At 50.2% G+C, this 115,343-nt stretch carries 96 protein-coding genes and 4 tRNA genes (1 of these 100 running past the window's edge); 16 read left to right on the top strand and 84 right to left on the bottom strand.

Features of this window, described 5'->3' with window-relative positions:
- A protein-coding gene (locus LQV63_RS20945; RefSeq protein ID WP_233698160.1) for an ABC transporter substrate-binding protein crosses the window boundary here: on the bottom strand, window positions 1-672 show its 5' portion. The gene continues 429 nt to the left of window position 1, outside the view; the window shows 672 of its 1,101 coding nt (coding positions 1-672); its start codon is at window positions 670-672; its stop codon lies off the left edge, out of view.
- Window positions 673-953: 281 nt separating this feature from the next.
- Between LQV63_RS20945 and LQV63_RS20940 the strand changes: the two genes are divergently transcribed.
- A complete protein-coding gene (locus tag LQV63_RS20940) occupies window positions 954-1,706 on the top strand; it encodes an IclR family transcriptional regulator (RefSeq protein ID WP_019423581.1) in 753 nt (250 codons plus the stop codon).
- A gap of 102 nt (window positions 1,707-1,808) precedes the next feature.
- Here LQV63_RS20940 and LQV63_RS20935 read toward each other — a convergent pair whose 3' ends face one another.
- From LQV63_RS20935 to LQV63_RS20915, 5 genes are all read right to left on the bottom strand, one after another.
- Window positions 1,809-3,392, bottom strand: a complete 1,584-nt coding sequence (locus LQV63_RS20935) for a copper amine oxidase N-terminal domain-containing protein (protein ID WP_233698159.1) — start codon at window positions 3,390-3,392, stop codon at window positions 1,809-1,811.
- Between the two features lie 201 nt (window positions 3,393-3,593).
- Window positions 3,594-4,499, bottom strand: coding sequence for a DUF4380 domain-containing protein (locus tag LQV63_RS20930; protein ID WP_233698158.1), 906 nt, complete (start codon window positions 4,497-4,499; stop codon window positions 3,594-3,596).
- Window positions 4,500-4,519: 20 nt separating this feature from the next.
- Window positions 4,520-6,100 (bottom strand): UDP-glucose--hexose-1-phosphate uridylyltransferase, encoded by a 1,581-nt coding sequence (locus LQV63_RS20925; RefSeq protein WP_233698157.1) that lies wholly within the window; start codon window positions 6,098-6,100, stop codon window positions 4,520-4,522.
- 14 nt (window positions 6,101-6,114) lie between these two features.
- Window positions 6,115-7,101: a UDP-glucose 4-epimerase GalE gene (galE, locus tag LQV63_RS20920; RefSeq protein ID WP_233698156.1), complete on the bottom strand. Its 987-nt coding sequence runs from the start codon at window positions 7,099-7,101 to the stop codon at window positions 6,115-6,117.
- Between the two features lie 3 nt (window positions 7,102-7,104).
- Window positions 7,105-8,304: a galactokinase gene (locus LQV63_RS20915; protein WP_233698155.1), complete on the bottom strand. Its 1,200-nt coding sequence runs from the start codon at window positions 8,302-8,304 to the stop codon at window positions 7,105-7,107.
- A 335-nt stretch (window positions 8,305-8,639) separates the two neighbouring features.
- On the opposite strand from LQV63_RS20915, the gene LQV63_RS20910 reads away from it, so the two are divergent.
- On the top strand, window positions 8,640-9,587 hold the full coding sequence (locus LQV63_RS20910) for an AraC family transcriptional regulator (RefSeq protein ID WP_233698154.1): 948 nt from the start codon (window positions 8,640-8,642) through the stop codon (window positions 9,585-9,587).
- A gap of 206 nt (window positions 9,588-9,793) precedes the next feature.
- Here LQV63_RS20910 and LQV63_RS20905 read toward each other — a convergent pair whose 3' ends face one another.
- The 9 genes from LQV63_RS20905 to LQV63_RS20865 all read right to left on the bottom strand — a co-directional run bounded on the left by LQV63_RS20905 (window position 9,794) and on the right by LQV63_RS20865 (window position 22,761).
- A complete protein-coding gene (locus LQV63_RS20905; protein WP_233698153.1) occupies window positions 9,794-11,323 on the bottom strand; it encodes an FGGY-family carbohydrate kinase in 1,530 nt (509 codons plus the stop codon).
- The gene (locus LQV63_RS20900) at window positions 11,286-12,071 is read right to left on the bottom strand and encodes an NAD-dependent protein deacylase (RefSeq protein ID WP_233698152.1); all 786 of its coding nucleotides are present in this window, start codon (window positions 12,069-12,071) and stop codon (window positions 11,286-11,288) included. The genes LQV63_RS20905 and LQV63_RS20900 overlap by 38 nt, the downstream gene beginning before the upstream one ends.
- A gap of 402 nt (window positions 12,072-12,473) precedes the next feature.
- Window positions 12,474-14,780: a thiamine pyrophosphate-dependent enzyme gene (locus LQV63_RS20895; protein WP_233698151.1), complete on the bottom strand. Its 2,307-nt coding sequence runs from the start codon at window positions 14,778-14,780 to the stop codon at window positions 12,474-12,476.
- Window positions 14,781-14,810: 30 nt separating this feature from the next.
- Window positions 14,811-15,821, bottom strand: coding sequence for a 2-oxoacid:acceptor oxidoreductase family protein (locus tag LQV63_RS20890; protein ID WP_233698150.1), 1,011 nt, complete (start codon window positions 15,819-15,821; stop codon window positions 14,811-14,813).
- Between the two features lie 458 nt (window positions 15,822-16,279).
- On the bottom strand, window positions 16,280-17,902 hold the full coding sequence (locus LQV63_RS20885; RefSeq protein ID WP_233698149.1) for a response regulator transcription factor: 1,623 nt from the start codon (window positions 17,900-17,902) through the stop codon (window positions 16,280-16,282).
- A 30-nt stretch (window positions 17,903-17,932) separates the two neighbouring features.
- Window positions 17,933-19,882 (bottom strand): cache domain-containing sensor histidine kinase, encoded by a 1,950-nt coding sequence (locus LQV63_RS20880; protein WP_233698148.1) that lies wholly within the window; start codon window positions 19,880-19,882, stop codon window positions 17,933-17,935.
- A 203-nt stretch (window positions 19,883-20,085) separates the two neighbouring features.
- Window positions 20,086-20,769 carry a bifunctional 2-keto-4-hydroxyglutarate aldolase/2-keto-3-deoxy-6-phosphogluconate aldolase gene (locus tag LQV63_RS20875; RefSeq protein WP_019423595.1) on the bottom strand — a complete coding sequence of 228 codons (684 nt, stop codon included), beginning with the start codon at window positions 20,767-20,769 and terminating at the stop codon, window positions 20,086-20,088.
- 125 nt (window positions 20,770-20,894) lie between these two features.
- On the bottom strand, window positions 20,895-21,863 hold the full coding sequence (locus LQV63_RS20870) for a sugar kinase (RefSeq protein WP_233698147.1): 969 nt from the start codon (window positions 21,861-21,863) through the stop codon (window positions 20,895-20,897).
- Window positions 21,864-22,002: 139 nt separating this feature from the next.
- On the bottom strand, window positions 22,003-22,761 hold the full coding sequence (locus LQV63_RS20865) for a YwiC-like family protein (RefSeq protein WP_233698146.1): 759 nt from the start codon (window positions 22,759-22,761) through the stop codon (window positions 22,003-22,005).
- Between the two features lie 244 nt (window positions 22,762-23,005).
- Between LQV63_RS20865 and LQV63_RS20860 the strand changes: the two genes are divergently transcribed.
- The gene (locus LQV63_RS20860; RefSeq protein ID WP_233698145.1) at window positions 23,006-24,118 is read left to right on the top strand and encodes an acyltransferase family protein; all 1,113 of its coding nucleotides are present in this window, start codon (window positions 23,006-23,008) and stop codon (window positions 24,116-24,118) included.
- A 180-nt stretch (window positions 24,119-24,298) separates the two neighbouring features.
- Here LQV63_RS20860 and LQV63_RS20855 read toward each other — a convergent pair whose 3' ends face one another.
- Window positions 24,299-25,606, bottom strand: a complete 1,308-nt coding sequence (locus tag LQV63_RS20855) for a D-arabinono-1,4-lactone oxidase (protein WP_233698144.1) — start codon at window positions 25,604-25,606, stop codon at window positions 24,299-24,301.
- The gene (locus LQV63_RS20850) at window positions 25,603-26,811 is read right to left on the bottom strand and encodes an amino acid deaminase/aldolase (protein ID WP_233698143.1); all 1,209 of its coding nucleotides are present in this window, start codon (window positions 26,809-26,811) and stop codon (window positions 25,603-25,605) included. Before LQV63_RS20850 ends, LQV63_RS20855 begins: the two co-directional genes overlap by 4 nt.
- 250 nt (window positions 26,812-27,061) lie before the next feature.
- Here LQV63_RS20850 and ilvD point away from each other — a divergent pair, with 250 nt between their 5' ends.
- Window positions 27,062-28,747: a dihydroxy-acid dehydratase gene (gene ilvD / locus LQV63_RS20845; protein ID WP_019423601.1), complete on the top strand. Its 1,686-nt coding sequence runs from the start codon at window positions 27,062-27,064 to the stop codon at window positions 28,745-28,747.
- 59 nt (window positions 28,748-28,806) lie between these two features.
- Here the strand turns inward: ilvD and LQV63_RS20840 are convergent, their stop codons facing one another.
- Both LQV63_RS20840 and LQV63_RS20835 read right to left on the bottom strand, forming a co-directional pair.
- On the bottom strand, window positions 28,807-29,619 hold the full coding sequence (locus tag LQV63_RS20840; protein ID WP_233698142.1) for a glycosyltransferase family 2 protein: 813 nt from the start codon (window positions 29,617-29,619) through the stop codon (window positions 28,807-28,809).
- 53 nt (window positions 29,620-29,672) lie between these two features.
- Window positions 29,673-30,371 carry a class I SAM-dependent methyltransferase gene (locus LQV63_RS20835; protein ID WP_233698141.1) on the bottom strand — a complete coding sequence of 233 codons (699 nt, stop codon included), beginning with the start codon at window positions 30,369-30,371 and terminating at the stop codon, window positions 29,673-29,675.
- A gap of 257 nt (window positions 30,372-30,628) precedes the next feature.
- Here LQV63_RS20835 and LQV63_RS20830 point away from each other — a divergent pair, with 257 nt between their 5' ends.
- The 4 genes from LQV63_RS20830 to hemH are packed head-to-tail and all read left to right on the top strand — an operon-like array spanning window position 30,629 to window position 34,603.
- Window positions 30,629-31,723 carry a FecCD family ABC transporter permease gene (locus tag LQV63_RS20830; RefSeq protein WP_233698140.1) on the top strand — a complete coding sequence of 365 codons (1,095 nt, stop codon included), beginning with the start codon at window positions 30,629-30,631 and terminating at the stop codon, window positions 31,721-31,723.
- Window positions 31,720-32,550, top strand: a complete 831-nt coding sequence (locus LQV63_RS20825; RefSeq protein WP_233698139.1) for an ABC transporter ATP-binding protein — start codon at window positions 31,720-31,722, stop codon at window positions 32,548-32,550. Before LQV63_RS20830 ends, LQV63_RS20825 begins: the two co-directional genes overlap by 4 nt.
- Before the next feature lie 23 nt (window positions 32,551-32,573).
- Window positions 32,574-33,584, top strand: a complete 1,011-nt coding sequence (locus tag LQV63_RS20820; RefSeq protein WP_233698138.1) for an ABC transporter substrate-binding protein — start codon at window positions 32,574-32,576, stop codon at window positions 33,582-33,584.
- Window positions 33,581-34,603 (top strand): ferrochelatase, encoded by a 1,023-nt coding sequence (gene hemH, locus LQV63_RS20815; RefSeq protein ID WP_233698137.1) that lies wholly within the window; start codon window positions 33,581-33,583, stop codon window positions 34,601-34,603. The genes LQV63_RS20820 and hemH overlap by 4 nt, the downstream gene beginning before the upstream one ends.
- 397 nt (window positions 34,604-35,000) lie before the next feature.
- Here the strand turns inward: hemH and LQV63_RS20810 are convergent, their stop codons facing one another.
- From LQV63_RS20810 to LQV63_RS20785, 6 genes are all read right to left on the bottom strand, one after another.
- Window positions 35,001-35,969, bottom strand: coding sequence for an ABC transporter ATP-binding protein (locus LQV63_RS20810; RefSeq protein ID WP_019423610.1), 969 nt, complete (start codon window positions 35,967-35,969; stop codon window positions 35,001-35,003).
- Window positions 35,966-36,949 (bottom strand): ABC transporter ATP-binding protein, encoded by a 984-nt coding sequence (locus LQV63_RS20805; RefSeq protein WP_233698136.1) that lies wholly within the window; start codon window positions 36,947-36,949, stop codon window positions 35,966-35,968. Before LQV63_RS20805 ends, LQV63_RS20810 begins: the two co-directional genes overlap by 4 nt.
- Window positions 36,950-36,959: 10 nt before the next feature.
- A complete protein-coding gene (gene opp4C, locus LQV63_RS20800; RefSeq protein WP_233698135.1) occupies window positions 36,960-37,886 on the bottom strand; it encodes an oligopeptide ABC transporter permease in 927 nt (308 codons plus the stop codon).
- 15 nt (window positions 37,887-37,901) lie between these two features.
- Entirely contained in the window at window positions 37,902-38,858 is a 957-nt protein-coding gene (locus LQV63_RS20795) for an ABC transporter permease (RefSeq protein WP_019423613.1), read from the bottom strand.
- A gap of 78 nt (window positions 38,859-38,936) precedes the next feature.
- Window positions 38,937-40,679 carry an ABC transporter substrate-binding protein gene (locus LQV63_RS20790; protein ID WP_233698134.1) on the bottom strand — a complete coding sequence of 581 codons (1,743 nt, stop codon included), beginning with the start codon at window positions 40,677-40,679 and terminating at the stop codon, window positions 38,937-38,939.
- A 514-nt stretch (window positions 40,680-41,193) separates the two neighbouring features.
- Window positions 41,194-42,567: a polysaccharide deacetylase family protein gene (locus LQV63_RS20785; protein ID WP_233698133.1), complete on the bottom strand. Its 1,374-nt coding sequence runs from the start codon at window positions 42,565-42,567 to the stop codon at window positions 41,194-41,196.
- A 145-nt stretch (window positions 42,568-42,712) separates the two neighbouring features.
- Between LQV63_RS20785 and LQV63_RS20780 the strand changes: the two genes are divergently transcribed.
- A complete protein-coding gene (locus LQV63_RS20780; protein ID WP_019423617.1) occupies window positions 42,713-43,864 on the top strand; it encodes an AI-2E family transporter in 1,152 nt (383 codons plus the stop codon).
- Between the two features lie 42 nt (window positions 43,865-43,906).
- Here the strand turns inward: LQV63_RS20780 and LQV63_RS20775 are convergent, their stop codons facing one another.
- The 18 genes from LQV63_RS20775 to cymR form a co-directional block, all read right to left on the bottom strand.
- Window positions 43,907-45,664: a peptidoglycan D,D-transpeptidase FtsI family protein gene (locus LQV63_RS20775; protein WP_233698132.1), complete on the bottom strand. Its 1,758-nt coding sequence runs from the start codon at window positions 45,662-45,664 to the stop codon at window positions 43,907-43,909.
- 168 nt (window positions 45,665-45,832) lie between these two features.
- Window positions 45,833-47,959, bottom strand: a complete 2,127-nt coding sequence (locus tag LQV63_RS20770) for a methyl-accepting chemotaxis protein (RefSeq protein ID WP_233698131.1) — start codon at window positions 47,957-47,959, stop codon at window positions 45,833-45,835.
- 454 nt (window positions 47,960-48,413) lie between these two features.
- Window positions 48,414-49,754 (bottom strand): peptidase U32 family protein, encoded by a 1,341-nt coding sequence (locus LQV63_RS20765; RefSeq protein ID WP_019423620.1) that lies wholly within the window; start codon window positions 49,752-49,754, stop codon window positions 48,414-48,416.
- Window positions 49,755-49,770: 16 nt separating this feature from the next.
- Window positions 49,771-50,709, bottom strand: a complete 939-nt coding sequence (locus LQV63_RS20760) for a peptidase U32 family protein (protein ID WP_233698130.1) — start codon at window positions 50,707-50,709, stop codon at window positions 49,771-49,773.
- 16 nt (window positions 50,710-50,725) lie between these two features.
- On the bottom strand, window positions 50,726-51,787 hold the full coding sequence (gene mltG / locus LQV63_RS20755) for an endolytic transglycosylase MltG (RefSeq protein ID WP_233698129.1): 1,062 nt from the start codon (window positions 51,785-51,787) through the stop codon (window positions 50,726-50,728).
- A gap of 90 nt (window positions 51,788-51,877) precedes the next feature.
- Window positions 51,878-52,177, bottom strand: coding sequence for a DUF1292 domain-containing protein (locus tag LQV63_RS20750; RefSeq protein ID WP_019423623.1), 300 nt, complete (start codon window positions 52,175-52,177; stop codon window positions 51,878-51,880).
- Window positions 52,174-52,473: a DUF1292 domain-containing protein gene (locus LQV63_RS20745; RefSeq protein ID WP_019423624.1), complete on the bottom strand. Its 300-nt coding sequence runs from the start codon at window positions 52,471-52,473 to the stop codon at window positions 52,174-52,176. The genes LQV63_RS20750 and LQV63_RS20745 overlap by 4 nt, the downstream gene beginning before the upstream one ends.
- A 9-nt stretch (window positions 52,474-52,482) precedes the next feature.
- Complete coding sequence (ruvX, locus tag LQV63_RS20740; protein ID WP_019423625.1) at window positions 52,483-52,899, bottom strand: Holliday junction resolvase RuvX; 417 nt, start codon at window positions 52,897-52,899, stop codon at window positions 52,483-52,485.
- 120 nt (window positions 52,900-53,019) lie between these two features.
- Window positions 53,020-53,280, bottom strand: coding sequence for an IreB family regulatory phosphoprotein (locus LQV63_RS20735; RefSeq protein ID WP_026011276.1), 261 nt, complete (start codon window positions 53,278-53,280; stop codon window positions 53,020-53,022).
- 160 nt (window positions 53,281-53,440) lie between these two features.
- Window positions 53,441-56,083, bottom strand: a complete 2,643-nt coding sequence (alaS, locus tag LQV63_RS20730; protein ID WP_233698128.1) for an alanine--tRNA ligase — start codon at window positions 56,081-56,083, stop codon at window positions 53,441-53,443.
- Window positions 56,084-56,816: 733 nt separating this feature from the next.
- Window positions 56,817-60,128 (bottom strand): SwmB domain-containing protein, encoded by a 3,312-nt coding sequence (locus tag LQV63_RS20725; protein WP_233698127.1) that lies wholly within the window; start codon window positions 60,126-60,128, stop codon window positions 56,817-56,819.
- A 459-nt stretch (window positions 60,129-60,587) separates the two neighbouring features.
- Window positions 60,588-61,658, bottom strand: a complete 1,071-nt coding sequence (locus LQV63_RS20720; RefSeq protein WP_233698126.1) for an AI-2E family transporter — start codon at window positions 61,656-61,658, stop codon at window positions 60,588-60,590.
- Window positions 61,659-61,709: 51 nt separating this feature from the next.
- Window positions 61,710-62,189 carry an anaerobic ribonucleoside-triphosphate reductase activating protein gene (gene nrdG, locus LQV63_RS20715; protein ID WP_407672945.1) on the bottom strand — a complete coding sequence of 160 codons (480 nt, stop codon included), beginning with the start codon at window positions 62,187-62,189 and terminating at the stop codon, window positions 61,710-61,712.
- 2 nt (window positions 62,190-62,191) lie between these two features.
- The gene (locus LQV63_RS20710; protein ID WP_233698168.1) at window positions 62,192-64,057 is read right to left on the bottom strand and encodes an anaerobic ribonucleoside triphosphate reductase; all 1,866 of its coding nucleotides are present in this window, start codon (window positions 64,055-64,057) and stop codon (window positions 62,192-62,194) included.
- 325 nt (window positions 64,058-64,382) lie between these two features.
- Window positions 64,383-64,595 carry a hypothetical protein gene (locus LQV63_RS20705; protein WP_026011278.1) on the bottom strand — a complete coding sequence of 71 codons (213 nt, stop codon included), beginning with the start codon at window positions 64,593-64,595 and terminating at the stop codon, window positions 64,383-64,385.
- A 50-nt stretch (window positions 64,596-64,645) separates the two neighbouring features.
- Window positions 64,646-65,125 carry a PRC-barrel domain-containing protein gene (locus tag LQV63_RS20700; protein WP_019423633.1) on the bottom strand — a complete coding sequence of 160 codons (480 nt, stop codon included), beginning with the start codon at window positions 65,123-65,125 and terminating at the stop codon, window positions 64,646-64,648.
- A 138-nt stretch (window positions 65,126-65,263) separates the two neighbouring features.
- Window positions 65,264-66,448 carry a cysteine desulfurase family protein gene (locus LQV63_RS20695; RefSeq protein ID WP_019423634.1) on the bottom strand — a complete coding sequence of 395 codons (1,185 nt, stop codon included), beginning with the start codon at window positions 66,446-66,448 and terminating at the stop codon, window positions 65,264-65,266.
- Window positions 66,449-66,488: 40 nt separating this feature from the next.
- Complete coding sequence (cymR, locus tag LQV63_RS20690; RefSeq protein WP_019423635.1) at window positions 66,489-66,908, bottom strand: cysteine metabolism transcriptional regulator CymR; 420 nt, start codon at window positions 66,906-66,908, stop codon at window positions 66,489-66,491.
- A gap of 240 nt (window positions 66,909-67,148) precedes the next feature.
- On the opposite strand from cymR, the gene mnmA reads away from it, so the two are divergent.
- Together mnmA and LQV63_RS20680 are read left to right on the top strand one after the other, a co-directional pair.
- Window positions 67,149-68,255: a tRNA 2-thiouridine(34) synthase MnmA gene (gene mnmA / locus LQV63_RS20685; protein ID WP_233698124.1), complete on the top strand. Its 1,107-nt coding sequence runs from the start codon at window positions 67,149-67,151 to the stop codon at window positions 68,253-68,255.
- Between the two features lie 291 nt (window positions 68,256-68,546).
- Window positions 68,547-68,903: a hypothetical protein gene (locus LQV63_RS20680; RefSeq protein ID WP_233698123.1), complete on the top strand. Its 357-nt coding sequence runs from the start codon at window positions 68,547-68,549 to the stop codon at window positions 68,901-68,903.
- Window positions 68,904-69,255: 352 nt separating this feature from the next.
- Here the strand turns inward: LQV63_RS20680 and LQV63_RS20675 are convergent, their stop codons facing one another.
- The 12 genes from LQV63_RS20675 to LQV63_RS20620 all read right to left on the bottom strand — a co-directional run bounded on the left by LQV63_RS20675 (window position 69,256) and on the right by LQV63_RS20620 (window position 83,282).
- Entirely contained in the window at window positions 69,256-70,593 is a 1,338-nt protein-coding gene (locus LQV63_RS20675) for a hemolysin family protein (protein WP_233698122.1), read from the bottom strand.
- 223 nt (window positions 70,594-70,816) lie between these two features.
- Window positions 70,817-71,128, bottom strand: coding sequence for an ArsR/SmtB family transcription factor (locus LQV63_RS20670; RefSeq protein WP_019423639.1), 312 nt, complete (start codon window positions 71,126-71,128; stop codon window positions 70,817-70,819).
- A 294-nt stretch (window positions 71,129-71,422) separates the two neighbouring features.
- On the bottom strand, window positions 71,423-71,971 hold the full coding sequence (locus LQV63_RS20665; RefSeq protein ID WP_233698121.1) for a PCYCGC domain-containing protein: 549 nt from the start codon (window positions 71,969-71,971) through the stop codon (window positions 71,423-71,425).
- A gap of 134 nt (window positions 71,972-72,105) precedes the next feature.
- Entirely contained in the window at window positions 72,106-73,416 is a 1,311-nt protein-coding gene (locus tag LQV63_RS20660) for a replication-associated recombination protein A (RefSeq protein WP_157259712.1), read from the bottom strand.
- Window positions 73,417-73,427: 11 nt separating this feature from the next.
- Complete coding sequence (locus LQV63_RS20655; RefSeq protein ID WP_019423642.1) at window positions 73,428-74,174, bottom strand: tRNA threonylcarbamoyladenosine dehydratase; 747 nt, start codon at window positions 74,172-74,174, stop codon at window positions 73,428-73,430.
- 122 nt (window positions 74,175-74,296) lie between these two features.
- Window positions 74,297-76,081, bottom strand: a complete 1,785-nt coding sequence (gene aspS, locus LQV63_RS20650; RefSeq protein ID WP_233698167.1) for an aspartate--tRNA ligase — start codon at window positions 76,079-76,081, stop codon at window positions 74,297-74,299.
- Between the two features lie 105 nt (window positions 76,082-76,186).
- Complete coding sequence (hisS, locus tag LQV63_RS20645) at window positions 76,187-77,437, bottom strand: histidine--tRNA ligase (RefSeq protein WP_233698120.1); 1,251 nt, start codon at window positions 77,435-77,437, stop codon at window positions 76,187-76,189.
- A 581-nt stretch (window positions 77,438-78,018) separates the two neighbouring features.
- The gene (locus LQV63_RS20640) at window positions 78,019-79,581 is read right to left on the bottom strand and encodes a coproporphyrinogen III oxidase (protein WP_233698119.1); all 1,563 of its coding nucleotides are present in this window, start codon (window positions 79,579-79,581) and stop codon (window positions 78,019-78,021) included.
- Between the two features lie 134 nt (window positions 79,582-79,715).
- Complete coding sequence (locus LQV63_RS20635) at window positions 79,716-80,150, bottom strand: flagellar basal body rod protein (protein WP_233698118.1); 435 nt, start codon at window positions 80,148-80,150, stop codon at window positions 79,716-79,718.
- Between the two features lie 159 nt (window positions 80,151-80,309).
- The gene (locus LQV63_RS20630) at window positions 80,310-80,453 is read right to left on the bottom strand and encodes a hypothetical protein (RefSeq protein WP_233698117.1); all 144 of its coding nucleotides are present in this window, start codon (window positions 80,451-80,453) and stop codon (window positions 80,310-80,312) included.
- 164 nt (window positions 80,454-80,617) lie between these two features.
- Window positions 80,618-81,061 carry a D-aminoacyl-tRNA deacylase gene (gene dtd, locus LQV63_RS20625; protein ID WP_019423648.1) on the bottom strand — a complete coding sequence of 148 codons (444 nt, stop codon included), beginning with the start codon at window positions 81,059-81,061 and terminating at the stop codon, window positions 80,618-80,620.
- Window positions 81,062-81,101: 40 nt separating this feature from the next.
- Window positions 81,102-83,282 carry a RelA/SpoT family protein gene (locus LQV63_RS20620; protein WP_233698116.1) on the bottom strand — a complete coding sequence of 727 codons (2,181 nt, stop codon included), beginning with the start codon at window positions 83,280-83,282 and terminating at the stop codon, window positions 81,102-81,104.
- A gap of 303 nt (window positions 83,283-83,585) precedes the next feature.
- Between LQV63_RS20620 and uraA the strand changes: the two genes are divergently transcribed.
- Window positions 83,586-84,848 carry a uracil permease gene (gene uraA, locus LQV63_RS20615; protein ID WP_019423650.1) on the top strand — a complete coding sequence of 421 codons (1,263 nt, stop codon included), beginning with the start codon at window positions 83,586-83,588 and terminating at the stop codon, window positions 84,846-84,848.
- 83 nt (window positions 84,849-84,931) lie between these two features.
- Here the strand turns inward: uraA and LQV63_RS20610 are convergent, their stop codons facing one another.
- From LQV63_RS20610 to LQV63_RS20585, 6 genes are all read right to left on the bottom strand, one after another.
- Complete coding sequence (locus LQV63_RS20610; RefSeq protein ID WP_233698115.1) at window positions 84,932-85,444, bottom strand: adenine phosphoribosyltransferase; 513 nt, start codon at window positions 85,442-85,444, stop codon at window positions 84,932-84,934.
- A gap of 20 nt (window positions 85,445-85,464) precedes the next feature.
- A complete protein-coding gene (recJ, locus tag LQV63_RS20605; protein ID WP_233698114.1) occupies window positions 85,465-87,894 on the bottom strand; it encodes a single-stranded-DNA-specific exonuclease RecJ in 2,430 nt (809 codons plus the stop codon).
- 22 nt (window positions 87,895-87,916) lie between these two features.
- Complete coding sequence (locus tag LQV63_RS20600) at window positions 87,917-88,867, bottom strand: cation diffusion facilitator family transporter (protein ID WP_019423653.1); 951 nt, start codon at window positions 88,865-88,867, stop codon at window positions 87,917-87,919.
- Between the two features lie 224 nt (window positions 88,868-89,091).
- Complete coding sequence (secF, locus tag LQV63_RS20595) at window positions 89,092-90,003, bottom strand: protein translocase subunit SecF (RefSeq protein WP_019423654.1); 912 nt, start codon at window positions 90,001-90,003, stop codon at window positions 89,092-89,094.
- A complete protein-coding gene (gene secD, locus LQV63_RS20590) occupies window positions 89,993-91,261 on the bottom strand; it encodes a protein translocase subunit SecD (protein ID WP_233698113.1) in 1,269 nt (422 codons plus the stop codon). The genes secF and secD overlap by 11 nt, the downstream gene beginning before the upstream one ends.
- Before the next feature lie 218 nt (window positions 91,262-91,479).
- Window positions 91,480-91,785: a post-transcriptional regulator gene (locus LQV63_RS20585; protein WP_233698112.1), complete on the bottom strand. Its 306-nt coding sequence runs from the start codon at window positions 91,783-91,785 to the stop codon at window positions 91,480-91,482.
- Window positions 91,786-91,984: 199 nt separating this feature from the next.
- Between LQV63_RS20585 and spoVB the strand changes: the two genes are divergently transcribed.
- Complete coding sequence (gene spoVB, locus LQV63_RS20580; RefSeq protein WP_233698111.1) at window positions 91,985-93,568, top strand: stage V sporulation protein B; 1,584 nt, start codon at window positions 91,985-91,987, stop codon at window positions 93,566-93,568.
- Between the two features lie 39 nt (window positions 93,569-93,607).
- On the opposite strand, the gene LQV63_RS20575 is transcribed toward spoVB, so the two are convergent.
- Both LQV63_RS20575 and LQV63_RS20570 read right to left on the bottom strand, forming a co-directional pair.
- The gene (locus LQV63_RS20575) at window positions 93,608-94,426 is read right to left on the bottom strand and encodes a DUF421 domain-containing protein (protein WP_233698110.1); all 819 of its coding nucleotides are present in this window, start codon (window positions 94,424-94,426) and stop codon (window positions 93,608-93,610) included.
- A 184-nt stretch (window positions 94,427-94,610) separates the two neighbouring features.
- Window positions 94,611-95,933, bottom strand: coding sequence for an ArsB/NhaD family transporter (locus tag LQV63_RS20570; RefSeq protein WP_233698109.1), 1,323 nt, complete (start codon window positions 95,931-95,933; stop codon window positions 94,611-94,613).
- 172 nt (window positions 95,934-96,105) lie between these two features.
- On the opposite strand from LQV63_RS20570, the gene LQV63_RS20565 reads away from it, so the two are divergent.
- Both LQV63_RS20565 and LQV63_RS20560 read left to right on the top strand, forming a co-directional pair.
- Window positions 96,106-96,504 (top strand): TIGR04086 family membrane protein, encoded by a 399-nt coding sequence (locus LQV63_RS20565; protein ID WP_026011282.1) that lies wholly within the window; start codon window positions 96,106-96,108, stop codon window positions 96,502-96,504.
- A gap of 108 nt (window positions 96,505-96,612) precedes the next feature.
- A complete protein-coding gene (locus tag LQV63_RS20560) occupies window positions 96,613-97,476 on the top strand; it encodes a phosphatase PAP2 family protein (RefSeq protein ID WP_233698108.1) in 864 nt (287 codons plus the stop codon).
- Between the two features lie 141 nt (window positions 97,477-97,617).
- Here the strand turns inward: LQV63_RS20560 and yajC are convergent, their stop codons facing one another.
- The 21 genes from yajC to LQV63_RS20455 all read right to left on the bottom strand — a co-directional run bounded on the left by yajC (window position 97,618) and on the right by LQV63_RS20455 (window position 114,102).
- Window positions 97,618-97,932 (bottom strand): preprotein translocase subunit YajC, encoded by a 315-nt coding sequence (gene yajC, locus LQV63_RS20555; protein WP_019423663.1) that lies wholly within the window; start codon window positions 97,930-97,932, stop codon window positions 97,618-97,620.
- A gap of 99 nt (window positions 97,933-98,031) precedes the next feature.
- On the bottom strand, window positions 98,032-99,168 hold the full coding sequence (tgt, locus tag LQV63_RS20550; RefSeq protein WP_019423664.1) for a tRNA guanosine(34) transglycosylase Tgt: 1,137 nt from the start codon (window positions 99,166-99,168) through the stop codon (window positions 98,032-98,034).
- 26 nt (window positions 99,169-99,194) lie between these two features.
- Window positions 99,195-100,238 (bottom strand): tRNA preQ1(34) S-adenosylmethionine ribosyltransferase-isomerase QueA, encoded by a 1,044-nt coding sequence (gene queA, locus LQV63_RS20545; protein WP_233698107.1) that lies wholly within the window; start codon window positions 100,236-100,238, stop codon window positions 99,195-99,197.
- A gap of 12 nt (window positions 100,239-100,250) precedes the next feature.
- Window positions 100,251-102,398 carry a SpoIID/LytB domain-containing protein gene (locus LQV63_RS20540; RefSeq protein WP_233698106.1) on the bottom strand — a complete coding sequence of 716 codons (2,148 nt, stop codon included), beginning with the start codon at window positions 102,396-102,398 and terminating at the stop codon, window positions 100,251-100,253.
- 291 nt (window positions 102,399-102,689) lie between these two features.
- Window positions 102,690-103,694 carry a Holliday junction branch migration DNA helicase RuvB gene (gene ruvB / locus LQV63_RS20535; protein ID WP_233698105.1) on the bottom strand — a complete coding sequence of 335 codons (1,005 nt, stop codon included), beginning with the start codon at window positions 103,692-103,694 and terminating at the stop codon, window positions 102,690-102,692.
- Between the two features lie 14 nt (window positions 103,695-103,708).
- On the bottom strand, window positions 103,709-104,329 hold the full coding sequence (gene ruvA, locus LQV63_RS20530; RefSeq protein WP_019423668.1) for a Holliday junction branch migration protein RuvA: 621 nt from the start codon (window positions 104,327-104,329) through the stop codon (window positions 103,709-103,711).
- Entirely contained in the window at window positions 104,326-104,829 is a 504-nt protein-coding gene (gene ruvC / locus LQV63_RS20525) for a crossover junction endodeoxyribonuclease RuvC (RefSeq protein WP_026011283.1), read from the bottom strand. Before ruvC ends, ruvA begins: the two co-directional genes overlap by 4 nt.
- Window positions 104,830-104,954: 125 nt before the next feature.
- Entirely contained in the window at window positions 104,955-106,124 is a 1,170-nt protein-coding gene (locus tag LQV63_RS20520; protein WP_233698104.1) for a cation:proton antiporter, read from the bottom strand.
- Window positions 106,125-106,305: 181 nt separating this feature from the next.
- Window positions 106,306-107,034: a BofC C-terminal domain-containing protein gene (locus LQV63_RS20515; protein ID WP_233698103.1), complete on the bottom strand. Its 729-nt coding sequence runs from the start codon at window positions 107,032-107,034 to the stop codon at window positions 106,306-106,308.
- Between the two features lie 76 nt (window positions 107,035-107,110).
- Window positions 107,111-107,905, bottom strand: a complete 795-nt coding sequence (locus LQV63_RS20510; RefSeq protein WP_233698102.1) for an ABC transporter permease subunit — start codon at window positions 107,903-107,905, stop codon at window positions 107,111-107,113.
- Complete coding sequence (locus tag LQV63_RS20505) at window positions 107,905-108,825, bottom strand: ABC transporter ATP-binding protein (protein ID WP_019423673.1); 921 nt, start codon at window positions 108,823-108,825, stop codon at window positions 107,905-107,907. The genes LQV63_RS20510 and LQV63_RS20505 overlap by 1 nt, the downstream gene beginning before the upstream one ends.
- A complete protein-coding gene (locus LQV63_RS20500; RefSeq protein WP_019423674.1) occupies window positions 108,822-109,028 on the bottom strand; it encodes a PLD nuclease N-terminal domain-containing protein in 207 nt (68 codons plus the stop codon). Before LQV63_RS20500 ends, LQV63_RS20505 begins: the two co-directional genes overlap by 4 nt.
- A 29-nt stretch (window positions 109,029-109,057) precedes the next feature.
- Window positions 109,058-109,291, bottom strand: coding sequence for a sigmaY antisigma factor component (locus LQV63_RS20495; RefSeq protein WP_233698101.1), 234 nt, complete (start codon window positions 109,289-109,291; stop codon window positions 109,058-109,060).
- On the bottom strand, window positions 109,284-109,631 hold the full coding sequence (locus LQV63_RS20490; protein WP_233698100.1) for a YxlC family protein: 348 nt from the start codon (window positions 109,629-109,631) through the stop codon (window positions 109,284-109,286). The genes LQV63_RS20495 and LQV63_RS20490 overlap by 8 nt, the downstream gene beginning before the upstream one ends.
- A gap of 2 nt (window positions 109,632-109,633) precedes the next feature.
- Window positions 109,634-110,143, bottom strand: coding sequence for an RNA polymerase sigma factor SigY (gene sigY / locus LQV63_RS20485; RefSeq protein ID WP_233698099.1), 510 nt, complete (start codon window positions 110,141-110,143; stop codon window positions 109,634-109,636).
- Between the two features lie 286 nt (window positions 110,144-110,429).
- A tRNA-Pro gene (locus LQV63_RS20480) sits at window positions 110,430-110,506 on the bottom strand.
- Window positions 110,507-110,515: 9 nt separating this feature from the next.
- Window positions 110,516-110,597 (bottom strand) — tRNA-Leu (locus tag LQV63_RS20475).
- 15 nt (window positions 110,598-110,612) lie between these two features.
- A tRNA-Arg gene (locus tag LQV63_RS20470) sits at window positions 110,613-110,689 on the bottom strand.
- 6 nt (window positions 110,690-110,695) lie between these two features.
- Window positions 110,696-110,770 (bottom strand) — tRNA-Gly (locus tag LQV63_RS20465).
- Between the two features lie 227 nt (window positions 110,771-110,997).
- A complete protein-coding gene (locus LQV63_RS20460) occupies window positions 110,998-112,017 on the bottom strand; it encodes an asparaginase (protein WP_233698098.1) in 1,020 nt (339 codons plus the stop codon).
- A 108-nt stretch (window positions 112,018-112,125) separates the two neighbouring features.
- Entirely contained in the window at window positions 112,126-114,102 is a 1,977-nt protein-coding gene (locus LQV63_RS20455; protein ID WP_233698097.1) for a beta-galactosidase trimerization domain-containing protein, read from the bottom strand.
- Window positions 114,103-114,217: 115 nt separating this feature from the next.
- On the opposite strand from LQV63_RS20455, the gene LQV63_RS20450 reads away from it, so the two are divergent.
- Window positions 114,218-115,090, top strand: coding sequence for an AraC family transcriptional regulator (locus LQV63_RS20450; RefSeq protein ID WP_233698096.1), 873 nt, complete (start codon window positions 114,218-114,220; stop codon window positions 115,088-115,090).
- The last annotated feature ends 253 nt before the right edge of the window (window positions 115,091-115,343 follow it).

The raw sequence follows: 115,343 nt of genomic DNA, 5'->3' as shown, positions 1-115,343 counted from the left end.
CATATACCCGGCAATCGTTTTCAGTTTATCGAACCCTGCGGTCATGTCTTTCTCGGATCCGCCATTGGCATAAGCAAGCATAATGGTAGCGGATCGTCCGAAATTGCTGGACATTTCCGTCAGCGTAATATTTCCCTTCATCTCCGGACGAGCCAGGTCATTCCATGATTCAGGGACAGGCAGCCCTTTTTCCCGTACAAGCTTGGCATTATACGAAATACCCATTGGGGTAAAGTTGACGGTTACGCCGCTGTTCTCGTTCACCTTTAATGATTCGTCAACCTTGGACATATTCGGAATTTGGCTCGAGTCAAGTGTTTCCCACAACCCTTTTGCGCGTCCCGCCTCTTGTTCACCTCCCTCGATGACGGCGACGTCTATTTGCGGCGAGCCTTGCTGGGCAGTGACTTTCGCTACAATATCAGTCGACACGCCCGACACATATGACAGCTTGACCTCTGGGTATTTGTCATTGAACTTCTTAAAAATTTCATCCTTCATCAAGGCTTCGACCGTCGCGCCATTTCCCGCAACAATCAGTTCGCCTGCAATCGCAGTTGAATTGGAATCGCTTCCATTAGTTTGGGTTGAAACCGATTCTCCGCAAGCTGCCAACAAAGTTCCTGCTAACGTCAAAGCCAATATCAAGGAAGCCCAACGACGTACCTTCATTATTTTCCTCCCTAATTCGTTCACATATAGTGAACACTGTTTATGAATGGTGAATATTGGTTTGATTTTAGCACAGCGATTTGGTATGTTCAATACAGATACCATGAATTTTGTCACATTTTAATCACTTATCAGGAAAAATATTGAACACATTCGTGAATTTTCGATGTCTTACGGAAAACATATTTGCAATCATCGTTTTGTTTGCATATTGGTGCGTGTTCGAAAAGGAACCTTTTTGAACAAACTCTATTGAGATGCAGGGTAGGGAGAGAGAGGGTATGGAACACTATCTGACTTCCGTACAGAAATGCTGTACGCTGCTTAAAGTATTTATTAACGGCAACAAAGAATGGGGCGTCACCGACCTAAGCAAGGAACTGCAGTGGTCCAAAGGGGCCGTGCATAAAATGCTGTCGACGCTTGAAAGCGAAGGATTCATCAAGCAGAATCCGCAAACGAAGCTGTACTCGCTCGGATATACCCTTCTGGAGCTGGGCAACAAAGTAAAGCATGATGATGATTGGGTCAGCTTCTCAAGGTCTTATTTGCAGCAGTTGGCTGAATTGACGAAAGAATCCGTCTGTCTTTGCATTCGTGACCATCGTGATGCCATCTATGTGGACAAGCTGGATTCTCCCTTGCCTATCCGCTTCATCATCGATGCGTACCGCCGCTTCCCGCTGTACGCGACAAGCGCATCGCGCGTTATTCTCGCCTTCAGTCCGGAGGAAATGTGGGATGCTGCACTCGAAGAGCCAATTACCGCGTTTACGGAACAATCGCTCACCGATCTTAGCGAAATACGAAGTCGTCTCGAACTCATTCGCAGCCGTGGCTATGAGATTAGCTCCAACATGCGCAATGTCGGTGTTACGGGTATCGCTGCCCCGATCTATCAAGCCGATGGCAGTGTAAATGCCTCCATCAGTCTCATCGGACCAAGTGACCGAATGGAACCGAATGTAGACCGCTGGCTCAGCGCGCTGCTGCAAATGACGAAGGAAATGTCCCGCTTAGTTGGTTATAAATAACGCCTGCTAGGCAATCTTCTTGTCAGAACCCTTCTACAAATGCAACAAGCCAAAGCCCGAACCATCCGGTTCAAGCTTTGGCTTCCTTTGTGCTGCGTCTATTTATTTGCGCTCAAGCATAATCCAACTGGCATACTCTGTCTCTTCGAACTTAATCGTAAAGTTGAGCATGTCGCCGAGCGAACGAAGTGGAGCGAAAATCATTCCGTCCTTCAGTTCCGGCGCAACCGGCAGTGTCATTGCCTGCCCGCCGGCTGTCGCTTCCTTGCTGCCCAGCTTCATTTCAATGCGGTTGCCTGTAATATCATCAATGATAGCGATTTGCTTCGTGCTGCTGTCATATTTCAAATCTGCATCGAATTGCTGCGCCACTTCACTAAGAGGTGCCATCATGCTGCCGTTTTTGTTGTAAGGAAGCGGATCGTCAGAGAACCAATCGTCGTATTCGCTGCTCTTCATAGGCAGCATTGCGATCTTGCTCGTAATGCCCATTCCCTTCAACCAGCTATATACAACCGAGTTGGAATCGAAATGATTCAGCCACTTTCCTGGCGTCATGTTCGGATCGTCCATCTTCACAGCATTCGCCGTATCGATAACATCCGCCTTCACGTTGCCATTGATGTTGCTCAATTCCGATGTGATCGAATATGTAATGCCTTTTAACGGGATTTCTTGGCCTGCAGGCAGTGCCACATTCAACTGTATGGAAGATTTGCGAACATTAGACTGTCCGTCTACATAATAGTCCAGCGTCAGCTTCGTATTCGGTCCTAACACCGTTGCCAGCTCTGGCGTTTCTTTTACGAGCTTGGCATAAGCGGCATCGAGTTCTTCCACCCATTTCGGAGCATTTTCCATGACCCACTTGTACGCCGTCAAGCCGAGCACTTCACCGTCTTTCAAGAAATCCAGCTGACCGGATTCATCCCCGAGAGACAGTCCCATGCCTGCCGTGATGATTGGCGCATACAATTTGCCCATCTCTTGGAACCATGCCTTCAATCCCGCTTCATCCTTCAAAAGTGATTGCAACGTTTCTTTCACCCAAGGAATCAATTCCTCCCCGGTAAATTCCATGTGCAGCTTCTTGAGCGACAAGGATTCGCCTGCAACTTGCTCGTTCACCGACGATACGTCCGCTTGCTTCGGATTCGGGGCATGCTTGACTAACAAATCCACCGTCGATTTCATGAAGGATTGCGCTTGCTTCGTCACTTCATCCGTCGGCAGCATGCCGATACCTGCAACCAAACCAGGATCGCTAATAATAAGTGGTGATTTCGCTCCTTCCACCCATAATGCCATAGCAGTATCCTGCTTGCCTAATTTGAACGGCACTTCCTGGCCCGCCAGCTTCAGCTTGCCCTCCATTGACACATGTGTGATGTCTTGTGTCTTCGCATCAATGGTAATCTGCGCATCATTCAACCATTGAATGATCTGCTTGTCTTCATCGCTCAATTTCGCATTGTCAGCGAGATCAAGCTTTAATGAAACGGTACTCTTGGATTCAGCCGATTTGACGTCAAGCTGCTGTTTCAGTACCTTCGCAACATCAAGCCCGCCGATCGATTGACAACCCGTCAGCACGACGAGCATGGCAACTAGTCCGAGTGCCAGCCACTTCCGAATACGCATAATATCTCTCCCTTCATTGGTGAGCAATGATTCCCACGGATTCATTATGACCGTCCTTCCATCCGCTTGTAAAGACCCTTTCGTATCAATTCCGGCAATTGAATGAGAAAATCTCTATCGAGGCCTTCCGAAGAGAACTTAAACATATCTCAGTGGTAAAAACATACCCTCTCCTCCCGGTATTTTCTTCGCATTAAAGCCGATTCAACGTTATCCGGATGGAGAGGGTGCTGCAATATTGCAAGCTTATTGGGCTGCCGATCTGAGGCGTATATAGTCGTCTGCATCTTGGCATGCGGTGAGACGCCAATATTCTGTATGGCTCGCCGTCTGTTCCGGCTGGATCGTGACCAACGGCCCCAATGTTTCCAGCTCCAGCATGTGAGCGTTCGTATATAGCTCGAACGAGCTGCCGAAATCCGGGTAATGGACGTCCTGCTGCGGCTCGTAACGCTTTTCAAACGCAACGCCGCTTCGGATATACGCCGCCCAGCCTTCCTCATTGTGCATCCCGAATTTAAAAGCCTGTTGGAATTCGGAGGATTGACGAACCGTTATCAACTCCTCGCCCCAAGTGACGCGCTCGTCGTTCATCTTCGCATACGGCCACAACGAGATCGAACGGTTCGGCAAGAAGCCGGTTTCACGTTTCGTCTGTGGAGCGACCGCAATGCCTCCCGGCGCCATGACCGATATCGCCCAAGGCGCAAGCTCGATTGGCCATGGCCCTTTGTTCGTGATGACGTGGCGAATTGTAATCTCTTCATCAGATAGAAGAAGTTCAATTTCTTTGCTGATATGGGTCCACGGCTCGATCGGTGAGATGAATTTGACTCCCGATTCGGTCAATACATACTCAATAGGCTTATCGTCTGGCGCATAGGTGCGTGGATATGCTTCCGGGCTTGCCCAGAGACGGTGCCCGCCGCGCAGCAGCCATCCATCGCTGCCCATTGCATGAAATTCAGGTCCCTCCTGACGGACGCTGCCTTCGATATCCTCAAAAAAGACATTTTCACCATCCGCTAAGCTTAGATGCATAATTCGAATGCCGTAGGTAAGCGGCACAATCATACAATAAGTTCCGTTCTCCAGCTTCAGACTTTCTCCAAAACGTTCATGCTGTATCTTATTGACACTTATGTGATTCAATCATTTCGCCTCCCAATAATTCAACTCTGAAATCCAGCTCTGGATACAAAACGCTGGAACGCTTCCTGCCCTTGCCCGTCCTGCTTGAACACACCTGCAGTCCCCAAAATTTCAACGAATTTCGTTCCAATTTCATTGCGGATGATGTCTATCGCTTCTGCTTGTGAATTCGTCGTGCCCGCATTCTCCAGCATCGCCTCAATCCAAGCGGCGTGCGGATATAGAGCGTCCTTCTCATCCAATTGGAGCCGCAGCGTCTGCCAATCATCCTGACCTGTCAGCACAGATGCCATTCGTTCGGTTTCCTGCTTCAGACGGCCCGGGAGTATTGCCAGCCCCATCACTTCGATCAGACCGATATTTTCTTTCTTGATGTGGTGGAGGTGGCGGTGCGGATGGAAGATGCCTTCCGGATGCTGCTCGTTGGTACGGTTGTTCCGCAGCACGAGATCCATCTCATACTGCGCCCCGCGGCGCCGCACGATCGGCGTCACCGTATTATGCCTTACTTCCCCGTCAGATCCGGATGTCGAAGCAAGCAGCTCTACACTAGGATCGCTGTAGCACTTCCACTGCTCGTACACCTCATCTGCACACTGCAGCAGCATCTCCTTATTATCGGATCGCAGACGCAACACCGACATCGGCCACTGCACGATGCCCGCCGTCACCCCCGGATAGGCAGAATGCGTAAATTCCGCGTCCATCGGCGCTCTCTCAATCGGAAACGTGTGTCTGCCCGCCTGAAAGTGGTCGTGACTCAGAATGGAGCCGCCTACAATCGGCAGGTCCGCATTCGATCCGATGAAGTAATGCGGAAATTGCTCCGTGAACGCCAGCAGACGGCTGAAGGTGCTGCGAGTCAACGTCATCGGAACATGTTCCTTGCGGAATATGATGCTGTGCTCGTTGTAATATACATACGGCGAGTATTGGAAGAACCACGGTTCCTCATTCAATTGCAGCGGTATGACGCGCAAATTTTGACGAGCCGGATGATTGAGCCGGCCCGCATATCCGACATTATCGGAGCAGAGCAGACACTTCGGATAGTCCGATACGGACGCCTGCCCTGCCTGCGCGATCTCCTGCGGACTTTTCTCCGGCTTAGACAGATTGATTGTCATTTCCATAGCGCCGAATTCGCTGTGATGAAGCCAGTATTCATTTTTCCGGACGCGGTCCACCCGAATGTAATTGCAGTTCCTGCTTAACTCGTAAAAGTCATCGGTCGCCCGCTCAATTCCGCTCTCCACACGCAGCTGCTCAAAGCGCGCATTCGTTTCCGATGGACGCGGCATTAGCAGTCCCATAATCTTCGCATCAAGCAAGTCGCGCCGGGTTGCCGTATTGTCCGGTATGATCCCGATGCCATAAGCATAATCGAGCAGGTCTTCAAGCATCGCTTGGGGCTCATCTGGAATATCGCTCCATGTGTCGCTTTCGTATCCTGCGCAAGGTTCGGCAATATGGAACAGATCGAGCAATTGATTGCGGACATATGGCAGATCGGATGTGGCAATCATATCTTTGTGCAGCGCGTAGCGAATCAACCTTTCGATTTGCAAGGCAACACGCTCGGTTAAGGCTGACTCTTGCATCGTCCTTCCCCTCCCTATTCCACGTATCCGTTCGGATGCGCTTGATGCCAGCGCCATGCGCTCTGAATAATAATCTCCATGTTCTCCCGCTTCGGCTTCCAGCCCAAAATCGACTTCGCTTTGTCGGCGGAGGCGATGAGCACGGCAGGGTCACCGGCACGACGCTCGCGAATGACCGTCGGAATCGACAGTCCCGTCACGCGTTCAGCCGTGTGAATGACATCCAAGACAGAGAAACCATTGCCGCTACCCAAATTGAACACGTCGCTCTCACCATCCTGCCGCAAGTAGTCCACTGCCAACAAGTGGGCATCCGCCAAATCGCTTACGTGAATGTAATCCCGTATGCAAGTGCCGTCCTCTGTCGGGTAATCGTTGCCGAAGACAGCAATTTCGTCTCGCTTGCCAAGCGCGGTCTGCAATACGATCGGCACCAGGTGCGTCTCTGGACAGTGGTCTTCGCCGATAAGCCCGCTCTCGTGCGCTCCCGCCGCATTAAAGTATCTAAGCGCCACGTACTTCAAGCTGTGCGTCTCGTCGAACCAACGCATCATCCGCTCCATCGTCAGCTTCGTCTCGCCGTATACGTTCGTCGGGTTCGTCTTGGCCGTCTCTTCAATCGGCGTCCGCTCCGGTTCGCCGTACGTCGCTGCTGTCGAAGAGAAGACGATGCGCTTCACGCCGAATTGCTGCATCACTTGCAGCAGCACGAGTGTGCCATGCACATTATTGTCATAATATTTGGCTGGGTTCTGCATGCTTTCTCCTACTAGAGAGTAAGCAGCAAAGTGTATGACCGCATCGATGTCATGCTGCCCGAAGACGCCTTCCAAGAAGGCTTTGTCACGGATATCTCCGACATGAAGCGCACCACCCAGCACCGATGTCCGATGCCCGGTCTCTAATGAATCAACAATAACAACCTCTTCCCCACGCGCAAGCAATTCCGCTACCGTGTGGGATCCGATATAGCCTGCACCGCCTGTTACTAATACAGCCATCGATTATGCCTCCCCCTTCATTGCAGCTATCTGTTCTGTTATCTCATGTACGCCGTCACCGACGTTGCATACATAGAACTCTGCTCTCAATCCGGTACGCTGCTCATATGCTTCACCGACCTGTGCGATAAAGCGTTCGACCGCCGCTTCGCTCACGAGGGATACGGTGCAGCCGCCGAAGCCGGCGCCTGTCATGCGCGAGCCAAGCGTCCCTTCCACCTGCAGCGCCTCCTCCACCATCACGTCAAGCTCGGCACAGCTGACCTCATACAGGTCGCGCAACGATTCATGCGAAGCAATCATCAGCTCGCCGAAGCGTTCCAGCTTGTTCGCTTTGAGAGCCTCCACCGACTGCAGCACACGGTCGTTCTCCGCGATGACATGTTCCGCCCGTCTGCGTACGGTCTCATCGACAATCGCTTGCTTATTCGCTTGATACTGTTCTGCGCTAAGCTGTGCCAGCAATTCAAGATCAGAGAACACGCTCTGTAACGCCTGAACCGCTTGATCGCACTGTGAACGGCGCTCGTTATACTTGGAATCGACCAGTCCACGGCGCTTGTTCGTATTGCCAATAACCAACTTATAACCGTCCGTACGGAACGGCACATGCGTAAATTCCAGCGTATCGCACATGAGCAGAATGGCGTGGCCTTCTTTGCCATTCGCTACGGCGAACTGGTCCATAATACCGCAATTGACGCCAACGAATCGATTCTCTGCCCGTTGGGACAATACGGCGATATCCGTACGGTCAATCCCATGCCTTTCCAGGATCAACAAGGCATAAGCGGTCACGACCTCCAATGAAGCAGACGATGACAGTCCTGCTCCGTTCGGAATTTCCCCGTGGAACAGCAAGTCATACCCGTTCGTCATGCCACGTCCGGACTCTTCCAGCTCGACCATGACACCGATCGGGTAATCCGTCCACTCTCCGCTCTTCGCATGATTGATATCCGCTATATTTACATTACGTTGAAAATCGAAATTGGTCGTGACCAAGCGAATCATGTCGTCATCACGCGGACGAATCAGCAATGTCGTCCCGAACTCCAAAGCAGCCGGAAGGACGAAGCCTCCGTTATAATCGATATGTTCACCAATCAGATTCACCCGACCTGGAGCATGGAAAAAACGAACCGGCAATTGACTTGTCCCAAATTCCTGTTCGAATCGTGAGAGCAATGCGTTTGCTTCCATCACAATTTACCTCCTAATAAGTTCGTGTTCAAAAAGGCAGCTTTTCAGCACCGAGAAGTACAAGATTTCGTAAGAAAACTACATCAGAAGCATCCCTCGAAGAAGGAGGAGCGCAGTTAAAAGTTTGCGCAAGCAAACTCGCTTCGGAAGCATCCACTGGCAAGACTGCATGAGCACCTGATAGGTTTCCGTAATTGCACTTCATACATTTATCATACTGAAATACGTGGGAGTCTGTAATATAGCGATGTGCACATCATATAGACAAATGTGACCTCGGTTCAATTCCATGATACAATAGACATCGATAGAACGGTTAGCGTAAGGGGGAGAGCATGACACACTCCATAGAAGACCTGAACAGGCCGAATGCTGCCGATGAACCGGCACAGACTGCATGGCAAAAGGAAGAAACTTATTCCGTAGCCTCCAATCCGATGTTGATCGAACGGGAAGGGATTCATGTCCTGTTCTCCGGCGAGAGTCAGACTCATCCGTCCCACAGACTCGGTCCCAAGCTGTATGACTACTTTTTGCTGCATCATATTATGGATGGTCACGGTACATTTATAACCGAGACGAAGTCCTATCCGCTCGGACCCGGGGACGCCTTTCTCATTGCGCCCAATGAACTGGTCAGTTACGCGTCCGATGCCCGTTCCCCATGGGAATACCGCTGGATCGCCTTCAAGGGAGAACGCGCCGCGTCCCTCGTGCGCGCTGCCGGCTTTACGCCACAGCGACCGGTCGTCAGCGCAGGCTTGCAATGTGAAGCTCCGCAATGGATGGACCGCATTCGGCATGCTTATCAGCAGCGCGACATGTCTGCCGATTTAATCGCGCACGGCTGTCTCCATCTCATTATGGCGGACTATGCGGATCATCAGCGCAGTGTTGGTGACGATGTTCGTCTCAGACCAGAATCCGAAATTCAACAGACGGTGCGACAAATGATTCAAATGATGTCAACGCAATATGCACATCCGCTTTCCATCGAGCAAATCGCGGACAGCTTAGGTTATAGCCGTGCCTATTTGTCTCGCATCTTTAAACGCGTCACTGAGATGACACCAGTCACCTTTCTCTTGAAGCTGCGCATCGACAAAGGAAGGCAGCTGCTGCGAGAACGTCCGAATCTGACCATAGAGCAAATCGCCGCCTCTGTCGGCATACCTGACGCACTTTATTTCTCACGGCAATTCCGGCGTTTCTATGGACAGTCGCCCACCATATACAGAAACAGCACACTGGAACTAAATCAACCCGGCAAACGCAACAAATAGGAACAGGCATTTTAGAGGATATTGGTCATGCTTATTATACACCCTGTACAATTCATTCGTAGGAGTGAGCAAGTCGCCGCGATATCCGAATTATCGCGCCGCGGAGTTGAGAAGCTGTCGTCCATGCTGAAAAAGAAAACTGAACAAGCACAAGCCGCCTGCAGCGCTAATCGGCCACAGGCGGCTTTATTGATCTTATGAACCTGTCATGATAAGCCTCTTAAATGTGCTGCCATCGGAACATAGCGCTCCTCGAATGCTTGACGGTAACGCTCATGGCGCACCGCATCCGGCGCATATTCCACGACACCGCGGCTCTGCATCGCCACCCGAACCTCTTCGGCATTGCCGTAATATCCAGCGCCAAGCGCGGCCGCACAAGCCGCCCCCAGCATCGTCGCTTCTTCAATCGGCGGCACGACGAGCGTAATGTTGGAAATGTCCGCCTTCATCTGCAGCCATGCCGGCAGTCTCGTACCGCCTCCAACCGCCCGCATGAAGCGAATGGCATGCTCCGAGTTCCGTTCGGCGCTCTGCCGGATCATTTCAAGCTGATAGGCCGTCCCTTCAAAGACGGCGCGCAGCAATTCCTTCTTGCCATGGGATTGCGCAAGCCCGATCAATGCCGCCCGTGTGCGTGAATTCGGGAACGGCGCGCCGCTGCCCGATAAGTACGGGAAGAACATCGCTTCGCCCGGCCCATCATTCACCTCAACCATCAGTTCTTTAATCTGCTCGTAGGATAAGGCCTCATCTGCCAACTGCCGTCGAATCCATTCCACGGCACCGCCGGAGGAAGCGTTGCCTCCCATCCAGAAATGGTACCCTGGGACGACATGAAAGCCATAGGATAATCCCGTTTCAAATTCAGCTTGGCCCAATGCCCTCTTCTCGATTGTCCCGACGAGCGTCTCCGCCGTCCCCATCGATACATACACATCACCGGGATCGACGGCGCCGACAGCCAGTGCGGCACATACATGATCGTGCCCGCCGATAGCTACCGCCGCCCCTTCCGGCAGGTGCAGCGCCGCAGCCGTGGCCGCAGTGACGGAGCCAAGCGGAACACCGCTCGGACGAACTTCCGGAAATACGTCCTCGTTCAAGCCGAAGTGGCGAATCCACTCCTTATCCCACGCCTGATTCGGGATGCTGTAAGCATATGTGCGCGTCGCGAGGGTCGGGTCGCACGCCATCACGCCCGTCAAGCGGTAAGCAATATAACCGGATACGGACAGCCACACGGCATCGTCGAACATGTCCGGATCACGTTCCTTCAGCCAGAGCAGCTTGGCTAAGCCATGCTTGAAGGATAAATGCAGCCCTGTCCGTTGGAACAGTTCTAGCGGTGTCCCTTCACGGCGAATCCGCTCGGCCTGCGGGGCCGAGCATGTCTCGAACCAAGGCAGAAACGGAGATTGCACGGCTCCGGTGCTGCGATTCACGAGCAATCCGCTCTCCGCCATGCTTGTAATGCCGATATAGGCGACAGGCTCTGTCCCGTAAGCTGCCATCAGCTCCCGAATCATCGTGGCCACGTCATTCCACAGCGCTTCCGGATCATATGTGACAAAGCCTTCATTCGAATCAACCGTTTCCGTCGGACGGCTCACTTGACCAATCAGCTCTCCGGTCTCGTCAAACAGGCCGACTTTGCGATTCGTCGTACCCAAGTCAATCCCCATCATCCGCATGCTCTTATTCCCCTTTTCCTCGTAGCTGCTTATAAGCTGCATCGAACAGCGCACCCATCGGTTCGCGATAGACTGCATCCGCATATGCGTCCACGCTCGTTGCCGACCGGTTCATCAAGATGAGCTTCGCCTTGGCCGCCAGCCTGATAAAGCTGGCGGCCGGCTGCACCGTGAGCGAAGTCCCGCCCACGATGAGCAAATCCGCTTCACGAATTCGCGCGACGGCATGCGCGATTACGTCATCATGCAGCTGCTCTTCGTACAGCACAACGTCCGGCTTCAGCATGCCGCCGCACTCGGAGCACGCCGGAATTGCGCTCTCGCTATGCAGCACGCTGTACAGTCCGTATTTCGCCCGGCAACTCGTACATTCGTTGCGATGGATGGAGCCATGCAGCTCCCACACCTCTTCGCTGCCTGCCGCTTGGTGCAAGCCGTCGATGTTCTGCGTGACCACGGCCTTGACGATGCCGTCTTGCTCCAGCTGAGCCAGAACACGGTGGGCCGCATTTGGCTTGGCCGCTGAATGAATCATTTTCGCTCGATAAAAACGATAAAACGTGTCCGGATCGTGTTCAAAAAAGGACCGGCTTAATATGACCTCCGGCGGGTGGCGGAATGTCTCATCATCCGCAAAAATACCGTCACTGGAGCGAAAGTCGGGAATTCCGCTCTCCGTCGAAGTGCCGGCGCCGCCGAAGAAGACGACGGAACGGCTGCGGCTTAGCCAGTCTGCCAGCTGATTCGCATGGGCTTGTAGTGTTGAATCGGAATGTCCGGTTGGCATCATGTTCGCTTTCCTCCCTTTTCTACATCGATTGCTATTTAATTAAGTATAGCGCAGGGTGACCTAATGAGAAAACCTCTGTCGAGGCCCCTTAATTCAGAAAAACGAGAACCCTATCAAGTCACCAGTCGGAAAAGTCAATTGCTCTCTACTACCGGGATCATATCAGACTTTCTTTTCATTTACAGGAATTTTTGAGAATGTGTTCCAAAAAAAAGAATATGAGCTCACCCGCATCTTATCATATAAGCCACTGCCTTCAGTTTCTAGGCTGTTCCTTGCTCAGTCTGAATCATGGGGAGAGTGAACAAAAGAGTACTTTAACGACTCTTGCCTTGCTCACAAAAAAAAACCTGCGCAGCATCATTCAGGAAATGAAGATGCCTCACAGGTTTGCCTTGTTCCTTATAAATCCGGATGCTCGTGCTTCGCTTTCAACGCGCTCCACCGGCGATCCACTTCATGCTCGAATCGATGAAGGGTGTCCGCATTTTCCGGCTTCGCCATATGTCGCGTCTTGCCCATCATATTAAGCCAATCCAAGAGCGGGATTTTCTTGTTCTTCTCTTCCGGATTGTACGTAATGTTCGTTACACCGCGCTCCACCTCATAGAGCGGGAAGAAGCAGGATTCTACGGCCGCATTTACGATTTGCGTGCCCATCTTATCCTCGGACAGCCAGTTCAGCGGACAAGTGATGAGTATTTTGCCGTACACCAGCCCTTCGTTCTGGGCATACCACTGCGCCTTCGCTGCCTTCTTGAGCAAATCCTGGGGATAAGCCTCGCTGCCCGTAAATACGTAAGGAATGTTCGTCGCAGCCATAATCTGCGCCGTATCCTTATGATGGAACATCTTGCCCGCCTGTACGGTGCCTACGTTGGAAGTCGAGGTGCGGTGCCCCAGCGGTGTCGAATAGGACAATTGGGCACCGGTATTCATATACCCTTCATTGTCATATTCCAAAATAATCATTTTATGATTGCGCAGAGCGGCTCCAATGGCCGGGCCCATACCGATATCCATGCCGCCGTCGCCCGTTATCATGACGAACGTGAAGTCGTCCGGCAAATTCAATGCGTCAAGCTCGCCTCTCCGTTTGCGCTCCCAGAACATTTCGACGACGCCGGACAAGGTTGCCGCTCCGTTCTGGAACAGGTTGTGAATATAAGTTGCTTTATGAGCGGAATACGGGTAGCCCGTCGTCACCACCATTGCGCAGCCCGTATGGAAGAGGGCCACGATATCCCCTTCAATCCCTTTGAAGAACAACTCCAAGCCTGAGAAAATGCCGCAGCCCGGACATGCGCCATGTCCCGGGGCGATGCGCTTCGGCTTCTTCGTCAATTGGCGCAAGGGCGGAATGCGGACATTCAGCTTGCCTGTCTCTTCATCCTGCTTGACCGTAATAAGCCCGGTCTTCAAATCCTCATATTTCATCGGCTCCAGCACCCGCTGAGGCGTTGTTGCCGCATCGCCTGGCGTGTGGCCGTAATAATCGAACGGCTTCTCCACGTGCCCCTTCTGCACAGCCTCCAAGGCGCATTCGAACAAAGCGTGACCGTCCTCGGAATAGAAATCTTTACCGCCCAAGCCGTAAATTCGGTTAATAATCATCGTGTCGCGGTTGCCGTGTGTCAAGAGCGCCGCCTTCACTTCATTCACCATATTTCCACCGTGTCCGCCATAGGAATCCGCACGGTCGCCGACCGTAACGGCTTTCACATGCGCCAACGCCTCGGCGATCTCCTTCGCCGGAAATGGACGGATGATGTTCGGCGATATAGCCCCTGCCTTAATTCCCATTGCCCGCAATTGATCGACAACGTCCTTAATAATCTCTCCCGCCGAATTCAACAAAAACACGGCGACCTCTGCATCTTCCATCCGGTACAGATCAAGAATCGGATAATCGCGTCCGGTCAGTTCGGCATATTCTTGGCGGATGCGGTCGAACACCTCGCCGGCTTTATACATGGCCATGGACTGCTGATAACAGTTGTTAATGTAATCCGGCTCATTCATGTAAGGCCCGACCGTAATCGGATTGTGCCGATCAAGCGTGTCGGCGAAGCCGCGCACCGGCTGCTCCCCGATGAACTGGTGAACGTCTTCCCGGTGAGCGAACGTCTGCACGCGGCGCTTCTGGTGCGATGTAAAATAGCCGTCGAACGCGACGAGCACCGGAAGACGGACCTCCGCATCCTCTGCCAGCTTAATTGCCATAATGTTCATGTCATATACCGCTTGCGGATCACGACAGAGCAAGATTGGCCAACCCGTATTGAGCGCAAAATATAAATCCGAATGATCACCGTGAATGTTGAGCGGTCCTGAGACTGAGCGGCATACCAAGTTCATGACCATCGGGAAGCGAGTGCCCGATTGCACCGGCATCTGCTCAAGCATGTACATATATCCGTTTGCGCTCGTCGCATTGAATACGCGTCCGCCTGCCGTCGATGCGCCGTAGCAAATTCCTGCCGAACCATGCTCTCCATCCGCCGGAATGAGCTTGACATCGTGCTGTCCGTTCGCTTTCATCAAGTCGAGAAATTGCGCAACTTCCGTCGACGGCGATATCGGATAGTAGCCCATAATATGATAATTAATTTGGTGGGCGGCGTAAGCGGCCATTTCGTTCCCCGATTCGTACACCATGCGCTGCTCTACTGTCCCGCTCTTCATTTCCTTTTCATACTCAATTGCCACAGGTCCTCATCCTCCTTAACCTCACTCTATTTACTGGCGCGCGGCTAAATCGAACAGATGCGGAACGCGATGCTCATCCGCATATCCGTCCTCTTCCCTCTCGCTGGACAACGCGTCCGTCGGACAAGCATAGACGCACTTCAAGCAGCCTTTGCAGTATTGGTAATCAATGCCTTGCAGGAACATCTGCGGCCGTCCCTTCTTATCCGGCTTCTCTTCCCATACGAAGCAATAATCAGGACAGACATTGTCGCACGCAGCGCAGTGGATACACTTGTCTGATAAGAAATGAGGCATCATTCCCGCACGCGAGATGCTCAAATCTTTGAGGATTGAATTACCCGGGTTCACGACCATCCCGCCGATAGGCTGTGTCTCATAGCCAAGCAGCGGCGTGTCCCAACGTACAGGCTCTGGCAGCTCAATGCCTTCCGGGAAGGCGAACGTCTGGAACTTCACTTCATCGTAGCCGCGCTGGAAGGTGTTCAACGCCGGCTGCACCGCGTTCGGATATTTCTTCTCCAGCGATTTGCGGATGACGCTCTTCATCTGCTCTACGTCCAAGAAATCACACAGACGGAACAAGGCGCCTAACATCGCCATATTGACACGGTTCTTCTCCTCCAAAGCGATGCCGATAGCGTCTACGACCGCAATTTTCCCTCCAGAGAGACACAGCTTCTCCTTCAATTCCTCCGGCGTTTTCGTCGAATTCACGAGAACGAGGCTGTCTTCGTAGATACCGCTTGTTACATGCGTTGTCTTATGAAGCGACTCATGGAATATACCTACGATGTGTGGACGTTCAACCGGCGTCGTATCGCGGATGAGCGTCTCAGGCATACAAAATCGGATATGCGCCTTCACCGGCGATCCTTTCTTCTCCGAACCGTAGGAAGAGAAGCTGACACCGTTCAATCCACTTCCATTTACTCCGGCTTCCGCCAACATTTTTCCAGCCAAATTCGCGCCGAGTCCTCCAATGGATTCCAACCGGATCTCAAAGAAACCAAGTGCGTTTACTTTTGGCAAAGTGACCATAAAGTTACTCCTTTCCTAACTCCTGATACCGAATGGTGATATGCACCGCGAGGCAGGACGATTGTCATTATGATAAGCTGTCATGAAGACAGGTCGAGCCAAATTGTAACGTTATGACAAAATGGTAAACTCGGAGCAGGTCATTCTGTATGATAATTGTCACTTGATTGTGTTTGTATCATGACCAACGTGTGAAATTTGAACTTTTTAAGTTTGAAAGAAAGGATCGTCTTGATGGATGGAATGACACGGTTCATATTAGGAAGGGTTAAGCATGCGCATAGGATGTCGCATGATGTCGTAGAAAGGGAGGAAGGGCATGATATCGGAAGACTTGCCCCTCTTCCGTTAAAGTTAGAGAGTGCATGGAGTGTAATATGTGTATGCTGGTATGAGTAAAATATACCGCTTACATGAGTTTCATTGCGTCGAAGAAGGAAATAACATATTTCGCTATATTATTCGACAGGAACGATAGAATTCCTGCTCATCTTCTCCTTAAAATGTGAAGGACTTTCACCGAACGTCTTGCGAAACAGCCGATTGAAGTAGAATGGGTCTTCGATGCCGACGATTGCCGCGACCTCCTTCACTTTCGCCTGCGGGTCCTTCAGCAGCACTTTCGCTTTCTCCATCCGGATGTCCGTCAAATACTGCATCATGTTGAGTCCGGTTTCCTGTTTGAACAGACGGGATAGATAGCTTTCATTCATTTTTACCTCGCTTGCGATCATGCCCAATGTAATTTTGTGCTGATAATTACGCTTCATAAATAAAATGGCATCCCGTATTTCCGGACGTTGTCTGGCCAAATCGTTATTGCGTGCTTCGGCGAGGGCGGAGATGGCCCGATACCAATTGTCACGCAGCTGATAGCAGGATTCGGACTGCTGCATGCGTGCCAGAAGCTGCTCATTCTCCAAGCTCATGTCCAGCCTCATCTCCCTCATCACATCTACCGCCAGACGCTTTAACTCGTTGGGCGGCATGCGATTTATTTTTGCCTCGTCCAACAAGTAATCAACAGAAGCCGTCAATGTTGCCCAGTCTCCGCCGCTTCCGCACTCCACCATTTTGGCAGAAGTCATCGCCTTGCTTTCACTCGTTTCACGCTGCACGGCCTCCATCTCTTCCGCCTGCAGACACGGGATATCTTCCAGCGATTCGGAATCTTCCATATAGAACACCAGCTCACCGGTATGATGACAGCGCTGCCATTCCCCGCGCCAGTTCGGAAAGGCCGAGAATGCGTCCGTGTATACGACGGTCACATTTACATTTAAATACATATGAAGCGTCTTCTGAATATGGCGTGCCAATGTGGGAATGAGCGCGCGTGTATACCCGTCTTCGGCAAGCAGCACCACGAAGTCCTTATGATTCAGCTCTATCCACTCGTAATGCTTATATTCGCTTAGTACGTCGCTTACGAAATTTTGAATAGAAAAGCGAAGCAAGTGCCTGTCCTTGATCTTGCCTGCCGTAATGGCCTGCTCATATCGATCTACGGTAATATGCAGCATGGCACATTGCTTCAGATGCTGGCCGATGCCAGCCCGCTCGGCTTTCTTCACCCAGGCCGCTTCATTCTGAGCGGCATCTCTGTCCGTAAGCCACTCCTTCCACAGCTCGTTGCGCGTTCTCGATTCCTTCTCTTTCAAGGCGACACGCAGCTGAACGTTCTCCCGTTCTCGCTCCCGCTCCTTCTCGATTCGCTCGCTCACCGTCCGCATCAGCTCAAGCAGATCGTCGGATTGAAGCGTTACTTTAAGCAAGTAATCTTCCGCTCCGAGCTTCATTGCTTCACGCACCATTTCATATTCGCCATAGTTGCTCAGCACGATAATGCGGCAGCGATGCGCTCGCTCCTTAATATTCTGGATTAGTTCAAGCCCGTCCATTTCCGGCATTTTCAAGTCGGTAATGACGATATCGGGCTCTTCTTCTTGAATGACCGCCATAGCCGCCCGGCCGTTCTCCGCTGTGCCAAGCAATTGAAAATGGTTCGCTTCCCAAGGTATCATCGTCTTCATCGCAATGCGTACGATGGACTCGTCATCAACAATAAGCACTTTATACATGTTCTGTCACCTTCTTCGTGTAGCTTATGTCTAATCCTGTTCCGCCGACGAAATGTAAAGGATGAGCGGCAAACAGAACGTCACCGTCGTTCCTTCGCCGAGCCTGCTCATGACCTGCATACCGTAAGGATCACCGTAATGAAGGCGAATGCGTTCAAGAACGTTATGAACGCCGATATTCGCAAGACGCTGGTGGGATTTTGGCTGCTTTGTGAAAAAGGAACGCAGCGTTTCTTCGTCCATTCCCTTTCCGTTATCACTCACTTGGATTTGCAGCACTGGCGAGTCCTTCATCGCCTTTGACGCTGCAGCCGTGTCAAACGCGCCCTGCGTATTCATATACTGAGACACTTTCACCTGGCGAACCGATATCCGTATTACCCGCTCCGCCTTCCCGGTATCGAGCCCGTGAATGATGGCGTTCTCCACGATCGGCTGCAGCAAAAATTTGATGACGTATATATCGTACAGCCCGGGATCAACATCGAAATTGATGCCAAATTCCCCGTACCTCATTTTTTGAATCGTGACGTAATTGCGCAGCTGTCGGAATTCATCGCGCAGCGTGACAAGCTCCTTCTTATCCACTATCGTATGTCGAAGCAGATCCGCCAAGGCGCCCAGTCCGTTGCTAACGCTATCCGCCTGACTTAAAGCTGCCGTCCATTTTAACGAGTTCAACGTGTTGAATAGAAAGTGCGGGTTAATTTGCGCTTGCAGCATTTGCAATTCTATCTCTCGCTTCAGCCGCTGCTCTTCCTCAGTCCGCACGATGAGATCTTTAATTTGAATGACCATGTCATTAAATTTGTGCGTGAGAAAGCCGAGCTCGTCATTTCCTTTGTCCACAATCCGATTGTCCAGCTGTCCCATCGATACCCTCTTGGTCTCGTCCGTCAGACGCTTCAAAGGCCCCGTAATGCTCGTGGAGATGACGAGCGTAATGACAAGCGACAGAGCAAGCAGCACGCCACAGATAATGATGAAATCACGCTGCAGCTTCCAAGCTTCCTCATTCAAATAGTTATAAGGTATGGAACCGACCAAAAACCAATCATTGAATACACTGTACGTATAAACAAATAAATAAGGTTCCTCGGTGGAATCAATCGACCGGTTCATCGTGAATACGCCGTTCAATCGTTCCGCGTCCACTTGCAGATGGTCCTTGAAGCTCGGATCGGGATAGAACTGTCCGACCTGTAGCCTGTAATCGCTCGTCGACATAACCTTGCCTGCCGTATTGATGATAAACAAGCTGGAACCTTGTCCCATCGTGACATCGCCATACGTAAAGGTCGAATATAAATATTCGTCCACTGCTACGACAATGTAGCCAATCCGCTGGCTCCAATCGTTCATGTTGTTGATGGGACGGGCGTATACTAAGCAATTATCCCCGTTTATCGTCTTCACGTGCGTCCACAATTCCCGGGAACGGTTCGAAGCCGTATGCGCTTCGAGTTGGCGGTACAGCGCCTGAAGATCGGATTCACGGAACCGGTTGTAGCCAATATCGTAAAATACTTGACCATCCGGGGTGAACAGCATCAGTGTCTTAATGTCCGCTAAAATTTCAAATTGCTTCTCCAGCATCTCATTGATATGCTCATTGACGACGCGCTGCGTCCAGCTCGTAATCTGATCCTTCTCTATGAGCGCTTTCTGCACCATACTGTCATACATAATGTAATCAGACAGCGATTCGAAGCGCTGATTGACGTAATAAATATTTTTCGCCACTTGATTCAGCAATTGGATGGACGCGTAACTGACCTTATCCCGCACATCCTTCGTCGTCTGCGTGAACGTGAATACCCCCATGATGGAGACGGGGACAATCGCCAAAATAACGAGTGTCGTCGTGAGTCTGCGGCGTATCGTAACCTGTCTGAGACATTGATGGATGAACGAAATCAACCGCTTCCACAGCAAGTGAATTCGCTTGTGCAAGCGTGGGGCAGGCTCCGGATAAGGCATGCTGATCATCGCTCCTTGAAAGCGCCTTCTTATTCTTCACCTTACCACGGGTTCATCTGTTCCTACAAGCAAACCATACCAAAACAGACAACCTCCTCTTTCCACAATGAATAGCTGCATGGTATCGCCGCTTCATGGAAATGAGGAGGTTGTGTGGTTCATCTAACAACTTAATAAACCTATGGTCATAAGAGCTGTTGTCGCTATTGCGGCTGCAGCGTCAGCTTCGATCTGGCCTGACGGTACGCATCCATATACTGCTCCGCCTTCTTGCGCACCAAGCTCATGTCGCCGGATGCTATCGCTTCCTTCGTCAAGTCTGAACCGATGCCTACGGCAACGGCGCCCGCTCTAATCCAATCCCCGAGATTCGCCACGTTGACCCCGCCAGTCGGCATAATGTTCGCTTGCGGCATTGGGCCCTTTATCGTCCCGATAATGGACGGCTCGTATAAATTGCCTGGGAACAGCTTGATGATATCCGCCCCCAGCTCAAGCGCTTCCTGCACTTCGCCAATTGTCATGACGCCAGGCATGACCGGAATACGGTACAGATTGCACATCTTGATTGTATCCGCATTCAACGACGGACCGACGATGAACTCGGATCCAGCCAAAATGCAGGCACGCGCGGTGGTAGGCTCAAGCACGGTGCCAGCACCAATAATCGCAAAGCGGTCCACATTGGAAGATTTCGAAGAGTACATCCGTCTTAATTGTTCAATTGCTTGCAGCGCATTTGGGACCGTCATCGTCACTTCAATGACGCGAATGCCTCCGGCAATGGCCTGTGCTGCCATTTCAACGACCTCTTCAGGCGAATTCCCACGCAGTACGGCAACAACACCTTGCTCGTGTATTTGTTGGATAACGCGAATTTTTTCCATGTTGACTCTCCTCCCCATACTTACACCTTTACTTTTACCTTGTGTTCGACAACCATGTGCATGACAACCACAACTAGACGAAATTCGAGCAGTCTGATATTCAGATCAAGCTCAAGCTTGCGGAATTAGCGCTCGATATGAACCGCATTCGTAAGCGATGCTTGCACCTGCTCCCATGTCGGCATGGCTTCCCAATCGCCGAAAGCTTGCACGACCATTGCTCCCATCACATTGCCGAACGAGACGGCTTCGACCGGTGTGCTGCCGCGCAATATTCCAGATAGAAATCCGGCGCAGAATGCATCTCCCGCACCTACCGTATCCACGACATGCTCGACCAGTTCATAAGAGACTTTCTCGATATGTGAACCTTGAACGACGTAATTTTCGCCTTGCCCGCCTTTGACGATGCTGATGCCCGGCAGAGCAGAGAGCCGCTTGAAGATCGCTGCTTCATCCTCTGTATCGTATAGCAGCTTCAGTTCGTCGAGTCCTGGCATAAAATAATCCGCTTCGAGAGACAGCGGAAGCAGACGTGCTCGCGCTTCTTCAATTGACCACAGCTTAAGCCGCAGATTCGGATCGAAGCATACCTTCACACCCGCTGCCTTCGCCGACCGAACCGCAGCCGCCACCGTATCCGCACTATTATCGCTCAAGGCGCATGTAATGCCGGTAACGTGCAGCATACGTGCGGAACTTATATATTCCATATCCAAATGCTCCGGCGCCATACGGCTTGCAGCGGAGCCTCTGCGATAGTAGTATACGGACGATTTGCCTGCCACAAGCTCTCTCATCATCAGGCCGGTCGGCGCATCGCCGACAAGTGCGGCCCGGGAGACATCAACGCCTTCCCCGCGAATCGCCTTCCAAATGTGAAGGCCAAGCGGGTCTTTCCCCAACCGGCCGCACCAACCGGCACGGTGACCTAAGCGTGCCAAGCCGATAGCCACATTGCTCTCGGCGCCACCGAATGATTTTCCTACCGTCTGCGCATACTCCAGCCCCCGTGTGTCGGCAGAACTAAAGAGCGCCATCGACTCGCCAAAAGTTACTACTTCTGGTTCGATCCCCCTTGATAACGCTTGCATGTTGCCGCAACCTCCTTCGCCCCACAACCCATTGGTTCACTATCGTTCATGTCCTTAATCATAATCCTATATTTGCCATAGCGTCAATTGATAAAAAGACAAGGCCCTTCCCCCAATTCAGGTAGAACAGCCTTGCCAATCAGAGCAATGCAATGAGTGAACAAGCGGTGACGGCACTGAATCCAATCTCCGAAATGCCGACCTGCTTCACCGTTACGGCTTGCTTCGGCATCCAGACCGCGCGGATGAACAGCAGCGCAAACGGCACTGCAATCCACGCTGGAAACAATAGTCCAACAATGGATGCCGCAATCAGGTGCACGATGATCGATAATGCATAATATACGGGATTTCCTTTTTCGCGAATCATCGTCTTGACATAAAAAACAGTACCGACAAAGTACAGCGCACAAGCGGCAAACAAGCGCCAAGCCAAGCTCCAGTCCGTGCCGCCGCCAATCTCGAACGAAATGATAAGCATCCAGCAAAATTGCAAAACGGCAACGAAATCATTTACTAGATGCCGCTCGTTCTTCTGCTTAGCAAACATCAAGTTAACAACGAACAACGGCAGCATCACCGCGCCCATCCACCAAATATCGGGGCGAAGCGCGACCACGACAACGGCCGATACCACAAAAGTAACTCCGTATACCAGCATAGGGCCTAGATAAACCGTTATCCGCCTCGTTTTTATCCACTGCATGCACGCAAAGGAACCGCAGTACACAGCCAGCCAGGCCACAAACAGCCATACATGTGTCATGTTAGGCCGGCTCGCAAACATACCGACTACAAAAGGCACGATCAGCATGGCCCATGCTCCGTGCTGATTCGGTATGTATGAACGCACACGCTTGAGCCGACGGCTGCGACTATCGGCAGACACGGTAGACATGTTCTGCATCCCCTTTCATTTCCCCTATGTTGATATGTTACTTCAAGGATGAGCTCCTGTCTAAGGCGACGGGGCAACGTTCGCAATTCTGTCAAAAGTGCGCAGCGCTTTCGCCTCAGTCTTTGTGACCTTAATCACAATATATGCCGATAAGCTATGATAACTTTAAATTGTAAATAACAAGAAATTTCGGCTAATATACAAAGAAGCCGATTGGTTGATGTTGTAGGGAGGGACATACACCATGTGGGAGCGTTGGTTGACACGAACCGCCCCCGAAAATGCATCGGTAACGTCACATGGGAGTGGAGAGACGTTTGCATTAAACTTGCGTTTTTTGTTAATCGTATGCGTATTTGTCGGCAATGCTATCGAGCCTCTTATTGGCGGCATGCCGGAAATCAAAGCTTTGTTTCTATGGATTTATGCGTTTCATATGCCTCTGTTCGTCTTTGTGACCGGTTATTTCGCGCGTCATAACTTGAACGGTATGGCTGGTATTCGCGTTCTGAAGCAGATCGCCCTGCAGTATGTCATTTTCCAATCGATATATTCGCTGCTCGATGTGTTCTTGTTCCGGGTTCCGGGCATTACGCATTCCTTCTTCATGCCCTATCTATTGCTGTGGTTCCTTGTCGGGCATATATTCTGGCGGCTTATGATGATGCTCTTCACACGCTATCAGGTCCGCCATCCGATCATCTTGTCGCTCATGCTCGGCGTGCTCGTCGGATTTCTTCCTGTAGAAGGCGCATGGCTTGGCATCTCGCGGTCTGTCATATACTTGCCGTTTTTCGTCATTGGCTACACTTTCAATTTCGATGCATTCCGTGCACGATTTACGCCGGCGCTCCGCCTGCTGGCGGCAGCCTTATCCGCTGGAATTCTCGTTACGTTGTACTTGATGGCGAATCGGATCAACCCAGTCTGGCTGATGAACAACATGACATTCCACGAGCTGGGATGGACGGGCAACATCTGGACGGCATCTGTTCTGCGGCTTAGCATTTATGCACTGGAAATCATCGCTTCCATCGCTTTCCTCGCATGGGTGCCCAAACGCAACAACGGCATCACCGCTCTCGGTCAACGCACACTTTACGTCTTTTTGATTCATGGAATCGTCATTCGCTTTGTCGTGTATTCCGGCATCTACAATCATATTTCCGCCGGGATTGAAACGGCTCTGTTAATTGCCGCTTCCGTTGCGGGCGCAATTATGCTGGCGCAGCCTCAAGTTCGGGAATGCTGCTCTCCGATTATTGAACCGAAATGGGACAAAATTGCCGCATGGACGCGCCGATCCGTGTTTTACCGCGGAATAACAAGAATGAGCCGGCAAGCGCAAAGAAAATAAAATCCATGTCGGTATAAAGACATGCTCGATAATATATATGAGCCGCCCTGTCAATGTTAGGGCGGCTCAGCTTGTTGTGAAGGGGATATCCGCTTCCGTCACTGTTGAATCCAAGTCATTAGGACGAGACTATGCAGGGATGACTCGGATTCAAAGGAGATCGAAGAAGGAGATCGCCAGTCACTCCCCCAACACCCGCCTGACGTAGCGGTTCATCAGGATGCCGTCCGGATCGCATTGCCCGCGAATCGTCATCGCCTGATCCCACTTCGGATAAAGAGGGCGCAATTGCTCCGCCGTAAGCGAATGCCACTTGCCCCAATGCGGCCTGCCTCCGTAATGAAGCAATATGCGCTCCATTTCCTGAAAATACGCTTGAAACGGCATCCCCTTATACATATGTACCGCAATATAGGCTGAATCGCGGCCATAGGCCGGAGACAACCATATATCGTCTCCCCGCACATAACGGCACTCCACCGGAAAGTGAACGGCGAAACGGTGCTTCTGCACCGCGCGCTGAATATCGAGGAGCGCCCCGCGCATCGCTTCCGCCGGGACACTGTACTCCATCTCATTGAACTTCACGAGCCTTGGAGTGACGAAGAGCCGATGCCCGTAACCGACCTCATCGAACACGGGCACGAAGCGCGCGGATACGCTGCTGACACGCTTGCTTAATGAAGGCATGAGACGGCATGCTTCCGACATGCCCCAGAACAGCCCGTTCTCCACAACGTATTTGCTCCACTCGTTCCAACGCCGGTTCGGCGTTACCTCCTCTTCCGTCGAATTCATCGTCTTCACCTGTGACCCCGACGTATGGGGAAACCAGAAAAATTCAAAGTGCTCATGTTGATCCCGCCACTCGTTAAGCTGGGCCAGCGTCTCTTCGAGCGTCGTGCGGAAGCTGGTCAGGCGCTTGCGCTTGGCCGGCACGACGCGCAACGTCACTTCCGTAATGATGCCGAAGGCGCCGAGCGATACTTGCATCGCTTTGAACCAATCGGGATGGCTGGCATCCACGTTCACGATGCTTCCATCCCCAAGCACGGCTCTGAACCGTACGGCCTGCGTCGCCAAGCTGCCGTATCTGGCTCCGGTCCCATGCGTGCCCGTGCCGATAGCGCCGCCAATGGTTTGACGGTTAATGTCGCCCAGATTCTCCTGCGCCCATCCGTTCGCAAAGAGCAGCTCTCCCAAATCCTTCAGCCTCGTGCCCGCATAGACGGTCGCGGTGCCTTCCGCTTCGTTCAGCTCGCGGATGCCCTGCATCCGGTCTAATTGAACCATCCATTCTGAGGTCTCGCCGAGCGGAGTGAACGAATGGCCCGATCCGATAATGCGCACTGTTTTTCCTTGGCGAGCAGCTGCTTGAACGAGTTCGGATACCTCCTCTTCTGTGTCCGGGCGCAACATTTGCTCTGGATCGCACTGCACGGTTCCCGACCAATTGCTCCAATGCAGCGGTTGTGAAGCTGATTTCATCCGAAGCACCACCCTTCTCCCCGATAAGTTGACCACGTTCCGATCCTGACGCCGCCTTTCACCACATGAAGCTCCCGAAATCGTTCGCATAGTTCGCCGGCCTTCGCATGCCTGAACCATATCCAATCCCCGGTCTGAAGCGATACGCCGCTGCCCGCCTCCGGATACTGCACAGGCGTCTGCACCTCGCCTGCTCCTTCGTTCGGCAGCAATATTCCGCATTCCGGCCATATTGGCCGGGGATATTTATCCTTGCCCGCCTTCCCTGATGCTACATAACCGCCGCCGAAGCATGTATAGATGCCTTGCTTCGGAATACGCACGACAGGCAGCGCGAACGAAGCGGCAGGGTACAGCCTCAAGCCTGCATAATGGTCGAACAAAGCCGGATTGAAAAAGGCAGAGCCTGCCGTTACTTCCGTAACGCTGGCATCCGCAGCGGTAAAGCCCAGACTCCCCGTGCCGCCGCCATTCACGAAGGCAAGCTCGTGCCCTTCGGCGGAGAGTGCCTGCACGATGCGGGAGCGGCGCTCCTGAATGTCCTTGCCCGAGCGCCGCTTCAGATGGCGAACGATGGTGTTCATCATGGTGGCGCCCGGCACGCGATCCGCCACTCCCGCCATCTGCGCTTCATAACCCATCACGCCTCTGAGCCTCAGCGACGGGGAGCGGCGGATGTACTCCGCCAGCCGCAGCGTCTCCTCAACGGTGCGGAGCGGCGAACGGCGGACACCGAAATGGATGCCGTATAAGGAGGAGGACATATCGACGTCGAGACATATCGCGAAGCAGGCGCCCTCCTGCCGCCCGATCGTCTCAGCCAGCTGCAACTGCTCTAGACCGTCCGCCATCAGTGTGACGTGATGCGCTCTCACTGAGTATTTGGCCAATTCTGATAATGCAGCGGCATCCATCGTAGGATATCCCAGAAGCACATCATCAAAGCCGGCCTGCGCCAGAGCGGCTGCCTCCCATGGTGAATAGCACATGAGGCCTTGAAACCGCGGACTCAGTCTCGATACATAGCGCAGCACCTCAAGCGAGCGAATCGATTTCGTGGCGATGCGTACCGGCTTGCCTCCTGCGCGTCTTAGCACTTCTTGCGCGTTCTGCTCCAACAAGTCCAGGTTGAGACAAGCGAGCGGCGCTTGCAGTCCGGCGCACTGTTCTGCGTATTGCCCATACGGATGGGGGGATTTTATCATCGCCATGCCTCCATGACAGAAATGAGGATAATGTCGTAGTATGTATACGTTTTCAGCTCTGAAATGATGCTGTCTTTTCCGGTTTTTCCCTGTCAGAATGCGGTGCAAAGCTTGTTTAAAGTTGGTAGAAAAAGCAGAGCAGTTATGATAGACTCTAAGAAATACCCATTGGCGTACTTTTGAAGAAAGCAAGCTTACATTCCATTCATCCCGCATAACGGGGAGCAAGAGAGACGGAGGTTCACCATTTATGACAGCCAAAAAGATGCGCTCAGACATGATTAAAAAGGGCTTTGATCGTGCGCCTCACCGCAGCTTGCTGCGTGCTGCAGGCGTTAAAGAAGAAGATTTTGATAAACCGTTTATTGCGGTGTGCAACTCTTATATCGATATCATTCCGGGCCATGTTCATTTGCAAGAGTTCGGTAAACTCGTCAAGGAAGCGATTCGCGAAGCGGGCGGCGTGCCGTTCGAGTTCAATACGATCGGTGTCGATGACGGCATCGCAATGGGACACATCGGTATGCGCTACTCCTTGCCAAGCCGCGAGCTTATTGCGGATTCGCTGGAAACGGTCGTATCTGCGCACTGGTTCGACGGCATGGTCTGCATCCCGAACTGCGACAAGATTACGCCCGGCATGATTATGGGCGCGCTTCGGGTCAACATACCGACCGTATTTGTAAGCGGCGGACCGATGAAGGCAGGCAAAGACTCGTCCGGACGCTCCATCTCCTTGTCAAGCGTATTCGAAGGCGTCGGTGCCTATCAAGCTGGCAAGCTCGATGATGAAGGCTTGCAGGAGCTGGAGCAATTCGGTTGTCCGACTTGCGGTTCCTGTTCAGGCATGTTCACAGCGAACTCGATGAACTGCTTGGCGGAAGCGCTCGGAATCGCCCTGCCGGGCAACGGGACCATACTCGCCGTGTCACCGGAACGCCGCGAATTCGTCAGACGTTCCGCGAAGCAATTGATGAATATTATTAAAGATGACATTAAGCCGCGTGATATCGTAACCGATCTGGCGATCGACAATGCCTTTGCGCTTGATATGGCTCTGGGCGGATCGACCAATACCGTTCTGCATACGCTGGCAATTGCAAGAGAAGCTGGCTTTGAGTATCCGATCGAGCGGATTAATGAGGTAGCTGCACGCGTGCCGCACTTGGCGAAGATCGCTCCAGCATCGGATTATCACATTGAAGATGTGCATGATGCCGGGGGCGTGAGCGCTGTCTTGAACGAGCTGTTCAAGAAGGATGGCGCACTGCATGGCGAATGCATTACGGTTACAGGCAAGACACTACGCGAGAACGTAGCCGGCTGCGACATTCAGAACACCGAAGTCCTTCATACGCTCGACCAGCCGCACAGCGAGCGCGGCGGACTCGCAGTCCTGTTCGGTAACTTAGCGCCGGAAGGCGCCATCGTGAAGGTGGGCGCAGTTGATCCATCCGTCGGCGGTCGTCACGTCGGTCCTGCCATTTGCTTCGATTCGCAAGATGAGGCGCTGTCTGGCATCGCGAACGGCAAAGTGAAGGAAGGCCATGTTGTCGTCATCCGTTACGAAGGTCCGAAGGGCGGTCCAGGTATGCCTGAAATGTTAGCGCCAACTTCGCAAATTGTCGGCATGGGCTTGGGAGCCAAGGTCGGTCTCATTACGGACGGACGTTTCTCGGGCGCATCCCGTGGCATCAGCATCGGCCACATCTCGCCAGAAGCGGCTGAAGGCGGGCCGATTGCTTTCGTGGAAGACGGAGATATTATCGAGTTGGACCTGAACAATCGCAAAATTGAGCTGCAAGTGTCCGATGAAGAGTTGGAACGCCGCCGGGCGAATTGGAAGGGCTTTGAACCGAAGGTGAAGACCGGTTACTTGGCGCGTTACTCCAAGCTGGTCACCAACGCCAGCCAAGGTGGAATTCTCAAGATTTAATAGGCGCTTCCCGATAAATGAAAGCCAGTTCTGCTGCAGTGCAGAACTGGCTTTCTTGTCTATGTTGTTTTCATGTAAATGGGACCGTGTGCATCATAATAGTTGAATTGTGAATCTACGACAACATGTTGCCGGTCTCCCCACTTAGACATGAATCGATTGCGGTTCATTTCGAACAGGTCCCCGTCCGTCAAGCCTTTCTTGCCAAGCCATGCCGCATACTCTGGCTGTGAGGCCGTCCGGCTCCCCGGGTGATCGATCGAGATGCCAATCGTAATTACTTTGTACCCTCGGTAAATGGCTTCCAGACAAATATCCATATCATAGTAATGATGGAACGAATAATGATTTACAAAGCCGCCAATCTGTTGTATCAGCTCTTTTCTTACAATTAAGCACATCCCGTCCAGAACGACCGAAGGAACGTAATCCTCGAGCAGTCTCGTGCCATGGCTCTCGGCATCAATCAGATTGCTTGTAAATGAAGTCCTTACTCCGACGCAATTTACAGAGTGTCCTCCCCCAAAACCGGCTGCCCCAACAAAAGGGACTTCCGTCAATATCCGGTTCACCCTCACATCAAACTCCGGTTCCAAAATGAACAAATCGTTATGAAGGTACATGATATAAGGGGTATCGAGCACCTGCCACGCTTGATCCATCGCTTGTATGACGCCGATATTCTCTTCATTGCGGATGTAGTAATCACTTAGCGAGCGAAGCTCATCCATATATTCGTTGCGCGAGCCGTTATCGACAATCAATATCGGAATTTGCCCGCTGGAATGGCTGCGAATGTAAGCGATACATTTTCTTGTCACTTCCATTTGATTCATGACGGGAATGGCGATCCCGAATGGAGACGCACTCATTAGTCGTTCCCACCTCCATAAGAACGCATCATCCGTTTTTTACTCCTGCGCTTTTATAATTGCGAGGCAGACAGAATCGTCTTGATTTGCTCATCGGAATACCTATTTTTTGTCGTAATGATTCCCAACCCACTGTGGGAATGAAGCTGGTGGAAGCTGAGATGCAGCCGGGTATGCTGCAAAAAGTCCTCGATCGCAGTCAGCACGCCGTTTCGCTCCCCATTTTCATAAATCGCATTGTTCAACATCCAGTTGACCCCGCCGGATTCCACCAATTCGGAACGGCCCTGCTCCATCCCTTTTTGCGCATACGGAATCGTGAAAGCCGGCGGTATCGACTCTGGAAAATAGTACATATCCCTTCTGCCATACGGCCATTGCGTATCATGAAGCAGAACGAGCGGAAATTTCCCTGTCTTCATAGCCATGGACTCGATGATTTTCAATTCATTGTACACGGTGTACCAATTGTGATCGCCGTCAATGAGCACGAAATCATACCCGTTCAAATGCGGCAACATCTCCAAGCTGTAATCCAGTATCATATGGAATTGTTTGAGATACATGCGCTTGTATTCATGCACATCATACTGTGGGGCAGGGTCAATGACAAATAATTCACCGTTCGTGGCACTGCAGTAATGGAGCAAATTGTAAGTGTTCCCGCCGAATTCGGATCCGATTTCGACGATTTTTTTTGCTCCGGCCCAATTCAAGAGGGGCAAAATCACCTTTTCCCAAAAAACAAGCATCCCGCTTCCACCTCCATATTTCACTCTATTCCATCACGGCATATTGGTATAAACGTTTATCCAGCAACAGAAAAAGAGGCGGGTTAAAACCCGGAAAATCCCCTCATCTCACAGCTTTAATGCTGCCTATAACACCAAAGGCGCACGAATTGAGCCATTGACGGCAACAATTACCTGCGCTATAGTAATAAATGTTTCCTTTACGCAACTTATTTGCGTTAAATCAATTTTCTTTCAGACTAGGAGAGGAGGTCAACATGAACATCACGATGAAGCCGGCTCAAGGACATCAGGAATCCGTCCCCCGGCGCAAACTGACCTTCAAGCGGTTGCGTATCACCGCATTGACTATCGCGGGGATGCTGACGCTGCTGTTGTCCGTCATTGCCAGCTGCTCCATCGGTCCGGTCTCGATACCCTTTGCGGATACGTTCGCGGCAATGCTCCATGCAGCAGGGTGGCTGGACCATGTCACTGTCTCAGAACGCAATCTGACGATTGTCGCCGATATCCGTCTGCCACGTGTTCTTGCCGGCGTATTTGTTGGAGCCGGACTGTCGATAGCAGGTGCCGCCATGCAAGGTGTATTTCGCAATCCTCTCGTTGAGCCAGGGTATCTCGGTGTATCATCCGGAGCGGCAGCCGGTGCCGTATTGTGCATCGCATTCGGCTTCGCTAGACACTCTCCATTCGCGCTCCCTCTGGCTGCCTTTGCTGGCGCATTGGGTGCGGTAGTGCTTATCCTTGCCATATGGCGGGCGAGCGGCAAGCCGAATGTGACGACGTTGCTCTTGCTTGGCATCGGTATGAATGCGCTCTTGTCAGCCGTCATCAACGTCATTATCGCCAGCGCACCCCATGAGCAGCAGTTGCGAAGCATCGTATTCTGGCTGCAGGGCGGGCTCGAGGCGAGAACTTGGGAGCATGTGCATATCATTGCCCTTCCGATTGCGCTCGCAGGCGCACTCTTATATATGTTCAGCCGTACGCTTAACTTGCTGCTCCTTGGTGATGAGCATGCGCAAGCATCCGGTGTTCCCGTACAGGGAGCACGCTATGCAATCCTTCTCTTAGCATCGTTCTTGACCGGGACGGCGGTATCTGTCAGCGGCATTATTGGTTTCGTCGGTTTGGTCATCCCGCATCTTGTCCGTTTGATCGCCGGCGCCGACCATCGATATTTGCTTCCGCTCAGCGCCATATTCGGAGCAGCGTTTCTTGTTCTTGCGGATCTCGCGTCAAGAATGGTGCTGCAGCCGATTACGCTACAAGTCGGAGTCGTCTGTGCTTGCATTGGCGCGCCGCTATTCATGATAATGCTGCTGCGCAAACGAAAGGAGGTATCCGTATGAGCATCAATCAGAGGACGGACATGCTGCTGGAAGCCGAGCGGTTAACCTGCTCCATCGACGGTCGACCGATTATTAACGGCGTTTCGCTGCACCTGCATCCCGGCTCCTTTCTCGGCATTATCGGTCCGAACGGGAGCGGCAAGTCCACCCTGCTCCGCATGCTGTGCGGTCTGCTGCAGCCGGAACAAGGGCGGCTCATGCTCTTGAGTCGGCCTTATTCCGCCTATTCTGCCAAGGAGCGTGCGCGAATCATCGGCTATGTCCCGCAAGACTGCTCTATCGATGCCGATTTCACGATCGAGCAGATTGTTACGATGGGACGCCATCCCTATCGGTCGCTATTCCGGAGCTTGTCCGCAGCGGATATCCAGTGCGCGGAACGGGCCATGCGCCAGTGCGGAATCGACGCATTGCGGGACCGTTACATCCACGCCTGCTCTGGCGGACAGCGACAGCTGGCGTTCATCGCCAAAGCGTTGGCGCAAGAGCCGCAGCTGCTGCTGCTGGATGAGCCGATATCCGCGCTCGACATCCGCCATCAACTGCGGACGCTGTCCCTGCTACGGCAACTTGCCGGGAAAAGCTTTACCGTGGTCGCTTCCTTGCACGACTTGTCGCTCGCTTCCAGGTATTGCGATCGGCTGCTGCTTTTAAACGATGGACGGGTTGAAGCTAGCGGCCGACCGGACGAAGTGCTGACGACGGCAGCATTGCATGCCGTATATGGTATTCACGCCGTCATACGCAAGGAGCCCGATACGAAGGGATTGTCTGTCATCGCCTTTGATCATGAAGAATCGATTGCCAATTATAACTTCAACTACTAAGAACAACATGGAGGAATTAACGAATGAACGCAAAAACACAAAGAAAACGGAAACGATATCTTTTATGCGCAGTACTCATCGTCATCATCGGTGCAGCAGCAGCTATAACTAACATTATATCTAACGATTCTCGCACGGCCTCATCCGAACCTTCCCCGCCAGAAACCGCTGCGGTCCAGAAGGCAGCCGTGTCAGCGGAAGCATTGAGAGTGGCTCCTGTTTCTCTGGATACTGCCGACGCTGTGCTGGAAATCGTCGCGCCGGAACAGGTGGTAACTGTGCCGAAGAGCATTACCAACCCTTTCTTGGCGTCCAACCATGAGAGCGGCAAGCAGGTTGCCGGCCAAGTTAGCGGAGCTACAGGCCTCGACCCGGAGGGCATCCTTTCCTTCAACCCGGATCTCGTACTCATTACGAAGCTGCATAATAGCGAGAGCGATGCCGAGCAATTGCTGCAGCAAGCCGGCGTTAAGGTGGTTACCTTTGAGCAATGGGGCACCTTTGATGAGTTGATCGCTAATTTCCACACGATTGGTGAAGCGGTAGGGGCGCCAGAGAAAGCCGACAGCATCGGGAAAGAAATCAAAGATAAATTAAATGAAGTCGCCGAACGCACGTCAGCACTCACCACTAAGCCAACCGTGCTCGTATTATCACCTGTTGGTCCGAATACCGGTCCATACGTCATCGGTCCAGGCAATATTGCCTATGAAATGATTCGCCTTGCCGGAGCTGAGCCAGCAGCCGCTGCCCTTGGAATCAATAAATCGACCAAAGCTTCTAGCGAAGACTTGATTAAAATCGATCCCGATTATATTGTGCTTGGAGATTGGGACGGCACGGGAGAAGAGTGGCTGTCTGAATTGAAATCGCAGCCGTCATGGAAGACGCTGACTGCAGTGAAGAATGGCCGCATCACAACGATGAAAGCCAAACATCTGCTAGCGCCTAACCGTTATACAGTAGATGGATTGATGGAAATGTCAGCGTGGCTTCATCCTGACTTATGGGATGAAGGCGAGAAGACACGATGAACGAGCAACATAGATTCGTCCATCAGGCGGAGCCTTCCCCATATCCCGTGCATGAAGAGGCTTCGACGAAGAGAGCAGAACGGGCGCAACGAGCCGTTCTATTGACAGCCTATGGCGCATGCTCGTCCATTGACGATGTGCCGGCACTGTACGAGCATATTCTTCACGGACATAAGCCTTCAGCGGACACCCTAATTCAAGGGGTCGAGCGATACAAGCAGACTGGCGTATGCGATCCGCTTCATGCGGTTTCCAGGAGGCAAGCGGATGCCCTATCACGGCTGATCGGAACGAAATGCGGAACCACAATCCCCGTCTATATCGGCTGTAAGCATTCGAACCCATTCGTTCCCGAAGCGGTAAACCAAGCCGTACATGATGGCATCAATCAGTTAGCCATGCTGCACCTCACGCCGTTCTGCACGCCGACTGGCACTGGTACGTATGTACAGGAAGCGAAAAAAGCAATTGCCGCCGCAGGCAGCTCCCTGCAGATTAGCGTCGTAGCCGATTGGCAAGAGCATCCGGCCTTCATCAGGCTAATTGCTCGACGTGTGCAGGATGCCTATCGCTGGCTGCCTTCGGCAAGCATGCCGACAGCACGGGTCATCTTCACGGTTCATAGCAAGCCCGGACTGCCAACCGCACATAAAGCCTTTATTGCGCAGTATTGCCGCTTAGCCCGCCTGATTGCGGAACAGGCAGAAATCGGCCACTGGGATATCGCCTATCGGAGCGGCATGCCAGCACCACAGCGATGGCTCGGTCCTGATATTAAGGATGTTATTCAGCAGGCAGCAGCCGACGGCTGTCAAGCGGTCGTAGTCTGCGAATTGACGTCGTTGACAGATAATATCGAAGTGTACCATGATATTGGCGAAGAAGCGAAGCAAGTGGCGGAGCAATGCGGCATGCAATTCGTACGGACGGAATATGCAAATGATGCATTTGATTTCATGGACTTCATGTCCGATATCGTCGCTGCTCATTTGCTGAAAGGAGATTATTGTTCACAGTAACGTAGTTCATACCTTGTCATTCCTATCCTCACGTCACTCTCCCAATCCATCAGGAACGTGCTGCAAACTATCCCTTCAGGCACTGCGGGAAAGTGGGATACGGATAGAATCTTTTGCGGACGGAGTAAGTCTGCTCCCTGCTATTTGAAATCTGAGACACGGGGAGAAAGGAGCTAAGCTATAATCAACAGACAGACGGCATCGGGCTTCTCATAGGAGCATTTCTTGTTAAGAAGGTTCTGAAATCCGATTTCGAGAAATCGAAGCTGTGGTACGGCCCATCAGCCAAGCATATCGCCTCATAGCAGCTCATACGCCACATAGAGATAAACCTAAAAAAAGACTGCAACGGCCTCAACCATTGCAGTCTTTCTTCTATCATCTGTCATATATATGATTATACCAAATGACAAGCAACGTAATGATTGCTGCCCACATCGCGATATTCCGGCACCGCTTGTTTGCAAATATCTGTGGCAAACGGACAACGGGTATGGAACTTACAGCCTGATGGCGGATTCGCCGGGCTCGGAATATCTCCCTGCAGCACAATCCGTTCCGGCTTCTTGGTTGGATCCGGCACTGGAATCGCCGACAGCAACGCTTGTGTATACGGATGGAGCGGCTGCTTGAACAACTCATCGCGCGGCGCCATCTCAACGAGCGATCCCAAGTACATGACACCGATCCGGTTGCACAGATGCTCGACAACTGATAAATCGTGCGAAATGAACAGATAGGTCAAATTCTTCTGCTCCTGCAGGTCGCTCAGCAGGTTGATAATTTGTGCTTGAATAGAGACGTCCAATGCAGATACCGGTTCGTCCGCCACGATAAACTCAGGGTTCATAATGAGTGCGCGCGCAATACCAATACGTTGACGCTGACCGCCAGAGAATTCGTGCGGATAACGGTCAATATGGTATGGTGCCAAGCCGCAAATCGTCAAAATTTCTTTGACACGGTCGCGGATATCGTTCTTCGATGCTATACCATGATCCACCAGCGCTTCTCCGATAGCATCTCCGATCTTAATCCGGGGATTCAACGAGCTATACGGATCCTGGAACACGAGCTGCATCTTCGGACGCATCTTGCGCAGGTCTTTACGGGACAAGTCATGAATCTCCGTTCCTTTAAAGAGCACTTTTCCGTCTGTTTTATCCAATAGTCGCAAAATCGTCCGTCCGGTCGTCGATTTACCGCAGCCGGACTCTCCGACGAGTCCGAGCGCCTCCCCTTTATTCAAGCTGAAGCTGACTCCGTCAACTGCTCGCACATGTCCTACCGTACGTGAAAAAATACCGCCTTGGATGGGGAAATATTTCTTAAGGTTGTCTACTTCAAGTAGCGGTTGTTGACTCATTGAGCTCCCCCCTCCTTCTCATACAGCCAGCATGCCGCCTTGTGCACCTTCTCATAAGTTTGCAGAGTTGGCTGCTTCTCCGTACAAATCGCCATGCAATGCTCGCAGCGGTCATTGAAATAGCAGTTGTTGCCCAGTTCAACTGGATTCGGAACTTGTCCCGGTATTGTATACAATCGCTTCATGCGTTCGTTGATAATCGGTTTCGCCCGCAGCAGTCCTTGTGTATACGGATGCTTAGGATTTTTGAACAATTCTATGACCGGCGCTTCTTCAATGACTTTGCCGGCATACATAACGACGACGTGATCTGCCATTTCCGCCACGACTCCAAGATCGTGTGTAATAAGCATAATCGCCGTGTTGAATTCGCTCTTAATATTGCGCATCAAGTCTAGAATTTGTGCCTGGATCGTTACATCCAGTGCAGTTGTCGGTTCGTCAGCGATGAGCAGCTTCGGATCGCAGGTCAGTGCCATCGCAATCATAATCCGCTGGCGCATCCCGCCGCTCAACTCATGCGGATAAGCGTCGAAGATTTGCGCTGCACGCGGAATACCTACAAGATCGATCAGATCAATCGCACGCTTCTTCGCTTCTTTCTTCGTCACGCCGCGATGAAGCAGAATCGGTTCGGTCAGCTGTTCGCCAATCGTAAATACTGGGTTCAAGGATGTCATTGGTTCTTGGAAAATCATTGCAATCTCGTTCCCGCGAATTTGACGCATTTCGCGTTCCTTAAGATCCAGCAGGTTTTTCCCTTTATAAATAATTTGTCCACCTTCGATTTTCCCCGGAGCTGCGACTAGGCGCATCAGCGACATGGCGGTAACGCTCTTGCCGCAGCCGGATTCACCGACGACGCACAGCGTTTCGCCTTCTTTAATCGAGAAGCTGACATCATTGACCGCTTTCACGACGCCGCCACCGGTATAGAAATTCGTCCGCAGATTGCGAAATTCGATCAAATTGTTTGCCATATCGTATCTCCTACCTCTTCATTTTCGGATCGAGCACGTCGCGTAAACCATCACCAATTACGTTAATCGCAATTACTGTGAAGAAGATACAGACCCCAGGCGGAACCCACAGCCATGGACGCTTCTGGAAGTCGATTAAGTTATTCGCCGCGGTAATCATGTTGCCCCAGGACGGCGTCGGCGGGACAACCCCTAGACCTAAATAACTCAATACTGATTCTTGCAAAATAGCGCCAGCGACCATCAAAGTAGCCACGACGATAATAATTGGAATCGTATTCGGCAGCAAGTGACGGAAAATTTTACGGCGGTCGCGCAAACCAAGCACCTCAGCCGCTTGCATGAATTCTTGCTCGCGAAGCATCAGTATTTGACCGCGCACGAGCCGCGCCAAGCTTGGCCACGACATAAATCCGAGCAGGAACATGACAACATAAATACGTTTATCCGGCGGCACCTTCATATCGGACAGCACCGCACCGAGAATAATAAGCAATGGCAAGCTTGGAATCGACATCATAATATCTGCAAGGCGCATAATGATAGAGTCAACCCAGCCGCGGTAGTAACCTGCCAAGGCGCCGAGTGTGCTTCCGATGGCCACCGAGATCATCATCGCTACGAGACCTACAAGCAGAGATACCCGCCCTGCCAGCATGACACGCAGCAGGATGTCACGGCCCAAGTTGTCCGTTCCAAGCCAATGTGCCGCATTCGGCGGCTTGTTACCGTTACGGATATTCATCGTTTCTAGAGAATACGGCGAGAAAAATGGCCCAATAAAGCAAATGAGAAACATGAGTACGAGTACGACCAGTCCCCCGACCGCAAATTTATTTTTAAGCAGTTGCTTGAACGCCAACCTCCACGGGGAAGCCGGTTTGATCGTTTGCACTTTACTATCTTGTGCTGTGGATTCAGCTACCGTTTGAGACACAGATAACTCCCCTTTCTATTTCATCCGTACACGTGGGTCAGCGACTCGATACAGTAAATCAGCCAACAAATTACCCAACATCGTCAACAATGCCAAGAACATCGTAAAGCCCATCAATAAGAAATAGTCACGGGCGTTAATCGCGTCCAAGTTAATGCGTCCTATTCCCGGCCAGTTGAAGATTTTCTCCGTAATCATCGCACCGGAGAACAATCCCGGCAGCTCAATGCCTAGCAGCGTAATCGCAGGCAGCAGAGCGTTGCGCAGCGCATGCTTGAATATAACAGTCCGTTCTTTCAACCCTTTGGCGCGGGCCGTTCGAATGAAATCTTGACGGACGACGTCGAGCATGCTCGTCCGGAAATAGCGTGTCAGACCTCCGACGCTAATCGAGGTAAGCACGATGATCGGCAGCATCAAGTGTTCCACTAGGTCCCATATACGGGCCAAGCCGGTAGCGTTGCTTCCCGACGTATACATCCCGCCGACTGGGGTCCACTTTAAATCGATTGCAAACAGCTTAATCGCATACAATCCGACGAAGAAGGACGGCAGCGACATTAAAGCAAAGACGAGAAAGGTAATGAGTCCGTCATAGATGGAATGCTGCCTGACTGCAGAAAAAACGCCGACCAAAATCGCTATTGTCCAACTTAAGACAAGAACGATGGCCGCAATTAAGAATGAATTCCACATGTAACGGTTAAGCACCGTCGTAACCGGCTGTTTATGCTGCAATGACAACCCCAAGTCGCCCTTAATCGTATTCTCCGCCCAAGTAAAATAACGTTCGACAAGAGGCTTATCCAACCCATGAATGGCTTTCAATTCGGCCGCGCGCTCTTTGGAGATCGTCGGATTCGAATCAATGAAGTTCCCCGGCGCCATCGCAAATACGATAAAGAGCAGAACCGAAACGCCGATAATGGTCGGAATCATTTGCAACAGTCGCCGAATGGCGTATTGTTTCATAAATATTCCTCCTAGCTTTAGATAAACCCAAATGCTCAGCCGACAGGCTGAGCATTTGGTATGCAGCACATTTCCGTATTATTTAATTTCGATTTGACTCAAATCATTTGTAAATCTACGGTAAGGCGACATATCAAAACCTTGAATACGTGCGTTCGTTGCCCACATATCGCGGCGCTGGTACAAGTAGATGTAAGGCAAGTCCTCATTCAGCTCTTGATAGATTTCTTTGAAGATTGGCTTGCGCTTCTCGATGTCTACTTCTTTGCCAGCCTTCGTGAACAATTCATCCAATTTAGCATTCGAATAACCGGTATCGTTCTGGGAACCGCCTGTTTTAAAGACGTTCTCGGAAGATTGCGGGTCAGGTGTCAAGCCCCATGCCAAGAACATCATGTCGAAGTCACCTTTTTTACGTTTTTCGATAGCGGCGTTGAAGTCCATTTGCTCTGCAATGAACTCGATGCCGAGTTCCTTATAATTAGCTTGCGCTATCGGAATGATGGCATCATTAACCTCGTTAGGCGTTGTCGCCGTAAAGATGATTTTAAATTTCTTGCCATCTTTCTCCCGCATGCCGTCAGCGCCGACTGTCCAGCCTGCTTCATCCAGCAATTGCTTCGCTTTTTCTAAATCGAAGTTGTATTTCGTCACTTCATCCGTGTAGGACCAAGATTCCTTGGATTGTGGGATGTCAATAACGTCCGCATATCCTTGGTACACCGCGTCTACGATTTGTTGACGATCAAGCCCGTAAGTCAACGCTTGACGCACGCGCTTGTCTTTGAATTGATCGCGGTTATGGTTAAATGCAATATAGCCGTAACCATTCGTCGGGAACAAATTGACATCCAAGAAGCCCATTTCTTTCAACTGATCAACCTGGTCTTTGGATACCGTAATGAAGTCCATATCCGTCTCGCCTGTTTGCAGCAGTTGAACGTTCGTCTCATTCGTCGTGAATTTGAAAATCAGATTAGGAATTTTAGGTTTGCCTTTATAGTAATTCTCGTTGGCAGTCAATACCGCTTCTTGACCCGCAGCGAACTTTTCAAGCTTGTACGATCCGGAACCAAGCGGCTTCGTGAACAAATCTTTCATATAGCCCAAGTCGCCTTGCTTGTAATCTTTGCCATAGTAGGCTTTAGACAAAACGCCTGTCGTTCCGATTGCGGAGAATGCAAGCGCGCCCGGCTCGGTAGTCGTTACTTCAATCGTTCTAGGGTCGATAACTTTAACCCCTTCGACTGTAGATGCTTTACCGTCTTTATATTCTTGTCCGCCTTTAATGTGGGCGTCTTTGATGATGTCAGTAGGTCCATCATATGACTTGTCATGTAACATAGTAATCGAAAATGCTACGTCTTCTGCAGTCAATGCAGAGCCATCGCTGAACTTCAAGCCGTCCTTCAACTTGAACGTATAGACTAATTTGTCGTCCGAAATGGAGTAGCTTTCGGCCAGCCCTTCGGAATACGTGCCGTCCTTGTTCACTTGCAGCATCGTATCGAACAGCGTCTCAGATACATATATATCGTATGCTGTTTCAGCATACGCCGGGTTGAAGATACCGCTTGGAGCCGCAAAGCCGATAATTACCATATCTTTACGATTGTTTGCCGCTTCTGGAGATTTTGTCTGGTCGGTTGCTTTAAGAAGGCCGTCCGCCACCAATTCTCCTTCGCCGCTACCACTCGATTGCTCTGATGTTTGACCCGCAGATGATGTGTCTCCGCTGCCCTCTTTGGAACCGCCGCATGCCGACAGGACAAGCGTCAGGGACAAGAGCAGGCACATGATGATACTAAATCTCTTTTTCACTACATTTTCCCCCTACAATGATGTCATATTATATTTAGTTATAAAGTTGCATACATACTCATCGCGATTAAAATAAAAACATTCGTTAATGCTTTATAGAACATTGGTCAAATAATTTGTTAAGCAGGCCCGTTCCATGAGCAGGAAACGAATATTTTTTCATAATACTACTTTATAATTTCGGATTTGTAAATCCCTATGTCAGCTTTAGATTAAAACTTTTTCATTTTTGCACGATAAGTTTTTTTTATCGATATATGCCGAAATGTAGTGATATATGAAAGACTCTGAACTAAAAAGTTGGTTTCGACACCCTTTTTTGTCGTTTTGTCCACCATGAGAAACACATAACCCAAAAAAGTCCGCCTCTCATGTGCAACATTCAATAATTTCATAATCATGCATAAAACATGCATAATTCGGTTATTTCGCCCCTGCATAAAAAAAGCCCCAGAGATGTTAAACATTCACACTCTGAGGCTTTTCGTCTTATTTTATATAGTTAGGAAATATATTACAACGGATGCGGCACATTCTCTACACCTTGATCAAGCAAAATCATGCGCTCTGCAGTTCGTGACTCGTATGCATAATTTCTTGTCTTTCCGTATCGCTCAATTAACGTCTCTACCGACATAGCCATCATCTTGGGAACCATCTGTTCCGCATGTTGGCGCAGACGCCGCTGGCCCTGCGGATGAATGACCTTCATCAAAAGCCGCAAATATTTCTTGGTCATCCATGAGAACAAGCCGTTAGACAAGTCGCGAACCGTAAATCCAAATTGTTCGGGTCCGCGGTGTAACATGCTTACCCCGTACAAGGCCTTGACGTTCACCCTGAGATCGGGGTGATCCAGGACATATTCCGCCAACTCCGGCAACGTCTTCTCTACTGAACGTATCATTTGGATAGCAAGCTGCATGGAAGTTCGCGATCGCCGTCCGATATCATATAATCGCTTATTATCAAAGTGAAGTTCTAAAATAAGATCGTCATGCTTCAGCTCTACACCGTCATCCAACATCATCGATTTCCCGTGATAAGGGCGCACCCGGAAATGAAACACGGGATCGTCGCAATTCGTTGTCTTTAATCCAAATGCGAGATGGAACGCTCTTTCGTAAAGAAACCACGTGCGGACGATGATGTGTCTTAACCAAGAAGGATTGTTCGCCCGTTCCTGGTCGGTTTCCCGAATCAACTCATCAATGCGGACGCAGTGCAAATCTCGGGACGCCGCTTCCTCCAGAAACCGCTCCAAGGCGGCAAGCATATTGGCCGGCGCCTCGCGGTCAGCCCCCAAGGTCAATCCGCAGTCATGGAGCAGCAGCACTTCTCCGCCGCGGCAGCGCTTCATCATGCGCTTATGCAGTCTGTCTACACCGACTTTCTTGCGCCAATCACCGAATAGGACAGACCATAAAATAATTTGCAAGTAACCTAGATTGCCGTAATCAAATAGATTAACAATTCCCCATGGCGGGCGATAATAAGTCGTCCGCTTGCCTGTGACCGATTCAATAATATCCGACGTCTTGCTAATATGTCGCTTCACCGTCTTAGGGCGCATGAGCCAATTGGATTTATGAACATAGTTATGAATGCCGATCAAGTGACCTTCCTCGTGCATGCGCCTGAGCAATTCAGGATATTTCTCCGCATGAATGCCAACGACAAAGAACGTTGCCTTGGCATTGTATTTCTTCAATAAATCTAATAGCTGCGGCGTATACACAGGATCCGGACCGTCATCAAACGTCAGGGCGAGGTTGCGGTCAGATCGTCCTTTCTGAAACACTCTAAATCCGAACAGTCGGCTGATGATGCCTGGGAGAAACGCATAAAACGTCAGGATGTAAAAGCCCCATAACAAAATGAATTCCATCCCGTTTTCCTCGTTTCTTTCTTTATATCTTACTCATACGTGTGACTGTCATTATTGTATCATATTGCGTAAAGAAATAGGCACTGTAATTCATTTTCGTGTACAATGATAACTAGATATTTAAGGAAGAAAAGGAGTCGAATTCATGATCGCATTTTATCAAAAATATTGGAGGACCGCATTTGACATTGCCCTCTTGGCTTTGACGGTCTACCTAGTCATGTACACGTTCAGTTTCTTGTATTCGATTGCTGCGCCTATATTTTTAGCGTTCATCGTGTTCATGCTGATTGAACCTTTCGCTGCGTTTCTGAATCGGCGCGGCATCAAGAAGGCCATTGCCTCCGCCATTTCCGTGCTGCTGTTCGTGCTCATCATATTGGGCGCCATCTTTGGCCTTGGATTCATATTTTTGAAGCAAGCGGCGGAATTGCAGGAAAGACTTCCTCAATACGTTGGCGCCCTTCAGCGAGGGTTCGTGAACATTACGACATTCCTTACTCATAAATATGAAACTCTGCCGACTGAGGTGACAGGTCGTCTGAACGAATACGTCGGCATCATTACCAAAGAAGGATCGAAAATCGCAATCAATTTTTTGGCATGGCTCACCAATAATATTTCTTCCTTCTCCGCATTTACGCTCAACTTCGGCATCGCGATTATCCTCGCATATTTTCTGAGCATCGAGATCGATATGTGGCGCCGGATAGCCCGTGATAAGACACCGCGGACGTTTCAAAACGCGTATCACTTTTTAAAAGAAAACGTTTTACGGGGCATCGGAGCCTACCTGAAAGCTCAAATGAAGCTCATTTCCGTTACATTTTCGATCATTTTCGTATCATTGCTGCTTCTAGGTGTAGATCATGCATTCTTTATCGGACTGCTGTCCGCGCTTTTCGACTTGCTGCCTCTGCTTGGCATCCCGTTTATTTTTATACCGTGGATTGTCTATCTGTTCATCATTGGAAACAGCTCTCTTGCTATTTGGCTTACGGTCGTCTTAGGTCTTACGCTCCTTGTTCGTCAAATTCTGGACCCGAAGATAACAGGTAACACACTCGGCGTGTCTGGGTTTACCATGTTATCCTTCATGATACTATCGCTCTCCATGTTTGGCGTTATTGGCGTGGTGTTATCGCCAATTTTGCTCATCTTAGTGAAAGCCCTATACGATCAAGGTTATTTGAAAGAATGGATTCGTATGCCTAAAGAAGAATTCATCTCCAATCCGTTCGATGCTTCTCCAGACGTGGCGAAGGAACCCGAAGAACCTGCACAACCCACCAAATAAGCAATAACGCCGCTTCCCATTATCCCGGAGAAGCGGCGTTATTTATTTATGAAGCGAATACTCAGCCAACACATCCATCACTTCACCAAAGACGAGGGTAGCTCGATGGGATGGGCCCGCCGTTTCCTCTTCGCTTACTACTGCAACGGCAAATCGCGGCTTCTGAACTGGCCCGTATCCGACAAACCATGTATGGAGCCGATTCGTTCCAAAAGCATCTGCTTGTGCGGTCCCGCTCTTGCCAGCCAGCCGCCATGTCGCATGACGCAGCGCTTGCCCTGTTCCATATTGTATAGTATCTTCCATCCAGCGCTGGATATACCGAGCCGTAAACGGCTTTATTGCCTGTTCCACCTTCGGCCGTGCGGCGAATTGAGCGAGCGGCAGACCATGCGCATACTGAACTTCCTGCACAAGTCGGGGTTCTCCATTTACTCCGCCCTGCAATAAAGTAACGACGAAGTTCGCAGCCGCAAGCGGAGTAAGCCGCACATCCCGTTGACCGATACCCAGTTGCGCCTTTACACCACCGTCTACAGTATGCTCATCAGATGACGAATGAAAGACGCGGCTGTCTTCTTCCCCATCGAAATGGCGCAGTGCGGAATGACCTAACCTGTCATCAGATACCATCCCTACCTTGCCGCTCATCCCCAGCTTGGAGGCGTAGCTCGCAATCGTGCGGGCATCGAGCCGTTCACCCAATTCTGCGAAGACGACATTGCATGACTTCGCAAGCGCCTCCCGCAAGGTCAGTGCCCCATGTCCCTCAGGCAGCCAACAAGACAATCCGTACTTTCCATACTGCCCGTCACAATGGAACACCTCTTCCGGATCCGTCACCTTGGCATCCAGCGCTGCGGCAGCAATAAATAATTTGTATATGGATCCGGGGGCTAGTGCCTTAAGTGCACGATTGTTCCAGTCTCCCTTATGCGGATCGACATGATTCGGATTAAAAGCCGGACGGGACACCATGGCAACCACATCCCTTGTTCGCGCATCCAACACGGTAACCGATCCTTTTTTCATGCCGTTCCGGTCCATTACTTGTTCGATCTCCGCTTGCAGCTCCATGCTGGTCGTAGTCAGCAGCCGCAACGGATAGTATGGATTGTCGGGCCGCCGTATTCTGACATCCAACCCATAGAGCGGACGATGCAGCGCATCGGTATAATGCACGAAAGTCGTCGGACCAATTCCTTTAAGCAGCGGTTGAAAGGCGCGCTCCAAGCCAGACACTCCCTCGATTGAGCGTTCTGTAGGCTTGTCTGCGCCAGAAGGTTCCGCTACCGTTCCAACCCACTGGGGAGTATGCCCCTTCATCGGATAACGAATCGTGACGGGAAGCGCACGCACGCCATCCCAAGACAGCGTCTGCAGCCGCTCCACTTGTTCTTTCGTCAGCGGGTGAGGAAGCTTCGCATCAGCCGAATCAGGCCAAATATACGGCTCTCTCGCATTCTCCCACCGCTTCAGCAACTCCTGTTCGGTCACATGAAGCCATAGCGCCAACGTCCGCGTCACCTCAGCAGCCATCGCTTGCTTGTGAACAGGAAATAAAACGAGAGCATATTCGGACAGTCCCGTATATTGATGTCCATAACGGTCCAGAATGCGCCCTCTTCCATCGTCCAAAATAATGCCTCGTTCGCGCTGTATGACGGAACGCTGCAGCAGCGTATGGCTGCTTGTCTGAACCGAGCGCTTCGTTTCGATGAATTGCAGCCAGCCAAGCCGTATGACATATACAATAAGAATGGCGGTAAAGAGAATGACGATAACAGCGATTCGCTTCATCACCGTTGCTCTCCCCCATTGACGTATCCTTTCCACAGGCGGATTGACCCTCTTTCTAGCCTAATATCGTCCTTATAGAGGTTGTTCAAAAAGTCCCTTTTTGAACTCGCACTTATACACATTATCGACGATAATGCGGGCTATAATCCGTCTGCTGTAATATATAACTTAATCGTCATTATTCAATGCAAACTGGGACAGACATTCCGACAGGTGCTGCGACACCTGTTCGAGTTCGGAGGACAAGCCGACAAGCTGGTTAGAGACAGACACCTGTTCGTTGCTTAACGATGCGACCTCTTCCGAAGTGGCGGCGGCCTCTTCGGCTACCGTGCTGACGCTCGTCATTGCTTCTGTCATCACCTTCTGTGTCTCATCCAACTCGTTCAACGCCTCTGTTGCCCGATCCAGCTTATTCATGAATAAACCCATCTGACGCTTCACGTCATGGAAGATCGTATCCGTATCTTGTACGGCCTGCAATTGCTCTTGAAATACTGGGTATACTCGGTCCAGCATAGATACCGTTTCCTCCACATCCTGTCCGATCTTCTCCGTCATTTCTCCGACCACCCCGATCGAGCGTTGGGTTTCATCGGCCAATCCGCGGATTTCATCGGCCACGACACGGAAGCCCCTGCCAGACGCGCCCGCGCGAACAGCTTCAATCGCCGCATTCAGTGATAAAATATTCGTTTGCTTCGCAAGCTGGGTCAGCAGTTCAAGAATATGGCGTACGGATGCCGTACTGCTTTGTAACGCATCCACCTTCGACACGAGCGCTCGCACCATACTTTCCGATAGTTCGGTCTTACGGTTCAACTCGTTCATGTATCCCGTGCCGCGCTGGCTCGCTTGTTCCACTTCACTGGCGGCGCCATACATATCTACATTCAGTTCGATAACTTGCTGCATCTTTGCTGAAGTGAGTCCCGTCCATTCATTTCCGCGCTCCGCTTCCTCTGCAAGTGTAGTCGAGCCATGTGCAATTTCCTCGGTAGCCATAACAATTTCCTTCGCTGACAAGGCCGTATGCTGCGAAGCGACGCTCAGCTTGTTCGCCGTCTGCAGCACCGAATCTGACGCGTTCCCTGTCTGCTTCACCAATTCGCTAATGCGCGACATCATCGTGTTGAAGCTGGAAGCTACTTGTCCGATTTCATCCTGCGATCGCTCGGTCATTCGCACGCCGAGATGGCCATCTGCCCCCTCTTCCATCAAGTCCCGCATGTGCTGAAGCGGCAGTCCGATTCTGCGCATGACGTACCAACCGATAAAGAGTGCTACAACTAGCGCGATCACGATAGCCGTCCATGACGCGTTCCTTATTTTCAACGTATCCTGCAGCAAGGTATGTATCGGAGTGAATCCATTCAACGTCCAATTCGTTACAGGCGAACGATAATAAACGCCGAGCAGTTCATTTCCTGCTTGGTCCACCAATATATCCCGCCCGCTCTGCGCCGATGATTCAGTTGTCAACCGTATTTGAGGAGGCTGATCAATAAGTGTTGTGTCTTCAGCGTATACGATTTTGCCTTCGGAGCTTACCATCTGGACAAATGACCCGTCTGCGTCATTCCATACTAACTGATCCTTTAGAACGGATGACTTAATCTCCATAACCATCACATACATCGTGCCGCCGCGATTCACGCTTTTCACCGTTCGGGCGAGGGCAAAGGTTTCATTGGGACTTTGTCCAGAGACACCGTTCGGAGTCGTCGGCAGCCAGATTTTACTGCCGGATTGTTGCAGCAGCTCTTTGAACCAAGACTCATGCCGAAGCTCCCGCAGCCGTTCGGCGGACAAGCCCGACGTGAACAGCATTGCGCCATCTTCCTCCACAGGAATCAAGTACATGCCGTACAGCGCATCATTGCCAAATACATATGTTTTCAAATTATTTTCAATCGTTTTGGCTATTTGCAGCTTGCCATAGTCGTTGAGCTTCTGTCCTTGTGTCGCTAATGACAAGGCGGACTGTATGTCCTGATCGAACAAGATTTGCTGCGAGAGCTCAGCGTATTTGCTAAAGAATAAATCCAGCTTTTCTCCGGCCTGGATTACCGTTTGCTCTTGTGAATAAGAGAGTTGCTGTTCAATGATTTGGCGAGCCTGACTGTAAGAGAAAAGACCAACGGAACCAACAAGCAGTGTAATGCTCACAAAAAAGAGAAGAAACAGCTTCATTCCGACGGAACGCAGCGGTCTGAATGGTCGATTCTTGGAGTGGCTGCTTTGTTCGGTTACGGACGGTGAAGCCTTTGTGACAAGACGTTTTCCGGTATACATATGCTACACCTCACCCATATGAATGTATATTGTCCTAAGACATATGTCCTAGTTACTACACATTCGACGCCATACACTTTTTTCCTGTATCCAATTACAATAATCTCCCATTCATTCAAAATATAAGTTTCTAAGTCTCGTCTGGCATGGACTCTTCATCATGGACGACATGTTCCATTCGTACAGTGGCGAGTCCAGATTGACGGTGATTCGCTTCAACCGCCCCTTTTCATCATTCTCCCCTTTCATCAGGAGGCGGCATTCCCAAGGACGAGTCTGGTTCACTGCCACTATAATCGTCCGCTTCATGACATGCTATATGACACAGCATATGTCTTAACCTCGACATTATCACTCTCGAATGAAGGGGAGGGAGACCACTCCAAATTCTATAAGATCAAAAAAACGGCAATGCCATCCGCTGCGTCATGCAGGGCTGCATTGCCGATTATCTTCACGCTTTCGCGTTCTTTTTTCGCATCATATCGAAATAAGTGACAGGCTGTTCCACTTTGATCCGTACCAGCTGCAGCGGATGGCGCGCAGCATCAAGCTCATTGCCTTCGACATCCCATAGACGATCTACCTTCTGTTTGAAGAATGTTCCGTTCGGACCGAAAAACTCGATTTCCGCGCCCGCTTTAAAGTGGTTGCGCTGCTGAATGGTTGCCATGCCGGTCTCAGCATCATAATCCATGACGAGACCCGCGAAGTCGTAAGGCGCAGGCTTGTCTTCCGGCTCGTAGATATGATCTTCGTGGTCAGGCTCTTCATAGAAGAAGCCTGTATTCACCGGTCGGTTCGCCGCTTTATAGATTTCATCCAGCCATTCCTGCTTCAGAACATAATTGTCCGGATCCGCCATATAACTGTCAATGACTTGGCGGTATACGTTGACGACGGTAGCAACATAGTGGATCGATTTCATCCGTCCTTCAATCTTGAAGCTATCAACTCCGACATCGATCAGATCAGGCAAATGCTCAATCATGCACAGATCCTTCGAGCTCATCGCGAAGGCATTGTCTTCTTCGTCAAAGAGAGCCAGCTGATTCACGCCGAGACGGAATTGTTCAAGCACCGGGAATTGTGATGCTTCTTGAGCGCTAATAAGCTCGTCTCCATCCGGACGATTATCCTCGAACAAATCGTATTTCCAACGGCATGATTGACAGCAGCCGCCGCGGTTGGAGTCTCTATCCGTGAAATGGTTGGAGAGGACGCAGCGCCCCGAATACGAAGAACACATTGCGCCGTGTATGAACGCTTCGATTTCGATATCGACGTGCTGTTTCATCTCGGCGATTTCTTCCAAGCTCGTCTCACGCGCCAGCACAACGCGTGGTGCGCCTTCCTCCTTCCAGAATTGAACGGTCTGCCAGTTTGCTATCGATTGCTGCGTGCTCACGTGCACTTCCAAGCCCGGGGCAACGCGCTGCGCCGTTTCAATGATGAATGGATCGGCTGCAATGATCGCACTAATGCCGACCTCGTACAAATTGCGCAAATAGTCTTCCAATCCCTCGATATCTTCATTATGGGCGTAAATGTTCGTCGCGACGAACACCTTGGCGCCATATTTTTTTGCAAACTCCACGCCTTCGCGCATTTCTTCGAAGCTAAAATTGTCTGCATTCGAACGCAGACCGTATTTTTGCCCACCGATATAGACGGCGTCCGCGCCGTAATGGACGGCGAACTTCAGCTTCTCCAAGTTGCCGGCGGGAGCGAGCAATTCCGGCTTGTCGAGACGATACCGCTTACCTTTGTATTGCGGCTTCACTTGTGTTGTCATTACTGTTCGCTCCCTTTTAGTACATTTGCTCTTTATAGAAAAATCCAAACGATAGCTCGCGTTCAGGGTCCTGAACGGCACGAATGCGTTCAATCCACTCTTCTTGGAATCGATAATTGTCCGGATCCGCGACGTAAGTGTCAATTGCTTCGCGGTATACTTGGACGACTGTCTCATTATATACCGTAGGCTTCAATAGTCCTTCCACCTTAAAGCTATCGATGCGCGCATCAAGCAAATGCTTAAAGTCCTCGATGATGCACACGTCGTCCGAACTCATAATATGAGTGCCGTTCGAATCCTCATATAAGGGGAATTTCTCGTCCTGACGTTCTCGTTCAATCAGGAAGAGCTTGCGCTCCATGCCGACTTCGTTCACTTGCTCTTCTTTATCAATATGGCGGAAGTAATGCTGCAGCAGATGGCGCTTGGAATGATAAATATTCGTCATGCCGTGGACCTGAATTTGAACCTCCATGTCGGGAAGCTTCTGCTTCATCTCAACAACCTGTTCCATATTGAGCTCACGAGCGACGACAAACCGGCTCGAGCCACGCTTTTTCCAGTATTTTGCCGTAATATAGTTGGTGGATGTCATTTCCGCATTCCAGTGCAGATTAAGATTGGGCGCTGCTGTTCTTGCCGTCATCAGAACAGCAGGATCGCCGAATACGATCGCGTCTACACCGATCTGTTCCAGCCGCTGCAAGTAAGCAGATAGCCCATCTAAACGTTCGTTATGCAAAATATTATTGACCGCGACATACAGCTTCGCCTGATGATCGCGGACCGCATTCATGCTTTCTTCAATGTGTTCCAGCGTCATTTCGCCCGGCAGGCGCATGCCATATCGCTGCTCACCTACAAATACGGCATTGGCTCCGGCTTGGAGCATGCGCTCCACCTCGGCCACACTGCCAGCTGTAACGAGCAATTCGGGTTCATATGTCACCATGTTGTTTCACCACTTTCTATTCCCCTGCAGTTTGCTTGCTTTTCTCAATATTGCGTTGATGCTCGGCAAACGTCTTTGCAAACAAATGCGAGCCTGTACCATCTTTCTTCGTGACATAATAGAAATAGTCCGATTGTTTCGGATGAAGCGCCGCTTCAATCGAAGCTACACTCGGGCCTGCTATTGGTCCCGGCGGCAATCCCTCTATTTTATACGTATTGTACGGACTGTCAATTTCCAAATCCTTATAGTACAAACGTTCTTTAGGTTTGTCCAGCGCATATTGAACCGTAGCGTCGATCTGCAGTTTCATCCCTTCCCCGACTCGGTTATAGATTACTCCTGCAACAAGTCCCCGCTCGGCGTCTACGACAACTTCACGCTCGATTAACGAAGCAACCGTCATTAGCTCATGAAGTGTCAGACCCTGCTTCTTCATGTCCGTTTCCCAGCTCGGTGAAGCTTCCGTCAATCGTTTTTCGGTCTCTTGAATCATGCGTGTAATAATATCTTTGGCAGAACTGTCTTTTTTGAGCTCATACGTTTCTGGAAATAAATAACCTTCCAACTTATGCCGCAGCTTGTCGTTGTCCGGAATAGCCTGTACCATAGAAGATGTATCGGTTAACCAAGCCGTATCATCCGCAAGCTGCATGAATTCAGCTTTATCTACGATGCCGTCTTTGCTTAATGTGTCGGCAACTTGTTCAATCGTGAAGCCTTCCGGGATAGTAAAGCGAATCATTTCTTCAGGAACGACATCGCCTTGATTGAGTTTGGCTATAATTTCATCAAACGTTGTTCCCGCCTGGAACGCGTAGGTGCCTGCCTGGAATCGAGTTCCTTCCTTACTCCACTTCAAATATCCTTTAAATATAAGTGCATTGCGAATGACGCCTTCAGCTTCAAGCTGAGACGCAATCTTTGCCGTTCCGGTACCTTGATCAATCGTCACGGTAATATCCCGTTCTTCTTTGGGCAGCGGCTTCATGCCATTCCAAATATACCATGTTCCCCCGCCGGCCGCTAAGGCGACAACAAGGATAATGGCAAGCAGCACTTTGGAACCTGTCCTCATCCATTCACTCTCCTACATGGAAAAAGAGCGGTTTTCCGCTCTTTTCGCCGAGATCATGCTTACGTATCTCTATAACACGGGATTGCAATATCAGAATGCGTCGCGATAAGCAACTTCATCGTAACGCTCCATTACCTCTTCCCACTCGTCGTCGTCATTAATGCTCTCGAGCTGCCATTGTTCCGCATCGCCCTGTACGATACGGAACAAATCCGGCTCCGCATCTCGCTCGCCTTCCGGCAAGAGCACCGCATACGCGCGATTGCGGTATTCAAATTCTGCTGCCAAAGACAGCACGCGGATTTCTCCGCGATCATCGGTCATTTCAATGCTATCGCCGTAGACGCTCTTCAGACGGTCGATGAATTGAATGTCAAGCGATTCGTTCACCCTTCATTCTCCTCATCCATGCTTACAAGCGTATTAAATGTTTCTTCAACGATGTTCCATTCCTCTTCGTCTTCAATGACGTAGAGCTTCAGATCATCACCTTCTTCTTCATAGCGGAACGCGTACACTTCATCTGCTTCATCGTCTTCAGCATCCATAGGAACGACCATCATATATTTGTTATCCGAGCCATCCACTTCGAACTTCATAATGACCTCGAACTCTTCCTCGTTCCCCTCGTCGTCCGGAATATAAATGATCTCCGGTTCTTCTTGCAAATGGTTGTCTTGTGTCATGTTAACCCCTCACCTTCTTGATTGATAGTCAAGATATGTTTGTAAAATAATGGTTGCCGCCATTTTATCGACGACTTGTCTACGCTTCTTGCGGCTAACGTCAGCTTCGAGCAATGTGCGCTCCGCTGACACCGTACTCAAGCGTTCATCCCACAGGTGAACGGGTAATCCGAACGACTGCTGTAATTCTTCAGCAAATGACTTGCTTAATTCGCCACGCGGTCCAATCGTACCGTTCATGTTCTTCGGCAAGCCAAGAACAATTTCCTCGACGCCGTGCTCGCGCACGATCTCTCCGATTCGACGCATCGCGTCCCCGGGCTTGCGCTGCACAATGACTTCAAGTCCTTGTGCCGTCCATCCGAAAGCGTCACTAACCGCGACGCCAATCTTACGGTCTCCATAATCCAATCCAAGTATCTTCATCCGATATCTCCTGCACTCACTTCTAGAGGTTGTTTAATAAGTTCCTTTAGATCATGAAGCATCCCAAGAAGTTATTCGACACGTGCATTTTAAGTTGCGAACTCCGTTAATCCACGCGGCTTAACGGTGATGATTCAAGTAGAAGCGGACCAATTCTTCAATAAGTTCGTCCCGCTCCTTCTTGCGCACTAAGCTTCGAGCATTGTTATGCCGCGGGATATAAGCGGGATCCCCAGATAGCAGATAACCGACGATTTGGTTAATGGGGTTGTACTCCTTCTCCAAAAGCGCATCATAGACAGACAGAAGTATATCTTGATTGGATGCTTCCTGTTCTTCCGCCTTCACATTGAACTTCATCGTCTTATCCATGGAATTCATCGCCGTCACCTCGCTTTACTCTTATCATAACACATACCCGAACAAACTAGAAAATATTCCGCTTCATTGCACAATCAATTCACATAATTGACGAGAATGCTATGAAGCGGACCGTTTGTTCTCATTCTAACTCTTTCCCCTGAATTTGCAATGCTAACACTTATGCGCCAGCTTGATTGGACACTAATTGTTCCACCAGACCAAGCGCCTCATCCAGCTTGTCAGCATCCTTGCCGCCCGCTTGCGCCATGTCTGGTCGGCCGCCGCCGCCGCCGCCGCATACGGCTGCCAACTCTTTAATCAACTTGCCTGCATGCAGTCCCTGCTTCACGAGCACAGGCGATACAGCCACGACAAAGTTAACCTTATCTTCGTTCGCGGCACCCAGCACAATAACCGCTTCCGGCAGCTTCGCCTTCAACTCGTCTGCCGTCGTGCGCAGCGCGTCCATTCCACCGGCATTCACTTTTGCAGCGAGCACCTGGATACCAGCTACCGTGCGCACTTGATCAGTCAATTGACCGGCTTCAATGCTGCTCAGCTTCGCCTTTAACGATTCATTCTCGCGGGACAGTTCCTTCTCACGGATGAACATCCCATCAATGCGCTTCGGCACATCAGTCACATTGCATTTCAACAAGCCTGCTGCTTGCTTTAGAAGTTCCAATTGCTCTTCCATATATTGATACGCATGACGGCCAGAAACGGCTTCAATTCGTCGTGTACCCGATCCGATTCCGCTCTCGCTTACAATTTTGAACAATCCGATTTCAGACGTATTGCCGACGTGGCACCCGCCGCATAGCTCAATGCTGTAGTCGCCTACTTGAACGACACGAACGACATCGCCATACTTCTCGCCGAACAACGCCATCGCGCCCATCGCTTTCGCTTCGTCAATCGATTTCGATTGAATAACCACATCCGTACCCATCCAAATCTGCTCGTTAACGCGGCGTTCGATATCTTGCAGTTCTTCTTGGCTAATACCGCCCAGATGCGAAAAGTCAAAGCGCATGCGCTCCGCTTCTACAAGGGATCCCGCTTGGTTCACGTGCTCGCCGAGCACTTGCTTGAGTGCCTTATGGAGCAGGTGGGTAGCCGTATGGTTCTTAATAATATCTTCTCGTGCGTAACGAGCCACGGATGCCTGTACAGTCATGCCGACGCGCAGCGTTCCACCGTCCACTTGCACCAGATGGACATGCTGGCCGTGCGGCGCCTTCATCACATCTTCAACGCGCGCCTTCAAGTCCGAATCAACATCGCTTAACAGACCGAAGTCGCTCACTTGTCCACCGCTCTCCGCATAGAATGGCGTGCGGTCAAGCACGACTTGGCAAGTCATGCCGGCTTGCGCTTCTTCCGCTGTCTGATCTTCTACAATAATGGCCAGAACTTTGGCGTCAGTTACCAATTCATTATAACCAACGAACTCGCTTTTAGTCGTGTAATCAGCGAGCGGTCCGCCTTGCACCTTCATGCTTCCTGAATCTTGGCGCGCGGCACGCGCACGATCGCGCTGTTCCTGCATTGCCTGGTCAAAGCCATCTCGATCTACCGTCAAACCATGCTCAGCCGCATAGTCTTCCGTCAAATCAAATGGGAAGCCATACGTATCATACAGCTTGAACGCTTCGGCTCCAGTAATCTGAGAACGGGCTTCGGCTTTCGTCGCGGAAGCCATGTCCGCCAGAATAGCGAGTCCTTCCACCAATGTTTCATGGAAACGCTCCTCTTCGCTCTTTATCACTTTCTCAATAAATTCACGCTTCTCGAGCACTTCATTATAGTACACGCCCATCACATCGCCGACGGTCTTAACCAGATCGACCAGGAACGGACGATCGATGCCGAGCACTTTGCCATATCGCACGGCACGGCGCAGCAAGCGGCGGATGACGTACCCTCTTCCCTCATTGGACGGCAGCACGCCGTCGCCTACGGCAAACGCTACTGTACGAACATGGTCGGCAATAACTTTGAGCGCCACATCATATTCGGGATTTTCGTTATACTTCACACCAGCAATCTGACAAGTCGCTTGAATAATCGGCTGAAACAGATCGGTATCGAAATTCGAGTCCACGTCCTGCAAAATAGATGCAAAGCGTTCCAAGCCCGCGCCGGTATCAATGTTCTTATTCGGAAGCGATGTATAGCTGCCATCCTTGTTGTGGTTGAATTGAGAGAACACGAGGTTCCACACTTCGAGATAACGCTCGTTCTCACCGCTCGGGTAGCACTCTGGATCTGTTTCAAGATCCCCGTACTTCACGCCGCGATCATAAAAAATTTCCGTACATGGACCGCAGGGCCCTTCGCCGATATCCCAGAAGTTATCGTCGCCAGTCTTAATGATATGTTCAGGTGAAAGACCGATTTTCTCGTTCCACAGCTTGTATGCTTCCTCATCTTCGTTATATACGGTAACATACAGCCGATTCGGGTCGAAGCCAATCCACTTCTTGTCCGTCAGGAACTCCCATGCCCACGTAATCGTTTCTTCCTTGAAGTAGTCTCCAATCGAGAAGTTGCCCAGCATTTCAAAAAACGTCTGATGACGCCGCGTCCTGCCGACGTTTTCGATATCATTAGTGCGAATGCATTTCTGCGAGTTGGCGATACGCGGATTTTCCGGTTTTTCTCGTCCGTCAAAATACGGTTTGAGCGGAGCCATGCCTGCATTAATCCACAACAACGACGGATCGTTATGCGGCACGAGCGAGGCGCTCGGTTCGATATGATGTCCTTTGCTTTCGAAAAACTTCAGCCATTTTGTACGAATTTCACTTGCTTTCATGAATGGAAGCCCCCAGTTCAATAGGTTTGGTATCATACTGATTTTGTTCTGAAAATAAAAAAAATCGCCTCCTGTAAAACAGGGACGATTGTAAGTATCGCGGTACCACCCTGGTTATCGCTTATGCAGCGCACATAGCTGTCTCCCCCTATCATAGGAGCAGTTCAACCTGTCGTGCCGCGTCTGCGATCGCCTCGTCGTTGATAACGGGAACGTCCCGGTGAAGTTCATTCACACTCAGAAACTAGCCTTCAGCCGCTCTTCATGGTGAAGATTCTTCCAGCCTGGCGACGGAAGTCGCGCGGAATCTTCTCTCTGGTCCAAGGACTGCAGCTTACTCGGTTTCATCTTCGTTTTGCAATAGATATTTATCCAAGAGTATAAATAAATGTCGAACGCTTGTCAATCCTGAAGCTCGTGGCAAGTCGAGTTCGAAGTAAGACCATTGGAAAATATACAGTCACATGTACGGACTCGGCGGGATATACAGCATGTGGACTGTATTATATCCAGCGGATCCAGATGCTTTTCGGCGTTTGCTGCTGAATGAGCGTCAAATTATTGGACAAACTCCAATGAAACCAACCGTAAAGAGAATTACGAGCAATTTTCAATGTACGAAATCCAATGGATGAAGCAAACGAGAACAGACAAGTTAGCCAGTGCCTATACGGCAAAGCGCCTCTTCGTCGACGAAGAGGCGCTTCCTTCTGAATGGCCTTTTAAATGCGACCTATCCCAAATATTCAATCTGCTCCAGCATCCGCTTAAGCATGACCGCCGCTTGGGCGCGAGTTGCCGTCCCCTTCGGCTCAAATGTATTCACGGTCATCCCCTGTACAATGCCGGTCGAAATCGCCTTCGCAACACCTTGCTGGGCATATCCGCCGATGTTGTTGCGATCCTTGAATTTGTTCAGCGATGACGGTTCATACGATACGGTATGACCTGTATATTCCATCGCACGGACGAGCATAACCGCCATTTGCTCGCGGTTGATTGACTCATTCGGACGGAACGTGCGATCCTCAAAGCCTCCGATAATACCGGCTTCCGTCGCTGCTCCGATATAAGGCGCCATCATACTGTTCGAGCTGACATCACGATACACCGCAGCCGCCCCTGAGTTGGCCTGCAGTCCGAGCGAACGAGCAAGTAAAATGGCGAATTGACCGCGCGTAATGTTCGCATTCGGCGCGAACGAGGTGGAGCTGACACCTTCAATAATATATTTGGATGCCAGTTCGCGTATCGCTTCACGCCCCCAATGATTCGCTGCATCGGTGAAGTCTTTGCTGCGGTCCATCATGGCCATCGCTTGATTGCCCTTGAATGTGGAAGAGAAGACGGTAATCGAGCTGTTCTGTTTCACAACTGTCGGCACGTAACCCACCTTATTCAGTACGGAATCGTAACGTACCGCAGACGCATTGTGGCGTTGAACATATCCGGTCGTGCGCACTTTACTTTCAAGCTTCGCAGCAAGTGCTTTCGGGCTCGCAGAACCGGCAAAGGTGGAAGCATAGAAATCCAGCGGCTGCACACGCACGTTCGCCCCTGTCGAATTGAGGTCGCGCAGCATAGCATCCGCCGATGAGCTTGGCTGCTTCTCAACTTGCAGGAGCAGATAAGCCGTGCTGTTGCCCCATTCCCGCTCCAGATCACGGAAGTTCAACTCTTTCAGCGGCACGGAATAGAGCACGTCTCCGTATCTCACGGAAAAGACAGCATCATTGACCTGATTGTACACCTCTTTCAACGTTTGCAGCGGCACCGCAACCATGGCGGCACGTTCAGACGCCGGCACATCGAACGCGAGATGATTGCGCGTTCCGTTCTTAATAACATAGTCAAAGGATGATTTCAATTTACTTGACGGTAACGTATACCGCTTCACCGTTTCACCGAAGCGCGAACGCTCCGATTTCGTTTCTGCCGCGGAGCTCGCAAGCAAGTACCAGCCGTTATCCAAAAACCACTCATATGCCGCTGGTTGAATATTATCGGGTCTCGTCGTCGATCCGTCCGTCTGATTTGACACCGCCGCGTTTGAGAAAGCTTGCAGCGCATTGCCGCTCCGATCTTTAACTGGGTTGGCGCCTGGCAAGTATGCAAGCGTCACGTTAGAATACGTGCTGACCGCATCGGTGAGCGTCAACGTAATTTGATCGCCTTTGACGGACGCGCTTTTCACCTTCTGGCTGCTATTGTCAGCCTGCACGTAGAACTGCGACAGTGTCGGCGTTGGCGTTTCTCTTAATTTCTCCGAGAACGTGAGCGTCATCGTCGCGCCTTTAATAATGGCCGATCTCAATGTCGGCGCCTGATTGTCTGACTTGTTATCCACCCGCACTAACGTAAAGCTCGCAGCCGGATTGCCCGCCAAATCGGCCAAGCGCGGCTCGCCCGGCGCGTAGGACACCGTCACTTCGTCGTTGTCACCGACACTTGAATCCAAGGTAAGCTCAACGACATTGCTTTTGATATTCACTGCGCTGACATAGCGCGCCGATCGGTTCACGAGCACCGAATAATGGCTGCGCAGCGGAACCTGATCCGCCTTCAAGGCTTCATCATAGATAAGCTTCAAAGTGCTTCCGTTCACCTCTGCCGTTCTCAACACAGGCGCTTTCGTGTCTGACAAATTGCGTGCATATAAGTCCGAGAAGGCCTGCACCTGATTGCCGCCTCGGTCCTTTAACGGGTATTTGTCTGGTTTATAGCTTACCTTTACGACTTCACCGTTCGTAATGAGATGAATAATGCTCAATGTCACCTTGGATCCATTGTGGGAGATACGGCTAATTCTTCGTTCTTTACCGTCTGCCCACACCGTGAACTGGCCATCCGCCTTGGAAGATACGGCATCCAGCTCTTTCGTAAATTCGAGCTCCACCTTATTGCCTTGAGCCGTTACGTTACGAACGCTCGGCAGCGTATTGTCCACTGTGTTGGCGACTGTCCAACGGTCTATCGAAGCCGCCGCATTTCCGCTCGTGTCCCGAATCGGCTTGCGATCCGAGCCCGGACTATAAGACAGGCGCACCTCCTGACCATAGGCAATGCCGCTTTGCAGCTTCACGTCGACGTGTTCGCCGCTTACCGCTACACTCTTCACCCGGCGCGCATCGCCATTAACCGTCACCGTAAATCTGGACGCAGACGGAACGGACGCCTTATCCAGCGACTCGTCGTAAGTCAACCGAATCGTATCGGTGGCGGTCAGATCCGCAGACTTCAATACCGGTGCAGTTACGTCCTGCTTGCCTGTAGAGAAACGCCAATCCTTCAAGCCAGCATAGTCCTTGCTGCTTTCATTTTTAAGCGCCCCGGCTGATATTTCCACGACGTAGTCCGTATTGCCCTTTAAATCTTGCACAGGGTCAATCGAAATCGTCTTCGTCCCGTCACCTGTAATACGGCCTGACGACATTGGCAGCGCTTCGGCCACCTTGCCATCCTTTGCCGTTTTTATAATGACGCTGCCGTCTTTTTTCCAGACATTCTCGTTGAACGTAAGCTCAAGATTTGCATCCACACGGACATCTCGCTGTTCTTGTGCTGGAGACAGCTTCGACAGGACTGGCAATCCTTGCTCCGCCTTTGTGGCGAACGTCCACGCAACAGGGTCGTAAATGCCCAGGAACTCGCCGTTCTCGACCTTGAACGTACCGTAATCGACCTGTACGACATATTTCGTCCGATAATGAAGTGATTTGGAAGGCTTGATCGTCGCTGTCTTCTTCGCATCGTCAAGCTTTACTTGATCGCTTTGGATGGAAATGGATTCCACCACTTCCCCGTTCATCGTCTTAATAGTTACATTTCCCGTACCTATTTCAACCTGTTCTTGAAACTGTATGCTCAGCTCCGATTGCACATCCACATCATTCGTACCGGAACGAGGATAGGTTGCCTCCACCTTTACGTTATGCCAGGCTTTATTCGTCTGCTTCACCTCGTCGGGAGACAAGGCAAATGCGGTACTCATTGAAAGTTCCATCGCCATTGCAACGGTGAGTAGTATCGCGAGTGTTCTTTTCACGCTAGAACTCTCCTCCTTTGGTCTATTGACCTGCGTCTTTTTCCAGAAACAAAACATGCAGCACACAATATCATGTAACGCCGCATCCACATTTTTAAACGCGACTAAAGCATGTTTTGTTGTACCTATTTTTGAAATTACCAGAAAATACAACTTTGGAAGGAGGTAAAAAGTCGGATAGTCCCGAGTACTCATTAGGCTGACTTATATGAGCCTATTCGTAAGTCCGTTCGACGGTGAATGTAGTCATTGTGACTATGATCAATCTTATACGGAAAAATAAAAAACTCCAATTATTCAATATAATTAGAGTTAATTAGAGCTTACATGATTCAAAATGTACGATATACGCTGAACGAAATTGAGACAAGGGGGATACGGTCAAGCCTTCAGCCCTGCTTTTTTTCAAAAAAATAGAAGCCCGTCAACAGGCCTCCACTTATTCCGCATCACAAGGCGTCAAGGCGTCTTACGCCAAATGTAATAGGTGAACACGTGACTGAGCACCACTTTCAGCGCCGCAAAGAACGGAACCGCCAATATTAAGCCGACGACTCCAGCCAATTCGCCGCCTACCAACAGCGCGAATATAATGACGAGCGGATGCATGTGCAGCGTCCGTCCCACCACCTGTGGCGAAATGATATTGCCCTCAAGAATTTGGCAAATGGTATTGACTACCGCTACAAAAATGAGCATCTTGAGCGATATCGTAGAAGCAACGATCAGCGCCGGTGCTGCGCCGAAGTATGGCCCCAAGTATGGGATGATGTTAAAAATCGCCACACACAACGCTAGCAGCAGCGCGTAGGGCATACCGACAATCATATAGCCGATATATGCCAACACACCAATAATGACACAGACGAGGAATTGGCCGCGAATGTAGTTGCCAAGCGCCGTATCGATTTCTTTAAGCATCATAACCATATGCTTGCGGTGCGACTTCGGCACATAGGCGATAATCGTCCGTTCGAACACATCGAAATCCTTCAATATGTAAAAAATCAAAAACGGCACAATTAAGGCAATGAACAGCATATTGATGGTGGCACCGATATTGTCCATAAAGTTAGAAATTCCTTTGCCGAGCCGTTCCTCGAACGCATACAACCAATCGTTCAGCCCAGAACGTACGGAAGGCGGCATGATAGACGACTGACTCAAGCCGTCCATCAGCTTCTCCGCCTTCGCATTGAGATGCGGCATTTGATTGTTAAGTTCCTCGAGCTGCTTCATCAGCATCGGAATCATATTGATGAGAATGACGGTAAGCGAGGCAATGAATACGGCGTAGATGAGCAGCACCGCCATCGTGCGGGGCACCTTGCGCTCGTTCAACAGTGTCACGACGGGATTAAGCACATATGCGATAATCATCGCAATGAAGAACGGAGCCAGCACGGCCTTCATAAACCCGTACACATGCCCGATCAGCGGCTTCAACAAGAGTAGAATATATACAATAATAAGACCAAGCAGAATATAGACTCCGTATACGAACAACCGATTTTTCCAAAAACGTTCCACTGCATTCCACACTCCGTTCGGACGAGCATCATACAGTAGAGTATATGTAACTCAAGGAAAAATTAACCCGTCAGGTTGACCGCAATTCATTCGCCAAATGCGCTGGTTGTCGCTCCCGCAGAAACGAAGGCCGGGACGGCGCCGCTCCATTAGAAACGGACCGTCCACGAGCACATCGACATATTGCAGAAGCTCGCGCTGATCTGCCGTACCTCGCTGCAATAGATGCTCCACAGTATAACCGGTGTACGACCAAATATGGCGGCCGGCCTCCTTCAGCTTGCGCGCAAGCTGCTTCACTTCCTTGGCCTGCATGAACGGCTCTCCTCCAGACAAAGTGACATCGGTCAGCGGATTGGACAAAATTTCCACCGCGACCTCGTCCACAGTCATCTTCGTACCGTTCCTAATATTCCACGATTCAGGATTGTGACAGCCAGGGCATTGATGCGGACATCCGCTGAAGAAGACGACCGTTCGCAGCCCTTCGCCATCAACGACGCTGTCATGAAGGATCGAAAGCACCTGCAAGCTCATCCGTGCTTCACCCGCTCCGATTCTTCGGAACGCTTCGCCGAGTTCCATTTATTCATATCTCCGACCAAGTAGCCCGTAATGCGGCGGATGCGTTCAATCTGATCGCCGGGACTGCCGCATACCGGACAGTCCTCTTCTATCGTATCGTGATGACCGCATGCCCGACAGCGGTCCACAGGGTGGTTGATGGAGCCATAGCCGATTCCGTTCGCCGCCATGGCGCGAATGAGCTGATTGAGCGCTCGCGTGTTGGCTTTGGCACTTCCGTCCAGCTCTACATACGTAATATGTCCGGCATTGCATAGCTCATGGAACGGCCCCTCAATCACAATTTTGTCATATGCCTTGACGTCATAGTACACAGGCACATGAAAGGAATTCGTGTAATAATTTCGATCCGTAATTCCTTCCCTGCAGCCGAATTCAGCCCGATCCTTATGCGTAAACTTTCCAGACAAGCCTTCCGCTGGCGTAGCGATGAGCGTCATGTTCATGCCAGTAGCATCGGTCGCCTCGTCCATCCGCTTGCGCATGTGAGAGACGATGCGGAGGCCGAGCTTCCATGCTGCTTCCGATTGACCATGGTGCTCTCCGGTTAAGGCGACAAGCGCCTCCGCGAGCCCGATAAAGCCGACGCTGAGTGTCCCTTCCTTCAATACCTCGCGCAGCTCCTCTTCCGCTCGAAGCGCTTCGCTGCCCCGCCATACACCCTGCTTCATCAGAAACGCGAAATCCTGAACCTGCTTCTTGGCCTGATACTCATAGCGCTCCAGCAATTGCTTCACCGATAGCGACAATAGCTCGTCGAGCCGCTGGAAGAAATCGGACACATTGGCGGACAATAGGGCAAGCCGCACAAGATTAAGCGAGGTAAACGACAAATTCCCTCTCCCGAGCGCTGTCTCTTTTCCGTTAACATTGCCCATTACGCGCGTGCGGCACCCCATGTAGCACGCTTCACTCTCCGCAGTCCCGTCGTAATATTGCGCGTTGAAGGTTGCATCCAGAAACGCAAAGTTCGGGAAAAGACGCTGTGCCGTCGTCTCCAACGCGAGCAAATATATATCATAATTCGGGTCCTCAGGTTCGAAGTTGACACCTGTCTTCACCTTGAAAATTTGAATGGGGAAAATCGGCGTCTCTCCTTTGCCGAGTCCTGCCTGCGTCGCGAGCAGCAGCTGCCTCATCAGCATGCGCCCTTCGACAGAGGTATCCGTCCCATAGTTAATCGAGATAAATGGAACTTGGCCGCCTCCGCGCGAATGCATCGAGTTCGCATTATGAATGAATGCTTCACACGCTTGGTATACGTCTCGTTCCGCAAGACGCCATGCTTCGGCTTCCGTGTCGAAGCTTGGATCAAGCGGCAGGGTTGCTATGTAACGCATATGACGCTCATATGTCTTGCGCACATATGGAGCAAGATCATAGTCAAACATCGGATAGGCTTGCCCGCCATGCTGCTGATTCTGGTTCGCCTGCAGAATGATGGAAGCTAGTGCCAGTGCGCTCTTAATATCCTGCGGCTCGCGCATATGACCATGCCCGGTATTGAACCCGAGTCGAAGCAGCTTGCCGAGCGGAATTTGGCAGCAGGTCGTCGTGCCGGAAGCATAGAAGTCCAAATCGTGTGGGTACAACAAATTATTGTCCATCGCTTGTCTCACGTCCGGTGACAGCAAGCGCTCCACCGCGTACCAACGAGCGCTTTCACTTGCCATCTTCCCCATCATGCCCATTGGGGAGCGACCGTCCACGTTCGCGTTTTCCTGCATTAAATCCTTGTTGCCGCCGTCGATAATTTCATGCAGCGAGCAAGTCAGCTTATCCGAAGCGGATGCTATATCTAGAGATGTGTTCATCTTCATTTCACTTGTTCGGGGAAGCTGACTGTCCCAACCTGCCGCCACAGCGGTTCCTTCTTGATTTTTGTGCATTTCCCAAGCCGTGTTGCGGCGTTTCACAGGTATCATCGTCATCTTCGTCCAGTCCTTCCATTGCTATATTCCAGGTAAATCACTATATGTAGTGTATTTTTATGTTTTCAAACACAATATGTATTATGCCTCAATCATTATAAACACAATATGCGCTTTGTCATAGTCAACACAAAAAGCGCCCGTTCCCGTGTCAACGACCGAGTTCGAGCGCTTAGGCATTATTTTGAACCGTTCCTGTTCGCGTCCTCTAGGATGAAGCATGCGCTTCCGGATAAGGAGGTGTCACAAAATCATCACCGAAAAATAAATCGTCCAACGAGCTTAATGTACCGTCTTCTTCCACTTGAAATACAGACATTTTGTCGCCGTTTACCGTCAGCTCTATAAAACATCCCCAGCAATAAAATTGGTGGGAGCCAATTTTCCCGATATCTTTGGAATTGCAATTCGGGCAGCGCATCATTCTCACCATTCCGTCCATTGACTAATTTGTTCGTACTAAATGCTATTTCAGCTTTCTTCAACGACGATAACATCAGCGCCCCACTTCAAGCCGCTCATCCCATCTATCTGCCGTCTCCCTTCCAAAAGGTCAGAAAGCAAACCGTCTGATATTTCCAGACCTGTTATATGGTTACCCATATTTGGCTGAAAATAAACATCGGCGACCCATCCCAATTGTGATCCTTCCGTTGTTACGACAGGCAAATCTCTCATTGCCGCCTTTCCCGTAAGAAACGATCGTTCTATATGGATAGCCTCCGTCTGCCGGATGGCTTTATCGTTCGCTATCATGATGGCATCTTCGCCACAAGCCGTTACGTCCTCCCATCTTACGACAGATATGACGTTTGCTTTGCGGCCACTTCCTTCAAGCTCTATATGTGTAATACACCATTGTTCCGTGATACGGAAATCCTTCACTTTGGATACTTGCTTTCCTGTTTCAATTTCATATACAGGCAGACCTATCAATTCCAACAACTTCATGTCGGGGCCTCCTCAGCTTACGGCATAATCACTTTCTTGCACACACCCGCGACTTCGCCTGATGCTTGTCCAAGAAGTACGAGAACTCGCTTACCGCCGTATCTATGCTGCCCCTCCTTTCACGCCGTGGAATTGCCCTTACTTTCTAGTACGAACACGTGAAACGATGGTTGCAATTTGTTGAGCGACGAAAGCTGCCTCTTCCCTAGTATTGCCCAATCCGAAGCTGAAACGTACAGCCGTGCGCTTGCGTTCTTCCGGTAAATTCATTGCTTCCAGCACATGGGACACTTCCAATGATCCCGATGTGCAGGCCGAGCCGCTTGCTGCCATGATGCCTGCAATATCTAAATTCATCAGCATCGTTTCGGTAGGAACGTCGAGTATGCTCACATTCAAAATATGGGGCAGCTGCAAGGAAGAATGACCGTTCCACACCACGCGATCTCCCAAAGTATCCTTCAACCCTGTCCACAGCGCTTCCCGGATGCTGTTCAGTTGCTGAATCTTCTCATCTAACGAACTGACCGCCCGCTCCACCGCTTCGGCAAAGCCGGCAATTCCCGCAATATTTTCCGTGCCCGCTCTGCGTTTGCGTTCTTGGTTGCCTCCGAAAAGAAACGGATCCCAAACGGCGCCTGTACGAATGTACAGCGCGCCGACACCCTTCGGACCATTCACCTTATGGGCGGAGAAGCTTGCAAAGTCTACAGGCAGTTCATTCAACTGGATCGGTATCATGCCTAGAGCTTGTACGGCATCTGTATGCATCAGAATACCGTGTGAACGCACGATTCCGCCAATTTCCCGTATAGGCTGCATCGTGCCTACCTCATTATTGCCGTACATGACACTGACAAGGCACGTATTCGGCCGTAAAGCGGATTCAATCTTGTCCGCGCTAACGAAGCCTGTCTCATCAGGAGCCACATAAGTCACTTCAAAGCCAAGAGCCTCCAATCGTTCACAGGCATGGAGAACAGCATGATGTTCGACTTGAGTCGTCACAATATGAGGCTTCGTGTTGTGCTGGTGCTGGTGCGGCGACTGCCCGGATTGCAGCCATGCCGCCCAGGCGGCCCCGAACAATGCCGCATTATCACTTTCCGTACCTCCGCTCGTAAATACCAGCTCCTGAGGACGGCAGCCAAGCCGTGCCGCCATGCGATCGCGTGCTTGATTGACAGCAGATTTTGCCTCACGCCCGTATGCATGAACACTTGATGCGTTCCCGAATACGTCATGCATACTTGCCGCCATTACTGCTTGCACGTCCGGATGAAGCGGCGTAGTTGCAGCATGATCAAAATATATGCGTTCCATCGCATCTTCCCCCAACTACTAAATATGCGTAACCTAACCTCTAAATATAAAACATATAACTATCTTGACTGCCTTCTTCTTTATAGGTAATTAAATCGGCGAGCGTTGTCGAATCAAGCACTTGAGCAATGCTATCCCTTATGCGCAACCATAAATCACGCTTAGCAGGATCGTCTTCTTCCGTGAAGTCGACTGGTGAAATCGGACCTTCCAGCACGCGAATCACTTCTCCAGCCGTAACCTGCTCCGCATTGCGCGATAAAATATATCCACCGTATGCGCCGCGAATGCTCTTCACGAGTCCTGCATTGCGAAGTGGCGCGATCAGCTGCTCCAAGTAATGCTCAGATAGTTGATTTTTCTCCGCTATACTCTTCAAAGAAGTCGGACCTTCGCCAGTGCTCTTCGCGAGCTCCATCATAATCGTCAATCCGTAACGGCCTTTCGTAGATATTTTCATATTGTACACCTCGTTTATTCATTATCGTATCAATTCAATGTATTCCGATTAAGGCACCCCGTATATCGTATCATAACTATCCTCGTTATGGTCAATAATCTGTCTGCGTATTCATGAAATGATGGCAATCTCTTGACAAGCAACCTTATTTTCGATATAAAAGCGCCATATGTTACAATAGAAAAGAATAGTGAATCTTAGATCCATCATTCAACAGATCGCAGCAAAGACGGTGATAATATGACAAAATCCAATGCACAAACACGCGTCGTCGTCGGGATGTCAGGCGGCGTCGATTCGTCAGTAACCGCACTGCTCTTAAAGCAGCAGGGGTATGATGTTATCGGTATTTTCATGAAAAACTGGGATGACACTGATGAATTTGGGCACTGCACTGCCGAGGAAGATGCGGAAGACGTACGCCGCGTGTGTGAACAAATCGGCATTCCTTATTATACGGTTAACTTCGAGGAGCAATATTTCGATAAGGTATTCTCTTACTTTCTCGATGAATATCGCCGCGGTCGTACGCCTAATCCAGACGTCATGTGTAACCGCGAAATCAAATTCGGCGAATTTCTGCAGAAGGCGCTCGATCTGGGAGCTGATTATTTGGCTACCGGCCATTATGCCCGCGTCGTGCACGAAGACAGCGGTCATACACTGCTGCGCGGGATTGACAGCAACAAGGACCAGACGTATTTCCTGAATGCGCTCAGTCAGAAGCAGCTGGCAAAGGCGATGTTCCCTATCGGGCATTTGCCGAAGCCTGAGGTGCGGCGCCTTGCCGAAGCAGCTGGCCTTGCGACAGCGAAGAAGAAGGACAGCACTGGCGTATGCTTTATCGGGGAACGCAACTTCAAGCAGTTCCTCAGCCAATACTTGCCCGCACAGCCGGGTGAGATGGTCGATATCCGCACCAATGAAGTAATGGGCCGCCATGATGGGCTCATGTATTATACACTCGGTCAGCGCCAAGGCTTGGGCATCGGTGGATCCGGGACAGGGGAGCCGTGGTTCGTAGCGGAAAAGGATTTGCAGCATAACATCTTATATGTCGTTCAGGGCGATCACCACCCTAGCCTCTACTCCACTGGCCTGCTCGCTTCCCAAGTGAACTGGATTTCAGGGGACATGCCTGAAGGACCGATTCGTTGTACGGCTAAGTTCCGCTATCGTCAGCCAGATCAAGGCGTGACTCTTATGAAGAATGCCGACGGAACAGTAGAGGTGACGTTCGATGAACACCAACGCGCCGTTACACCAGGGCAAGCCGTCGTCTTCTATGATGGCGAAGTTTGTTTGGGCGGAGGCACGATCGATGCCATTCGCAAGCTTGAAGCGTAATGACTCCCACCCAATTCCCTTTTTAGGGGGTTGGGTGGTTTTTCCACCAATATTTTTTAATTTTTGTTATGAAAGCGCTAACAAAAAGGAGGCTGCTTGCCGATATATATAGTACAAGGAACATTACAGTTTCTTGGCTATCGTATCGGGAGTGATTAATATGACTATGTTCATAGCGATCTTGGAGTTCATTGGTAAAATCATACCTCCGTTAATTGAGTTGTTAGGTCACATCGCAGTACTGTATGGATAATCGGACTAACCTCCAAACCTACGCCCATGAATCGCGGCATGATCGCATCGGTTCATGGGCTTTCCTTGTTGTTTGGGACAAGAGCGGGCCGTGTTTTAGTGAATGAGGAAACCTCCGTCAGGCTTTTTGAGATGATCAGTCCCCGGTTTGTGCTTCAACAATCGTACGTATCCTCTCCCGTAAGAATGATGCTTCAAAAAGCCCTTTTGCCCACTCACCCTTTGATTCAGAAAAATCCGATCATGCCATCAGAAACAACCACCTCACGCTCCGAAAAGTACATGGATTGCTCCGTATCTCATCCCTCAAACCTTGTCGCCTTTTACCTGTCCATCAAGAACAGCGATTCCAGCATCGCTCAGGCGCTCTATGGTGTCGTCGAACGGTTAATGTAATAGGGGGAAATGTTACACAGGCTGAAGAGCAACGTTATTAGGGACATGTACACCGAAGGCAACCTCGCCCATTCGAGGGCTATAACTTTTTGGATGAAAGAGACATGTATACCAAAGTTTAACCTCACCCATACGGAGAGATGCCCCTTCTGAACAAGAGGGAGAGTGGAAAGAAGTACTTAGCAGCGTATCGGTATGGGCTGAAAGTTACTGCACGATCTGAATCATGGGGAGAATGGATAAAAGAACGATCTAGCGTCCCTTCCCTCGATCAATCTGAGCCTCATCGGGAAAACCCGCATAAAAAACCCTTCCCGGCATGTAGTCCGGAAAGGGCTTCGCTTGTAATATGTTATGAAGTTGCTGTATTTATGTTCACATCTAACTCGGGCAGTGTCAACCTTCTTACGTGCAGTCGGGAAATCCGGAGATGATCGGTTTCTTCCACGATAAATTCCAATTGTTGTTCCACCGTAATCCGCTGTCCTTTGCGGGGCGGAACCTCCACCTTGGAGTAAATCCATCCACCAATCGTATCGTAATCATCGGACACGATATCCGTGTCAAAATAGGCATTCACTTCTTCGATAAGCAATCGTCCATCAATGGAAAAGTTCATGTCATCCTTTTTTTCAATTTGAGGCCGTTCTTCATCGAATTCATCTTGAATTTCCCCGACGATTTCCTCCATAATATCTTCTAACGTGACCAAACCGGCCGTACCGCCGAATTCGTCGATAAGCAGCGCGATTTGCACCTTGTTTTTCTGCATCATTTTGAGAAGCGCACTGATGGACATCGATTCCGGCACGCTCATCATCGGCCGAATAATGTCACGAATGTCCTGTGTGTCCGCAGGCGCCTTCACCAAGTCTTTAATGTGAACGAAGCCGATAATATTATCCTTATCGTTATCGCATACCGGGTAACGAGTATGCATTTCGGTAATCGCTTTGCGTTTATTATCTTCAAATAAATCCTGTGCGTACAAACAAACCATGTCCGTGCGCGGAATCATAATTTCACGGGCATGCGTTTCCGTAAAATCAAAAATGTTATCCATTAACGTAAGTTCTGTATTATCGATCAAACCACTCTTATGACTTTCCTTCATGAGAATGCGAATCTCTTCTTCCGTATGGGCCGATTCATGCTCAGATGCCGGTTCAATACCGAACAGCTTCAGCACCAGATTGGCCGTTCCATTTAACAGCCAGATGAACGGATACATAATTTTGTAGAAAAAACGCAGCGGGCCGGCTGTCCACAGCGCAACTCCTTCCGCTTGGCGGATAGCCAATGTCTTAGGTGCCAGTTCACCCAATACGATATGAAGCACCGTAATGATGATAAACGCAATCACCGTTGCTATAGAATGCACGACTGCAGGTCCTGCACCTAAGGCCGTCAACGGGTCATGCAATAATTCGGCCACCGTTTTTTCCCCAATCCATCCTAATCCAAGTGAAGCTAACGTAATACCCAGCTGACATGCCGACAAATAAGCATCTAGGTGGTCTGTTACATGTCTTGCGAATTTGGCTTTCGCATTTCCTTCCTGCACCAGCGTGTCAATCCGGCTGCCGCGCACCTTCACCATCGCGAATTCCGCGGCTACGAAAAAACCATTTAAAAACACAAGAAACAAGACAAATAACAAACCCCAGCCTATCGGTAACGGATCATCCAATCGATTCCCCATCCTCCTCTATAAGAAGCGGACAGGTGCACCTCCCCATCGTCAAAAAATAAAATCATATAATTATATTATATAAGAAAATACATACAATTCAAATCGACGCACGGCCGAAATATTAAAATAATATGCATCTCCCTGCCATGCGTTGATTGACATTATATATATTCTATCTGTACGCCGTCCTATCACCTAATTCAGACAGGATGCTCACTTTTTATTGCTGTTCAGTCGCGTATCGGATGGCTTCATCAAGCAAGCCAATGATATAGGCATCGTCGCAAACGTATAAAATGTTCTGTCCCTCGCGGCGATAGCGGACAAATCGGTATGCCCGCAGCGTCTTCAATTGGTGGGACACGGCAGATTGAGATAACTGCAGCGCATCGGCAACCTGATTAACGGCACACTCCTCACGGGCAAGCAACGTTAAAATACGAATGCGCGTCGGGTCACCGAGCGCTTTAAACGTTTGCGAGACACGTTCAAGCACCTCTGCATCCAAATCTTTTCCTAGGAAATAATCCATGTTCTTCGTCTCCTTTAATAAGCTCATTCATCCAAGTATCAGCAGTGTCCAATCGAAATGAACATATCCACATATGTACGGCACGCTAATGCCTGTAGGTTATGACAAAGGAAAACAAAATAAACATGGCGACACTAGGAAACGATTTCAAGTTTTTATAGTACATATAAGCGCGTGTTCAAAAAGACCGCTTTTCAGCGCCGAGAAGTACAAGTTTTCGCAAGAAAACTACATGAGAAGCATTCCTCGAAGGAAGCGCTGAGTGTATGCGAGACTACATATAATCGTGAACGTTTACACTGTCGGCAGAGGAGTGGGTGTCGGTTCTGCGTAGCCTTCCTTATACTTCTCATCGATCGCTTGGCGAATATCGCGCATCGATTTGCCTTCCCGCTGCATTTGGGATGCTTCGACCGCAATTTCAAGGCAGACGCCACAGCGTGTTCCGTGATCATCCCACTGCACAGCTCCGTCGTCTTCCATTTGCGCAACAAAGCAATTCAGATTGCTCTCATGTCCCGCAATCTCCCCACAACCGCAATAACAAGGAATGTGTTGCAGCAGCTCGTGGTTTTGCGCAGCTAACGTATAAATGAGCCGCATCTCCTCCTTTTTATCATCTAAAAAGGGCGGTAGATCATTCCGGGATGCTGTCGTTTGCTGCAGATCGCCATTCGGAAGCAGACGTTCATGCTGCTCCTGAGCATGTGAAGCAGACGGTTGACTATCCGTTTCAGCTGAGCTGCAGCCAGCAGCAACTAACGACAAACTCAATATTACGGTTGCGGACACGAGACGATACAAATTACGCTGCTTGCGTTTAGGTTGAATCTTCGTGAACAACCCATCCCCTCCTCTGATCCCTCGCAATTTTGAATGTATGAACCGTATTACCCCTTCGTTCAGCTAACGAAACCAGTCACTCCGTAACCTATCGCTGCTGCAAGCAAGCTGATTGCCCCGCATCCGCTTGACCATCAGTTCGGATTGCGGCGGCGTTCCTGATTGATGCGCATTTTTGCTTCCGTCCCCTGTTCGCTTGCCATGAAAAACACGCGATTTTTAATCGAATCGGGCAAATACTGCTGCTCCACATAATGCCCCGGATATTCGTGTGGATATTGATATCCTTTATGACCGAGCTTATCCGCTCCTTTATAATGCGTGTCCCGTAGATGCAGGGGCACGTCCGCGGATTTGATATCATCAAATGCCTGCATGACACGAGCAATGGCAAGCGGAATGGAGTTCGATTTCGGACTTTCCACCGCAAACAAAATCGCTTGGGAAATAATATACTTCGATTCCGGCCATCCAATTCGATGGTAAGCCTCAAGGGCGCTTACCGCCTGCACCATCGCTTGGGGATTGGCCAGTCCGATATCCTCGCTGCACGCTACCGTCAAGCGGCGGATGAACGTCATAGGGTCCATTCCGAGCTTCTCTACGGCGTAAAAGAACCAAAATAATGCGGCATCGCTCGACCCGCGTATGCTCTTATGAAAGGCGGACAGCACGTCATACTGTACCGACTCATCCGCTTGCACGGTCGGACGACGAACCGATTCTTCCGCCACCGGAACCGTAATATGGACTGTACCGTCCGCTTCGGGCGTCGTCGTCATAGCGGCGAGCTCCAGCGCATTCAATGCCCGCCGAATATCCCCGTTAGCCATGGAGGCGATATGTTCAAGCGCCTCCGGATCAGCCTCAATCGGCATGAACCCTAACCCCTGTTCCTTATCTGAGAGCGCCCGCTTCATCGCGATTAGCGAATGCTCCTTCGTGAGCGGCTTCAGCTGGAACAGTGTCGAACGGCTCATCAACGCGCCGTTGACATGATGGAACGGATTCTCTGTCGTCGCTCCGATAAAAATAATTGTGCCCTTCTCCACTGCCGGCAGCAGCGCATCCTGCTGAGAGCGATTGAAGCGATGCACTTCATCCAGGAACAATATCGTCTTCGTATTGTACATATGTTTATTCGTTTCCGCTTGCTCGATAACCGCACGCACGTCTTTGACCGAAGCGTCTACCGCATTCAAGCGGACGAACTCGCCCTGCGTCTGCTCGGAAATAATGTTGGCGAGCGTCGTTTTTCCACAGCCTGGCGGACCATACAGGATGATAGACGAGACACGATCCGCCTCAATAGCTCTGCGAAGCAACCGTCCCGGGCCAACGATATGCTCCTGTCCGATATATTGTTCGAGCGTCCGTGGGCGCAAGCGATCGGCTAACAGCCGCATGCCCGGTTCCCGGTCTTCCTGATACGAGAATAAATCCATGTTCATCACCGTTATTCTATCGTTTTGAGGAGGTCACGCACGACGGCACTTACCATAATAAGTCCGGCAACCGGTGGAACGAAGGAATTGCTTGCCGGAGGCTGCTTCGCCTTGCGGATGTCAGGCGCCGTTTCCGGTACAATTTTCTCCGTTACATCGCTGCGCGGCTTCATTGGCTCCTCCGTCGAGAAGACGACCTTCACGCCTTTCTTAATGCCTTCTTTCCGCAGCTTCTGGCGGACGACGCGTGCGATCGGATCGACCGACGTCTTCGAGATGTCAGCCACCTGGAATCGCGTCGGGTCCATCTTGTTCGCGGCGCCCATACAGGATATGATCGGGAGCTTACGCCGCAAGCATTCTTTAATGAGGTGAATCTTATATGAAATTGTGTCCGAGGCGTCGACGACATAGTCCAGTTCGTATTTGAACAGTTCCTCGCACGTTTCATCCGTATAGAACATATTTAACGCAATCGCATCACAGTCCGGATTGATAAGCTTAATCCGCTCTTGCATCAGTTCCGCCTTCTTCTGCCCTACCGTCGTCGTGAGCGCATGAATTTGGCGGTTCAGGTTCGTAATGTCGACAACATCCTTGTCGATTAGAATAATGCGGCCGACGCCGGTTCTGGCCAGCGCTTCTGCGGCAATCGAACCTACGCCTCCAATGCCGAGCACGGCGACCGTGCTATTCTTCAGCTTCTCCAGTCCTTCCGGGCCAATCGCTAATTCAGTACGCGAAAATTGATGTAACATCGTCTATTTACTCCTCCTGCCGCATAAGCCGCACATAGTCGGAACGCCCCTTGCCGCCGGATCCAGCAATAGGAATCGGACGGGGGGCGTCATATCAAGCTGCCGTCAAACAGCTGTGTGGCTTATTGCTCTTCTTTCTTTTCTTTCTTCTTATATGTCGATTTAATTTGCAGCAATTCCAATTGGCCTAAATCCACTTCATTCGGCGCATCCATCATGAGATCCACCGCGCTAGCTGTCTTCGGAAACGCGATCGTTTCACGCAAGTTGTTGCGGCCCGCAAGCAGCATGATGAGCCGGTCAAGTCCGAAGGCAATCCCGCCGTGCGGAGGCGTGCCGTACTCGAACGCGTTCAATAGGAAGCCGAATTTCTCTTGCGCTTCCTCTGGGGAGTGTCCCAACGCGTTGAACATTTTTTCCTGCACTTCACGCTTGTAAATCCGCATCGATCCGCCGCCGACTTCGTATCCGTTCAGGACAAGGTCATACGCTTCAGCGCGAATTTGTCCCGGATCCGTGTCGAACAGTTCCACATCCTCATCCTTCGGACGGGTGAACGGATGGTGTTCCGCTACATAACGCTTCGCTTCCTCATCATAGCCGAGAAGCGGGAAATCAACAACCCAAGCGAATTTATACACACTGTCGTCGATTAGGTTCAGTCTGCGTCCAATCAGAAGACGCAGGTTGCCAAGCACGTCATATACGACCTTGCGGTTGTCCGCAGAGAAGAGCAGCAAGTCCCCTTCTTCAGCGCCGGTCCGTTCACGAAGCGCGGCAATTTCCTCTTCACTCATGAACTTTACGATCGGTCCGCGGAATTCGCCGTCCTTCACTTGGATCCAAGCCAACCCTTTTGCTCCGTACCGAGCTGCATACGGTGCGAGGTCATCGATATCTTTGCGGCTCCACGTGCCGCAACCTTTCGCGTTCAGGACCTTCACGACGCCGCCCTTCTCAATGACGGAACCGAACACTTTAACGCCGCTGTTGGCCACGATGTCGCATACATCAACAAGCTCGAGACCGAAACGAAGGTCCGGCTTGTCAGAGCCGTATTTCTCCATCGCATCTTGATACGTAATGCGTTGGAACGGAGTCGGGATGTCCACGCCGATAGTCGTCTTGAACAGACGAACCATCAGTTGCTCCATCATATCGTGCAATTGGTCTTGAGAGACGAAAGACGTCTCGATGTCGACCTGAGTGAATTCAGGCTGACGATCCGCACGCAGATCCTCGTCGCGGAAGCAGCGCGCGATTTGATAATAGCGCTCCATCCCGGACACCATCAACAGTTGCTTGAACAGCTGCGGCGATTGCGGCAAGGCGAAGAATTCACCCGGATGCACCCGGCTCGGCACAAGATAATCACGTGCGCCTTCCGGCGTGCTCTTCGTCAAGATTGGCGTCTCAACCTCTACGAACTCATTCTCATCCAAGAAGTCACGGAACACCTTCGTCGCTTTTGAACGAAGCGCCAGCGTCTTCTGCATTTCTGGACGGCGCAGGTCCAAATAACGATACTTCAAGCGAAGCGATTCATCGATTTCGATGCCGTCTTCGATAAAGAACGGCGGGTTCTTCGCACCGTTCAAAATTTCGATCTCGGTTACGCGAACTTCTACCTCACCGGTAGGCATGTTCGGATTAACCGTTTCATCGTCACGCAGGACCACTTGTCCGCGAACGGCCAGCACGTATTCATTGCGCGCACGGTCCGCAATGTCATGCGCATCATGGGAGAATTCTGGGTTAAAGACGATTTGCACTATCCCGCTGCGATCGCGCAGGTCGATGAATAATACGCCGCCCAAGTCACGTCGGCGCTGCACCCAACCGTTTAAAGTAACTGTTTCTCCAATTTGAGCTTTTGTAATTTTTCCGCAATGATGCGTCTTGTACATCATGTGATGCACGCTCCTCACTATATAATGTTATGGCTGCGCCATGTAGAAGTTCGTTACTAGAATGACGGTAGCTGCAAAGTATTGTATCTGTCGTTGATCGTATTAGCCTTGCTTTAACACGTCAGCCAGTTCACTCAGCTTGACGAAACGCTGCTCTCCGGTAGCCAGTTCTTTCACGGCGATTTCGCCGCGGGAGAGCTCGTCATCACCAAGAATTCCGGCATAGCGTGCCTGCATCCGGTCTGCCGATTTCATCTGCGCCTTCATCTTGCGGCTCTGATAATCCTTCTCCGCCGCAATGCCTGCCTTGCGAAGGTCATACAGAAGCTTCGTTACCTCATCTTCTGCCTGTTCGCCGAGGCCGACCAGATAGATATCTAGCGGAGGAGCATCGTTGCATACGACGCCTTGCTTCTCAAGCAAGAGCGCAATCCGTTCCATTCCGATTCCGAAGCCAATGCCAGGCTGGTCCGGCCCGCCGATATCGGCGACAAGACCGTTGTATCGTCCGCCGCCGCCAACCGTGTCAATGGCACCGATGCCCTGCGCCTTATATTCGAACGCCGTGTGCGTATAATAATCGAGGCCTCGCACAAGGCGGTGATTCACTTCATAATCGACGCCCATCGCCGTTAAATATTCCTTCACCTTGGCAAAGTGTGTCGCACATTCTTCGTCCAAGCTGTCGAGGATGGATGGCGCTTCCTTGAATTTCTCCTGATCCACCTTGCAGTCCAGCACGCGAAGCGGATTGCGGTCCATTCGGGATTGGCAATCTTTGCACAGCGTCTCTTTCATCGGTGTCAAGAAATCAAGCAGGTGCTGGCGATAAGCCGCCCGGCTCGGCGCATTGCCGATCGAGTTAATCTCCACACGCACACCGCTTAATCCAACATCCTTCATGAATTGATATCCAAGTGCGATAATTTCCGCATCCAGACTCGGAGCAACGGAACCGAATGCTTCCACCCCGAATTGGTGGAACTGGCGGTAACGGCCTGCCTGCGGGCGTTCATAGCGGAACATCGGTCCCATATAATACAGCTTCGTAACATCTGGTTCGCCATAGAGCTTGTTCTCTACGTAGGAGCGAACGACACCCGCTGTATTTTCAGGGCGAAGCGTCATGCTGCGATCGCCTTTGTCCTTGAATGTATACATTTCTTTTTCCACAATATCGGTCGTCTCACCGACACCGCGCACAAACAGATCAGTCTGCTCGAAAACCGGCGTTCGAATTTCTTTGTAGTTAAAACGTTGACACAAGTCACGCGCTTTCCGCTCGATCGTCTGCCACGTCTCAACCGTGCCCGGCAGCAAATCCTGCGTGCCCGTCGGTTTCTGATAAGCCATAGTTTCAACCTCCTATATAAATAAAAAAATCTCCCGCCCCGCAAAAATCAATTTGCAAAGGGACGAGAGATGGTTGTGTTCCATTCACCCGTGGTGCCACCCACATTCCGCAAAACAGACGGTTCATTCTCAAGCGAATGTAAAGCTCCGTCTGACTGCGCTTCATTTACGTGTAACGTCCGTATCACGCCGAACGGCTACTTCATGTAATGGACAGTCTGCCGCAAGACATGCTGTCTGTTTCGCCGTTGGTTCTCGGGGATGTCATTCATTCGTCCATCATATAAGGTTCTTCCAGCCAAGGAACCTATCTCTGTATATGTGGGGGTGAACTACTTGTTCCCGTCATCAAATCGTTATTTATGAGGTCATCCAAATCAAATTGCGATTGTCGGAATATAAAGAACATTGTAAGGATGCAGCACGCTAAAGTCAAGAAAAAAACCTACATCGAATGTAGGTTTATCAAAAGATATATTTTTAAAAGGGGGTCATGTCTGTTATTATAGGCTGTCAATGTTAAAGGAAGATGAAACAAACATTACAAAACGATTACAAATAATAAAGCGTTTTATTTTTGACTACTGGAACAACTCTGCCATCATCTCGATTTTTTTGCGAGTCACTTCCACATAGTTATCATTATATACCTTCGGCTCCTTTGGATTGGCAAAGCGGCTTATAGCGCCCGTCTTCGGATGCACCCACTTCGAGCTCGCCCCGCAGCCGAGTCCGAGTATCGTTTGGATCTCTTCAATAATCAAGATGTTATACAAGCTTTCCGCTCCCGGCAAACAATAACCTACGTTTTCTAAATTGCCCAATATATTTTTCTGGCGGTATAAATAATAAGGCACGTAGCCGTGCTCTCTGGTCCAATCCCCAGCCAATTCCATCATACGACCAATTTCTGCACGATCGGCCACCTTAAATTTCTCTTCGCCCCGGTGCTTGGTCATCTCCGACGCCCGCTTGAACGATAACGTATGGACGGTAACCGATTCCGGCATCAGCTCCTTCGTCTTCGCAAGCGTACGCTCGAACTCAGGAACTCCTTCTCCCGGCAGGCCGATGATGAGGTCCATATTGATGTTGCTCATGCCCATCTCCCGAGCCAGCTTATATTTTTCCACCGTTTCTTCTACGCTGTGATGTCGGCCGATAATATCGAGCGTCTCCTGGATGTAAGACTGCGGATTGATGCTGATCCGGTCGATGTTCCACTTGTTCAGCACAGCCAATTTGTCCGGCGTAATCGTATCGGGCCGCCCTGCTTCCACCGTAATCTCACGCACGCGGTCCACATCCGGGAACGACGTCATCATTTCTTCGTAGAGCATATCCATCTCTTCCGCCGTAATGCTTGTCGGTGTGCCGCCCCCGTAATAAATCGTCGTAATGCGAATACCGCGTTCCTTCAAGAAACGTCCGGTTTCCCGCATCTCGTAATGAAGACCTCCTAGGAACGAATTCACCGATCCTTGCCGCCCATTAATGTCATAGGCCGGGAACGTGCAGTACGCGCATTTGGTCGGACAGAAGGGGATACCGATATAAATGCTGATCTCCTCCTGCAAACGATCCAAATCCGGCAGGGCTGTCAATTGCCGGTCGACGATGCGTTCCATCAGGCCAATCTTATCGTCCGTAATCAAATATTCCTCTTTCAGCATACGCTTCGCCTCATCCTGAGACAGTCCTTTGCGGCGGGCGTCGTGCATCAGCTTCGTCGGACGGATACCGGTCAGAATGCCCCACGGCTGTTCGATTCCGGTCCATTCCGTCAATACCTGCAGCAGCGCATGGGCAAACGCGTTCTTCACCTGCTTCCGATATTGCTCATACGTCACATCCGCCGGAAACGAGCGTTCGTTGAGGGCTTCCAGCGTTTTACCTTCGCCCAGCAGGCGCAACGTGGCCTTCACCCGCACCAGTCCCGCTTCCATTCGCGGAAATGCTTCGGGCGTCAATCTCTCAGGGCCGCATTGCATCAGTCCGATGACGGCATCCTCCCCGTCCGACGGCACTGAGTCGGGATCTAAGCTTACCTGATAGGTCACTTCAGGCTGTTCGACAAACAATTGGACAATATGGACAAGCGAGCGTTCAAACGCCGCTTCGTTGGCGATTAATGTAATGCGCATCGTTCCAAGATTCCTCCCAAGCAAGCAAAAAAGGCAAGCATTGCCGCCTTTTCTGTGCGTAAAAAAGCGCTCATATCCATGAGCGCATTATCGATATCCTAGCATATTTTAGACGGAAAATAAAGTATTCGACGTCAGTCCAACTTCTCGACGTACCCGCCATTTTCGCGTATAAGCCGCACGGCTTCATCATAACGCGATTGTTCCACCTTGGCCGCCACCACGTAACGTAAATCGTCCGGAGCCGCAGTCGGTTCGGATATCGACACCTGCGCAGGGCTGAAATCTGCTTCCTCGCCGATTGAATCCGCCGCCGGCGGTGCAGATGCGGCAATGTTGTCATCGTCACGCGCAAAGATTATGCCAGCCGGGGCGAAGCTGCCCACGCCGCCTGTATAGGTCGAGCCATTTAAGTTATTGGTCGCTATCGGAGCAAACAGCAGCGCTTTCCCGTCAACTGACGCCTCTAACTCGCCTACTTCAATATTCGTCGCATCCACAGTAACGAGTTGGGTACGCAAGGATTCCGCTTCGTTTTCTGTACGTGTGTAAGCTTGAATTTGTTTCATGTGCATCACCTCATTCTCCCTATTGTTTACTTCCCGTTTCATTTCATACTGGAAGCTTCCTTGTTTTCCATATACCCTGACGATTGCCGGGGTGAAACAATGACGCCCGAACCTCCATCATGTAAGACAGAGCGTCCGGGCGTCATTATAGGCATTATGCTAACGTTTCATATGTGCTCCGCTGCGGCGAAGCGCGTCCTGATGTTCTGCTTCGCCACGCAAAAGCTTAGCTGATTCCTTCAACGATTGCGCCGATGTTAATGAACTGTATTGTATCGCCAATTGATGTAAAGACTGCCGCACGATATAACTCCTTTTAGAGGTTGTTCAAAAAGTCCCTTTTGATCACGAAGATCATCCGGCAGCTTGAACACACACTTTTAGTAACAAGACTTATTTCATATCGCACTATTAGTATGGGCGGTTCCTTTGTTCATTAATCATGACACGTTCCCTTATCATTAAGCTCAGCCTTGGCTGTCGATAATAAGAGTAACTGGCCCCCAGTTAGTAAAGCTGACATCCATCATCGCGCCGAAACGGCCAGTCTCTACCGTCAGGCCTAAAGAACGCAGCCGTTCGTTAAATAGCTCGTAGAACCGTTCCGCTTGATCCGGTCTGGCCGCAGACATGAAATTCGGTCGTCTCCCTTTGCGGCAGTCCCCATATAACGTAAATTGGGAAACGGAAAGAATGGCGCCGTTCACATCTTGAACAGAGAAATTCATCTTCTCTGCTTCATCCTCAAAAATACGCAGGCCGGCCACCTTGTCCGCCATCCAGTTCACATCCTGTTCCGTATCCTCATGCGTTATGCCTACGAGCAGCATAAGTCCTTCTGCAATCTGACCTACCATTTCATCACCCACAGTGACGCGGGCTTCTTTGCACCGTTGTACAACGACTTTCATCTTTGTTCCTCCTGATTTGCTTATGAAAAAAAGCAGCGAATTATTGCATAATTCGCTGCACCGTGTATACATCCTTCACTCGTTTAATCTTCTCGACGACAGCTTGGAGATGATCTGTGTTCCGAATGAGAATCGTCATATGGATCATCGCCAGCTTGTTGCGGTCGGACCGACCAGATACTGCGGCGATATTCGTCTTGCTCTCTGATACAGCCTGCAGCACCTCATTTAGAAATCCGCGCCGATCCATCCCTGTAATCTCGATATCGACGCTATAATTCGCCTCGACTGATTCGCCCCAGGCCACGTCAATGATTCGTTCCGCTTCTTCCCCATCCGCTGTCGTAGGGATATTCAAGCAGTCAGCACGATGTACCGATACGCCGCGTCCACGCGTCACATACCCAACAATATCATCGCCGGGCACCGGATTGCAGCAACGGGCAAAGCGGACAAGCAAATTATCGATGCCTCTGACGCTGACGCCATGGGTCGGCCGGGATTTGCGTTCCGACTCTTTCTTGACTTCCTTCACTTCGTGCGTCAGTTCAATCTGATTCGCTTCCTCTGCTTCCTTGCGGAGCTTCTCCGTCAAGCGCGTACAGATTTGCGCTGCCGTAATGCCGCCGAAGCCGATGGCTGACATCATATCCTCAATATCGTTAAACGAGAATTTCTTCGCTGCTTCGAGCAATTTGTCATCGGACATCCAAGCAGGCGGCTCTAAGCCGAGTCGTTTTAACTCGCGCTCAATCATGTCCCGCCCTTTTTGCACATTTTCTTCACGCTTCTCTTTTTTGAACCATTGTTTAATTTTCGAGCGCGCATGCGAGGATTGAGCAATTTTGACCCAATCCGAACTTGGACCGTACGAATGCTTCGATGTCAAAATTTCAACGATATCTCCGGTCTTTAGCTTATGATCAAGCGGCACGATTCGACCATTCACCTTAGCGCCAATCGTGCGGTTCCCGACCTCGGTATGAATGCGGTAGGCGAAATCAAGCGGCACCGATCCAGTCGGAAGCTCGATAACCTCTCCCTTCGGTGTGAAGACGAATACCGAGTCCGAGAAGAAATCCATCTTGAGCGATTCGACAAATTCCTGCGCATCCTTCGTCTCCTGCTGTAAATCCAGGATTTCACGCAAAAACGTCATCTTCTCTTCGAAGCTGCCCCCTGTGGAAGTATTTCCTTCTTTATAGGCCCAGTGGGCGGCAATCCCGTATTCTGCCGTGCGATGCATTTCCCATGTACGAATCTGCACCTCTGTCGGCTCTCCTGTCGGGCCGATGACCGTCGTATGAAGCGACTGGTACATATTTGCCTTCGGCATTGCAATATAGTCCTTAAAGCGGCCAGGCATCGGCTTCCACAGTGTATGGATGATGCCAAGCGTCGCGTAACAGTCTTTAATGTTATCGACAATAATCCGAATCGCCAATAAATCATAAATTTCATTAAACTGCTTATTTTTTGCCGTCATTTTCTTATAAACGCTATAAATATGCTTCGGCCTTCCGGACAAATCAGCCGTAATTCCCATCTCATCCAGCTTCTCTTTGATGCGAGCGATAACGTCGGAAATGTACTGCTCTCGTTCGGCACGTTTCTTATGCATTAAATTCGCGATGCGGTAATACTGCTGCGGATTCAAGTAACGAAGCGCAATATCTTCCATTTCCCATTTGATCGCAGATATCCCGAGTCGGTGAGCGATCGGGCAGAAGATTTCCAATGTCTCATACGCGATACGGCGCTGGCTTTCTTCTGACTGATACTTCAACGTGCGCATATTGTGCAGCCGATCCGCCAGCTTGATGACAATAACGCGGATATCGTTCGCCATGGCGATGAACATTTTGCGATAGTTCTCGTTCTGCTGTTCCTCTTTGGATCGGAACTGAATGCGTTCCAGCTTCGTCAAACCGTCGACAAGCATCGCACAGGTTTCCCCGAACTTCGCATGCACTTCCTCCAGCGACACAGACGTATCCTCAACGACATCGTGCAACAGCGCTGCCACGGCGGAGGTTGGATCCATCTGCATGTTCACAACAATATCTGCGACCGCCAGTGGATGCAATATATAAGGTTCACCAGACTTCCGAACTTGTCCGGAATGCGCTCTGTCGGCAAATTCGTAAGCTTCGCGAATACGCTGCAGGTCCGGGTCTTTCATATAGGTCGAAGCCTTCATTAATAATTGCTCGATGCCCATTGGAGTCGTTTCGATTCCTTTCTACATCCGGGGCAGTACCCCTAGACTACAGATTATCCTATAATTATGCCTTTATTCGGTGTCTCCCGTCAATGGTCTCGAAATTGCTTTGTCAATGTCCGATGTCCGTTGCTGTCAAACTTTGATAAAGGAACGTATTTTTTTATATACATGTCACTTTTTTATCGATATCGTAAAATTTGTTGTTGAAATGAAACCCCAACAACATGTAAATTATATAGTTGGGTCTGAAACTTCATTGTGCGGCCAATTACAATTACATATTAAAGGAGTGCATTCGCCTTGCAACGCGAAATTCAAGTGCATGAGAAACCGGGCCTCGCCCCGGGACTGCTGCTTAGCATTCAACATCTGTTCGCCATGTTCGGCTCAACCGTTCTCGTACCCAACCTATTCCACATCGATCCGGGTATCGTACTGCTTATGAACGGCCTTGGCACCCTGTTCTATCTCGTCTTATGCCGCGGTCTCATCCCCGCTTATCTGGGATCGAGCTTCGCCTTCATCTCCCCGGTGACCGTCGTACTGGCCGGGAAGACTGAGAACTACGCACAGGCGCTCGGCGGATTTATCGTATCCGGAATCATCTTCATTCTCGTGGCGCTAATCGTCAAATGGGTTGGCACGCGCTGGCTGGATGTTCTGTTCCCTCCTGCAGCCATGGGCGCAATTGTAGCCGTTATCGGTCTGGAACTCGTGCCGGTCGCTGCTGGCATGTCGGGACTCATTCCGGCCAGTCCGGATGCGCCGCTAGATTCGACTGCTATCACCCTCGCGCTGATCACGCTCGGGACAACGATAATCGGGAACGTCATGTTCCGCGGCTTCTTTAAAATCATTCCTGTGCTCATTGGAATTATAACTGGATATGTCGTCGCGTACTTTATGGGAGAAGTCAAAATGAGCCTCGTTGCAGAAGCCGCCTTCTTTAAAACGCCGACATTTACGTTCCCTGAGTGGAATTTGACGGCAATTGCCATCATCATACCTGCCGCGCTCGTCGTCGTCGTCGAGCATATCGGTCACTTGATGGTGACAAGCAATATCGTAGGCAGAGACTTATCCAAGGATCCGGGATTGCACCGCTCCTTGCTTGGCAACGGGGTTTCCACCGTTATTTCCGGCTTCCTTGGCTCTACGCCTAATACGACGTATGGAGAGAACATTGGCGTCATGGCGCTGACACGTGTCTACTCGGTGTGGGTTATCGGTGGAGCGGCCGTATTTGCCGTGCTGATGTCGTTCTTCGGCAAGGTATCTGCGCTTATCGCCAACATTCCGGTTCCGGTCATGGGCGGCGTATCACTCTTGCTGTTCGGGGTCATCGCAGCTTCAGGCCTGCGTGTGCTGGTCGATTCCAAAGTTGACTTCAGCAAGCCTAAAAACCTGCTCTTGACGACGCTTGTTATCGTCATTGGCATTAGTGGTGCGAAGCTGCAGCTCGGTGCCGTCGAATTGAAAGGAATGGCGCTTGCGACCGTGCTCGCTATCTTCCTGAACTTGTTCTTCATCATCATCGACAAGCTTCGCCTGTCTAACGAATAGCGACAGCTGATAACTTGTTAGAACACACACTTAGAGAAAATCCCCTTGGAACATGGTTCCAAGGGGATTTTGTTTAGGTCGGATTAATACGTGAGAAGCGTGAACACATCGATATCCTTCAGCTTGTCCCGACCGTTCAAGTAGCTAAGCTCGATCAAGAACAATGCGCCTACGACTTCGCCGCCCAATTGGCGAACCAAGTCGATGGAAGTGGAAATCGTACCGCCGGTAGCAAGCAAATCATCGGCGATAAGCACTTTCTGACCCGGTTGAATCGCATCTTTGTGCATCGCCAGCTTGTCTTTGCCGTACTCCAGATTATATCCGGCTTCAATCGTGTCGCCTGGCAGCTTCCCGCTCTTGCGAATAGGCACAAAGCCAGCTCCGATGGACAAGGCGAGCGGCGCGCCTACAACGAACCCGCGCGCTTCTGGACCAGCAACCAGATCGATTTGCTTATCCTTGACCAATTCTTTCATCGCTGCGATCGAAGCTTGATAAGCTGGACCGTCCTTGAGCAGCGTTGTAATGTCCTTGAAGCTGATTCCCGGTTGTGAAAAGTCAGGGATGACACGAATGTACGATTTAAAATCCATACGAATTCCTCCTAAATTGGTTATACACCGCGCACACGGTCCCAGCATGACCAGAGCCAAGCCGCAAAAGCCTCTGTCGCTGGTTCATACCAACGACTTTCCCAGGCGGAGGCAATCATCCAATCCTGATAGCGCTGCGATTGTTCAAGTGAAGTCTTCTGAGGCTGCTCCACGATGCGATAGGTTACTTTGTCTTGAGATAATATACATGTTATAAAGTCCAAATCTTGAAATACAGCGAACAGGAGCAGCAGTTCTCTATCGCTCATGTTCAATCGAGAGGCAAGCGACTGTAATAGTGCCGGTTTAGTGTCCCATGTTGCCAATCGTCTCAATTCACTATAAGCGCGAGCGATGCGTTCCCGTTCAGGCGAGTGCAGCCGTCCTCCCTCCGGTTGCCGGGGCAGGATGACATATATTCTTTCGACGTCCGGCAGCTGCCGGGCCACTCGTTCGAATTCTTCCTCGCTTGGCGGCATGCCGCAGATGACTAGTTCTCGCACATGGCTTGACAGGTCGGCAACGAATGCATCGTCCGCTTTCCAGCCCCAGGCACCCGGAATAATGACAGGTCCCTTCTCTTCATCGCTGTACAGCCATACATACGGCTCGGCTGCATATACACCCGCCTGCTCCCGTGTCAAGACAAGAGCGCATGATTGCGGCGCGTCCTGTTCTAATATTCTAGCCAACTCAACTGCCTTATCCACAGCATTGGAGGTGGCTCGCATATCGAACAATTGCCGCTCTGCAATGCGAATATCCTGCATCATAAGTTGAGGCTTGCGCTGGCCGTTCCATTCGTTTACCGACAGTTCGCCAAGCACATCTGCCCTCACATCGGAGGCGATTCGATGCGACAAGCTGCCGCGATGAAAAGCTACCGCATCCAATGTAGCACGGTCTTTCGCCAACATCAACTTCAAATGTTGACCTTCTTTACCCATCGTCCGCTTATCGCGCACGATCGCATTGCGAATGACGACACGAGGGCTTGGATTGCCCATTCCGAATGGAGCGAGACGTTCCAACTGCTCAATCTCGGATAGCGGAACGTCTGACACTTCACATTCCGCGTCCACTTCCACGCTAGGCATGAAGTGTTCTTCCTTCAGCTTCGCTTGAGCTGACTCATTCAAGCATCGTTCCAGTTCCTCAAGCTTATCCTGATGGATCGTCATACCCGCTGCAGCCTTATGGCCTCCGTAATGCTCGAACAGCTCGGCGCAGTCGGTCATCGCTTCATACAGGTCAAATCCGGGGATCGATCGGGCTGAACCTTTACACATACCGCTCTCTGGATCAATACCTAACACGAACGTAGGCCGATAATATCGCTCTAATATTTTAGAAGCGACAATACCGATGACTCCAACATTCCATCCTGCGGCTGCAAGCACGATGACGTGAGGAACGCCTTCTCTCTGTTCTATCTTTTTTTCCAGTTGGGCTTCCGCTTCCTTCACGATACTTTCCACAATCTTTTGCCGCTCCCGATTCAGCCGATCGAGCTCTTCCGCGCACGCTTGGGCCGTCTCGTCATCATCCGTCGTCAAAAGCTGTACTGCCGTATCCGCATGATCGAGCCGTCCGCTGGCATTGATTCGCGGCGCCATCGAGAAGGCGATATCTGTCGATGTTACATGGTTCGGTTCAATACCGCCGATTCTCATTAAGGCTCGTATCCCCGTATAATCGGAACGACCCATACGTTTCAGCGCTTTTTGGACAATGATCCGGTTCTCATCGATAAGCGGCATCAGATCCGCCACCGTGCCGATGGCAGCCAGCTCCAGCCATTCCTCTGGCAAGCGTCCAAGCAGTGCGTGAGCGACTTTAAAGGCAACTCCTACGCCTGCTAATCCTTTGAACGGATACGTGCAGTATGGAAGCTTCGGATTAACGAGAACGTAAGCGTCAGGAAGTTGTTCCGGTGGCTCATGATGGTCCGTGACAACGACATCAATGCTTAACTCCTTGGCGTATGCAACTTCTTCGAGGGCGCTTATTCCCGTATCGACAGTGATGATGAGCGTACAGCCTGCCGCTTTCGCGTGATCGATCGCCGCCTTATTCAGGCCGTAACCTTCGTTGGCCCGATGCGGAATGTAGTAATCAAAGTTCGCCTGCAAATGACGCATCACATAAATCATCAATGAGGTGCTCGACACCCCGTCTGCATCGTAATCCCCATAAATGCGAATTCGTTCATTATTGGCAATCGCTTGTCGAATCCGTTCCACTGCCTGTTCCATACCGGCCATAAGGAACGGATTGTGCATAAGTTCAACATCAGCATTTAGAAAACGATGAATCTGCTCCGCATCTTCTACCCCGCGCACCATGAACATACGCGCCAGCAGCTTCGAAATATTGGCTTCGCGCGCCAACTGTTCAACGCGGGCTTCCGATGTTTCCGCACAGATCCACCGCGAGCGTGGATGAAGCATCCTTCCTCTCCTTTATCAACATCTATTGCAATAAGGTTGTCGTGTCCTCCCGGACTTGATCCTGCATTCGGTAAGGATACCCAGGATCGAACGGATTCACATGAACAAAGACATCGGCAACGTGTAAAAAGCGCTGCAGCAAATGATTTTTGACCCGCTTGGCGATCATATGTCCTTCAGCTACCGTCATGCGCGGATTTACGCTTATTTTAACATCTACGATGACGTAATGACCATGCTCCCGTGCGCGCAGCTCATCAACGGTAATAACACCATCAACCGTTTGCACCGCACGGATGAGCGGATTAGCTTCTTCGTCGTGAAGGACATGATCCATCGTCGAATGGATGGAATCCATGACAAGTTTATAGCCCATATGCAATACTAGTACAGCAACAGCGGCACCCGCAGCAGGGTCCATGTACAGCAGCCAACCAATGTTGAGCTGCCCCCCAATCATCGCTGCGCCGACTCCGATTAACGCCGCGATGGACGAATACACGTCCGAGCGATGCTCCCATGCATTCGCGATAAGAGCTTGGGAAGAGAGTCTTTTGCCTAAACGATATTTATACTGGAACATTCCTTCTTTGGCCACAATGGATAACATAATTGCCGCGAGTGCATACCATTTCGGTATTTCCACTTGTCCGTTCCAAATCGATTTGACCGCAGAAATCGCCAGCTCAAGTCCAACGACAAGGAGCAATACCGAGACGATAATGGCCGCAATCGATTCCGCTTTTCCATGTCCGTAGGGATGATCCTTATCCGGCGGACGCTTGGCAGCCTTTAACCCAATGAGCACGGCAAAGGAGCCTGCTACATCGGAGGCGGAGTGGAATGCATCAGCGATAAGTGCTTGACTTCCGGACAAAAAGCCGGCAGCTCCTTTCACTGCAGCAAGAACGACATTTCCGATGATCCCTATCCATGCACCTGTCTCAGCTTTGGCAAAACGGTCAGTAGACATTTACATCCCTCGTTTGTATCACATTATGTCTGTGGCGTTGGCAGCTTGATCTTCAACCGATGAGAGGCACGCTGCCGCACAACGCCAAAGCCGCGTCACAAACGGACGCGGCTTTATCGTATGTTTCTTTCCTCCCAAATATGAGAAGAAACGAAAATTTTTGCTATTTCACGCAAGTGAAATAGGCAGCATTGACTTCGCAATTATGCAATGCCAATTCGTCCTTATTGTGCTTGCTGTGTCTTGGTAGATGCCTTCGGTTTCTTTTTCTCCTTGCTCTTCAGTACAACCCAGAGCGGGCTCGCGATGAAGATGGAGGAGTACGCACCGAATCCCAAGCCGAACAGAATCGCTAGTGAGAACATGCGAATCGACTCACTGCCGAAGATGAACAAGCAGAGTGCCGCAACCAGCACGGTCAACACCGTATTAATAGAACGAGTCAGCGTCTGATAGATGCTGTCATTGACCAAGTGTGCCAGGTCATGAATGTTTTTAACTTTTGAAAACCGCAGATTTTCTCGTATACGGTCAAAAATAACGATCGTATCGTTGATGGAATAACCTATAATCGTCAGAATCGCAATGATGAACGGCAGGTTAACCTCAAGCCTGAGAATTGAGAACAAGCTGATAACCATGAATGCGTCATGCAGCAGGGCTACAACCGCCGAGACCGCAAAGCGCCATTCGAACCGGATGCTGACGTAAAGAATAATTCCTAAGCTGGCAATCCCGACAGCAAGCAGCGCGTTGCGCTGCAGCTCACGTGCGATCTCAACGTCAACTGTACTGATTTCGAAGGAAGCCCCGGGATCAATCTTGTTGAAATCAGCTTTAAACTGCTTCTCTTGCGGCTCGGTCAACACTTCGCTAAAGCGAATGGTCATCCGTTCGGCCCCCGTCGTAATAATGGGTTCCTTCTTGAAATCATACGATTTCAGCAAATCGTCAACCTGAGTCTTCTCTATCGTCTTCGTCGAAGTGATATCCACATTCGTGCCCGAACTGAAGTCAACGCCGTAATTCAAGCCAAATACGCCGAGTGCTACCGCCCCAAGAATCGTAATGACGATGGAAAAGATAAAGAAATACTTGCTGGAATGAACAAAGTTGAATGTTCCCTTAAAGCGCACGGATTTCACTCTCCTTTACGCCGAAATATCCCGGTTTGGTCAACACATGTGCTTTCACAAGCATGTGCAGGAAAATACGGGAGAGGAACACGTTCGTAAAGATACTGACGATAACAGTCATCATCAATATGAGCGCGAAGCCCTTAACTTGGCTTTCTCCAAGAACGTACATTACGACACCAGCAATAATCGTCGTGATGTTCGCATCCATAATCGTACGGAAGGAGTTCTTGGAACCGGCTTTCATGGAAGAGTTAATCGATTTGCCGCTGCGAAGCTCTTCCTTAATCCGTTCGTACGTAATAATATTGGCATCCACGGCCATCCCGAGCCCCAAAATAAATGCCGCAATCCCGGGCAATGTGAGCGTAATCTCGGATAGCCAGAACACGATGAGCAGCATCCACGTGAACAGAATAAGCGAGAAGCTTGCGATGACGCCAGGCAAGCGATACACGATCAGCATGAATAGAAGGATAAGCGCTGTGCCGATTAAGCCCGCTTTCACGGTCTGATCGAGTGACAATTTACCGAGTGTTGCAGCAACGCTTTGCGAGTATTTCTCGGTCAGCTTCAGCGGCAACGCCCCTAAATTAATCGTATCCCGAAGCTCGTTCGCTTCCTCGTTCGTGCGTTGACCCGTAATGGTTGCTTCCCCGCCTGAAATTTCGTAGCTGACTGCCGGATCGGAAATCAAATGCTCGTCCATGAAAATGGCAAGGCGATTCCGTTGTTCCGGTGCCAAGGAAGCCAACCGTTTCGTAATTTCCGAGAACTTGCTGGCATCCTTCAGTTTAATCGCTACGATCGGCTGCTGGAGATCATTGAACACAACGCTTGCTCCACCTTCTACAAAGTCCGTACCTTTCAACTCCACTTTGCAGTAATCCGTCGCTTCTTTACAACCGTCAGAGCTGCGGAATGTCAGCACGGAAGGTTCTTTCAATCTTTTGCGTACTTCCTCTTCGTTTTTTACGTCGGCAATTTTTACGCGGATACGATCCGAACCTTCAATCGTAATTTCCGGTTCACTAGTCCCTGTCGCGTTAATCCGCTTGTCTAAGCTTCTTGCCGTTTGTCTCAGCGCCTCAGATGTAATCTTCCCGCCCGGTTCAAGTGGCGATGCTTGATATAAAATCTCAAATCCGCCCTTCAAATCGAGTCCGAGACGTATGTTGTTGACTATCGAAGGGCTAGTCCAAACAATAACGCCTAGCGATACAACAACGATGAGCAGGAATGCGAGCACCCTTTTCATATCGTCCCAAGTCCCCTTTCATATTCAATATTCCTATTATATCGGCGGTCATTTTTCGAGTCAATTTTACGGATCATGGCGATAACGGGATTCACTGTGCTCTTGTGCCGTAGTACATACTGTTTCCACGCTATTTTCATGGAAAAAATTATTATTTTTGTTTGCAGAAGAAAAGCTCCTTATCGGAGCATGATGAGCTGCGTTTCTGTTTTACATGGTTAGCTTTCACCTATATTAGTTCGTGATAAAAGGTTTTTTGAACAACCTCCATTAAATGGTTCCCCCCGGAAAGCCGCCATGGTCATATAGTTCATAAATTGCGTTGATTTTAAAGACAGTATGTCATTCACGACGCGATGCAGCGCCGGCTTGTCATTATTTTTTTTATACTTTGCACTGACGCATTCCCATACATCTTCTCCCGTTACGTACTCATAGCCAAGCAGCCTTAGCTCTTCCGCCTTACTGATGCAGCACAGCTCGATAGCCTCAATGCGCTCTTGTTCGGTATACAGCTCAGACATGCCGCACATCCCCTTTCTAATTATGACAACATTCGACCTCACTGTGCCGAATTCCTGCTCCACATCTTTTCCATGCGTAAGAAAAAGAAAACTTGCCTGCAGCACGACATTCATAGGAACGAATCGGCATGGAATAGGGACAACCGCATATCTATGGATATAACAGGTAGACAAGTCCGCTTCGGAAGAGGGATGAACCGTGAAAAAGCAATCGTTTATACAAGGAACGTTAATCTTATTGGCCGCAGGCATTATTAATCGGATTCTCGGGTTTATACCTCGCATTACCCTTCCGCGCATTATCGGGGCAGAAGGAGTAGGCATTTATCAGCTAGGTTATCCGTTTCTTATCGTCATCATTACACTCATTACAGGCGGAGTTCCGCTAGCAGTGGCCAAGCTTATCGCTGAGGCGGATGCTACGGGGGACAAGCAGCGCGTTCGCAGAATTGTAGTGACCGCCATGCGGCTCACTGTTAGCGCTGGTATCATCTTCTCCGTCCTCTACGTCGTGCTGGCCCCATGGATTACGTCCAAGCTGCTGACGGACAGCCGGGTCTATTATACATTTCTCGTGATGACTCCGATCATTGTGTTCGTCGCCATCTCTTCCGTGCTGCGCGGTTATTTTCAAGGCATGCAGAACATGGTCCCCACCGCGATGTCGCAAGTCACGGAGACGCTCATCCGCATTGTCGCCGTCATCGTCTTTGCATATATGCTCCTGCCCTATGGCCTCGAGTGGGCTGCCGCAGGCGCCATGGCAGGCGTCGTTGTTGGTGAATTAGGGGGACTGCTCGTGTTAATGTTTCTCATGCGCTCTGCTCGGAAGCAGACCGCAGCGGACGATGAAGTCAAGACAGAGCAGCCTGCTGCAGACCAACGCAGCGAAATGTCACGCCTGCTCCATATTGCGCTGCCTGTGACCGGAGGAAGACTCATCGGCTCCTTGTCCTATTTATTGGAATCCATTACGATTGCGCGAAGCTTAGCCATGGCGGGTGTCGTTACCGCAGTTGCCACCGCTCAATATGGAGCCTTGCAAGGTATGATTATCCCTATACTTACCTTACCGGGCGCATTGACGTATTCTCTGGCTGTCTCCTTGGTCCCTTCTCTGTCTGAGGCATTAGGACGCAAAGATATGGAGACGATTCATAAGCGCATCCATCAAGCGCTGCGGCTCGCTCTAGTCAGCGGCGCTCCGTTTGCCGTCGCCATGTTCGTATTGGCGCTTCCATTATGTGCGCTGCTCTATAACGATGTGAGCGTCGCGCCTATGTTAAAATGGATGGCCCCCATCGCCGTCTTCATTTACTTGCAGGCTCCACTTCAAGCCGCCTTGCAAGCGCTTGAACGTCCCGGCACGGCATTGGTAAATACATTTATCGGAGCAGCGCTGAAGATCATTCTTATCGTCCAGCTTACTTCAAATCCAAGTCTTGGCATCTATGGTGCAGTCATCGCTATATGTATTAATACGGTTGTCGTCACTATGCTTCATGGGATAGGGGTCATTCATCATATAAAGCTCAAAATGCCTTGGATGGACTTTTTAAAAGTAGCTGCCGCGATGATTATTACTGCGGGGTGCATGCAGGCCGTATACACGCACTTTCCTGCAGCTTCGGGGCAATTTTTAGCCAAGTTTATCGTTTCATGCCTGGCTGGGGTGGTCGTTTATCTTCTATTGCTTATCCTGATGCGTCTCATTGATCGCGATGATTTGGCGCGGCTTCCTTTGCTCCGGCAGTGGTTCGCCCCGAAGCCGCACCATAAATAACCTATGCTCGTAGTCAAAAGGGGCTTTTTGGAGAACCTCTTATGGTTGTTTCCGATCGATGAACATATGCCCTTTATGATCAATTGAACAGAAAAATACTTGTTTAAATTCGTTTACACCTTTTAACTGAAGTTGATTTTTCAACCAAAATCGCGTCTTATTAATGCTTTGTAGATTATCATCCTGCACCTTACCGTCCATGATAAGGGGAAGAGGTAAGGTTGCAAACCGAAAGCGATCGGGCTGGGGCAGGGTAGGCTTCTTCTTCTGTTTAGTATTGCTTGAAGAATTTGCAGCGGACGCTTCCGAACTGTCATCACCTGATGTTGAGGAGCCGCTGGACATGCCCATTATATCCGGATAATCCGAATCATCGGCGCCGCTGGACTGCCCGTTGGAGCTGCTGGCATTCTCCATAAGGAACACGGTCAGCTTCCCCGTTGATTCCAGGATCGCATACTTCACGTCCTCGAAATTATCGATGCCTTGTTCACGCAACTGCTGCATTAAATCATCCAGGTTATACCGTTGCTTACTCATTTCTTTCCGATTTAAATTCCCATTCGCTATTACAATACTCGGGAACCCGTCAAAAAGAAGCCGCAGCCTTCTACTTTTCAACGACATAAAGGACAGACTGATTTGGATGATGATTAACACACCTATGGGCACAAATCCTTCCCAGTAAGGCCGATTCTTGTCCTCAATGACAAATACCGCAACATCAGCAATCATAATGGAAATGACGAGGTCAAATACGGACAGCTTGCCGATTTCCCGTTTTCCCATCAAACGAAGCACGATGAACACCGTAAAATACATGACGACCGTACGAACAACGACGGTCCAGATTTCCATATGTAACACCCTCCTCGCGTACCGATATTGTCGGATTGCGAAAGCCGCATTCATTGGTATTCTGACCGCCGTTTCGCTAAGGCATTCAGCATTTAGTTATTGAAATATTCCCATCCGCTTTCTTCCTGTTGCGCACATCCCTCGAAGAAGGAGGAGTGGAGTTAATACATATCGAGATCAAAAGTTACAGGATGAATAGTAGAATATACACGGTAGAAATGAGTAACGACACGATGGTAATCGGCGCCCCGATCTTCAGGAAATCCATGTAACTGAAGCCGTTGCCTTCGCGCTGCGCCATGCCTGCCACAATAACGTTGGCAGAGGCTCCGATAAGCGTTCCGTTTCCTCCTAAGCAGGCTCCCAGCGCCAATGACCACCAGAGCGGATTTAACTGGTTCGGGTCTGTAATGCCCATTTGTGTACCCACATCCTGAAGCAATGGAATCATCGTTGCGACGAACGGGATATTATCTATCGTTGCCGACGCAATACCCGACACCCACAGTACAAGCATTGAAGTGCTCGTCATATCTCCGTTTGTTATACTAAGCGTCATTTGGGCCAGCTGTTTGATAATGCCTGCTTCAATCAATCCGCCAACGAGGATGAACAAACCGATAAAGAACAGGATAGTGACCCACTCCACTTTGTGCAATGCTTCTTCGAGCTCCTCTTCGTTTTTCAGACCGATGAGCATTAACACTGTAGCTCCTGCCATGGCGACGACAGCTGCTTCTACATGAATGACCGAATGCAGGACGAAGCCAACGATCGTAAGGAGAAGAACCGTCACAGATTTACGCACCAACCGCTTATCAGAAATGTACGACGCCGCTGACAATTCCATTAAAGCATGTCGCTGGCTATCCGATACTTTTAGTTGCTTGCGATAAATAAGAATTAGCATTCCGATGACGGCGACAACGATGACCGCGATAATCGGTGCCAAGTTGGTCAAGAACATATTAAACGTCAAATGCTTATTGGCAGATCCAATCATAATGTTCGGCGGATCGCCGATAAGCGTTGCCGTTCCCCCAATATTTGAAGCAATGACTTCAGCTATCAGAAACGGAACCGGATTGATTTTCAGCATGCGGGTAATGGAGAACGTAATCGGCACCATCAATAAGACAGTCGTTACATTATCCAGAAAGGCTGAGCCCACAGAAGTGAGCAGAAATAAAATAATCAATATGCGAATCGGTCTTCCTTTCGCTTTCTGCGCAGCCTTCACGGCTGCATATTGAAATATCCCGCTCTTGTTCGTAATGCCGACGAGTATCATCATTCCGACAAGCAGGAAAATTGTATTCCACTCAATATAAGTTGTAAATGCTGTATGCACATCTACAATTTGGAGGATTAGCATAGCCACCGCACCGAGCAGAGCGATTATCGCTCGGTTTATTTTTTCCGAAATTATGATGGCATACGAAACCAAAAAAATGATGACCGCTGCGGTCACCTGCCAACTTGCTGCATCTTGTCCCACAAATTCCATCCCTCTCTAGTGAATTGCTTGTTCGAGTATTTCATACTCACTATGGACTTATCGATCACACATTATAACACCCGACTTTTTTTTCGTCTATGCCTTGTACTATTTCGTACAGCTTGCCCATACGATGATTACTAAACAGTTCCAATTTGGAAAGGGGTTATTGAAATTGAACATGAATGCGATTCAGCGCGTTTCCCACTGGAAAGTTAGTCATCCGTTATTGGCTGGTGTCGTCTATGCCTTTGTGTGGATGGCCTTAGGCGCTTTAGCTTTATCCGTCATGTTATATTCCAGTTCGGCCAGCGAAGATGATATGATAAGCTATACTTATATTGTCCACGCTATCGCTCTTTTTATCGGAGGATGGATTTCTGGACGGCGAAGCGGCAAGAAAGGCTGGTATTATGGCGGGATAACTGGCTTATGCTATTCTATGCTCGTTCTGCTTATTGGCTTTCTTGCTATGGATGCAGGGCTTAGCGGCACCAAGCTCCTGCTTGTACTCATTGCTTTTTGCATCGGAGCCTTGGGTGGAATTATCGGTGTAAATATGAGCAGAACGGGCAAATGACCAATTCATGTGATTGAATAGGAACATTCGATTCATGTAATCCCCCTCTATTTGTGATATACTATTGAAGTTTAACATTGCAATGTGACAATACTTAGGGGGATTATCATGGTTTTATTCCATTCCATGCAGTCCGTCACGCTCTGGACCGTCGCAGTCGTCATCTTGCTAATTTGGTTCGGTTCGCGCCGACAGCCGTTGGCTGTCGTTAGCGCTTTTGTGAAAGCACTGTGGACTTCTCGTTCGTTCTTGTTTGCCTTAATCGCACTTATTCTTATTCTGATGGTAAATGGATGGGAGCTTACGATTGAAAGTTGGCTTAACATTAATTGGGACTTCACAGCCAATATTCATCGCTTGGAAGGACAATTCGTATATAGCGTACAGCAAATATTCAATCACCCGCTTATTACACAAGTTGTGTCTTTTTTCTATATTGTTGTGTTTCAGGCGTTAATTGTAGGTTCGCTCGCCATTTATACAGCCAACGGGAATATGCGCATGGCGCATGCGGTCTGTTATGCAATTATGATTAATTATATTGTAGCCATACCTTTCTACTTGTTCTTTCCGGTTAACGAAGTATGGTCTTACCCGCCAGCAGGCGTCAAGTTCCGCATGTTGGATGTGTTCCCGAGCTTTGAAGAAAGTTACCGCTCCTTATCTGGACTCGATAACTGTTTCCCTAGCTTGCACACTTCCATCTCCGTGACTGTCGCTTTGCTCGCTTCACAGTCCCGTAACCGACGTTGGTCCATCTTTACGGCTATTAGTGCGATTATTATCGTATTCTCCATCTTCTATCTCGGCATTCATTGGCTGACCGATATGGTGGCTGGAACGATGCTCGCCGTCTTTGCTGCCTGGATGGGCATGAAGTTGGCTGGTGTTCAAATGTCTTGGGGAACGATGCTTCCAACACGACAGAAGCCCTATGCCAAGTCATACCCCAACTCCAAAGAATTGCTATAAGAGCTTTCAAAACGCCTCCCTTTGAACACGAAGGATAACGACTCAAGCAAGCCGGCAGCTTGCTAATGCATCAACAACAAAAAAGCGATGCTCCTATTCAACGGAGTATCGCTTCTTTGTTGATTGCTGCTAAATACCTTATTATGACGCGCTTGAAGTTTCCTCGCTTGTAACAATGTTGCTAATCGCACTGCGGTCAAAAGTCATCTTCGTTACGTCATTGACGCGAAGGACCACGATGTCGTCTGTAATCTCAACAATCGTACCGTGAAGTCCGCCGATCGTGACGATTTTGTCTCCCTTTTTCAATGCAGTAAGCATCGAATTCCGCTGTTTCTGTTTCTTCTGCTGCGGACGGATTAATAAGAAATAAAATACGGCAAACATAGCGATGAAAGGCAATAACATCGCCATAATTCCGCCGCCCCCTGCTGCATCTGCTCCAGCTAATAGCATATGTAATCCCCCTTTCCATAAAATATAAACATTATGTATAGACTCGCTGCTCCGTTACACAATACAAATAATGATACATAATAGGAGCAGTCGTGTCCATTAGAAGCCGCTCTCGTTGCGATCCATCCCATAAGCCTCGAAAAATTCATCCCTGAAGTCGCGGAGACGATCTTCCCGAATGGCTTCACGCACTTGTCGCATCAAATCCAACAAAAAGTGTAAATTATGATACGTTGTCAAGCGAAGTCCGAACGTTTCGTCCGCTTTGATGAGATGGCGTAAATACGCACGCGAGTAGTTGCGGCAGGTGTAACAATTGCACTTCGGATCAAGCGGCCCGAAGTCCCGCGCGAACTTAGCATTGCGTACGACGAGACGTCCTTGACTCGTCATCGTTGTTCCGTTACGAGCAATCCGTGTCGGCAGGACGCAATCGAACATGTCCACTCCGCGCATGGCACCTTCGACAAGCGCATCCGGTGAACCGACGCCCATCAAATATCGTGGTTTAAGAGCAGGCAATAGCGGCATCGTGTAATCAAGCACATCATACATAAGATGTTTTGGCTCTCCTACGCTCAATCCACCAATAGCATACCCCGGGAAATCCATCGAAGTCAAATCCATAGCGCTCTGACGACGCAAATCCTCAAACATGCCTCCTTGCACAATAGCGAACAGCGCTTGATCATGTGGACGAGAATGACTGTTCAAGCATCTTTCGGCCCAACGTGTCGTACGCTCCAATGATTGCTTCACATAGGCATGCTCGGCAGGATAAGGTGCGCACTCGTCAAAAGCCATCATAATATCTGAACCGAGTGCATTTTGAATTTCCATCGCTTTCTCCGGAGAAATAAATAGCTTGTCCCCGCTTAGATGAGAACGGAAATGTACACCCTCTTCTTCAATCTTACGCATGTCGCTCAGACTAAATACTTGAAATCCGCCGCTGTCCGTCAAAATGGCACGATCCCAGTTCATAAACGAATGGAGACCGCCCGCTTCCTTCACGATGTCGTGTCCCGGACGAAGGAACAGATGGTACGTATTGCTCAAAATAATCTTGGCATCCATATCCTTCAATTCTTCCGGGCTCATTGTCTTTACGGTTGCCTGAGTGCCAACTGGCATAAATATCGGGGTCTCGAACGAGCCGTGCGGCGTATGAACGCGTCCGAGGCGCGCCCCGGTTTGTTTGCATGTCTTAATTAACTCATACGTTACTGCTGCCATGTAATTATCTCATCCTTGTTTTTGGTTTAACGATCATCATAAATGAACATGGCGTCGCCAAAGCTAAAGAAACGGTATTCGCGTTCGATAGCTTCTTGATAGGCAGCCATAATTCGCTCACGTCCTGCCATTGCGCTTACTAGCATAACGAGTGTTGACTTCGGCAAGTGAAAGTTAGTAAGCAGCGCATCGACGAGCTGGAACGTATAGCCCGGATACATGAAAATATCCGTCCAGCCCGAGCATGAAGCTACAACTGCGCCTGCGCCTTCATACCGCTCAGCCACCGTCTCCAGCGTACGCGCGGATGTGGTGCCTACCGCCACAATTCGTCCGCCCTGACGCTTTGCATCATTGATAAGCGCAGCTGTCTCTTCGCTTAGTTCATAATACTCCGAATGCATCACATGCTCTTCCACGGTATCAGCAGACATGGGGCGGAACGTTCCCAGCCCGACATGCAGCGTAATATAAGCGATACGAACGCCCATACGTTCGATATCCTTCAATATTTCTTTCGTAAAATGCAAACCTGCTGTGGGAGCAGCTGCCGAACCTTCATGCTTCGCATAGACCGTCTGATATCGCTCCCGATCTTCCAACTGCTCTTTAATATAAGGCGGCAAGGGCATTTGACCGAGCTCGTCCAAGATTTCGTTGAAGATACCTTCATAGGAGAAGCGAAGAACTCTTGCCCCCATCTCACGCTCCTCTACGACCTCCGCTTGCAGCTTATCGCTGAAGTGAACGACAGCCCCTTCCTTCAACCTTTTCGCTGGCTTCACCAATGCTTCCCAGCAATCATCTTGCTCTTGCTTTAATAGCAATACCTCCACCTTAGCACCGGTATCCGGCTTGACGCCGAACAGCCGGGCAGGGATTACCCTTGTATCATTCAATACGAGCAAATCCCCGGCACGCAAAAATTGCAAAATGTCTGAAAATAGTTGATGTCCGATAGCTCCGGTACGGCGGTTCAACGTCAATAGACGCGAAGCCGTCCGGTCCTGCAACGGAGTCTGTGCAATTAAATGTTCAGGCAAATGAAAATCAAATAAGTCCACATTCATTGTTTGTCCGTCCTAACGCTTCACAAGCTCCACATTTTTGTAATAGTATTGCAAAATTTTCTTGTAGTCATACCCCTGATCAGACAAACCTTTGGCACCCCACTGCGACATTCCTACGCCGTGACCGTTGCCTTTGCCAACAAACAGGAATGATGGCTCTGAGTTGACGATGCCGCTCTTCTCATTCGCGCCTAGCTTAACTCCGTTCTCCGGCACTTTCGCATCGGATTGGTTCGTGCCGCTCACAGTCTGAGCACCGCCAACTCCGTTCAGTTCCTTCGTCTTTCCATCCACGCCTGCTGCCGTATATGCGTCAGTAGACACAATGTCGAACAGCGTGCTCGGAAGTCCCCCAAACGCATAGCGGAAGTTATCAGGATAGCTAACGTCCACTTGAACTCCGTTCGCTTCTATCTTGACGGCGCGGCCAGATGGTCCGCGTTCCGTAATCTCCAAGCTTGTAACCGAACCGTTCAGCGCGGTCTTCGTACGGCTCTTCAACCAACTCGTGATTTGCTCCGATGTATATGGACCGCGAACCCAATTCATTTCCGTTGATTCCGCAACCGTCTCAATCACTGCGAGTGATGTGCCCTTATTTACTTTAGCGATCGGGTTCACATCGGATTGAATGGCTGGATTAGGACGAATATTCGTGCCATCCTCCTGTACGGAGACGAGCGCAAAGCCTGCTTCATTATGCCGTTCGGTCATGTCGACTACATCTTCACGGATGTAACCCGATTTGCCGTCTGGCATAACGACATGATACCATGATTTCTTGCCTTCCTGCACGGCGTCATCAGGGCTGTCCACCACTTGGAAATAATCATAGGAACCGCCCCACACTTCGCTAGGATCGGCTGTCTTGCCTCCGGCATTGGAGTTGAAGATCGCTTCGATTAGTTTGCCGTTCTGCATCAATACTTCTCCAGCCGTGTCTTCAACAGCCTTCTTAATGTTGGGATGTTCCTTCTCGACACCATAATAGGCTTGGCTTAATGTCGTATCCACCACATTGGCGATTTCGAATTTTGTGCCCTGATACAGCGCGAACGTGCGCGCCGCCACCGCCTGAGCTTTCAGTGCTTCCTGCGGCCAACTGGAGTATACCTCTCCACCGACTACCGAAATTAAATATTGCTCCAGTGGCACTTCATTCACTAATGCAAGCTCCCCATTATGCAAGCTTACTTCCATCTCACCACGATAAGCACGTTCATATCGTTCCGAGATTTTAATATTCGTCGGCTCAGCCGGCTTCACCAACCATTTGACGGTTCCGTTAACACGTAAATGGGTCAAGCTTCCGGTTCCTGTCTCTTCTAACGTATGTATAAGGGCTCCTTGCGCTTGTGCAGGGCGTACAGATACGGATAGATTCTTTCGTTCAATGGAGGCTTTCGTCTGTTCGAGCTGCGCCTCCGATTCTGCTTGTCCGGCCCATACGGAGGTCAATAACTGCCCGTTCGATATCATAGAGACGACAAAGGCGTCCACATCCGCATCGAGCAACATCTTCTGGACCGCTTTTGCTTCATTGGATGAAGCGTACGTTCCCGTCTGCATATAATGTGGGCCAGCGACGGTTGGTTCGTAACCTTTCAGCAAAGAAACAACGCTTCCATCATTTTTCAGCCGGGTTAGGGCTTGGTTCGCTGCTTTGCCTGTCGGGTAGCTCCCTACATATATCGCATAGAAGGTCGTACCCCGGCGCTGCATCTCGCTCATAATTGCATCATCGCTTGCTTGCGCCTTCTTCAGCACCGCTGTAGCGACCGCTTTATCTTTCGTCTCGATCAGTTTCACCTTATAATCATCTGCGCTGAATCGAACCTGCTCGGTACCCGCATCGACAATGCCTATGCTCTCCGCATTGTGACGCGCTGCAATCTGAAGTTTCGATGTGGAAGACATCGTAATGCGCGCCGTCTCTCCTGGCGATCCCTTGGACAGATTCGCAAATAAAGCTACGCGGATGTCCTCGCTCTTCACATTCTGCGGAGGAACTGTGTCTTTATCAGCTGCAGCCTCCGCTGCATGCGCTATGAGCTGCGCACCGCTGCCAGGCAGCGGTGCGAGCGAAGCCCCGCTCACAAGCAAAGCCCCCGCCAGCATCCCCACTGCCGTTCTGCGGATAACGTTCCGGTTGTTTTTCATGTTACATTCCCCTTCCTGCACGTCTCTCCGTTGAAACAATTAGAGGTTGTGCAAAAAACCCCTTTTGATCACGAAGCATCCAAGATGTCATTTGACATCGAATCTTGCATTCACCCTTGAAGAGCATATGCTTCCGAAGTATGTATCCTCCGGAAACATTGCAGGCGCTCATGAGTCTTACCTACATTCCGCTCTTCATTCGAGGAATGCTTCCGATGTAGTTCTCTTGCTGAAACTTGTACTTCTCGGTGCTGAAAAGTGACTTTTTTTGAGCACGCACTATTATTTCAGTTATTTATTTTCTGGAATTGGCAATCCTAAATGAGTGTATGCCTGTGGCGTCACCATACGTCCGCGCGGCGTGCGTTGAAGAAAGCCGATCTGCAGCAAATATGGCTCATATACGTCTTCAATCGTCTGGCTCTCTTCACCGATTGTCGCTGCAATCGTGTCCAGTCCAACAGGTCCGCCACGAAAATGTGAAATCATCGCATGCAGCATCTTATGGTCAATCTGATCTAATCCGATCGGATCGACCTGAATGCTCTGCAGCGCTTCCTTCGCAATTTCCGGAGTAATGATGCCGTCTCCGCGAACTTGCGCAAAGTCGCGAACCCGCTTCAGCAGCCGATTGGCAATCCGTGGCGTCCCGCGGGATCGTACAGCGATCTCGTCGGAAGAATCTCCTACGACCTGCACTTCCAAAATATCGGCAGCCCGCGATACGATAAAGCTGAGCTCGTCCTTGTTGTAGTACTCTAGCCGGGTCATAACACCGAATCGGTCGCGCAGCGGTGCGGACAGTAGGCCTGCGCGCGTAGTCGCCCCGATCAGCGTGAACTTGGGCAGATCCAGACGGACTGACCGCGCGCTCGGACCTTTGCCGATAATAATATCCAGCGCAAAGTCCTCCATCGCGGGATACAGCACTTCCTCCACCGTACGGTGAAGGCGGTGAATCTCATCGATGAACAGCACGTCGCCTTCCTGCAAGTTCGTCAAGATCGCAGCCAAATCTCCTGGGCGCTCGATCGCAGGACCGGAAGTAGTGCGAATATTGACACCGAGCTCGTTCGCAATGATGTTGGAGAGCGTCGTCTTCCCAAGCCCTGGCGGCCCGTACAAGAGAACATGATCCAACGCTTCCTTCCGCATTTTCGCCGCTTCGATAAACACCTTCAAGTTGTCCTTCACTTGCGATTGCCCAATATACTCAGACAAATACCGCGGACGAAGGCTCAACTCGACGACTTGATCTTCCATCATGTAATTGGCTGATATGATGCGCTCTTCCATCTTAACCGCCTTTCTTAACCTTTAAACAACGATTGCAGCGCCTTCTTCATTAAAGAGTCGACGCTCTCGTCAGCATGGACTCGATGCTGCAGGTCATGCCATACCCGATCCAGCTCCGCGTCCGTATATCCGAGCGCCATCAAGGCTTCCCTCGCCTCTCCCCATGCGCTGTTCGCTACGTCATCTCCTGGCACCGCAATATCCATAAACAGCGCGCCGGCGCTCAAATTTATTCCGATGCTGTCGAGCTTGTCCTTCAAATCAAGAATAATACGCTGCGCCGTCTTCTTGCCGATGCCTGGCAGCTTCGTCAAAAAGGCTATATTCTCTTGCTGGATCGCCAACACAACGCTCTCCGGCTTCCCACCGGCCAATATGCCAAGGGCGACTTTCGGACCGACGCCATTCACATCGATCAAGCGGCGGAACAGCTTCTGCTCCTCTCGCGAACCGAAGCCGAACAACAGCATGGCGTCCTCCCGCACATGATGATGCGTATATACGGTAACAGGATCATCGTTCTTAGCAAAAGCATAAGGGTTCGGCGTATACACTCGGTAACCGATGCCTTGTACATCCATTACAATATAATCCGTTTCTAAATGGGCCACCTGCCCGCGCAAAAAATCGATCATGTCCGCGATACTCCGTTCAATTTGTCATTAAGCCCACTGGAATGCGCATGACATATAGCCACAGCAAGCGCATCCGCTACATCATCCGGCTTGGGAACTTCTTTCAGCTTCAAGAATATACGCACCATTTCCTGCACCTGCTTCTTCTCCGCCTTCCCGTATCCGACGACGGCCTGCTTTACCTGCATAGGAGTATATTCTGCAATCGAGATGCCGCGCTTAGCCGCAGCCAATATAGTGACTCCACGGGCTTGTCCCACAGAGAATGCAGTCGTGACATTGCGATTGAAGAACAGCTTCTCTACCGCCATCGCATCTGGTTTATATCTGTCCAGCAGCTCCTCGGCTGCTTCGAACACCTGCAGAAGCCGAGTCTCGGGCGCTGTCGTCGCTTCCGTCTGAATCGAGCCGTACTGTACGGGAACAATCTTGCTCCCTTGTTTATCAACGAACCCAAACCCGACAATAGCAATGCCAGGATCAATTCCTAAAATACGCAAAAAAAATCTCTCCCTCACCGATGTCCATGTAACAGTAAGCGAACATATGTGTTCACCCCATTATAACACAGATCGATAGGAAGAGAATGAATCAATAGATACATGTTTTTACGCTATAGATTCCGTTATTTTCCTGCTGTCATTGGTTTCGCACCCGCTTTCGGCTGGCGAAATGCAGCCTTCAGCATCGGAGGTGTGACTAACGTGGTTAGAATGATGACGATGACAATCGGTGTAAAGTACACCTTGTCAAAGAGCGCGCCTTCCAGACCGGTCGTAGCAATAATGAGCGCCACTTCTCCACGGGATACCATTCCTGCGCCGATACCAATGGCGCTCTTGCGATCGAAGCCAGTCATGCGAGCCCCGAAGCCACAGCCGAGCAGCTTGGTCAGTATGGCGATGACGGTAAATATAATAATGAAGACGATATGATCGCCAATCCCTTCGAAGGTTACATTAATACCGACGCTGACAAAAAATATCGGAACGAATATGCCATACGCAATCGGCTCCAGGCGATGCTCCACCTCGTGTTTGAATTTCGTCTGCGATATGGCGATGCCAGCGGCAAAGGCACCGATAATTCCCGCCACGCCTAGATAATCGGCAAAATAAGAAAACGCAAAGCATATTATAAGCGCTGCACTAATGACCGCTTCGGTCACTCGCAGCGGAGCTAGCCACTTCATAACGTGCGGCACCAAGTAAATGCCCGCTGCGATGGCGACTGCGAAGAACAACACCTTTTTACCGATAATTAGTCCAATCGATGCTTCACCGCCTGCTCCGAGCAAGCTCAGCATAAAGGCGAGCAAAATGACAACGAGAACATCATCCACCACGGCAGCTCCCAATATGGTCGTGCCTTCCCTCGTGCTTAGCTGTCCCAGATCCTTCAATGTTTGTACGGAAATACTTACGGATGTAGCACACAGCAACAGACCGAGGAACATCGATTGATTGTTATCCAGGCCGATCATCAAGCCTCCGCTGTAGCCTCCGATGAACGGCAGAATGACGCCGCCAATCGCTACGGCAAACGCCGCTTTCCAGTTCTTCTTCAACTGATCCAGATCGGTTTCCAGACCGGCGATAAACATAAGCAAAATGACACCGACTTCCGCCATTTCCTTAATGACCTCTCCGTCCATAATCCATCCGAGTACGGCAGGTCCAATGATAATACCGACGAGCAATTTACCAAGTACGGCTGGCTGTCCCAATCGTACGGTAAGATCCCCCGCAATCTTCGTCGACGCCAAAATAATGAGCAGCATGAGAATTAGTTCCATTGGCATTCCCCTTTCGGCTGTATATATATTATGACCGTAAACCGGTATTTCTCTTGAAACTGTTCAGGGCAATCCATTCCATTTTCACACTCTGATTTAATCCAGCCAACCCCGCCAGGATAAAAAAAGAAGGACTCCGGTTTACGGCGTCCTTCTTTCATTTCTTTTTTATAAGATTACGTCAATCGACTGGAGTTGGTTTCATCACTTTTTCGGTCTCTTCTACGGCATAATCGCTGAACGTGGACAGTACGCTATGATATTCATCCATGTCCGTAATGCGTATGCCTTGATACAACTGTTTGAGCACTTTAGGCGGAAGAGCGCTCTCCATCGACTCTACATCCAGTTGAAAAAAAGTTCGTATCGCCTTCTGCTTCTGCGGCGGTCCGTCATATAGAGTTAGGTTCCCGTCTTTATCCAATCCAATGTGCGCTTGTTCCTTACAAATTTCCGACATGTCGTCAACTTGCTCCTCTAAAATAACACGGCCGTCACTGTCCATCGAAGTCAGCCAATCCGGATGATTCAGCACGGTTTGAATAATGTCACGCGAGTTCTGTTTGCCTAGCGCTTTATCACTTTTTCCGCAAATGTATTGCTTCCGATGGACGACCTCTCGCTTCTCATCCTTGTTCATCAGCTGATTCAGGACAAGCTGTGTTGACCTATCTAACTTTGTGAATTCATCACCCTGAAGCATTGCAAATGTCTCCAGCGATGGCGTATTATCTTTACCTTCCACCAGATTGCGTATGTTATCCGACAATTGAATACCGATAGTCAAAATCGTAAGAAACAATAGAATGGCTGCCAATGACCAGAGCGGACGCTTCCATCGCCGCAGACGCTTTTTCCATTGCTTCACTCGAAAATAGAACCGTGTATAGGTACGAGGTTCCCGAGCCATAACAATCCCCTCTTACTCTTTTTTTCTTAGTTTGGCCAAATGAAGGGGATGTCTATACTTGCTTGTCTCATTTCATTTATTCGTGCGACGCCGGCAGCCACGTGCCGCGCCGGGCGTTGCGAATAACAGCTGTGGCCATAAAGGCTGCCATAAGAAGCAGAGTTGTCATAGCCGCAATTGGCCATGGGAATGGCAGTTCAATATTCATCAGCATCAGTTGGGCTCCCTGCAGCAGCTTGGAAGGCATCCATCCGCTTGACGCCGGAAGCAGGCCCGCTAGAATACTCGTCAACATAGCGGCAGCAAGCGCTGCAAAGGCTGAACCGCCCGCATTATTAATCAGCGCGCTCATAGCTACGGTTAAGCTGGAGATCCATATGAACCAGCCTAGTGCAAGGCAGGCTGCTGTCGCGCCATTTAATATATCCACATGTCCGATCAGCTGTTCCGTGTAATACCATGAGCATAAATAACCAAGCAGGACTGACGGAATCGTCAAGGAGATGGCTCCTGCCCATTTGGCCATCATATAGCTAACATGGGAGATCGGCTTGGTCAACAGTGCGGCAGCCGCTCCCGACTTCACTTCTCCCGATACACACCCCATCAATGCAAGCACAAGTACAAGTACTCCAACCGTGTTAAATTGACTCAGGGTCTGGCCGAGCACCTCTCCTGCCATAGGTGTCGGGATCTGCAGAATCGTGCCTTCCGGCAAGCTTCCTGCCATCGATAGTATATCGGGCATAAACTTCATCGTGACAGGCTGAGCAATACCTAAGACAGCAAATACTAGCGGCACCCAAATCCATTTATAATTACGCAGCATCTCCGTGCATTCTTTCCGGTAAAGGACGGACCATGCCTTCATCACTTCACCGCCTTCATAAATAGCTGTTCTAAGGTTGTCACGCCGGCCTCGAATCGTACAAGCGGTATTCTGCGTTCGCGAATCTGCTTCAACAGAAATTCCCTTGCGGCATCGTGATCGCTCACGACTAGCTCCGCTCGTGCGGAGCGTACACTCGCTTCCTTTACGAGCGGCATATCGGCTAACTCTCGCAGCCAAGCAAGAGCTGCCGCCGTATGCTCCACTTCAATCGTAAATAACGGTGATTCCGATTGTTTACGAAGCTCATCCCATTTGCCCTGCATCAATACTTTACCTTGCTTCATAATAATCAGCTCATCACATAAGTCCTCGGCATCGTGCAGCACATGAGTGGAGAATAGAATCGTCGTTCGCCGCTTCAACGATTCCAGCAATGCCATGACCTCACGCCTGCCGATCGGGTCGAGCGCAGACACCGGTTCGTCAAGCACTAGCAGCTCCGGACGCGCGATCATAGCTTGCGCCAAGCCGAGTCGCTGTTTCATACCTCCGGAATATCCGCCAATGCTGCGCTGCCCCGCATGCTCCAGACCGACAGTCTTCATCCATTCATCCGCCGTTACACGAGCTTGACGCTTGCTGCTGCCTGTTAATTCAGCCATCATTTGCAGCCACTCCCGGCCTGTCATCCAATAATGAAAGCTGGGCGACTGCGGCATAAATCCGATCCAGCGTCTCAGATCCCCGCGATGTTCCCGTCCCGCCCCATCGACCATCGCGACTGTCCCGGAGCTTGGCTTGGTCACTCCTGTCAGCATGTGCAGCGTCGTCGTCTTTCCCGCCCCGTTCGGACCGAGAAGGGCCGTGCAGCTTCCGCTTTGTATCGTAAAGTTAACGGCATCCACCGCCTTATGATTGCCATACTGCTTGCTCAATTGTGTAATAATGAACTGGCTCATCTTCTCTCCTTTCTGCCTATTAAGAAATAAGCGATGCAACCCGGAATATTTAACACGATAATAATGATAAGCCACAGCCATTTCGGCCCGTTGGTCCATTCTGTCTTGTTCAGCGATACCAGAGCAACTACCATCAAGATGAGCTGCACAACGATAAGCGGCATAATGATATTCCAAGGAATATCCGCCCAAGCCATCTCCATTCGTTATCCCCTCTATTCCATAAAGTAAGTTATTCGCTATCATCCGTATGTCTGTTCTTAGGTATTGTCCTTCTCCATGGCTGAGCTACAAAGAGCACGTACACTAGGGATGGCAGCGGAAAGCTAAGGAAGCCCCACAAGGCCCATAACCACGGATAATAGCCGTGCCTACGGGCATGCAGAAAAAGCCACGTCCCCTGCGTCACCAATATAGCTCCCAACAGGAACAATGCCCACAACGGAATTGAATTCAGATTATTCATGACGCGCACCTCTTCTGCGTCTTTTCATCACATATCCTCGCATGAGCAATCCCCCTAGGATGCCGACAAATAACACTAGCTGCATCATTACATATACGGAGATATCGGTCACTGCCAATGTAAATCCGCCAAGCAGCATAACTGCAGCTGCCAGCCACAGGACACTTAATTCGCGCCATAACGCGCGCTTCTGCCTTTGCTTGTGTTCCGTTAACATTCCGATAAGAAACGTCTGACTTGGCACGGGCTTCTGTTCGCTATACACATCCAGCTTGGTCCATTGTTCCTTGAGCATAGCTGACCATTCTTCTTCGGTCTCCGGCAATTTCTTATGCTCCATGTTTATTTCAGCTCCTTTCGAATGTGCTCGATGCCGTAAAATACGCGGGATTTTGCAGTGCCTTCGCTACAATTGAGCATTTCCGCTATTTCCGGATAGGTATAGCCGTAATAATGCTTTAATAAGATTGCGGCGCGCTGCTCCGGCGGAAGCTTGCCTAATGAATCAATCATATCCGTCCATTCTTCGTTATGAGCCTCCATCTGGTATCGGAGAGATCGTATCGCCTGTTCTTGCCAGCGCTTCTCCACCTTCTGTCGCCTCGTTAGATCCACATAGATTCGAGTGGCGATCGTAATAAGCCAAGACGAAAACTTGGATGCGCCGTTATACAAATGTAACTTTTCCATGCTTTTCAACATCGTGTCCTGCACAATATCATCCGTCAATGTTGGATTCATAGTTAGCTTCAGCACATAGCTGCGCACAAATGTGTAATGCTGCTGCAAAAGGAGCGCGAGCGCAGCCGTATCACCCGCTTGAGCACGATCAATGGTATCCTGTTCGGTCAATTACTCTCACGCTCCTTATAATTTATGTTCTAATGACTGCAGTCGCAATTAATACGAACAAGGCGGTTCAATCGTTCAACGCAGTGCAAAAAAATATGGAACCCTAGTGACCACACTGGAAGATGTATAGAAAAAAAAGGAATGTAAACGAACTGAAAAGACGGATATGAATAGAGGATGCAACCTAGTCAAGAAGTAGTCTATGCCGAATTATGCGAAGAGTAATCGAATACACAAAATAAAATGCAAAAACCGCCGGCATATAACCGACGGTTCTTCATGTTAGTGGTCGGGACGACACGATTTGAACATGCGACCCCTTGGTCCCAAACCAAGTGCTCTACCAAGCTGAGCTACGTCCCGAACATCTTATGGTGCCGGTGAGAGGACTCGAACCTCCACGGTTTCCCTCACGATTTTGAGTCGCGCGCGTCTGCCATTCCGCCACACCGGCTTATGAAGTTATATATGGCGCGCCCTGAGAGATTCGAACTCCCGGCCTTTTGATTCGTAGTCAAACGCTCTATCCAGCTGAGCTAAGGGCGCATATTCTGGAGCGGACAACGGGATTCGAACCCGCGACCCTCGCCTTGGCAAGGCGATACTCTACCACTGAGCTATGTCCGCATATTCATTAGCTAAAATTGTATTGCATCCTAGCGTTACATGTCATTTTAGCGAGGACATTTACTAATATATCAGACTGAATATTGAATTGCAAATCTTTTTTTTATAAAACTTTGTGGTATTTTTTTCTTGTTCCTTATATTTGAAAATAACCGCATATAGATGGAAAAAGCCTGATTTGAAGCTGACTAAACAACTTCTAAAACAGGCTTTCCGATACTTTTATCTTATTTTTTATCCCATTGTAATTGAAACTTAGGCTCGCGATATCCGACGACTCTATCGTTGTCGTTCTTCGTCTCCGCAGGACTCAATCGCTTCAAACGCTCGATCGTTTCCGCATTCGGATACTGAATTTCTGTTAATATATGAGCGACTATGAGCGGCCACTGGTCCTCCGAACCGTCCATCACTTTGAATGCGATCCCCATTCTCTGTTTGCGCAGCCCGAAGCAGTAAATCCCTTTAGCTCCGCCTTTCGCGACAATGTTGTCATCTTGTAAGAGCGTTGGGCAGATTAACTCTGTACCTGACACGTAGAATGGGTATTTGTTCATCAAAGTCGTCAATCGAATAACGGCGTTGCGCACTGCTTCATCCGCAATCAGATCCGGACAGGCAAGGCGTAAATATAAGAGTGCGATGTTGCGAATAGGTATGGCATACACGGGAAATCCGCAGCCGTCCGTACCCAACTTAATTTGATCCGCAGGCATATCCGACAATTGCGACATCAATTTCAATACGTGCTGCTGTACCGGATGATCCGGCTCCGCATAATTGTGCTCCGGCCAGCCCATCATTTTGCACAAGGCCAGCACGCCCAAATGCTTGCCTGAACAATTGTGATACAAGTAGCGCGGTGGCTCGCCATGCGCGATCCGCTCATCCTTGGCGGCACTGTTCAGCGGATAAGTAGGTTTGCATACGAACTTGTCTTCTGTAATTCCCGTCTTTTTCATAAAAGACTCAAGTGCATCAACATGGAACTTCTGAGCGCGGTGAGAGGCTGTCATCAGTACGATTTCTTCATCGCTTAAGCCGTAATGCTCTGGAACCCCCGCCAATATCGCAGGTAGAGCCTGTACCGGCTTGGAAGAAGAGCGCATAAAGCTCACATAGCCTTCGTCGCCGACATGAAACAACGTTTCCCCGTGCTCATTGACGCCTGCCACATGGCCCGTATACGCGCATTCCAACCAGTCTCCCCGAAACTCTTCTACTAACACTTTTCCCAAGTCAACCACGTTCGTTCCTCCCTCGTCATTCCCAAGGTGTCTTCTTGCTTATGTCCCCTTCAAAAGGTCGTGAACACGCATTTCGATGCGGCCGCTTGCCTCTATGAATGGTACGAGCTAATTATACTCCAGAACGACCATTTGATGACATTCCAATTGAGGAACAACATAGCGGATACCGCGTGCAGTCGCTTCATAGTCGATCTCCGTCATCTGTGGCGCCAAATAGACTCGCTTCACCTGCTGCTGTGGCAGCTGTACCTCTACTTCAATGTTGTGGAGCGGAATAATATCTTCGATAATTTCTACACGCTCGCCACGTTTCACCGGGGAAGCATACAGGAGATGATGGATAAAACGCTTCTCTTGCGCTTGATGCTGCAGCGTCGTTACGCCTTGAGCCGGCAGTGTCGTCTTCAAGGAAATTTGATCTCCCAGCAAGCGGCGCAGAGCATAGACTACCATTTCTCTTAATACAAGGCTTCCCTTTGTCGCATAATCTTCAAATACATTCCAAGCTATATAAATTCCGTGCTTCGTCTCTACCATTCCCGGACCGCCATATTGTTCGGAAGTCGGTGTATGCTGGTGAGAGCAAAAACGGAAAGCTTGTCTGTTAAAGTACGGATCTTCACGGCGTCCAAGCTCCGTGCCGTCTGTCAGCTCAATACGACGGCCTTCGCCGTACATAATGTAAGCAGCCTCACCGAGGTTCGGCAATTCGAACGCCGGACGGAAATAATCCGGACGGAACGGATTGACGCCTGTGTCTTTAAAACCTAACGGCAGCAGGTTGTTCGTCATCTCCTCGTTCAAGCCAGAGCGTCCTGTTGCGAGCACTTTACCGCCCGCAGCAATAAACGCTTCCACCTTCTCGCGCACCTGCTCTGCCATGACGATCGCATCCGGCAAAATGAGCACGCGGTAAGGGCTCCAATCGGACTTCAAATCAACCACATCGAACAGGATTTTGCCTTCCAGCAGCATACGCCCGGCACCCATATCGATTTTTCCGGAATACATCGCACCACTATCCTGCTGTACACCTGCCGCTTCAACCGTAAGCAACGCAACGTCTGCAAGATTGACCGTGTCTACGCACCATGCTTCTTTTTGCTCCACTTCCGCGTAGGCTTTGCCGATCAGCTCATATGTCGCCTTATCCATCTCACCTTCCGGATGAAGCTGGTCGCCAATCGAACAGCGAGCGCCATGAGCCAGGTTCAACGATGTTTCGTACCGCAGCGCATTCGGATGCTTGTATCCGCCGAACTCGCCCCAGAACGTATGGAATTTACCGGTCATCCCGAGGAAATCCATTCCGATAGGCTGCGCATAACGTGCTGATAACGGGAAGTGATCGTATCCCCAGCCCCCGGTCGGAAGTGATTCCAATTCAAGGTGTGTATTCATATTCATTAAATCGCGGCGTCCCTGATGAATGTGCCCTGCATTATGGAACACAGGCAGACCAGGTTTGATTTCGTCGATGGCATCGCGCACACGCTTCGTATAGTTGGCATAAATACGGCGCCCATTTTCGATAACGTGTTCCTTGTTGCGCGGATTCAAGCCATCTTCCTGCATTTGCTTCAGACAGGTTGGGCAATAGCACGTCCGTTCACCGACAATATCTAAGAAAATGCCGTCCGCATCATATTTGCGCACAACCTCTTGAATTTGTTTAATGACGATATCGAGATACGGCGTGTTCAAGCAAAATTGATGATAGCCCGGCTTCATGAAGGAGTCGACCCAATTCGTGCGATCTTCCTCACTGCGGATCAGCCATTGGGAGTATTGCCATGCCAATCTTTCATCCAAGCCTACGGATAAGTAGACCGGTACGTTGACGCCGATTTCATGTGCAGCTTCAATTTGCGCCCCAAGCAGGTCATAGTCGAGCTCCGGGTGCATTTCGTTCGTTTCAGATGGAAAATAAGCCCACCCGTGATGGCATTTTGCAAAGATGGTAATCGAGTCGACATGACCAACACGGAGCATCTCCTGAAAATTACTTTTAGAAAATTTTCTCCCGATATGGGGAACATGTTCCGAAGTGTGAAAATCGAGATGTACTTGTCTAAAACGCATGATATTCCTCCTACGCATGACATTTTTATGGAATCATTGTATCATTTACGTAACGTTTCGTATTTAAGATAGCTTCCTTTCGTTTATACAATATTCCGATCATCGAGGAGGAAAAATGATGAAATCACTTGCGGACACACTTCCTCATATCCGGGCCGCTCATATGTACAATTATCGGGGAGCTCCAGAAGAACAGCGACGTAGAGGTTACAGCTATGCGTTTCATCTGTTCACGGAAGGGCATGGACATATGCTGGTGAACGATCAGCGCTATGCCGTCTCCAGCGGTACTTTAATCTTCGTCCGTCCTGGAGAGTGGCATTTCTTCGAGCATACTCCGAGCGAAACGATGGATGCATGCAATATATACTGTGATTTATGGAGTGTGCCGAAACCGAAACAACCAACCTTTGCCTATGAATGGGATGATTTTAATCCCCTGTGGCTGACGGCGACCGAGCCCTGTCCTGAATTGGAATCAATACCGACGTGCATGTCGCTGCGCCCATATCCGCATCTCATTGAGCTCATCAAGCATACCCTCGCGGTCTATAATCGTAACGGCAAATATACATCCCAAGCCGTCTCCGCCTGCTTCTATGCTTGGCTGCTGCAGTGGAGCGATGTTACTTCAGCGGATTATCCAATAGATTACCGCATCGCAAGGGTGCTGCAGCAGATGGACGAGCAACCAGAGCGCCGCTATACGCATGACCGCTGGTGCGAGCAGTGCGGGCTGGAGAAGTCTCAGTTCTACCGCTTGTTCAAGCAAGAGACCGGAATGTCGCCCAAGGCGTACGTCCTGCGCTCGCGCATGAAGAAAGCCGCTGTCCTCTTGATGGAAAGCCGTCAATCCATTACGGAAATTGCCCTCTTGCTCGGGTACGACTCCATTCATTATTTTTCGAATCAATTCGCTTCCGTGTACGGTGTGAGTCCGTCGGCCTATCGTATGGGGAAAGGGCACAACGATGTGGAACGCTGGTGAAGTACGCGGAGTGAACTGCTGCCAACAATAAATAAAGAACCGGAAGGGTATGCCTCCGGTTCTTATTATTTTCATAATAACAACGGACAGAATGGAGAAACATAGATTGAGATTGCACGATTCTTTCAATATTGGAAGTAAAAACGGAGGAAAACAAAAAAAAATCTGCGTTAAAAACACAGACTTGGTTTGTATGTTCTGGTGAGCCATGAAGGACTCGAACCTTCGACACCCTGATTAAAAGTCAGGTGCT

The sequence above is a fragment of the Paenibacillus profundus genome, from assembly GCF_021369635.1.
Classification (GTDB): domain Bacteria; phylum Bacillota; class Bacilli; order Paenibacillales; family Paenibacillaceae; genus Paenibacillus_B; species Paenibacillus_B profundus.
This window is presented reverse-complemented; position numbering and strand designations above follow the sequence as displayed.

Coding starts and splice junctions, on each gene's coding strand:
- LQV63_RS20505 (WP_019423673.1), bottom strand. CDS start 108,825: ATGAGCCAGTTCATTATTACACAATTGAGCAAGCAGTATGGCAATCAT.
- LQV63_RS20880 (WP_233698148.1), bottom strand. CDS start 19,882: ATGCCTTATCCGGAGCCTGCCCCACGCTTGCACAAGCGAATTCACTTG.
- mltG (WP_233698129.1), bottom strand. CDS start 51,787: ATGAGGACAGGTTCCAAAGTGCTGCTTGCCATTATCCTTGTTGTCGCC.
- LQV63_RS20810 (WP_019423610.1), bottom strand. CDS start 35,969: ATGAGTCAACAACCGCTACTTGAAGTAGACAACCTTAAGAAATATTTC.
- tgt (WP_019423664.1), bottom strand. CDS start 99,168: ATGGCAGCAGTAACGTATGAGTTAATTAAGACATGCAAACAAACCGGG.
- LQV63_RS20575 (WP_233698110.1), bottom strand. CDS start 94,426: ATGGAAATCTGGACCGTCGTTGTTCGTACGGTCGTCATGTATTTTACG.
- ruvX (WP_019423625.1), bottom strand. CDS start 52,899: ATGAAGATACTTGGATTGGATTATGGAGACCGTAAGATTGGCGTCGCG.
- LQV63_RS20620 (WP_233698116.1), bottom strand. CDS start 83,282: ATGGGCATCGAGCAATTATTAATGAAGGCTTCGACCTATATGAAAGAC.
- LQV63_RS20835 (WP_233698141.1), bottom strand. CDS start 30,371: ATGCTTGTTTTTTGGGAAAAGGTGATTTTGCCCCTCTTGAATTGGGCC.
- LQV63_RS20640 (WP_233698119.1), bottom strand. CDS start 79,581: ATGCGCATTACATTAATCGCCAACGAAGCGGCGTTTGAACGCTCGCTT.
- cymR (WP_019423635.1), bottom strand. CDS start 66,908: ATGAAAATATCTACGAAAGGCCGTTACGGATTGACGATTATGATGGAG.
- LQV63_RS20540 (WP_233698106.1), bottom strand. CDS start 102,398: ATGAAAAACAACCGGAACGTTATCCGCAGAACGGCAGTGGGGATGCTG.
- LQV63_RS20600 (WP_019423653.1), bottom strand. CDS start 88,867: ATGTCTACTGACCGTTTTGCCAAAGCTGAGACAGGTGCATGGATAGGG.
- LQV63_RS20870 (WP_233698147.1), bottom strand. CDS start 21,863: ATGCAAGCGTTATCAAGGGGGATCGAACCAGAAGTAGTAACTTTTGGC.
- ruvB (WP_233698105.1), bottom strand. CDS start 103,694: ATGGAAGAGCGCATCATATCAGCCAATTACATGATGGAAGATCAAGTC.
- LQV63_RS20775 (WP_233698132.1), bottom strand. CDS start 45,664: ATGAAGCGAATCGCTGTTATCGTCATTCTCTTTACCGCCATTCTTATT.
- hisS (WP_233698120.1), bottom strand. CDS start 77,437: ATGGCTTATCAGAAACCGACGGGCACGCAGGATTTGCTGCCGGGCACG.
- LQV63_RS20795 (WP_019423613.1), bottom strand. CDS start 38,858: ATGAAACAATACGCCATTCGGCGACTGTTGCAAATGATTCCGACCATT.
- LQV63_RS20825 (WP_233698139.1), top strand. CDS start 31,720: ATGAGCATCAATCAGAGGACGGACATGCTGCTGGAAGCCGAGCGGTTA.
- LQV63_RS20900 (WP_233698152.1), bottom strand. CDS start 12,071: ATGATGCCAACCGGACATTCCGATTCAACACTACAAGCCCATGCGAAT.
- alaS (WP_233698128.1), bottom strand. CDS start 56,083: ATGAAAGCAAGTGAAATTCGTACAAAATGGCTGAAGTTTTTCGAAAGC.
- yajC (WP_019423663.1), bottom strand. CDS start 97,932: ATGCTATTAGCTGGAGCAGATGCAGCAGGGGGCGGCGGAATTATGGCG.
- LQV63_RS20495 (WP_233698101.1), bottom strand. CDS start 109,291: ATGAATAATCTGAATTCAATTCCGTTGTGGGCATTGTTCCTGTTGGGA.
- LQV63_RS20695 (WP_019423634.1), bottom strand. CDS start 66,448: ATGGAACGCATATATTTTGATCATGCTGCAACTACGCCGCTTCATCCG.
- LQV63_RS20455 (WP_233698097.1), bottom strand. CDS start 114,102: ATGCGTTTTAGACAAGTACATCTCGATTTTCACACTTCGGAACATGTT.
- LQV63_RS20490 (WP_233698100.1), bottom strand. CDS start 109,631: ATGGAGCATAAGAAATTGCCGGAGACCGAAGAAGAATGGTCAGCTATG.
- LQV63_RS20510 (WP_233698102.1), bottom strand. CDS start 107,905: ATGAAGGCATGGTCCGTCCTTTACCGGAAAGAATGCACGGAGATGCTG.
- ilvD (WP_019423601.1), top strand. CDS start 27,062: ATGACAGCCAAAAAGATGCGCTCAGACATGATTAAAAAGGGCTTTGAT.
- LQV63_RS20560 (WP_233698108.1), top strand. CDS start 96,613: ATGGTTTTATTCCATTCCATGCAGTCCGTCACGCTCTGGACCGTCGCA.
- LQV63_RS20585 (WP_233698112.1), bottom strand. CDS start 91,785: ATGTCTGAGCTGTATACCGAACAAGAGCGCATTGAGGCTATCGAGCTG.
- LQV63_RS20780 (WP_019423617.1), top strand. CDS start 42,713: ATGATCGCATTTTATCAAAAATATTGGAGGACCGCATTTGACATTGCC.
- LQV63_RS20910 (WP_233698154.1), top strand. CDS start 8,640: ATGACACACTCCATAGAAGACCTGAACAGGCCGAATGCTGCCGATGAA.
- LQV63_RS20935 (WP_233698159.1), bottom strand. CDS start 3,392: ATGAATCCGTGGGAATCATTGCTCACCAATGAAGGGAGAGATATTATG.
- LQV63_RS20855 (WP_233698144.1), bottom strand. CDS start 25,606: ATGAAATCAGCTTCACAACCGCTGCATTGGAGCAATTGGTCGGGAACC.
- LQV63_RS20770 (WP_233698131.1), bottom strand. CDS start 47,959: ATGTATACCGGAAAACGTCTTGTCACAAAGGCTTCACCGTCCGTAACC.
- recJ (WP_233698114.1), bottom strand. CDS start 87,894: ATGCTTCATCCACGCTCGCGGTGGATCTGTGCGGAAACATCGGAAGCC.
- LQV63_RS20765 (WP_019423620.1), bottom strand. CDS start 49,754: ATGACAACACAAGTGAAGCCGCAATACAAAGGTAAGCGGTATCGTCTC.
- mnmA (WP_233698124.1), top strand. CDS start 67,149: ATGACAAAATCCAATGCACAAACACGCGTCGTCGTCGGGATGTCAGGC.
- LQV63_RS20805 (WP_233698136.1), bottom strand. CDS start 36,949: ATGGCAAACAATTTGATCGAATTTCGCAATCTGCGGACGAATTTCTAT.
- LQV63_RS20885 (WP_233698149.1), bottom strand. CDS start 17,902: ATGTATAAAGTGCTTATTGTTGATGACGAGTCCATCGTACGCATTGCG.
- LQV63_RS20915 (WP_233698155.1), bottom strand. CDS start 8,304: ATGGAAGCAAACGCATTGCTCTCACGATTCGAACAGGAATTTGGGACA.
- LQV63_RS20705 (WP_026011278.1), bottom strand. CDS start 64,595: ATGCGCTGCCCGAATTGCAATTCCAAAGATATCGGGAAAATTGGCTCC.
- LQV63_RS20635 (WP_233698118.1), bottom strand. CDS start 80,150: ATGAAACAAATTCAAGCTTACACACGTACAGAAAACGAAGCGGAATCC.
- ruvA (WP_019423668.1), bottom strand. CDS start 104,329: ATGATCGATTTTTTGCGCGGGCAGGTGGCCCATTTAGAAACGGATTAT.
- LQV63_RS20570 (WP_233698109.1), bottom strand. CDS start 95,933: ATGGAATTTGTGGGACAAGATGCAGCAAGTTGGCAGGTGACCGCAGCG.
- LQV63_RS20515 (WP_233698103.1), bottom strand. CDS start 107,034: ATGGCTCGGGAACCTCGTACCTATACACGGTTCTATTTTCGAGTGAAG.
- LQV63_RS20565 (WP_026011282.1), top strand. CDS start 96,106: ATGAATGCGATTCAGCGCGTTTCCCACTGGAAAGTTAGTCATCCGTTA.
- LQV63_RS20905 (WP_233698153.1), bottom strand. CDS start 11,323: ATGCAGCTTATAAGCAGCTACGAGGAAAAGGGGAATAAGAGCATGCGG.
- LQV63_RS20745 (WP_019423624.1), bottom strand. CDS start 52,473: ATGACACAAGACAACCATTTGCAAGAAGAACCGGAGATCATTTATATT.
- LQV63_RS20670 (WP_019423639.1), bottom strand. CDS start 71,128: ATGGATTATTTCCTAGGAAAAGATTTGGATGCAGAGGTGCTTGAACGT.
- LQV63_RS20655 (WP_019423642.1), bottom strand. CDS start 74,174: ATGTTACATCAATTTTCGCGTACTGAATTAGCGATTGGCCCGGAAGGA.
- LQV63_RS20860 (WP_233698145.1), top strand. CDS start 23,006: ATGTGGGAGCGTTGGTTGACACGAACCGCCCCCGAAAATGCATCGGTA.
- LQV63_RS20610 (WP_233698115.1), bottom strand. CDS start 85,444: ATGGATTTTAAATCGTACATTCGTGTCATCCCTGACTTTTCACAACCG.
- secD (WP_233698113.1), bottom strand. CDS start 91,261: ATGAAAAGGGTGCTCGCATTCCTGCTCATCGTTGTTGTATCGCTAGGC.
- LQV63_RS20820 (WP_233698138.1), top strand. CDS start 32,574: ATGAACGCAAAAACACAAAGAAAACGGAAACGATATCTTTTATGCGCA.
- LQV63_RS20875 (WP_019423595.1), bottom strand. CDS start 20,769: ATGGAAAAAATTCGCGTTATCCAACAAATACACGAGCAAGGTGTTGTT.
- LQV63_RS20840 (WP_233698142.1), bottom strand. CDS start 29,619: ATGAGTGCGTCTCCATTCGGGATCGCCATTCCCGTCATGAATCAAATG.
- LQV63_RS20680 (WP_233698123.1), top strand. CDS start 68,547: ATGATCGCATCGGTTCATGGGCTTTCCTTGTTGTTTGGGACAAGAGCG.
- LQV63_RS20925 (WP_233698157.1), bottom strand. CDS start 6,100: ATGCAAGAGTCAGCCTTAACCGAGCGTGTTGCCTTGCAAATCGAAAGG.
- LQV63_RS20830 (WP_233698140.1), top strand. CDS start 30,629: ATGAACATCACGATGAAGCCGGCTCAAGGACATCAGGAATCCGTCCCC.
- LQV63_RS20735 (WP_026011276.1), bottom strand. CDS start 53,280: ATGAATTCCATGGATAAGACGATGAAGTTCAATGTGAAGGCGGAAGAA.
- LQV63_RS20710 (WP_233698168.1), bottom strand. CDS start 64,057: ATGAACACATCTCTAGATATAGCATCCGCTTCGGATAAGCTGACTTGC.
- aspS (WP_233698167.1), bottom strand. CDS start 76,081: ATGTACAAGACGCATCATTGCGGAAAAATTACAAAAGCTCAAATTGGA.
- LQV63_RS20660 (WP_157259712.1), bottom strand. CDS start 73,416: ATGGATTTATTCTCGTATCAGGAAGACCGGGAACCGGGCATGCGGCTG.
- galE (WP_233698156.1), bottom strand. CDS start 7,101: ATGGCTGTATTAGTAACAGGCGGTGCAGGCTATATCGGATCCCACACG.
- LQV63_RS20865 (WP_233698146.1), bottom strand. CDS start 22,761: ATGTCTACCGTGTCTGCCGATAGTCGCAGCCGTCGGCTCAAGCGTGTG.
- LQV63_RS20760 (WP_233698130.1), bottom strand. CDS start 50,709: ATGGTGACATATGAACCCGAATTGCTCGTTACAGCTGGCAGTGTGGCC.
- LQV63_RS20520 (WP_233698104.1), bottom strand. CDS start 106,124: ATGGAACTAATTCTCATGCTGCTCATTATTTTGGCGTCGACGAAGATT.
- LQV63_RS20940 (WP_019423581.1), top strand. CDS start 954: ATGGAACACTATCTGACTTCCGTACAGAAATGCTGTACGCTGCTTAAA.
- LQV63_RS20890 (WP_233698150.1), bottom strand. CDS start 15,821: ATGGTCACTTTGCCAAAAGTAAACGCACTTGGTTTCTTTGAGATCCGG.
- LQV63_RS20500 (WP_019423674.1), bottom strand. CDS start 109,028: ATGGAGATGGCTTGGGCGGATATTCCTTGGAATATCATTATGCCGCTT.
- LQV63_RS20450 (WP_233698096.1), top strand. CDS start 114,218: ATGATGAAATCACTTGCGGACACACTTCCTCATATCCGGGCCGCTCAT.
- dtd (WP_019423648.1), bottom strand. CDS start 81,061: ATGAAAGTCGTTGTACAACGGTGCAAAGAAGCCCGCGTCACTGTGGGT.
- LQV63_RS20850 (WP_233698143.1), bottom strand. CDS start 26,811: ATGATAAAATCCCCCCATCCGTATGGGCAATACGCAGAACAGTGCGCC.
- LQV63_RS20700 (WP_019423633.1), bottom strand. CDS start 65,125: ATGAAGTTGTTGGAATTGATAGGTCTGCCTGTATATGAAATTGAAACA.
- hemH (WP_233698137.1), top strand. CDS start 33,581: ATGAACGAGCAACATAGATTCGTCCATCAGGCGGAGCCTTCCCCATAT.
- LQV63_RS20785 (WP_233698133.1), bottom strand. CDS start 42,567: ATGGAATTCATTTTGTTATGGGGCTTTTACATCCTGACGTTTTATGCG.
- queA (WP_233698107.1), bottom strand. CDS start 100,238: ATGAATGTGGACTTATTTGATTTTCATTTGCCTGAACATTTAATTGCA.